The organism is Campylobacter sp. 2352 PW (assembly GCF_024723575.1).
In the GTDB taxonomy this organism is placed as follows: Bacteria; Campylobacterota; Campylobacteria; order Campylobacterales; family Campylobacteraceae; genus Campylobacter_D.
In genome coordinates this window covers 1-115,343 of the sequence record NZ_JANQCX010000003.1, presented here as the reverse complement: position 1 = coordinate 115,343, position 115,343 = coordinate 1, and the positions used below count along the sequence as shown (strand labels likewise).

The 115,343-nt window shown below is 29.4% G+C and carries 128 protein-coding genes, 1 tRNA gene and 1 other RNA gene (1 of these 130 running past the window's edge); 62 read left to right on the top strand and 68 right to left on the bottom strand.

The genetic code is table 11. From position 1 onward, the window contains the following. The 4 genes from CAMP5121_RS02670 to CAMP5121_RS02655 form a co-directional block, all read right to left on the bottom strand. Positions 1–620 carry the 5' portion of a S24 family peptidase gene (locus CAMP5121_RS02670; RefSeq protein ID WP_337214720.1) on the bottom strand. The gene continues 16 nt to the left of window position 1, outside the view, so the window shows 620 of its 636 coding nt (coding positions 1–620); it begins with the start codon at positions 618–620; its stop codon lies off the left edge, out of view. 107 nt (positions 621–727) lie between these two features. Continuing rightward, on the bottom strand, positions 728–1,222 hold the full coding sequence (gene ftnA, locus CAMP5121_RS02665; protein WP_012661514.1) for a non-heme ferritin: 495 nt from the start codon (positions 1,220–1,222) through the stop codon (positions 728–730). Between the two features lie 78 nt (positions 1,223–1,300). Next, entirely contained in the window at positions 1,301–2,530 is a 1,230-nt protein-coding gene (locus CAMP5121_RS02660) for a sensor histidine kinase (protein ID WP_337214719.1), read from the bottom strand. A gap of 53 nt (positions 2,531–2,583) precedes the next feature. Next, complete coding sequence (locus CAMP5121_RS02655) at positions 2,584–3,243, bottom strand: response regulator transcription factor (protein ID WP_337214718.1); 660 nt, start codon at positions 3,241–3,243, stop codon at positions 2,584–2,586. An 85-nt stretch (positions 3,244–3,328) separates the two neighbouring features. On the opposite strand from CAMP5121_RS02655, the gene CAMP5121_RS02650 reads away from it, so the two are divergent. From CAMP5121_RS02650 to msrA, 15 genes are all read left to right on the top strand, one after another. After that, a complete protein-coding gene (locus CAMP5121_RS02650) occupies positions 3,329–4,312 on the top strand; it encodes a substrate-binding domain-containing protein (RefSeq protein WP_337214717.1) in 984 nt (327 codons plus the stop codon). A 16-nt stretch (positions 4,313–4,328) separates the two neighbouring features. Then, on the top strand, positions 4,329–5,243 hold the full coding sequence (gene pstC / locus CAMP5121_RS02645) for a phosphate ABC transporter permease subunit PstC (RefSeq protein ID WP_337214716.1): 915 nt from the start codon (positions 4,329–4,331) through the stop codon (positions 5,241–5,243). Beyond that, positions 5,240–6,322, top strand: a complete 1,083-nt coding sequence (gene pstA, locus CAMP5121_RS02640; RefSeq protein ID WP_337214715.1) for a phosphate ABC transporter permease PstA — start codon at positions 5,240–5,242, stop codon at positions 6,320–6,322. The genes pstC and pstA overlap by 4 nt, the downstream gene beginning before the upstream one ends. 1 nt (position 6,323) lies before the next feature. Then, positions 6,324–7,064, top strand: a complete 741-nt coding sequence (gene pstB, locus CAMP5121_RS02635) for a phosphate ABC transporter ATP-binding protein PstB (protein ID WP_337214714.1) — start codon at positions 6,324–6,326, stop codon at positions 7,062–7,064. Positions 7,065–7,230: 166 nt separating this feature from the next. Next, positions 7,231–8,547 carry an MATE family efflux transporter gene (locus tag CAMP5121_RS02630; RefSeq protein ID WP_337214713.1) on the top strand — a complete coding sequence of 439 codons (1,317 nt, stop codon included), beginning with the start codon at positions 7,231–7,233 and terminating at the stop codon, positions 8,545–8,547. Next, positions 8,523–9,188 carry a M48 family metallopeptidase gene (locus CAMP5121_RS02625; protein WP_263725108.1) on the top strand — a complete coding sequence of 222 codons (666 nt, stop codon included), beginning with the start codon at positions 8,523–8,525 and terminating at the stop codon, positions 9,186–9,188. Before CAMP5121_RS02630 ends, CAMP5121_RS02625 begins: the two co-directional genes overlap by 25 nt. A 73-nt stretch (positions 9,189–9,261) precedes the next feature. Next, positions 9,262–10,083, top strand: coding sequence for a dipeptidase PepE (gene pepE, locus CAMP5121_RS02620; protein ID WP_263702637.1), 822 nt, complete (start codon positions 9,262–9,264; stop codon positions 10,081–10,083). Between the two features lie 102 nt (positions 10,084–10,185). Continuing rightward, the gene (locus CAMP5121_RS02615; protein ID WP_337214712.1) at positions 10,186–11,700 is read left to right on the top strand and encodes a hypothetical protein; all 1,515 of its coding nucleotides are present in this window, start codon (positions 10,186–10,188) and stop codon (positions 11,698–11,700) included. Beyond that, the gene (gene hypF, locus CAMP5121_RS02610) at positions 11,681–13,879 is read left to right on the top strand and encodes a carbamoyltransferase HypF (protein WP_337214711.1); all 2,199 of its coding nucleotides are present in this window, start codon (positions 11,681–11,683) and stop codon (positions 13,877–13,879) included. The genes CAMP5121_RS02615 and hypF overlap by 20 nt, the downstream gene beginning before the upstream one ends. A 63-nt stretch (positions 13,880–13,942) precedes the next feature. After that, entirely contained in the window at positions 13,943–14,677 is a 735-nt protein-coding gene (hypB, locus tag CAMP5121_RS02605; protein ID WP_337214710.1) for a hydrogenase nickel incorporation protein HypB, read from the top strand. After that, entirely contained in the window at positions 14,677–14,958 is a 282-nt protein-coding gene (locus CAMP5121_RS02600; protein WP_039618343.1) for a HypC/HybG/HupF family hydrogenase formation chaperone, read from the top strand. Before hypB ends, CAMP5121_RS02600 begins: the two co-directional genes overlap by 1 nt. Continuing rightward, positions 14,945–16,036, top strand: a complete 1,092-nt coding sequence (gene hypD / locus CAMP5121_RS02595) for a hydrogenase formation protein HypD (RefSeq protein ID WP_337205932.1) — start codon at positions 14,945–14,947, stop codon at positions 16,034–16,036. The genes CAMP5121_RS02600 and hypD overlap by 14 nt, the downstream gene beginning before the upstream one ends. A 1-nt stretch (position 16,037) precedes the next feature. Continuing rightward, positions 16,038–17,009 carry a hydrogenase expression/formation protein HypE gene (gene hypE / locus CAMP5121_RS02590; protein ID WP_337205933.1) on the top strand — a complete coding sequence of 324 codons (972 nt, stop codon included), beginning with the start codon at positions 16,038–16,040 and terminating at the stop codon, positions 17,007–17,009. Continuing rightward, positions 17,009–17,374, top strand: coding sequence for a hydrogenase maturation nickel metallochaperone HypA/HybF (locus CAMP5121_RS02585; RefSeq protein WP_039618337.1), 366 nt, complete (start codon positions 17,009–17,011; stop codon positions 17,372–17,374). The genes hypE and CAMP5121_RS02585 overlap by 1 nt, the downstream gene beginning before the upstream one ends. Then, complete coding sequence (msrA, locus tag CAMP5121_RS02580; protein WP_337214709.1) at positions 17,364–17,870, top strand: peptide-methionine (S)-S-oxide reductase MsrA; 507 nt, start codon at positions 17,364–17,366, stop codon at positions 17,868–17,870. Before CAMP5121_RS02585 ends, msrA begins: the two co-directional genes overlap by 11 nt. On the opposite strand, the gene CAMP5121_RS02575 is transcribed toward msrA, so the two are convergent. The 7 genes from CAMP5121_RS02575 to CAMP5121_RS02545 are packed head-to-tail and all read right to left on the bottom strand — an operon-like array spanning position 17,867 to position 24,727. Beyond that, positions 17,867–18,067 carry a YgaP family membrane protein gene (locus CAMP5121_RS02575; protein ID WP_012661495.1) on the bottom strand — a complete coding sequence of 67 codons (201 nt, stop codon included), beginning with the start codon at positions 18,065–18,067 and terminating at the stop codon, positions 17,867–17,869. The genes msrA and CAMP5121_RS02575 overlap by 4 nt on opposite strands. Positions 18,068–18,124: 57 nt before the next feature. Beyond that, positions 18,125–18,730 (bottom strand): Crp/Fnr family transcriptional regulator, encoded by a 606-nt coding sequence (locus CAMP5121_RS02570; protein ID WP_263682258.1) that lies wholly within the window; start codon positions 18,728–18,730, stop codon positions 18,125–18,127. Between the two features lie 39 nt (positions 18,731–18,769). Next, positions 18,770–19,294, bottom strand: a complete 525-nt coding sequence (tpx, locus tag CAMP5121_RS02565; RefSeq protein ID WP_012661493.1) for a thiol peroxidase — start codon at positions 19,292–19,294, stop codon at positions 18,770–18,772. Between the two features lie 54 nt (positions 19,295–19,348). After that, positions 19,349–21,376 (bottom strand): ATP-dependent helicase, encoded by a 2,028-nt coding sequence (locus tag CAMP5121_RS02560; protein WP_337214708.1) that lies wholly within the window; start codon positions 21,374–21,376, stop codon positions 19,349–19,351. A gap of 7 nt (positions 21,377–21,383) precedes the next feature. Next, a complete protein-coding gene (locus CAMP5121_RS02555; RefSeq protein ID WP_087700579.1) occupies positions 21,384–22,625 on the bottom strand; it encodes an ArsS family sensor histidine kinase in 1,242 nt (413 codons plus the stop codon). Continuing rightward, a complete protein-coding gene (locus CAMP5121_RS02550) occupies positions 22,622–23,296 on the bottom strand; it encodes a response regulator transcription factor (protein ID WP_039626094.1) in 675 nt (224 codons plus the stop codon). The genes CAMP5121_RS02555 and CAMP5121_RS02550 overlap by 4 nt, the downstream gene beginning before the upstream one ends. Before the next feature lie 12 nt (positions 23,297–23,308). Continuing rightward, positions 23,309–24,727 (bottom strand): DegQ family serine endoprotease, encoded by a 1,419-nt coding sequence (locus CAMP5121_RS02545; RefSeq protein ID WP_337214707.1) that lies wholly within the window; start codon positions 24,725–24,727, stop codon positions 23,309–23,311. Between the two features lie 150 nt (positions 24,728–24,877). Between CAMP5121_RS02545 and CAMP5121_RS02540 the strand changes: the two genes are divergently transcribed. The 17 genes from CAMP5121_RS02540 to CAMP5121_RS02460 all read left to right on the top strand — a co-directional run bounded on the left by CAMP5121_RS02540 (position 24,878) and on the right by CAMP5121_RS02460 (position 39,851). Then, positions 24,878–25,750 carry a J domain-containing protein gene (locus CAMP5121_RS02540; protein WP_337214706.1) on the top strand — a complete coding sequence of 291 codons (873 nt, stop codon included), beginning with the start codon at positions 24,878–24,880 and terminating at the stop codon, positions 25,748–25,750. 12 nt (positions 25,751–25,762) lie between these two features. Next, entirely contained in the window at positions 25,763–26,137 is a 375-nt protein-coding gene (locus CAMP5121_RS02535; RefSeq protein ID WP_039668403.1) for a heat shock protein transcriptional repressor HspR, read from the top strand. A gap of 26 nt (positions 26,138–26,163) precedes the next feature. After that, positions 26,164–27,789 (top strand): cation:proton antiporter domain-containing protein, encoded by a 1,626-nt coding sequence (locus CAMP5121_RS02530; protein ID WP_337214705.1) that lies wholly within the window; start codon positions 26,164–26,166, stop codon positions 27,787–27,789. Continuing rightward, positions 27,786–28,118, top strand: a complete 333-nt coding sequence (locus CAMP5121_RS02525; RefSeq protein WP_263682261.1) for a hypothetical protein — start codon at positions 27,786–27,788, stop codon at positions 28,116–28,118. The genes CAMP5121_RS02530 and CAMP5121_RS02525 overlap by 4 nt, the downstream gene beginning before the upstream one ends. Further along, entirely contained in the window at positions 28,115–28,741 is a 627-nt protein-coding gene (locus CAMP5121_RS02520; protein ID WP_337214704.1) for an HAD family hydrolase, read from the top strand. The genes CAMP5121_RS02525 and CAMP5121_RS02520 overlap by 4 nt, the downstream gene beginning before the upstream one ends. Positions 28,742–28,744: 3 nt before the next feature. After that, positions 28,745–29,008, top strand: a complete 264-nt coding sequence (locus tag CAMP5121_RS02515; protein ID WP_039618310.1) for a DUF2018 family protein — start codon at positions 28,745–28,747, stop codon at positions 29,006–29,008. A gap of 29 nt (positions 29,009–29,037) precedes the next feature. After that, the gene (locus CAMP5121_RS02510; RefSeq protein WP_263679458.1) at positions 29,038–29,445 is read left to right on the top strand and encodes an exporting protein; all 408 of its coding nucleotides are present in this window, start codon (positions 29,038–29,040) and stop codon (positions 29,443–29,445) included. Between the two features lie 47 nt (positions 29,446–29,492). Beyond that, positions 29,493–30,386 carry a polyprenyl synthetase family protein gene (locus tag CAMP5121_RS02505; protein WP_337214703.1) on the top strand — a complete coding sequence of 298 codons (894 nt, stop codon included), beginning with the start codon at positions 29,493–29,495 and terminating at the stop codon, positions 30,384–30,386. Beyond that, entirely contained in the window at positions 30,386–31,693 is a 1,308-nt protein-coding gene (hemA, locus tag CAMP5121_RS02500) for a glutamyl-tRNA reductase (RefSeq protein ID WP_337214702.1), read from the top strand. Before CAMP5121_RS02505 ends, hemA begins: the two co-directional genes overlap by 1 nt. Further along, positions 31,680–33,380 carry a proline--tRNA ligase gene (locus tag CAMP5121_RS02495; protein ID WP_337214738.1) on the top strand — a complete coding sequence of 567 codons (1,701 nt, stop codon included), beginning with the start codon at positions 31,680–31,682 and terminating at the stop codon, positions 33,378–33,380. Before hemA ends, CAMP5121_RS02495 begins: the two co-directional genes overlap by 14 nt. Then, a complete protein-coding gene (locus CAMP5121_RS02490; protein WP_337214701.1) occupies positions 33,377–33,772 on the top strand; it encodes an FxsA family protein in 396 nt (131 codons plus the stop codon). Before CAMP5121_RS02495 ends, CAMP5121_RS02490 begins: the two co-directional genes overlap by 4 nt. Further along, positions 33,763–34,689 (top strand): hydroxymethylbilane synthase, encoded by a 927-nt coding sequence (gene hemC, locus CAMP5121_RS02485; protein WP_263727929.1) that lies wholly within the window; start codon positions 33,763–33,765, stop codon positions 34,687–34,689. The genes CAMP5121_RS02490 and hemC overlap by 10 nt, the downstream gene beginning before the upstream one ends. Next, positions 34,690–36,483, top strand: coding sequence for a menaquinone biosynthesis decarboxylase (locus CAMP5121_RS02480; RefSeq protein ID WP_337214700.1), 1,794 nt, complete (start codon positions 34,690–34,692; stop codon positions 36,481–36,483). A 121-nt stretch (positions 36,484–36,604) separates the two neighbouring features. Then, positions 36,605–36,946, top strand: coding sequence for a FlaG family protein (locus CAMP5121_RS02475; RefSeq protein WP_263679419.1), 342 nt, complete (start codon positions 36,605–36,607; stop codon positions 36,944–36,946). A 2-nt stretch (positions 36,947–36,948) separates the two neighbouring features. Beyond that, the gene (gene fliD, locus CAMP5121_RS02470) at positions 36,949–39,249 is read left to right on the top strand and encodes a flagellar filament capping protein FliD (protein WP_337214699.1); all 2,301 of its coding nucleotides are present in this window, start codon (positions 36,949–36,951) and stop codon (positions 39,247–39,249) included. Between the two features lie 18 nt (positions 39,250–39,267). Next, positions 39,268–39,639 carry a flagellar export chaperone FliS gene (fliS, locus tag CAMP5121_RS02465; RefSeq protein ID WP_257928202.1) on the top strand — a complete coding sequence of 124 codons (372 nt, stop codon included), beginning with the start codon at positions 39,268–39,270 and terminating at the stop codon, positions 39,637–39,639. Next, positions 39,615–39,851 carry a hypothetical protein gene (locus tag CAMP5121_RS02460; protein ID WP_263679417.1) on the top strand — a complete coding sequence of 79 codons (237 nt, stop codon included), beginning with the start codon at positions 39,615–39,617 and terminating at the stop codon, positions 39,849–39,851. Before fliS ends, CAMP5121_RS02460 begins: the two co-directional genes overlap by 25 nt. On the opposite strand, the gene rnpB is transcribed toward CAMP5121_RS02460, so the two are convergent. From rnpB to CAMP5121_RS02420, 8 genes are all read right to left on the bottom strand, one after another. Further along, positions 39,846–40,170: RNase P RNA component class A (rnpB, locus tag CAMP5121_RS02455), an RNA gene on the bottom strand. The genes CAMP5121_RS02460 and rnpB overlap by 6 nt on opposite strands. Before the next feature lie 26 nt (positions 40,171–40,196). Continuing rightward, positions 40,197–40,736, bottom strand: coding sequence for a hypothetical protein (locus tag CAMP5121_RS02450; protein ID WP_337214698.1), 540 nt, complete (start codon positions 40,734–40,736; stop codon positions 40,197–40,199). Then, the gene (locus CAMP5121_RS02445) at positions 40,699–41,709 is read right to left on the bottom strand and encodes a hypothetical protein (RefSeq protein ID WP_337214697.1); all 1,011 of its coding nucleotides are present in this window, start codon (positions 41,707–41,709) and stop codon (positions 40,699–40,701) included. The genes CAMP5121_RS02450 and CAMP5121_RS02445 overlap by 38 nt, the downstream gene beginning before the upstream one ends. After that, positions 41,699–42,571, bottom strand: a complete 873-nt coding sequence (gene era, locus CAMP5121_RS02440) for a GTPase Era (RefSeq protein ID WP_263725125.1) — start codon at positions 42,569–42,571, stop codon at positions 41,699–41,701. The genes CAMP5121_RS02445 and era overlap by 11 nt, the downstream gene beginning before the upstream one ends. Further along, positions 42,568–43,887 (bottom strand): ATP-dependent protease ATPase subunit HslU, encoded by a 1,320-nt coding sequence (hslU, locus tag CAMP5121_RS02435; protein ID WP_039618284.1) that lies wholly within the window; start codon positions 43,885–43,887, stop codon positions 42,568–42,570. The genes era and hslU overlap by 4 nt, the downstream gene beginning before the upstream one ends. Continuing rightward, positions 43,884–44,426: an ATP-dependent protease subunit HslV gene (gene hslV / locus CAMP5121_RS02430; RefSeq protein ID WP_039618282.1), complete on the bottom strand. Its 543-nt coding sequence runs from the start codon at positions 44,424–44,426 to the stop codon at positions 43,884–43,886. Before hslV ends, hslU begins: the two co-directional genes overlap by 4 nt. Further along, complete coding sequence (gene rplI / locus CAMP5121_RS02425) at positions 44,426–44,869, bottom strand: 50S ribosomal protein L9 (RefSeq protein ID WP_114640308.1); 444 nt, start codon at positions 44,867–44,869, stop codon at positions 44,426–44,428. The genes hslV and rplI overlap by 1 nt, the downstream gene beginning before the upstream one ends. A 12-nt stretch (positions 44,870–44,881) precedes the next feature. After that, a complete protein-coding gene (locus tag CAMP5121_RS02420) occupies positions 44,882–46,102 on the bottom strand; it encodes an argininosuccinate synthase (RefSeq protein ID WP_337214696.1) in 1,221 nt (406 codons plus the stop codon). A 113-nt stretch (positions 46,103–46,215) separates the two neighbouring features. Here CAMP5121_RS02420 and CAMP5121_RS02415 point away from each other — a divergent pair, with 113 nt between their 5' ends. Genes CAMP5121_RS02415 through CAMP5121_RS02395 form a run of 5 tightly spaced genes read left to right on the top strand, consistent with a single transcriptional unit; the run spans position 46,216 to position 49,457 of the window. After that, positions 46,216–46,464 carry an RNA-binding S4 domain-containing protein gene (locus CAMP5121_RS02415; protein WP_039618276.1) on the top strand — a complete coding sequence of 83 codons (249 nt, stop codon included), beginning with the start codon at positions 46,216–46,218 and terminating at the stop codon, positions 46,462–46,464. Continuing rightward, the gene (gene tsaE / locus CAMP5121_RS02410; RefSeq protein ID WP_263667872.1) at positions 46,461–46,868 is read left to right on the top strand and encodes a tRNA (adenosine(37)-N6)-threonylcarbamoyltransferase complex ATPase subunit type 1 TsaE; all 408 of its coding nucleotides are present in this window, start codon (positions 46,461–46,463) and stop codon (positions 46,866–46,868) included. Before CAMP5121_RS02415 ends, tsaE begins: the two co-directional genes overlap by 4 nt. Further along, the gene (lptB, locus tag CAMP5121_RS02405; RefSeq protein WP_337214695.1) at positions 46,861–47,586 is read left to right on the top strand and encodes an LPS export ABC transporter ATP-binding protein; all 726 of its coding nucleotides are present in this window, start codon (positions 46,861–46,863) and stop codon (positions 47,584–47,586) included. The genes tsaE and lptB overlap by 8 nt, the downstream gene beginning before the upstream one ends. Further along, positions 47,586–48,833, top strand: a complete 1,248-nt coding sequence (locus CAMP5121_RS02400; RefSeq protein WP_337214694.1) for an RNA polymerase factor sigma-54 — start codon at positions 47,586–47,588, stop codon at positions 48,831–48,833. Before lptB ends, CAMP5121_RS02400 begins: the two co-directional genes overlap by 1 nt. 6 nt (positions 48,834–48,839) lie before the next feature. Then, entirely contained in the window at positions 48,840–49,457 is a 618-nt protein-coding gene (locus tag CAMP5121_RS02395) for a YggS family pyridoxal phosphate-dependent enzyme (RefSeq protein ID WP_337214693.1), read from the top strand. On the opposite strand, the gene CAMP5121_RS02390 is transcribed toward CAMP5121_RS02395, so the two are convergent. The 9 genes from CAMP5121_RS02390 to CAMP5121_RS02350 form a co-directional block, all read right to left on the bottom strand. Continuing rightward, a complete protein-coding gene (locus tag CAMP5121_RS02390) occupies positions 49,450–50,481 on the bottom strand; it encodes a UDP-N-acetylglucosamine--N-acetylmuramyl-(pentapeptide) pyrophosphoryl-undecaprenol N-acetylglucosamine transferase (protein ID WP_337214692.1) in 1,032 nt (343 codons plus the stop codon). The genes CAMP5121_RS02395 and CAMP5121_RS02390 overlap by 8 nt on opposite strands. After that, positions 50,478–51,083: a serine O-acetyltransferase gene (cysE, locus tag CAMP5121_RS02385; RefSeq protein ID WP_337214691.1), complete on the bottom strand. Its 606-nt coding sequence runs from the start codon at positions 51,081–51,083 to the stop codon at positions 50,478–50,480. Before cysE ends, CAMP5121_RS02390 begins: the two co-directional genes overlap by 4 nt. Next, the gene (speA, locus tag CAMP5121_RS02380) at positions 51,080–52,909 is read right to left on the bottom strand and encodes a biosynthetic arginine decarboxylase (RefSeq protein ID WP_337214690.1); all 1,830 of its coding nucleotides are present in this window, start codon (positions 52,907–52,909) and stop codon (positions 51,080–51,082) included. The genes cysE and speA overlap by 4 nt, the downstream gene beginning before the upstream one ends. Then, a complete protein-coding gene (gene hisS, locus CAMP5121_RS02375; RefSeq protein WP_337214689.1) occupies positions 52,906–54,132 on the bottom strand; it encodes a histidine--tRNA ligase in 1,227 nt (408 codons plus the stop codon). The genes speA and hisS overlap by 4 nt, the downstream gene beginning before the upstream one ends. Beyond that, positions 54,125–54,709 (bottom strand): dTMP kinase, encoded by a 585-nt coding sequence (gene tmk, locus CAMP5121_RS02370; protein ID WP_337214688.1) that lies wholly within the window; start codon positions 54,707–54,709, stop codon positions 54,125–54,127. The genes hisS and tmk overlap by 8 nt, the downstream gene beginning before the upstream one ends. Next, entirely contained in the window at positions 54,700–55,179 is a 480-nt protein-coding gene (gene coaD, locus CAMP5121_RS02365) for a pantetheine-phosphate adenylyltransferase (protein WP_337214687.1), read from the bottom strand. The genes tmk and coaD overlap by 10 nt, the downstream gene beginning before the upstream one ends. After that, complete coding sequence (locus tag CAMP5121_RS02360; RefSeq protein WP_263663328.1) at positions 55,179–55,757, bottom strand: UbiX family flavin prenyltransferase; 579 nt, start codon at positions 55,755–55,757, stop codon at positions 55,179–55,181. Before CAMP5121_RS02360 ends, coaD begins: the two co-directional genes overlap by 1 nt. Then, entirely contained in the window at positions 55,754–56,422 is a 669-nt protein-coding gene (flgA, locus tag CAMP5121_RS02355; protein ID WP_263708371.1) for a flagellar basal body P-ring formation chaperone FlgA, read from the bottom strand. Before flgA ends, CAMP5121_RS02360 begins: the two co-directional genes overlap by 4 nt. Before the next feature lie 71 nt (positions 56,423–56,493). Next, a tRNA-Gly gene (locus CAMP5121_RS02350) sits at positions 56,494–56,568 on the bottom strand. Positions 56,569–56,677: 109 nt separating this feature from the next. On the opposite strand from CAMP5121_RS02350, the gene CAMP5121_RS02345 reads away from it, so the two are divergent. Beyond that, a complete protein-coding gene (locus CAMP5121_RS02345; protein ID WP_039668370.1) occupies positions 56,678–56,974 on the top strand; it encodes an invasion antigen C in 297 nt (98 codons plus the stop codon). 30 nt (positions 56,975–57,004) lie between these two features. Here the strand turns inward: CAMP5121_RS02345 and CAMP5121_RS02340 are convergent, their stop codons facing one another. Then, on the bottom strand, positions 57,005–58,165 hold the full coding sequence (locus CAMP5121_RS02340; RefSeq protein ID WP_337214686.1) for a molybdopterin molybdotransferase MoeA: 1,161 nt from the start codon (positions 58,163–58,165) through the stop codon (positions 57,005–57,007). Beyond that, the gene (murA, locus tag CAMP5121_RS02335; RefSeq protein WP_039618249.1) at positions 58,162–59,418 is read right to left on the bottom strand and encodes a UDP-N-acetylglucosamine 1-carboxyvinyltransferase; all 1,257 of its coding nucleotides are present in this window, start codon (positions 59,416–59,418) and stop codon (positions 58,162–58,164) included. The genes CAMP5121_RS02340 and murA overlap by 4 nt, the downstream gene beginning before the upstream one ends. A gap of 84 nt (positions 59,419–59,502) precedes the next feature. On the opposite strand from murA, the gene CAMP5121_RS02330 reads away from it, so the two are divergent. Further along, positions 59,503–60,360, top strand: coding sequence for a DMT family transporter (locus CAMP5121_RS02330; protein WP_337214685.1), 858 nt, complete (start codon positions 59,503–59,505; stop codon positions 60,358–60,360). 2 nt (positions 60,361–60,362) lie between these two features. On the opposite strand, the gene CAMP5121_RS02325 is transcribed toward CAMP5121_RS02330, so the two are convergent. The 3 genes from CAMP5121_RS02325 to CAMP5121_RS02315 are packed head-to-tail and all read right to left on the bottom strand — an operon-like array spanning position 60,363 to position 62,527. After that, complete coding sequence (locus tag CAMP5121_RS02325; RefSeq protein ID WP_257928187.1) at positions 60,363–60,731, bottom strand: hypothetical protein; 369 nt, start codon at positions 60,729–60,731, stop codon at positions 60,363–60,365. A gap of 45 nt (positions 60,732–60,776) precedes the next feature. After that, on the bottom strand, positions 60,777–61,844 hold the full coding sequence (locus CAMP5121_RS02320) for a tyrosine-type recombinase/integrase (RefSeq protein WP_337214684.1): 1,068 nt from the start codon (positions 61,842–61,844) through the stop codon (positions 60,777–60,779). Next, positions 61,844–62,527 carry an aspartate/glutamate racemase family protein gene (locus tag CAMP5121_RS02315; protein ID WP_337214683.1) on the bottom strand — a complete coding sequence of 228 codons (684 nt, stop codon included), beginning with the start codon at positions 62,525–62,527 and terminating at the stop codon, positions 61,844–61,846. Before CAMP5121_RS02315 ends, CAMP5121_RS02320 begins: the two co-directional genes overlap by 1 nt. Before the next feature lie 93 nt (positions 62,528–62,620). Here CAMP5121_RS02315 and CAMP5121_RS02310 point away from each other — a divergent pair, with 93 nt between their 5' ends. Continuing rightward, positions 62,621–62,818: a molybdenum cofactor biosynthesis protein gene (locus tag CAMP5121_RS02310; RefSeq protein WP_337214682.1), complete on the top strand. Its 198-nt coding sequence runs from the start codon at positions 62,621–62,623 to the stop codon at positions 62,816–62,818. Between the two features lie 421 nt (positions 62,819–63,239). Here CAMP5121_RS02310 and CAMP5121_RS02305 read toward each other — a convergent pair whose 3' ends face one another. Together CAMP5121_RS02305 and CAMP5121_RS02300 are read right to left on the bottom strand one after the other, a co-directional pair. Next, positions 63,240–63,731, bottom strand: a complete 492-nt coding sequence (locus CAMP5121_RS02305) for a SixA phosphatase family protein (protein ID WP_214098671.1) — start codon at positions 63,729–63,731, stop codon at positions 63,240–63,242. Continuing rightward, complete coding sequence (locus CAMP5121_RS02300; protein WP_337214681.1) at positions 63,728–64,258, bottom strand: rhomboid family intramembrane serine protease; 531 nt, start codon at positions 64,256–64,258, stop codon at positions 63,728–63,730. Before CAMP5121_RS02300 ends, CAMP5121_RS02305 begins: the two co-directional genes overlap by 4 nt. A gap of 114 nt (positions 64,259–64,372) precedes the next feature. On the opposite strand from CAMP5121_RS02300, the gene CAMP5121_RS02295 reads away from it, so the two are divergent. Further along, on the top strand, positions 64,373–64,783 hold the full coding sequence (locus tag CAMP5121_RS02295) for a PepSY-like domain-containing protein (protein WP_263663340.1): 411 nt from the start codon (positions 64,373–64,375) through the stop codon (positions 64,781–64,783). Between the two features lie 4 nt (positions 64,784–64,787). Here CAMP5121_RS02295 and CAMP5121_RS02290 read toward each other — a convergent pair whose 3' ends face one another. Both CAMP5121_RS02290 and ybeY read right to left on the bottom strand, forming a co-directional pair. Then, entirely contained in the window at positions 64,788–65,756 is a 969-nt protein-coding gene (locus CAMP5121_RS02290) for a DUF3298 and DUF4163 domain-containing protein (protein ID WP_337214680.1), read from the bottom strand. Continuing rightward, positions 65,757–66,170 carry an rRNA maturation RNase YbeY gene (gene ybeY, locus CAMP5121_RS02285; protein WP_337214679.1) on the bottom strand — a complete coding sequence of 138 codons (414 nt, stop codon included), beginning with the start codon at positions 66,168–66,170 and terminating at the stop codon, positions 65,757–65,759. Between the two features lie 52 nt (positions 66,171–66,222). Here ybeY and queC point away from each other — a divergent pair, with 52 nt between their 5' ends. Together queC and CAMP5121_RS02275 are read left to right on the top strand one after the other, a co-directional pair. Further along, positions 66,223–66,888 carry a 7-cyano-7-deazaguanine synthase QueC gene (gene queC / locus CAMP5121_RS02280; RefSeq protein ID WP_337214678.1) on the top strand — a complete coding sequence of 222 codons (666 nt, stop codon included), beginning with the start codon at positions 66,223–66,225 and terminating at the stop codon, positions 66,886–66,888. A gap of 62 nt (positions 66,889–66,950) precedes the next feature. Continuing rightward, entirely contained in the window at positions 66,951–67,523 is a 573-nt protein-coding gene (locus CAMP5121_RS02275; protein WP_263736841.1) for a YceI family protein, read from the top strand. 43 nt (positions 67,524–67,566) lie between these two features. On the opposite strand, the gene CAMP5121_RS02270 is transcribed toward CAMP5121_RS02275, so the two are convergent. The 6 genes from CAMP5121_RS02270 to mobB all read right to left on the bottom strand — a co-directional run bounded on the left by CAMP5121_RS02270 (position 67,567) and on the right by mobB (position 72,746). Next, a complete protein-coding gene (locus CAMP5121_RS02270) occupies positions 67,567–68,310 on the bottom strand; it encodes a substrate-binding domain-containing protein (RefSeq protein ID WP_263736842.1) in 744 nt (247 codons plus the stop codon). Between the two features lie 62 nt (positions 68,311–68,372). Continuing rightward, entirely contained in the window at positions 68,373–69,314 is a 942-nt protein-coding gene (locus CAMP5121_RS02265; protein ID WP_263708363.1) for a hypothetical protein, read from the bottom strand. Next, positions 69,315–71,201 (bottom strand): methionine--tRNA ligase, encoded by a 1,887-nt coding sequence (gene metG, locus CAMP5121_RS02260; protein WP_337214677.1) that lies wholly within the window; start codon positions 71,199–71,201, stop codon positions 69,315–69,317. A gap of 13 nt (positions 71,202–71,214) precedes the next feature. Continuing rightward, the gene (locus CAMP5121_RS02255; protein WP_263663348.1) at positions 71,215–71,409 is read right to left on the bottom strand and encodes a hypothetical protein; all 195 of its coding nucleotides are present in this window, start codon (positions 71,407–71,409) and stop codon (positions 71,215–71,217) included. Next, positions 71,409–72,257 (bottom strand): class 1 fructose-bisphosphatase, encoded by an 849-nt coding sequence (locus tag CAMP5121_RS02250; RefSeq protein ID WP_337214676.1) that lies wholly within the window; start codon positions 72,255–72,257, stop codon positions 71,409–71,411. Before CAMP5121_RS02250 ends, CAMP5121_RS02255 begins: the two co-directional genes overlap by 1 nt. A 9-nt stretch (positions 72,258–72,266) precedes the next feature. Further along, the gene (gene mobB, locus CAMP5121_RS02245) at positions 72,267–72,746 is read right to left on the bottom strand and encodes a molybdopterin-guanine dinucleotide biosynthesis protein B (RefSeq protein WP_263727905.1); all 480 of its coding nucleotides are present in this window, start codon (positions 72,744–72,746) and stop codon (positions 72,267–72,269) included. An 86-nt stretch (positions 72,747–72,832) separates the two neighbouring features. On the opposite strand from mobB, the gene CAMP5121_RS02240 reads away from it, so the two are divergent. Further along, positions 72,833–73,327 carry a hypothetical protein gene (locus CAMP5121_RS02240; RefSeq protein WP_337214675.1) on the top strand — a complete coding sequence of 165 codons (495 nt, stop codon included), beginning with the start codon at positions 72,833–72,835 and terminating at the stop codon, positions 73,325–73,327. On the opposite strand, the gene CAMP5121_RS02235 is transcribed toward CAMP5121_RS02240, so the two are convergent. The 3 genes from CAMP5121_RS02235 to gltX are packed head-to-tail and all read right to left on the bottom strand — an operon-like array spanning position 73,215 to position 76,437. Next, a complete protein-coding gene (locus CAMP5121_RS02235; protein ID WP_337214674.1) occupies positions 73,215–74,852 on the bottom strand; it encodes a lytic transglycosylase domain-containing protein in 1,638 nt (545 codons plus the stop codon). The two genes, CAMP5121_RS02240 and CAMP5121_RS02235, sit on opposite strands and share 113 nt — an antisense overlap. Continuing rightward, entirely contained in the window at positions 74,853–75,140 is a 288-nt protein-coding gene (locus CAMP5121_RS02230; RefSeq protein WP_240385300.1) for a YggT family protein, read from the bottom strand. Position 75,141: 1 nt separating this feature from the next. Beyond that, the gene (gene gltX / locus CAMP5121_RS02225) at positions 75,142–76,437 is read right to left on the bottom strand and encodes a glutamate--tRNA ligase (RefSeq protein WP_337214673.1); all 1,296 of its coding nucleotides are present in this window, start codon (positions 76,435–76,437) and stop codon (positions 75,142–75,144) included. Between the two features lie 133 nt (positions 76,438–76,570). Here gltX and CAMP5121_RS02220 point away from each other — a divergent pair, with 133 nt between their 5' ends. Next, the gene (locus tag CAMP5121_RS02220; RefSeq protein WP_263702584.1) at positions 76,571–76,993 is read left to right on the top strand and encodes a PepSY-like domain-containing protein; all 423 of its coding nucleotides are present in this window, start codon (positions 76,571–76,573) and stop codon (positions 76,991–76,993) included. 20 nt (positions 76,994–77,013) lie between these two features. On the opposite strand, the gene CAMP5121_RS02215 is transcribed toward CAMP5121_RS02220, so the two are convergent. The 5 genes from CAMP5121_RS02215 to CAMP5121_RS02195 form a co-directional block, all read right to left on the bottom strand. After that, on the bottom strand, positions 77,014–77,547 hold the full coding sequence (locus CAMP5121_RS02215; RefSeq protein ID WP_263663353.1) for a HyaD/HybD family hydrogenase maturation endopeptidase: 534 nt from the start codon (positions 77,545–77,547) through the stop codon (positions 77,014–77,016). Next, positions 77,544–78,236 carry a Ni/Fe-hydrogenase, b-type cytochrome subunit gene (gene cybH, locus CAMP5121_RS02210; RefSeq protein ID WP_263663354.1) on the bottom strand — a complete coding sequence of 231 codons (693 nt, stop codon included), beginning with the start codon at positions 78,234–78,236 and terminating at the stop codon, positions 77,544–77,546. Before cybH ends, CAMP5121_RS02215 begins: the two co-directional genes overlap by 4 nt. A 15-nt stretch (positions 78,237–78,251) precedes the next feature. After that, entirely contained in the window at positions 78,252–79,967 is a 1,716-nt protein-coding gene (locus CAMP5121_RS02205; RefSeq protein ID WP_257404504.1) for a nickel-dependent hydrogenase large subunit, read from the bottom strand. 2 nt (positions 79,968–79,969) lie between these two features. Then, the gene (locus CAMP5121_RS02200) at positions 79,970–81,109 is read right to left on the bottom strand and encodes a hydrogenase small subunit (RefSeq protein WP_258107370.1); all 1,140 of its coding nucleotides are present in this window, start codon (positions 81,107–81,109) and stop codon (positions 79,970–79,972) included. 159 nt (positions 81,110–81,268) lie between these two features. Beyond that, positions 81,269–83,842 carry an ATP-dependent Clp protease ATP-binding subunit gene (locus tag CAMP5121_RS02195; RefSeq protein ID WP_337214672.1) on the bottom strand — a complete coding sequence of 858 codons (2,574 nt, stop codon included), beginning with the start codon at positions 83,840–83,842 and terminating at the stop codon, positions 81,269–81,271. 207 nt (positions 83,843–84,049) lie between these two features. On the opposite strand from CAMP5121_RS02195, the gene CAMP5121_RS02190 reads away from it, so the two are divergent. From CAMP5121_RS02190 to CAMP5121_RS02145, 10 genes are read left to right on the top strand one after another with little or no spacing between them, the layout of a single operon-like run. Then, the gene (locus CAMP5121_RS02190) at positions 84,050–85,366 is read left to right on the top strand and encodes a S41 family peptidase (RefSeq protein WP_318529506.1); all 1,317 of its coding nucleotides are present in this window, start codon (positions 84,050–84,052) and stop codon (positions 85,364–85,366) included. Between the two features lies 1 nt (position 85,367). After that, positions 85,368–86,081, top strand: coding sequence for a phosphoribosylaminoimidazolesuccinocarboxamide synthase (gene purC / locus CAMP5121_RS02185; protein ID WP_263663357.1), 714 nt, complete (start codon positions 85,368–85,370; stop codon positions 86,079–86,081). Between the two features lie 8 nt (positions 86,082–86,089). Continuing rightward, positions 86,090–86,326, top strand: coding sequence for a phosphoribosylformylglycinamidine synthase subunit PurS (gene purS / locus CAMP5121_RS02180; protein ID WP_337214671.1), 237 nt, complete (start codon positions 86,090–86,092; stop codon positions 86,324–86,326). Beyond that, positions 86,323–86,973: a phosphoribosylformylglycinamidine synthase subunit PurQ gene (purQ, locus tag CAMP5121_RS02175; protein WP_337214670.1), complete on the top strand. Its 651-nt coding sequence runs from the start codon at positions 86,323–86,325 to the stop codon at positions 86,971–86,973. Before purS ends, purQ begins: the two co-directional genes overlap by 4 nt. Continuing rightward, complete coding sequence (locus tag CAMP5121_RS02170; RefSeq protein WP_263663359.1) at positions 86,967–88,172, top strand: SH3 domain-containing protein; 1,206 nt, start codon at positions 86,967–86,969, stop codon at positions 88,170–88,172. The genes purQ and CAMP5121_RS02170 overlap by 7 nt, the downstream gene beginning before the upstream one ends. Next, positions 88,150–88,839 carry a lysophospholipid acyltransferase family protein gene (locus CAMP5121_RS02165; RefSeq protein ID WP_263679374.1) on the top strand — a complete coding sequence of 230 codons (690 nt, stop codon included), beginning with the start codon at positions 88,150–88,152 and terminating at the stop codon, positions 88,837–88,839. Before CAMP5121_RS02170 ends, CAMP5121_RS02165 begins: the two co-directional genes overlap by 23 nt. Then, a complete protein-coding gene (gene crcB, locus CAMP5121_RS02160; protein WP_039625961.1) occupies positions 88,836–89,204 on the top strand; it encodes a fluoride efflux transporter CrcB in 369 nt (122 codons plus the stop codon). The genes CAMP5121_RS02165 and crcB overlap by 4 nt, the downstream gene beginning before the upstream one ends. 11 nt (positions 89,205–89,215) lie before the next feature. Then, a complete protein-coding gene (htpG, locus tag CAMP5121_RS02155) occupies positions 89,216–91,045 on the top strand; it encodes a molecular chaperone HtpG (RefSeq protein WP_263679373.1) in 1,830 nt (609 codons plus the stop codon). Next, positions 91,042–91,377, top strand: coding sequence for a rhodanese-like domain-containing protein (locus CAMP5121_RS02150; RefSeq protein WP_263679372.1), 336 nt, complete (start codon positions 91,042–91,044; stop codon positions 91,375–91,377). The genes htpG and CAMP5121_RS02150 overlap by 4 nt, the downstream gene beginning before the upstream one ends. A 2-nt stretch (positions 91,378–91,379) precedes the next feature. Continuing rightward, positions 91,380–91,754 carry a rhodanese-like domain-containing protein gene (locus tag CAMP5121_RS02145; protein ID WP_337214669.1) on the top strand — a complete coding sequence of 125 codons (375 nt, stop codon included), beginning with the start codon at positions 91,380–91,382 and terminating at the stop codon, positions 91,752–91,754. 12 nt (positions 91,755–91,766) lie between these two features. Here the strand turns inward: CAMP5121_RS02145 and mog are convergent, their stop codons facing one another. From mog to CAMP5121_RS02070, 15 genes are all read right to left on the bottom strand, one after another. Then, positions 91,767–92,294, bottom strand: coding sequence for a molybdopterin adenylyltransferase (mog, locus tag CAMP5121_RS02140; protein WP_337214668.1), 528 nt, complete (start codon positions 92,292–92,294; stop codon positions 91,767–91,769). Positions 92,295–92,296: 2 nt separating this feature from the next. After that, positions 92,297–93,895, bottom strand: a complete 1,599-nt coding sequence (locus tag CAMP5121_RS02135) for an AAA family ATPase (protein ID WP_263679368.1) — start codon at positions 93,893–93,895, stop codon at positions 92,297–92,299. Further along, positions 93,885–95,141: a tRNA (N(6)-L-threonylcarbamoyladenosine(37)-C(2))-methylthiotransferase MtaB gene (gene mtaB / locus CAMP5121_RS02130; RefSeq protein ID WP_263679366.1), complete on the bottom strand. Its 1,257-nt coding sequence runs from the start codon at positions 95,139–95,141 to the stop codon at positions 93,885–93,887. Before mtaB ends, CAMP5121_RS02135 begins: the two co-directional genes overlap by 11 nt. Beyond that, a complete protein-coding gene (locus CAMP5121_RS02125) occupies positions 95,138–96,667 on the bottom strand; it encodes a mechanosensitive ion channel family protein (protein ID WP_337214667.1) in 1,530 nt (509 codons plus the stop codon). Before CAMP5121_RS02125 ends, mtaB begins: the two co-directional genes overlap by 4 nt. Next, entirely contained in the window at positions 96,664–97,722 is a 1,059-nt protein-coding gene (aroB, locus tag CAMP5121_RS02120) for a 3-dehydroquinate synthase (protein WP_263679365.1), read from the bottom strand. The genes CAMP5121_RS02125 and aroB overlap by 4 nt, the downstream gene beginning before the upstream one ends. A gap of 7 nt (positions 97,723–97,729) precedes the next feature. Further along, positions 97,730–99,136 carry a COG3400 family protein gene (locus tag CAMP5121_RS02115; RefSeq protein WP_337214666.1) on the bottom strand — a complete coding sequence of 469 codons (1,407 nt, stop codon included), beginning with the start codon at positions 99,134–99,136 and terminating at the stop codon, positions 97,730–97,732. Positions 99,137–99,173: 37 nt separating this feature from the next. Continuing rightward, a complete protein-coding gene (locus tag CAMP5121_RS02110) occupies positions 99,174–100,424 on the bottom strand; it encodes an MFS transporter (protein WP_337214665.1) in 1,251 nt (416 codons plus the stop codon). A gap of 2 nt (positions 100,425–100,426) precedes the next feature. Then, on the bottom strand, positions 100,427–101,224 hold the full coding sequence (locus CAMP5121_RS02105; RefSeq protein ID WP_442863280.1) for a cysteine ABC transporter substrate-binding protein: 798 nt from the start codon (positions 101,222–101,224) through the stop codon (positions 100,427–100,429). Between the two features lie 107 nt (positions 101,225–101,331). Then, positions 101,332–102,069, bottom strand: coding sequence for a pathogenesis-associated glutamine ABC transporter, ATP-binding protein (locus CAMP5121_RS02100; protein WP_039618156.1), 738 nt, complete (start codon positions 102,067–102,069; stop codon positions 101,332–101,334). 1 nt (position 102,070) lies between these two features. Beyond that, entirely contained in the window at positions 102,071–102,730 is a 660-nt protein-coding gene (locus CAMP5121_RS02095) for an amino acid ABC transporter permease (protein WP_039618154.1), read from the bottom strand. Then, positions 102,723–103,370 carry an amino acid ABC transporter permease gene (locus CAMP5121_RS02090; RefSeq protein WP_263664277.1) on the bottom strand — a complete coding sequence of 216 codons (648 nt, stop codon included), beginning with the start codon at positions 103,368–103,370 and terminating at the stop codon, positions 102,723–102,725. The genes CAMP5121_RS02095 and CAMP5121_RS02090 overlap by 8 nt, the downstream gene beginning before the upstream one ends. 43 nt (positions 103,371–103,413) lie before the next feature. After that, the gene (locus CAMP5121_RS02085) at positions 103,414–104,016 is read right to left on the bottom strand and encodes a nitrosative stress-response regulator, Crp/Fnr family (RefSeq protein ID WP_012661401.1); all 603 of its coding nucleotides are present in this window, start codon (positions 104,014–104,016) and stop codon (positions 103,414–103,416) included. Continuing rightward, on the bottom strand, positions 104,009–105,832 hold the full coding sequence (gene recG, locus CAMP5121_RS02080; protein WP_337214663.1) for an ATP-dependent DNA helicase RecG: 1,824 nt from the start codon (positions 105,830–105,832) through the stop codon (positions 104,009–104,011). Before recG ends, CAMP5121_RS02085 begins: the two co-directional genes overlap by 8 nt. Then, positions 105,822–107,042 carry a M16 family metallopeptidase gene (locus CAMP5121_RS02075; protein WP_337214662.1) on the bottom strand — a complete coding sequence of 407 codons (1,221 nt, stop codon included), beginning with the start codon at positions 107,040–107,042 and terminating at the stop codon, positions 105,822–105,824. Before CAMP5121_RS02075 ends, recG begins: the two co-directional genes overlap by 11 nt. Beyond that, positions 107,042–108,088 carry a dehypoxanthine futalosine cyclase gene (locus CAMP5121_RS02070; RefSeq protein WP_337214661.1) on the bottom strand — a complete coding sequence of 349 codons (1,047 nt, stop codon included), beginning with the start codon at positions 108,086–108,088 and terminating at the stop codon, positions 107,042–107,044. Before CAMP5121_RS02070 ends, CAMP5121_RS02075 begins: the two co-directional genes overlap by 1 nt. 105 nt (positions 108,089–108,193) lie before the next feature. On the opposite strand from CAMP5121_RS02070, the gene CAMP5121_RS02065 reads away from it, so the two are divergent. Then, positions 108,194–109,387 carry an MFS transporter gene (locus CAMP5121_RS02065; RefSeq protein ID WP_337214660.1) on the top strand — a complete coding sequence of 398 codons (1,194 nt, stop codon included), beginning with the start codon at positions 108,194–108,196 and terminating at the stop codon, positions 109,385–109,387. Here CAMP5121_RS02065 and CAMP5121_RS02060 read toward each other — a convergent pair. Then, entirely contained in the window at positions 109,384–110,166 is a 783-nt protein-coding gene (locus CAMP5121_RS02060; RefSeq protein ID WP_263664281.1) for a CheR family methyltransferase, read from the bottom strand. The two genes, CAMP5121_RS02065 and CAMP5121_RS02060, sit on opposite strands and share 4 nt — an antisense overlap. Positions 110,167–110,175: 9 nt before the next feature. Next, positions 110,176–110,727 carry a CheB methylesterase domain-containing protein gene (locus CAMP5121_RS02055; RefSeq protein ID WP_263679346.1) on the bottom strand — a complete coding sequence of 184 codons (552 nt, stop codon included), beginning with the start codon at positions 110,725–110,727 and terminating at the stop codon, positions 110,176–110,178. A gap of 139 nt (positions 110,728–110,866) precedes the next feature. On the opposite strand from CAMP5121_RS02055, the gene rpiB reads away from it, so the two are divergent. From rpiB to ychF, 6 genes are read left to right on the top strand one after another with little or no spacing between them, the layout of a single operon-like run. Beyond that, positions 110,867–111,304, top strand: coding sequence for a ribose 5-phosphate isomerase B (rpiB, locus tag CAMP5121_RS02050; protein ID WP_263679345.1), 438 nt, complete (start codon positions 110,867–110,869; stop codon positions 111,302–111,304). Further along, positions 111,301–111,633, top strand: a complete 333-nt coding sequence (locus CAMP5121_RS02045; protein WP_039618138.1) for a hypothetical protein — start codon at positions 111,301–111,303, stop codon at positions 111,631–111,633. The genes rpiB and CAMP5121_RS02045 overlap by 4 nt, the downstream gene beginning before the upstream one ends. Next, positions 111,633–112,169 (top strand): adenine phosphoribosyltransferase, encoded by a 537-nt coding sequence (gene apt, locus CAMP5121_RS02040; protein WP_263683294.1) that lies wholly within the window; start codon positions 111,633–111,635, stop codon positions 112,167–112,169. Before CAMP5121_RS02045 ends, apt begins: the two co-directional genes overlap by 1 nt. Before the next feature lies 1 nt (position 112,170). Continuing rightward, complete coding sequence (locus CAMP5121_RS02035) at positions 112,171–112,764, top strand: DedA family protein (protein WP_039668313.1); 594 nt, start codon at positions 112,171–112,173, stop codon at positions 112,762–112,764. Further along, a complete protein-coding gene (locus tag CAMP5121_RS02030) occupies positions 112,761–114,212 on the top strand; it encodes a leucyl aminopeptidase (RefSeq protein ID WP_337214659.1) in 1,452 nt (483 codons plus the stop codon). The genes CAMP5121_RS02035 and CAMP5121_RS02030 overlap by 4 nt, the downstream gene beginning before the upstream one ends. Then, positions 114,209–115,309, top strand: a complete 1,101-nt coding sequence (gene ychF / locus CAMP5121_RS02025; protein WP_263679342.1) for a redox-regulated ATPase YchF — start codon at positions 114,209–114,211, stop codon at positions 115,307–115,309. The genes CAMP5121_RS02030 and ychF overlap by 4 nt, the downstream gene beginning before the upstream one ends. Positions 115,310–115,343 lie beyond the last annotated feature (34 nt).

The window sequence follows — 115,343 nt, the reverse complement described above, 5'->3', positions numbered from 1 at the left end:
GTCCCCACTACCTTACCCACGATTAAAAAATCGCCATTTTGATAATGTACATCTGCATAACTTAGATTAAAAGAGTGTAGATAAACTCCGCCTTTATTGCTTTTAAAAATTTGTTTGATGAATAAACCATCTCTAGTATTTACTGCAAAAACCCCACCTTCTTTAAAGCTTTTGCTTTTATCTACTAAACACAAAGAATCATCTTTGATTTCAGGTTCCATGCTATCGCCTATACATGGGATGATATCACAATCTTTTGAGCCAAAAAAATCACTGAGTTTTTCATCTATAATCACTTCAGAAAAACTTACATTATCATTTAAAGCCCCACCTCCCATAGAAGCATTAACATCATAATATTTTAAAACATTATAGTTTATATCAAGTGATGGAGTATTGCTCTCAAGAGAGTCTTCATAAAAAAATGCATTGATATTGATATTTCTTTCATTTAAAAAATGAAGTATTTGTTTATAAGGTATGGAATTTCTAAATTTCATACTATAAAAGGTATCAGGATTGATATTTAGCATTTTAGCCACATCAGAATCTTTGGCATTTTTTATGCCTTCTTTTTGGAGTATAAATTTAAGTTTATCAGTAATTTCATTCATTTGCATAAAAATCCTTTTAAATAAAAAGTATTTTAGCAAATTTTCTTTTATTTTACAAGAAATCTTTTAAATTAAAAGATATTTAGCTTCCAAATTCATGGAAGCTAAAAAAATTATTTATTAATTAAGCTTTTGATGTATTGATCTACCATGTATAAGCCATTGCCATTGTCGCTTATGAGTTTGATTTTATCTACTATACCTCTAAAAAGTGCTTCTTCTTCGTGTTGTTCGCTTACATACCATTGCAAGAAATTAAAAGTTGAATAATCTTTACTTGAAAGCATAAAATCTACAAGATTATTAATAGAAGCGGTAATGCTTTGCTCATGCTCAAAAGTTTTTTCAAACACATCAAGCAATGATTTAAAATCACTATCAGGTTTTTTAACTTCTTTTAATTCTACTTTAGAATCAGTTTCATTCAAATAAGTGATGAGTTTTCTAGCATGATCACTTTCTTCTCTTGCATGCTCAAACAAAAACGCACCCGCACCATCAAAGCTATGCTCATAGCACCATGAACTCATACTCAAATATAAATTTGCTGCATACATTTCTTTGTTGATTTGCTCGTTTAATAAAGCCACTACTTCTTTAGAAAGCATTTTTTCTCCTTATGAATTATTTTTGTTATATTAGTTAGAACTACATTAAAAATACATTAATAAGTGTATTTATAAAAATTATAAATTAATACTAAAAGAAAAAACACTACCTTTTTGTGGGCTAGATTGAATTTTTAAAGAACTTTTGTGTAATGTGAGTATTTTTTTAACTAAAAACAATCCTAGTCCAAAAGAGTTATTTTGTGTTGAGTTTGCTTTGTAGAATTTTTTTGTTATAAATTTAAGGTGTTTTTCTTCTATGCCTATACCTTGATCTATGATAGTAAAATTTTGATTTTTTATGATGATTAACACCTCTTTTTTACTGTATTTTAGTGCATTGTCTATTAGATTAATGATGACTTGCTCTATGAGAAATTTATCCGCTTTAATAAAACTTGTTTGGCCTTGAATTTTCAACCTATCATCTCTAAAACTTTCTAATAAATTTTTACTTAAAGCATATAGATCGAATTTTTCTAAATTTAAAGAATCAAAATTAAGATTAAAAACAAAATTGAGTTTATGTGTTAGTTGATTGATTTTTACACTTTGTTTGTGAATTTTTTCAAGTAAAAATAATTTCATATTTTCATCATTAGTTTCTTTTAAAGATTGCAAGCTCAAATCTATAACGCTTATAGGATTTTTAAGCTCATGTGATATAGCGCTGATTACATTGCTTAGTTGGGTGTTTTTGGTTTGAATTTTTTTAGCTTGTTTTTTGTTTTTTAATTCTTGCTTGATGAGTAATTTTTTAATTTTCAATAAGCGTAAATTTAAATTTTTTAATTCATAAACGAAATTATATTTTAAAATGAAATTAGTATTTGATTTGATACTTTTAACAAACAATAATAATTCTTGAAAATAATTTTTGAAAAAATAAAACACAATAAAATAAAACACAACAAGTACAAGTAAAAAGAAAGAAAAAATAATAATATTTTTAATCCAAAAATTTTGCACCAAAGAATGTATTTTAGGATATACAATGATGATGTATTGATAGTTTTTATAAGCATAAGCTTTAAAATAAATTTCTTTTTGCTTATAAAAATCATGGGTAAAATTAGACTTAAAATGATTTAAAAAATAAGAATAATCTTTTAATGATGAAAAAATATCATCATCTTGTTTAATGATAAAATCTGCTCTAGTTTCTAGGGCAAATTGCTTGATATTGTTGGAATTTAGTGTATCTAATAACTGAAATTGTAAAATATCATTAAGTGTTTTTAGTTTTTGCTCATAAGTGTTTTTTACCGTAGTATTGATATAGCTTTCATTGAAAAAATAAAACAACATAAAAAAAGTAATACAAAAAAATCCAAGTGTAAAAAGGAAAAATGTTTTTATTCTTAGCACAATTTATAACCCACCGAACGCACTGAAATGATATTTTCTTTAATTTGTGGAATTTTTTGTTTTAATCTTAAAATAGCTGTATTGATTGTCTTATCGCTTGTTGTGTCATTTTTCCATACTTGCTCACTTAAAAATTGACGACTTAGAAGTTGATTTTTGTGATTAAAAAAACACTTGAGTAATTCTACATCTAGGGTTGATAAATTTTCAAATGTATTTGTTTGATAAATTAATTTTCTTTCTTCTATATATAAAGTAAAATCTTGATAAGAAATTTGTTCTTTTGGAGTTTTATTTCTTTTAGTTACAGCTTTAATTCTAAATAAAAGCTCATTAAAATCAAAAGGTTTGCATATATAATCATCACAGCCTTGTTTAAAACCTTCTAAAATATCTTTTTGTAAAGTCTTTGCACTAAGAAAAATCACAGGCTCCATATAGCCTTTTTTTCTTAATTGTTTTATCATCTCTACACTATCGCCACTTGGCAAATTTCTATCCATGATGATTAAATCTATTTCATTTGTATCTAGAAAATTTTCTAAGTCAAAAAAATCAAAATAACTATAAATTTTTATATTTTCTTGGCTAAGTCTTAGTGTGATTAATTCATTTAAGTCTTTATCATCTTCTATCAAAATAATATTTAACATATAAAAATTATATCAAAAAATATATGTATCCAAAATGTTTCCAAGTTTTTTTAAATTTTCATTACTTTTTAACTAAGGAGAAAAAATGAAAAAACTTTTGGCTTTAAGTGTGGCTTGCTTTGTTAGTTTAGAAGCAGTAGAATTAAAAATAGCAGGTTCATCAACGGTGTATCCTTTTACTTCTTTTGTTGCTGAAGAATATGCTGTTATAAAAAATACAAAAACACCTATAGTTGAAAGTCTTGGCACAGGTGGTGGTTTTAAAGTTTTTTGTGAAGGAATTACTGATATTTCTAATGCTTCAAGGGCAATCAAGCCAAGTGAATTTGAAACTTGTAAAAAATCAGGCGTGAGTGATATAGTCGGTATTATGATAGGTTATGATGGCATAGTTTTAGCTCAAAATAAAATCAATGCTCCATTAAATATAAGCTTACATGAGTTATTTTTAGCTTTGGCCAAAGAAATTCCACAAGATGGAAAATTGGTCCCAAATCCTTATACAAATTGGCAACAAATCAATAAAAATCTACCAAATAGAAAAATTACAATCTATGGTCCTCCATCAAGTTCAGGAACAAGAGATAGTATAGAAGAGCTTGTAATGGTAGATATTTCTAAAAAAATTCCTGAATATAAAGGTGCATATAAAACTATACGCCAAGATGGAGCATTTATACCAAGCGGTGAAAATGATAATTTAATTGTTTCAAAACTTTCTGTTGATAAAGAAGCTTTTGGGCTTTTTGGATACGGATTTTTAGCTAGCAATGATGATAAGATTAATGCTGCTTACATTGATGGTGTAAAAGCTGATGAGAAAAATATATCTGAAGGAAAATATAAACTAGCTCGTTCTTTGTTTATATATATGAATGCTAAGAAAAATCCAGAAGTATTTGAATTTGCAAAAATTTATATGAGTGATGATTTAGCTAAAAGCGGAGCAGAATTAGAAAAAATAGGATTGGTTCCTTTGGATGAAAAAACTTTAAAACAAACCCAAAAACATATAGAAGAAAAAGGTTTATTAACTGATGAGCTTGTTAAAACAGGGAAAGTTTTTTAATTTTTAGGATGAAAAATTGATAAAAGAAAAAATAATAAAATTAACGCTTTTTCTTTGTGCTTTTGTTAGCGTAGTAGTAAGCTTTGCTATTATGCTAACTATTTTAATAGAGGCATTAAAATTTTTTCAAAAAGAAAGCGTATTTACTTTTTTATTCTCAAGTCAGTGGGCAGCAGATGCTGCATTTGTAGGTGCTGATGGAAGTAGCAAGCATGGGGTTTTTGGTGCTTTGAGTTTATTTTGGGGAACTTTTTATATTTCACTAATAGCAATGCTAACAGCCTTACCTTTAGGCATAATGTGTGCTATTTATCTTGGAGTATTTGCAGGTAAAAAATCTAAAAACTATTTAAAACCTATTTTAGAAATCATAGCAGGAATTCCTACTGTAGTTTTTGGATTTTTCGCAGCCATAGTTGTAGCTCCTTTTATAGTGTGGTTTTTTTCTCTTTTTGGTATCAAAGCTAGTTTTCAAAGTGCCCTAGGTGCAGGTTTTATCATGGGTATTATGATAGTTCCTATAGTGGCTTCACTTTCACAAGATTGCATTGAAGCTGTAAGTTTAAAAAGGATAAATGGAGCTTATGCTTTAGGTATGACTAAAAAAGAAGTTGTATTTGCAGTAATTTTACCAGAAGCAATGCCAGGCATAGTTGCAGCTTGTCTTTTAGGACTTTCAAGAGCTTTAGGTGAAACGATGATTGTTGTTATGGCTGCTTCATTGCGTCCAAATTTAACAATGAATTTTTTAGAAGATATGACAACAGTGACTGTAAAAATAGTAGAAGCATTAAGTGGCGATCAAGCTTTTGATAGTTCTTTAGCTTTAAGTGCATTTTCTTTAGGGCTTGTGCTTTTTATTATCACATTAATCATTAATATTTTTAGCGTTTATTTGATAAACCGCTTCCATAAAAGGAAAAATTTATGAAAAAACTTTTTAAACAAAGAAAAAAAGCTTCAAAAAATTTCAAAATATTCTGTAAAATAGGGCTTTATATAAACCTTATTTTTCTTTGTATTTTTTTATCAAGTGTAGGGTATCTTGGGATAGGAGCTTTTAAGCAAACTTACATTTATGCCCATGCTGATAGAAATAGCCCTTCATATGAGCTTTTATCGCGCGCTGAACAAAGGAAAATAAGAACAGGTCAAATCAAAGAAAAATCTTGGCTTTTAGCAAATTCTGAAGTTGATCAATATATGAAAAAAAATTACAATAAACTAAGCGATGAACAAAAAAAATTAGTTGATGAGCTAGTTCAAAAGCAAGAAATCAAACTAAGTTTTAACACAAATTTTTTCCTTAATGGAGATTCTAAATCACCTGAAAATTCAGGAATTTTTGCTTCTGTGGTTGGAACTTTGCTTGTAATGTTAGTATGTATGGCTGTGAGTATCCCAATAGGAGTTGGAGCAGCTATTTATTTAGAAGAATTTGCTCCGCAAAATGTATTTACGCATTTTATAGAAGTATGTATAAATAATTTAGCTAGCATTCCTAGTATTTTATTTGGACTTTTAGGTCTTGGAGTGTTTATTAATCTTTTTGGCATGCCTCGTTCTAGTGCTTTGGCTGGGGGATTGACTTTGGCTATTATGAGTTTGCCTATTATTATTGTTTCAACTAAAGCTGCCTTAAAAAGTGTGGATATTAATATGAAAAATGCTGCATATGCTTTAGGAATGACTAAAATTCAAATGATAAAAGGCATTATGCTACCTTTAGCAATGCCTATGATATTAACAGGTTCTATTTTAACTCTAGCAGGGGCTATTGGTGAAACCGCACCTTTGATGATTATAGGTATGATAGCTTTTATACCTGATGTGGTAAATAGTGTTTTTGCACCAACAAGTGTTTTGCCTGCTCAAATTTTTTCATGGTCAGCTATGCCAGAGCGTGCATTTTTAGAAAGAACAGCAGCAGGGATTATAGTGCTTTTATCTCTTTTGGTGATTTTAAATTTAGCAGCAATACTTTTAAGAAGATATTTTCAAGGAAAATAAAATGATAGCAAAAACAACAAATTTAAATTTATTTTATGGTAAAAAACAGGCTTTGTTTGATATAAATATGGAAATTCAAAAAAATAAAATCACAGCTTTAATAGGTGCTTCAGGCTGTGGAAAATCCACATTTTTGCGTTGTTTTAATAGGATGAATGACAAAATAGCAAAAATCGATGGTCTTGTTGAGATTGATGGAAAAGATGTTAAAAATCAAGATTTAGTTGTGCTTAGAAAAAAAGTCGGAATGGTATTTCAACAACCTAATGTTTTTGTAAAAAGCATTTATGATAATATTTCTTATGCTCCAAAACTTCATGGGATGATCAAAAATAAAGATGAAGAAGATGCTTTAGTGGAAGATTGTCTTAAAAAAGTGGGTCTTTTTGAGGAAGTAAAAGATAAACTAAAACAAAATGCTCTAGCACTTTCAGGTGGTCAGCAACAACGCCTTTGTATTGCAAGAGCTTTGGCTATAAAGCCAAAATTATTACTTTTAGATGAACCAACTTCTGCACTTGATCCTATATCTTCAAGCATTATAGAAGAGCTTGTTAAGGAATTAAGTCATAATCTTTCCATGATCATGGTAACACATAACATGCAACAAGCTAAGCGCGTGGCTGATTATACTGCGTTTTTTCATTTAGGAGAGCTTGTAGAATTTGGAGAAAGTAAAGAATTTTTTGAAAATCCTAAAGAAGAAAAAACAAAAGCTTATTTAAATGGAGCTTTTGGATAATTTTTATTTATTTAGAATTTTTGATGATATAATTAATCAAAATTTCTAAAATATATTTGTTTATTCTTAAAATCAGTATAATTAAAAATATATTTATCTTTAAAAAAGTAATTTTTAAGTAAAATTACTTTTTACTTTCAAAAGATTATTATCAAAAAGAGTATTCATGGCAAGCAAACAACTTTCACTTAAACATCTTAGTATGCCTATATTACTTGAAATGTTTTTAAGATATTTTTCTTTGATTATCAACACCGTTATGGTTTCGCAGTATTCTAACTTTTTAGTTGGAGCTATGGGTGCAGGTAATCAAGTAGCAGATTTATTTATCATTATTTTTAGTTTTTTAAGTGTGGGTTGTAGTGTAGTGATTGCCCAAGCTTTAGGGGCTAAAGATTACACTCTAGCAAGAAAAGCAATTCATCAAAGTTTATTTTTAAATGCCTTGCTTGGTTTTGTGTGTGGAAGTTTGATTTTATGGCATGGAGAGTTTTTGCTCTATCTTTTGCAAATTCCAAATGAACTTTTAAAAGACAGTGAAATTTACTTGCATATGCTTGGAATTTGTTTGTTTTTTGATGCTATGGGTATAGTTTTGGCTGCTATTATTAGGGTGTATAATATGGCTTATTGGGTTATGTTTACTACCTTATTGATGAATGTTGTGATATTTATAGGAAATTTTTATGTATTGCATTTTACTAAGCTAGAGCTTTTTGGAGTAGGGCTTAGTAATATACTTGGGCGTTTGGTAGCCTTTAGTATGCTTATAGCAATACTTAGTTTTAAGCTCAAAATTCATCTTAAAATTAAAGAGATGATAAACCTTGAAAAAGTGGTACTTAAAAAGATTTTTAATATCGGTGGTTTTGCAGCAGGAGAGCATTTGATATGGTTTATACAATACACTATAGCTTTTGCTTTTGTAGCAAGTTTAGGTAAAGAAAATTTAAGTGTTCAAACGATTTATTTTCAAATTTCTTTACTTATCATGCTAGTAGGGCAAGCTATAAGCGTGGCAAATGAGATTATCATAGGTAAATTAGTTGGTGCAAAATACTTAAATGTAGCTTATAAACATACTTGGATAGCTTTGTATTTTAGCGTGGTTGCAAGTGCTTTTGTGGCTTTACTTAATTATGTTTTGCAAGATTTTACCATGGGTGTAGTAAAGCTTGAAGAAAGTTTAAAAGAACTTATGATACCACTTTTTACTCTTTCAATATTCTTAGAAATCTCAAGAACTTTTAATATAGTCATGGTGAATTCGCTAAGAGCAAGTGGTGATGCGAGGTTTCCGTTTTTAAGTGGAGTGGTATTTATGCTTGGAGTTTCTTTACCGGTTGGTTATGTGCTTTGTTTTTATGCTGGACTTGGAATTTTAGGAGTTTGGGTAGGTTTTTGTGCAGATGAGTTTTTACGCGGTATAGTCAATTCATATAGATGGAAAAGTAAAAAATGGCAAGGCAAAGCACTAGTATAAAAGGAATTTTAGAATTTAAAGAATTTCGTTTTGCTTTTGAAAAGAAAAAACTTAAATACTTAAGACTTAGGGTAGATAGGGATTTAACTTTCAAGCTTAGTATACCGCTATATTATGAGCAAAGAGATGTTTTAAGATTTTTAGAAAAAAATGAAAGTTGGATTAGAGCCAAAGAAAAAGAACTTTCTTTAAAAAGAGTAGTTTTAGCAAGTGATGAATTGTATTTTTTAGGTAAAAAATACAAGCTAGTTTTTAACGAAAATCATAAAAAGGTTCTTATAAAAAAAGATAAAATTTTTGCAAAAAATCAAAAAGCCTTAGATCTTTTCTTAAGGCGTAGTGCTAGGGTGATTTTTGAGTATTTTATAAAAAAATGGCAATTTATCCACAAGAGAAAGGTACAAAGAATTTGTATTAAAGAAATGATTTCAAGATGGGGTTCTTGCAATCATCAAAAAGCATATATAAACTTAAATTTAAAACTCATGCAAAAACCTATAAAAGCTATAGAATATGTGATTTTGCATGAACTTACACATTTAATCTACCCACATCATCAAAAAGAATTTTATGATTTTTTACATAAATTAATGCCTGATTACAAGACAAGAGAGGTTTTTCTAAAAAGTCTTATTTTTTAACAAAAATTTATTTTAATTTAAAAAATCATTTATTAAAATAAATTGTTTTTAAATATCTTTTAAAGGAAAAACAATGAAAAGAAGAAATTTGTTAAAAGTAGGTGCTCTTGGTTTAGCTGCTATGCTTTTTAGCGGTGTGGCTTTAAATGCTAATGATGTAGTTAATTTTCCAAAAGATAAGCAAAAAGCTTTATTGCTCTCAAGTTCAGGCTATAAAGACACTGGATATTTAAACCATGCTTTACCTTGGCTTAAAGAATTTGTTGAAAAAAATAACTTAAAAGGCAAAAAAGTAGCATTTATACCTTATGCAGGTGTTAGAAAAACTTATGAACAGTATGAAGCACAAGTTGCTAAAGCCTTAGAAAGTTTAGGACTTCAAATAATTAGTGTGCATAGAGGTAATGCTGTTGATATTGTTAAAAGTGCTGATGCGATTTTTGTAGGGGGCGGAAATACTTTTGAACTTGTAAATCAACTTTACAATAATAACCTAGTTGAACTCATTGCAAAAAGAGTAAGTGAGGGTGTACCTTATGTTGGCTGGTCAGCAGGTTCAAATGTAGCAGGTGCAACTATGATGACAACTAATGATATGCCTATAGTTGAACCAAAATCATTCAACACTTTTAATATCTTCCCTCATCAAATCAATCCACATTTTATCTCAGGTAAGCCAGTAGGACATAATGGTGAAAGTCGTGAGGAAAGATTAGAAGAGTTTTTGATTGTTAATCCTAAAGTAGTTGTTTATGCTTTGCCTGAAGGTGTTGCATTATTACTTGATGGCAAAAAAGCAAAAGTTTTAGGTATGGATAAAAATGCTCCACTTTTAAAACTTGAAAACAAAAAAGAAATTCAAAAAATCGCTATCGGTTCTGAATTTAACTACTAAAATGATAAGCTATCTATATTTTAGATAGCTTGTTTAAGCTTTCCTTAGAATTAAAATTGTTATATTTATGCTTTAAAAAAATTTAATTTTAAGGTTTTTAACTTGCTTTTAGAAATTACTTTTGATTATAAATCTAAAAACGATATTTTTGAATATTTGTTAGCTTATTATGCTAAAGATTATGTGTATGATTATGAGCAAAAAGATGAAAAAATCATCATTAAAATTAAAGGTGAAAAAGATGAAATTCAAGCCTTTTGTTCTAATTTAGAAAATATCAGCCATAGTGTTTTTTTAAACAAATTTGACTTAAAAGTTATAGAAGAAGATTTTACACCTATAAAAAAAGAAAAAACTTTCACCAAAAGAAGTTTTTTAACAAGACTCAATGCAAATGCTTATACTAATGGCGAGCTTGTAGAAAATGAATGGGGTGTTTTTGTAGAAGAAGAGTTTAAGATAGGAGAAGATTTTATAAAAATCACTAAAGAAAATTTCTGCGATAATTTAAAAAAAGCCTTGGAAAAATTAAAAAATAAAGAAAAAATATATTTTAAAAGCTCAAAAGGAGTATATACTTTTGAAATTTTTAATGAAGTATTAGATGATTTTTTAATGCCAAGTGATCCAAAGCATATCAATGTATTTTTTTCCTGCAATAACGAGCAGTTGAAAATCTTAGCAGGGGTTGAAAAACCTCTAATGAAGCTTAAATTTAATGCTATTTTTAGACAAAATCATCAATTAAATCATGAGTATTTTAAAATAAAAATATACGATAATCTTTTCTTGTTTGCCTTATGTTTTGAGCTTGAAAAAGAAGGAATTAAGTTTTTAAATTTTAAAAAGCTAGAACATTTTGAGGATGATTTTGAAGTGGCTTTAATCGAAAATGAGCTAGTAGTTTGCAGGGGTTATGATTATATTTTACCTGAGTTTAAAAATTTGATTTTTCAAAAAGAGGATAAAAATTTCGCAAGAATTTCTTGTATATTGTCTGATTTTAAAGACAAAAAGCCTTTGCTTTTAGAACTTAGTAAAAAATATGATGATATTATCTTACTTGATAAAGAGCTAAATCTTTTAAAACTTTGCTTGCCAAAAAGCTTTGATGAATTTTATGAAACTATAAATCAAGATGATGTTGCTAAGAGATTACTAGCTAATTATGAAAAAGAATTTACCCTAGTGCGAAAAGAACTAAATATGGCTAATAATTTTTTTAATCTTTTTGGCATGGTAGGGATGATCTTAGAGCTTGATGAAGATGTGCAAAGTGCTGCATTAGCGCTTTTAGCTTTAGCAGATGAGAGTAAAATGGCAAAAGGTGTTAGGATAGATTTTAAGCTTAATGAGCAAAAAGAATTTGATTACACTAAGACCTTAAGAAGCGTGATGAGTTTTAAGCTTGCTGGAGTAGAAAATCAAATCATAGCCTTAGGTGTTGTTGAGAGTTTGGCGTATTTTTTAAGAGATTTATTTGATGATTTAAAAGCTAAAGAACAAGTTGATTGTGCCGTGCTTAGTGGAAGCTTGTTTGAGCACAAAAGCCTTGGTAAAAATGTATTTAAACACATACCATTTTTTAAGTTAAGTGATGTCCCACTTTGGATATGAAATTCATATTAAAGGACTAGTGCAAGGCGTTGGCTTTCGTCCTTTTGTTTTTAATATAGCTAAAGAGTTTAATTTAAAAGGTGAAGTTTATAATAATAGCTTAGGCGTTGTTATAATCCTTGAGTGTAGCAATGATGAATTAGAAATTTTTAAAGAAAAACTTTTTGCTAATTTACCACCTTTAGCTAGGATAGATGATTTTAATTTTTCTTATAAAAAACTTCAAAAAACTTATAATGAATTTAGTATAAGTACTTCACAAGATAGTGAAAAATTTAGTCCAATTTTGAGTGATTTTGCCCTTTGTGATGATTGCTATAATGAATTTTATGATGAGAAAAATCCACGTTTTAAATACCCTTTCATCACTTGTACAAATTGTGGGCCAAGATTTTCTATTATAAAAAAACTCCCATATGATAGAGCTAATACGACTATGGATGAGTTTAAAATGTGTTCTTTTTGTCAAAGCGAGTATGATGATCCTACTAATCGTCGCTTTCATGCTCAACCACTCTCATGCCCAAAATGTAAAATTACTATCTTTTTAAAAGATAAAAGTCAAAATATTTTAGCCAAAGATGAAAAATCTTTCATTTTGCTTGCAAAACTTTTAGAAGAAGGTAAAATCATAGCTTTTAAAGGTATGGGTGGGTTTCATTTAATTTGTGATAGCACAAATGAAAATGCTATAAATGAACTTAGAATACGCAAAAATCGCCCTAAAAAGCCTTTTGCTATTATGGTAAAAGATCTTAAAATGGCTCAAGAATTAGCTTTTATTAATGAAGCTGAAGCAAAACTTTTAACTTCAAATTTAAAACCCATAGTTATTTTAAATAGCAAAAATATCCATAAAAGCTTAGCACCAGATACCAATAAAATAGGCATTATGTTAGCTTATATGGGAACGCATTTAATGCTTTTTGAACATTTTAAAAAACCTATCATTGCAACAAGTGCTAATTTAAGCTCACAAAGCATTATTTATGAAGAAACAAAACTTTTAGAGCAACTTAGTGATGTATTTGATTTTTATCTTGATTATGATAGAGCAATACACAATTCAAGCGATGATAGCATTGCTCAAGTTATTGGTAAAGAAGTAATGTTTTTAAGGACTTCAAGGGGTCTTAACCCACTTTATATCAATACAGCAGATATTTTTAATGCAAAAGAAAATATTCTAGCTCTAGGAAGTGAGTTAAAAAACGAATTTGCTTGTTTTTTTAAAAATCAAATTTTCATTTCTCCTTATATAGGCGATATGAAAAATTTAGACATACAAGAGAGATTTTTTAAAATTTTAACTTTCTTTCAAAACTCTTATAAACTAAATTTTGATCAGATTTTAAGCGATAAACACCCACAATTTAACTATGTAAAAGAATTTAAAAATTATAAAAATTTTCGCGTGCAACATCACTATGCACATTTGTGTGCTTGTTTATTTGAACACAAAATTTACAAAAATGATGTTTTAGCTTTTGTTTTTGATGGAACAGGTTATGGAGATGATGGAAAAATTTGGGGTGGTGAGATTTTTAGAGCGAATTTAAAAAACTATGAAAGGTTAAATCATTTTAAAAATTTCAAACTAATTAATGCAGATATTAAAAATATCACAAATTTAGCTTTAGCTTTGATTTTTGATTTTAATTTAGAAAACAAAGCTAGCGAGTTTTTAGCTAAATTTTCTCAAGTAAAATTAAATAATCTTAAAAAAATTCACACTCAAAGCTCTTTATATACGAGTTCTCTTGGTAGGATTATTGATGCTTTTGGCGCTTTTGCTTTTGATATACAAAAGCTTGATTATGAAGCACAAATTGGACTTTTGATGGAAAAATACCATGATAAAAATCTTGATTATAGTTACAAATTTGATATCCAAGAAAAAGAAATTTGCTTTAAAAATGCTTTTTTACAAGCTTTAGAAGATAAAGATAAGGTTAAAATTAGCACAGGTTTGCTTAATGGCATTGCAAATTTAATTATAGAATATTCAAAAGATTTTAAAGAAGAAGTGCTTTTGTGTGGTGGGGTATTTCAAAATAAAACCTTACTTGAAATTTTAGATCGAAAAAAATTCACTTATAAAACTTCTTTACAATTTCCTTGCAATGATAGCTCTATTGCGCTTGGGCAGCTTGTGCATTATTTATCTTTAAAAACTTAATAAAACTCATATTTTTTTAATACTTTTTTATATACAATAAAATAAAAATATAAAGGAAAGATTATGTGTAAAGATTGTGGCTGTTCTATTAATGGACATGAACATCATCATGATCACCATCATGAAAATCCAGCTTTAAAAGATGAAAAAACTATTAATGTTATTAGTAAAATTTTATCAAAAAATGATCATCAAGCAGCTCATAATAGAGAGCATTTTAATGAGTATAATACTCTTTGTATTAATCTAATGAGTTCTCCAGGAAGCGGTAAAACAACACTTTTAGAAGAAACTATAAAAACTTTAAAAGATGATTTAAAAATAGCCGTGGTTGAAGGGGATTTAGAAACTAATAATGATGCAAATCGCATTATCAAAGCAGGAGGCTTAGCTCATCAAATCACCACAGGACAAACTTGCCATTTAGATGCCTTTATGGTGCATGAAGCTTTACATCATTTCAAACTTAGTGAGCTTGATATAGTATTTGTTGAAAATGTGGGAAATTTAGTATGTCCTGCAAGTTATGATTTAGGCGAGCATTTAAATGTAGTTTTACTTTCAGTAACAGAAGGTAGCGATAAGGTAGAAAAATATCCAGTGATGTTTAGAAAGGCTGATTTATTAGTCATTACTAAAGCCGATTTAGCTCAGCATTTTGACTTTGATTTTAAAGCAGCTTCTATGGCTGCTAAAAGGCTAAATCCTAAAATAGATATTATGATTTTAGATAGCAAAACAAAAACAGGGTTTGATCTTTGGATAAATTATCTAAAAATGAAAAAGGAGTTTAACTAATGTGTCTTTCTATACCTTCTAAAATTTTAGAAATTGATGAGCTAAATTCAGCCATAGTAGAAACTTTAGGGGTTAAAAGAAGGGTGAGTTTAGACTTGATAAGCGAGCCTTTAAAGGTAGGCGATTATGTGCTTATACATGTGGGTTTTGCTATGGAAAAAATCGACACTCAAGCTGCACAAGAGAGTTTAAAAATTTATACAGATATAGCAGAGAAAATGCAAAATGGGCAAATCGATGAAAATGAAGGCGATATGGGGCTAAAAAATGGATTTAATTAATGATTTTAGAGATAAAGAAAGAATTTTAGCCCTAAAAGAACTTATTGCTTCTAAAATTACTAAGCCTATTAATATCATGGAAATTTGCGGTGGACATACGCATAGTATTATGAAATTTGGTTTGCCTGATTTATTACCAAAAGAAATTAATTTTGTTCATGGCCCAGGCTGTCCCGTGTGTGTTATGCCAAGAGAGCGTATTGATGTGGCTTTAAAGCTTGCAAGTATGCCAAATACTATCTTTTGTGTATTAGGCGATATGCTTAAAGTGCCAGGAAGTTATGAAAGCTTAATTGATCTTAGAGCCAAAGGAGCTGATATTAGAGCACTTTATACACCTTTGGATGTGATAGATATAGCCATAAAAAATCCTGAAAAAAATATAATCTTTTTTGCCATAGGTTTTGAGACAACTACACCTATGAGTGGGGTGATTATAGAAAAAAGTATAGCCTTAAATTTAAAAAATTTATTTTTTCATATCAATCATGTATTAGTTCCACCCGCAGTAGAAACTATCATGCAAGATAAAAATGTAATAATTGATGCCTTTTTAGGACCTTCTCATGTAAGTGTTATCACAGGATCAAACATTTATGAACCTATTGCTAAAAAATACAAAACTCCTATAGCAGTGAGTGGTTTTGAGCCAGTTGATATAATGCTTAGTGTGTTAAATATAGTAGAGCAAATGAATGCAAATACTTTTGAAGTTTATAATGAATATCACAGAGTGGTTAGCAAAGAGGGAAATTTAAAAGCTAAGGCTTTAGTGGAAAAATACTTTAAACCTTGTGATTTTGAATTTAGAGGTCTTGGAGTGATTGTAAATGGTGGGCTTTGTTTAAAAGATGAATTTGCGCACTTAGATGTTAGCAAAGTGTTTGATTGTAAAGTGCAAAGTAAAGATGAGAGTAAAGCTTGTATTTGTGGTCAAATTTTAAGAGGCTTAGCTAAGCCTTATGATTGTAAGGTGTTTGCAAAAGCTTGCACTCCAAAAAATCCTATAGGTAGCTGTATGGTTTCTAGTGAAGGAGCTTGTGCGGCTTATTATAAATACTATCAAGATAAGGCATAAAATGAAACAAATTACTCTAGCCCACGGTGGTGGTGGCGAAGAAATGAATGCTTTGATAAATGAAATTTTTTCTATTTTTGAAAATGATGTTTTAAAAGAAGCAAATGACGCTGCTATTTTAGATGATTTAGCTTTTAGCACCGATTCTTTTGTACTAAATCCTATCTTTTTAAAAGATATAAATATAGGAAAATTAGCAGTTTGCGGTAGCGTAAATGATGTATTAATGGTAGGAGCAAAACCGCTATATTTATCGCTAGCTTTGATTTTAGAAGAGGGTTTTGAGATAGAAAAGTTAAAAATTATACTAAAATCTATAAAAGAAGAATGCGATAAAGCGGGAGTAAAACTAGTTTGCGGGGATACTAAAGTTGTTCCTAAAAATAAAGGCGATGAAATATATATTAACACTTCATGTATAGGTAAAAATATACAAAAAATCAATACCAAAGACTTAAAAAGTGGTTGTAGCATCTTAGTTTCAAGGGATATTGGAGCTCATGGTTGTGCAGTTTTGGTTGAAAGAAATAATTTAGAGGCAAATATCCAAAGTGATTGCAAAAGCTTAAAAGATGAAGTTTTAGCGCTTTTAAATGCAGATATTTCTATAAAAGCAATGCGTGATGCTACGCGTGGTGGGCTTAGTGCGGTTTTAAATGAATGGTCTAAATTGAGTAATTTAGAGCTTTTAATATACGAAGAAAAAATTCCAGTTTGTGACGAAGTTTTAGGGGTTTGTGAGCTTTTTGGGTATGAGCCTTATGAACTTGCAAATGAAGGAACTTTTATTATTTGTGTAGATAAAAAAGATGAGCAAAAAGTATTAGAGATTTTAAAACAATTTAATGCTAATGCAGCCATTATAGGTGAAATCACAGCTAATGAAAAAACAAGAGTGGTTTTAGAAAATGCTTATGGAGCAAAACGCATTTTAGAGGCTCCAAAAGGCGAACTTTTGCCAAGAATTTGCTAATGCATGAGTTAAGTATTACAGAATCATTACTAGAGCTTTGCGAAGAATATGCTCAAGGAAAAGTTATTGAAGAAGTGCATGTTAAAATAGGGCGTTTAAGCGGGGTTGAACCTCCACTTTTACAAAGAAGCTTTGAAACTTTTAAAGAAAATAGTCCTTTGTGTAAGAATGCTAAATTTATTATGCATATTCAAGAAGTAGTAGTTGAATGTCAAAAATGCCATTTTAGCGGAGTGCTTGAAAATAATATCTTTTGGTGCCCAAAATGCGAAGATAAAGATCTAAAAATCATAGATGGAGAAGAACTTTATCTTATGCAACTTGTTTTAAAAGAAAATGAGGATTTAGAAAATAATGACAAATAAAGAAATTATCTTAGGTGCGGGTTGTTTTTGGTGTACTCAAGCTGTGTTTGATGAAATTAAAGGCGTAGTTTATACAGAAGTAGGTTATAGCGGTGGCAAGCCAAATCCAAGTTATGAAAGCGTGATAAATGGTGATGGGAATATAGAAGTAGCTAAGATAATTTATAATGAAAAACAAATTTCATTAGAAAAAATCTTAGAAATTTTTCTCAAAATGCATGATCCAACAAGCCTAGATAAACAAGGTGCTGATGAGGGGATACAATATAGATCAGTTATTTTTTATCAAACTAATGAGGAGCTAAAAATTATTAGCAATTTTTTACAAAAAGTACAAAAATATTACGCTAAAGCTATAGTTACGCAAGTTTTAAAATTAGAAAAATTTTATAAGGCTGAGGATTATCATCAAAAATATTTTAAAAATAATCCCAACCAAGCTTATTGTAGATTTGTCATTACACCAAAGCTAGAAAAACTAGCAAATCATTCCTAGTTTTTCTTTTTAGAAATAGGGCAAACCCCAAGTGGACAAGCTTGTTTTCCACTAAGTACTCTTATAGGACAAACAGCAAAAATACCTGTTAATAAAGGAATCAAACCCAATAATCCCCACCAAGTTGAAAAATAAACTCCTAAAGAAAACGCCACTATGGCTAAAGCTATTCTTAGCACTCTTTCTAATTTACTCATAATTTCTCCTTTTTGTTGATATTATAAATAAATTTTAAAAGTATTTCTGTGATAAAGTTACAAAGAAATTAGTATTATTTTAGATCTTTCAAGTTTGATTTTACCTTCTTTTTCTAATTCTTTTAAAATTCTTGAAACGGCTTCTCTGGCGCTTCCTAAGTGATTAGCTAAAGCTTCATGGGTAATTTTTAAAGTATTGTTGCTAGCATTTTCTTTCAAAAAATCACAAATTCTAGAAGATAAAGGCATAAATAAAGCTTGTTCTAAAACTTTGATTAAGGTATTAAAACGCTTGGTGATTAAACTTAAAACATAATTATTAATTTTTGGGTATTTTTCTTTTAAAATTTGAAAAATTGTTGAGGGGATGATGGCTATACTTGTATTTTGAGTACTTTGTATAAAAACATCATAAGATATGCCATCCATATTACACTCAGAGCAAATAACGCATTCGTCATTTTCTTTAAGGTGAAAAAGTGTTATTTCTTTTGCATTTGGGGTTAAAATAAAAGCTCTAAGCTCACCTTTTAAAATTTTTATAAATCCTAAACATTTATCATTGACCTTAAAGTCTTTTTCAATGTTTATTATTTGTAAGTGCTCTTGTATAAGTTTGAGATCTTGTTTTTCTATTTCAAAACGAGAAAGAAAATTTTCCATGTTTTTAAGTTTTAAAAGCCTATAAAAGGCTTTTAAATTTTAGTGGCAACCACAACCACCACATCCACAACTTTGACCAAAGAAGCTTTCTAAAGCTTGCATATTTGGAAGTTCTGTTACTTCATTTACCAATTCTTTATAAGCAACCACACCATCTTTAACTACAAACACTGCTCTAGCTAAAATTCCCTCAAGTGGACCATCAGCCATTAAAACACCATATTTTTCACCAAATTCTTTAGAAACAAAATCACTTGCAACAGTTAAATTATCTATACCTTCAGTTGAGCAAAAACGACCCATAGCAAATGGTAAATCCATGCTAACTACGATTACTTCTACACCGCTTGCTGCTGCTTTTTTATTAAATTCTCTAGCTTCAGTTGCACATACTGGAGTATCAAGACTTGGTACGCTGATAATAATTTGAGTTTTGCCTTTTGGGGCAATTTCAACACCTGAAAGATCTTTAGCTTTTAAGGTGATATTTGGAGCCATATCGCCAACTTGGATGTTATTTCCTTTTAGATTTACTTTATTTCCTTTGAATAATACACTATTCATTTTTTCTCCTTGAATGATTTTTATTAATCATAATATAAAAAGATTAATAAAGTCTTATTTTTGTTCTTCTTTACACATACCTGCTTCGATTAGAAAACACGAAGGTTGATAATTGCTTTTTTTAATCTTGTCATATTTTGCATAGCTTAAGTATAAAGTATCCTTAGCTCTAGTTACTGCTACATAAAAAAGCCTTCTTTCTTCTTCCAAACTTCCACCCGTGCTCATGAGTTTTTGATTAGGAAATCTTCCTTGTGCAAGATCAATTACAAATACAAGTTCAAACTCAAGCCCCTTGCTAGCATGTATGCTTAAAAGATTAACACCACTACCACTACTCATTTCACTAGCACCAAGAGTAAGAAAATTATAATATTTATAATTATCACTATAATTTTTAGCAAGTTCTTTTAATACAAACATTTTTGCATTGATTTTTTCTAAAATTTCATTTTTTTTATTTAAATCAACATTGGAGTTTTTATTAGTCGCTCTTTTGGTTGCTAAAATATCACAAATTTCTTTAAAATAATCATTTTCTAAGATCAAATTTACAAGCTGGGTTGAAACCTTACACTCGCTTGCATTTTTAATAAAAAGATAAATTTTTTCAAGATTTTTCGCACAAAGCTCGTTGATTTTAGGAAGGCTTAAAATAGGGTGGGTATTAAATTCACTTTCTAAGTTAAACCTTGAAGGCGAGGCTAACTCCTCAATATCATCAAAAAGTCCTAGTTGGTAACTTTGTTTTTTGTATTTTTTTAAACTCACACTACTATCAGGATTTAAAAAACCTTTAATCAAACTAGAATGTCCTAATTTTAATAAAGCGTCAAAAATATCTTTTGCTAAAACCCCACCAACCCCTTTGGTGTATTCAAGTAAATGTATAAAAGCCATGATATCTTTTGGATTAAGCACGATTGCAAGCATAGAGCAAAAGTTTTTAACTTCCAAGCTTTCAAAAAAGCTTCCCCCACCTTTTCTTTTGCTTGCTATACCAAGTTCTCTTAAGGCAACTTCTACTCCATCTGCACTAGAATTGTTTCTAAAAATAACAGCGATTTCATCAAGATTAACCCCGCTTTGTAAGATTATTTTTGCTATAGTAGAGTATTGATCAAATAATTCATTAAAAGTTAGCAAACTTGGCGCTTTAAAATCTCCTTCTCTAGTTACAATTAATTCTTTAGGATATAATCTTTCATTGTTTAAAATAACTTTATTAGCCAGCGCAAGTATATTTTTACTAGAACGATAGTTTTTATTTAAAGTAAAAATATTTGCATCGACAAATCTATCTTTAAAACTTCCTATAATAGAAATATCAGCTCCATTAAAAGCATAAATACTTTGGTCATAATCCCCCACACAAAATAAACTTTTGCTTTTAAAAGCATCAATTAATGAACCTTGTAAAGTATTAGTATCTTGGTACTCATCTACTAAAATCTCATCAAATTCAAAATGATGTGAAACTAAAACATGTTTTAATTTGATCAATAAATCATTAAAATCCACATAATTAAAACGTGCTTTTTCTTCTTCGTATTCTTTTAAAATATCTTCATAAATTTCAGCATAAACAGCTTGTTCATCATAATTTTGACAAAACCAATTATAAAATTCATCTAAATTTGCATTAGTATTTTGAAATAAAGAATACACATCATACAAATAACTTGGCATATAAGGTTTAGTATCACTTAGATGATGAAAAGTGCGTTTTTCAAAAATGGAACGTAAAAGAATTTTAAGCTCACTTGCAGGTTTTAAAATAATATCATGATTTAATTCTTTAAGTAGAGAATAAGCGGTACTATGAAAGGTTCCTGCTGTGATTTTTGAAGTAATGCTTTTATCAAAATACCTACCAAGTCTTTCTATCATTTCTTTACTAGCTTTGTTTGTAAAGGTTAAAAGCATAATTTTTTCAGGCTTTATACCATTTTGAAGCAAAAAGGCTATTCTTGCAACTATGGTTGAAGTTTTACCTGTGCCTGCGCTTGCTATGATTAGATTGTGTCCAAAAGGAGCACTAGCAGCTTTGTATTGTTCTTCATTTAAACGCGATAAGGGCATGAGCTTCCTAGTTTAAAATTATATTTTGTATATCATTAAAATAAAAATGATTGATACCATCTTTATATTCATAATAAAGTGTAAGTTTATGAGAATCTAAAATAGTCTTAACAATATATAATCCAAGTCCAAAACTATCTTTGTTTTTCTTGCCTTGCGTAAAAGCTTGAGTGTAGTATTTCAAGTCTTTATCTAAAGCTTTTCCTTTATTTTTAAAGCAAAGATAATCTTTAGTTATTTCTATGGTAACGCAATTTTCATCAGAGTATTTTGTTGCATTATCTATCATATTTTTCATTGCAGTGGTAAAAAGTTTAAAATCAACATTAACACTAAAGCTTTCTTTGATACTAATTTTTACTTTTTCATCATCACTCATAGCTATATCTTTAGCTTCATCTAAAAGATCTAAGATATTGTATTTTTTTAAATTAATCAAACCAGCACCTGAAGTAATTTGTTCAATGGCTGCAAATTCATTAATCAAAATTTCCAAACGATTAAAAGCACCCACTAATCTTTCTTTATATTTGCTATCTTCAAGCATTTCTAAAGTAATTAAACCTTTAGTAATAGGTGTTTTTAACTCATGCATAATATTTCTTAAGAAAAATTGCCTTGAAGTGTTTAGTTTTTGAATTCTCAAAATAGACTCATAAAAGGCTGTTGCTACTTGAGAAATTTCATCATTGCCTTTACTGACATTTTGAATTTCATTGAGTTTATTTTCGCCAAATTTATCTATTTGTCTTTTTAAAGCTCTAAGTGGTTTTAATTTTCTAATGATAAAAATATATAAAATCAATAAAACCATTACAACTATACTAGCAATAAGCTTAATCACAAAATAACGATAACCTTGATATTCTAAATCTTTGTACAAATAAAGCTTACCATCAAAAATGATTTTTAAATATACATTATCTTCTAAAGTAATGATTTCAACTACACCTGTGCTAGTTTGAGCGCGTGCTATGGTTTCAGCTTTGTAGATGATTTTTCTTATAGAAGATGGGGTTGTTAGTTCTATCATTTTGTAATTTTTTGTTTGCTCATAAAATTCTTTTTCGCTAATTACATGGTTAAAATACAATAATCTTGCATTAGCTATAAAAGAATATTTCGCATTAAGCTCATTAGTGTAATTTTGCTGATCATATTTTATAAGCCATAAAAATGCCAAAATCACACTAACACTAGCAAGCAAAAAAACAAAGGTTATGGTATAAAAAATTGATGATTTATTCATTGAGTTAATTTATACCCTATACCTCTGATTGAATGAATGTATTTTGGAGTTTTAGGATCATCTCCGATTTTTTGTCTGATTCTGCTAATGATTACATCTATACTTTTATTGCTAGAATCTTCACTAATAGAGCTACAATTATACACAAGTTCTTCACGACTCACCACTCCACCTTCTTTTTTAATTAAATAACTCAAAATATCAAATTCAGCATTGGTAAAGCTAATTTCTTGATCTTTCATAGTGATAGTATGTTTATATTTATCATATACAAGATCTTTTTTAACTTGAGCTTGAGCGGTTTTTGTATTTGAAATTCTTCTTAAATGACTTTTAATCCTTGCTTGAAGCTCTTGAGGATTATATGGTTTTGGTAAATAATCATCTGCACCCAAATCAAGCGCAGCAACCTTATCGCTAATATCATGTCTTGCACTTGAAATGATAATAGGTGTATCATATTTTTTACGAATTTCTTCACACACTTCAAGTCCATCAAGTCCAGGCAAGCTTAAATCTAAAATGATTAAATCATAAGGATTTAAAGCAAGTCTTGAAAGACCTATATAAGGTTCATGAGCAATATCTACTTTCATATCAAATTGCTCTAAATATTCAGCTATAATCTCAGCTAATTCTAAATCATCTTCTATCATTAAAATATTTGTCATTTTCTTCCTTTCTTAAAAAAGTAAAGCTCTAACCATACCACCTCTATTAATCCAAATTTTAACATATTCTTTGCCTTTATTTAATTCTAAAGCCTTAGATAATTCTTTAAAATTTGAAACTTCATATTGATCAATACCTATAATAATATCACCTTGCTCAAAGCCTATTTTTTCTGCTTTTGATTTTGGAGTAACTTCAGTGATTAAAATACCACTAATATTTTCAGGTATGCGGTATTGTTGTTTATTTTTAGAATCAAGCTCTACTAATTTTAAACCATCAATATAATCTTTTTCATATTGTAGCGATTTTTCATCTGTTTTTAGTATAAATTTAGCTGTTTTAACTTTATTATCTCTTTCATAAGTTACCTCTATAGCTTGTTTTGGATCAATACTTCCTATATAATTTTTTAAATCCATAGGGCTTTTAATCACAGTTTTATCTACTTTTATAATCAAATCACCTCTTTTTAATCCCGCATTATAAGCTGCTGAGTCTTTTTGAACTTCTGTTATTAAAGCTCCTTCTTGATTAGTATAAGCTTTTTTAATATCTTGAGTTAAAGCTCCTATAACTACACCTAAATATCCTCTTTCTATTTTTCCATGCTCGATAAGTTTTTGTGCAATAGATTTTGCCATATTAGAAGGGATTGCAAAGCCTATACCATTATTTCCTCCACTTCTTGAAAGTATGGCTGAATTTATCCCAACTAGAGCCCCTCTGCTATCTACTAAAGCCCCGCCTGAATTTCCAGGATTAATTGAAGCATCCGTTTGAATGAAATTTTCATATTGATTTAAACCTATATTGTTTTTATTTAAAGCTGAGATAATCCCACTTGTAACACTACTTCCAACACCAAAAGGATTACCTAGAGCAAATACTACATCACCTTCTAATAATTTATCCGAATCAGCAAAAACCACAGCAGGTAGGTTTTTTGCTTCTATTTTTATCACTGCTAAATCTGTTTTAGGATCAGCCCCGATTAATTTAGCTTTATATTCAGTGCTAGAATCAGGTAAATTTACAGTAATTTTTTCAGCATCTTCTATAACATGATTATTTGTTATAATATAACCATCGCTTGAAATAATTACACCAGATCCAAGCGAACTTACTACTTCTTTTTTATTTTTTTTACTTTTTGGAGCTTGTGGAAAATCAAAACCAAAAAATTGTTTAAAATAAGGATCATTGAAAAAATCATCAATCCCAAAGGAATTACTTTGAACGGTTTTAGAAGTTGAAATATTCACAACTGAATTTTTAACTTTTTGTATAGAATCATGATAAGAAAGTATAGTATTTTGATTATCAGTTGGTAAAGATCTTTTTACATTATCATCTGCTTGTTTAAAATCAATACTAGCACTAAAAAGACTAGTTGCTAATGCCAAAGAAAGAACCATAGTTTTTTTCATGTATTATCCTTTGTAAAATCAATTTATGCAAGTATAAAATTTTATTTTTACGCAATTGTAAATAAAACCTTTAGTTTTAAAACTTATAAAACTTGATTGACTAAGACTAAAGTTTATGGTATAATCTTATAAAAAATAAGGAATAAAAAAATGAGTAATAGTTTATATGAAACACTAGGTGTTTCGCAAAATGCTAGCGCAGATGAAATAAAAAAAGCTTATAGAAAATTAGCAAGACAATACCACCCAGATATCAATAAAGAAGCAGGTGCTGAGGAAAAATTTAAAGAAATTAACGCCGCTTATGAAATTTTAAGTGATGAGAAAAAAAGAGCTCAATATGATAGATATGGTGATTCTATGTTTGGTGGGCAAAGTTTTCATGATTTTTCAAGAAATGCAGGCGGAGCTGATATCAATGATATTTTGAATAATATTTTTGGCAGAGGCTTTGGGGGTTTTGGCAGAGGCTTTAGCTCTAGTAATAATTTTAGAAGTGGTTTTGGAGGTTTTGGAGGTTTTGAAGGGGATTTAGACTTACAAGCAAGTGTTAAAATTCCTTTTGAAAAAGGAATTTTAGGTGGTGAACATACTATAAATATCAACAACGAACAAGTTAAAATCAAAATTCCACATGGTATAAAAGATGGCGAAAAGCTACGCATACGAGGTAAGGGAAAAAGCTTTCAAGGACAAAAAGGAGATTTGATTTTAAAGGTAGAGCTTGAAAAAAGCGATGAATATGAAAGAGAAGATGATGATTTATACAAAAAAGTTGAAATTAGCTTAAAAACAGCACTTTTTGGAGATAAAATCAGCGTACATACCCCAAGAAAAGAAGTTAAAATCACCATACCGCCAAATTCTAAAAACAATCAAAAAATCAGACTTAAAGGCTATGGGGTGCAAAATAGAAAAACAGATCTTTATGGAGATATGTATTTAATTTTAAATGTAAAAATACCTGATATTAATAGCCTTGATCCTGAATTTGTAAAAATTTTAGAAGAAAAATTACCTTAAAAGGAGTATGCAATGGAGCATAGTTATGATGAACCGGTGTATCTTATAAGTGTTGTTGCAAAGGTTTTAAGCATACACCCACAAACTCTAAGACAATATGAAAAAGAAGGTTTGGTTGAACCAAGTAGAACCGATGGCAAAATGAGACTTTATTCTCAAAAAGATATAGATAGAATCAAAATGATTTTACGCTTAACAAGAGATCTTGGAGTTAATTTAGCTGGTGTTGATGTGATTTTAAAACTAAAAACAAAAATTGATGAGTTTGAAAATACCATTGAAGAATTAAGATTAGAACTTGATAGAAGAGATAATCCTTCAAAATCAAGAGCAGTAGTAAAACACAGAAGCAATTTTGACTTAATTTTTTTAGAAAAAATAAAATAATAAAACATTACAAAAAAGGTTGGTGAGTGGATGCTTTTATAACTTTATTTTTAACTGCAGTAGCAGTTGCTGTCGTACTTAATGTTATACTTAAAAAATTTGGAATTCCAACCATTATAGGCTATATAGCTACAGGTTTATTTGTGCGTGAATTTTATGGTTTTAGCACGAATGAAATCATTATTCATGTGGCTGAGTTTGGTATAGTTTTTTTAATGTTTACCATAGGACTTGAATTTTCATTTAAGCATCTTTTGGCAATGAAAAAAGAAGTGTTTTTAAATGGAAGTTTGCAAATGCTAACTTGTGGCTTGGTTTGCACTTTACTTGTAACTTATATTTTAGGTATAGCAAACCATATAGCAATGATAGCAGGTTTTGCTCTAGCTTTATCTTCTACAGCAATAGTTTTAAAAATACTTAATGATAGTGGCGATATCAATGAAGAATATGGCCGAAAAGCTTTGGGAATTTTGCTTTTTCAAGATATTGCTGTGATACCACTGCTGTTAATGATTGATATATTTAGCTCTCAAAATGCTGATATTTCAAAGCTTTTATTTACAACCTTAGTCAGTGCTGTGATTTTACTTGTTTTGCTTTATTTTATAGGCAAATACCTTTTTACTTATGTTTTAAAATTTATCATTAAGACTAATGCAAATGAAATTTTCATCGCTACCATACTTTTTACCGTAATAGGGGCAAGCTTTTTAGCGCATTCTTTTGGTTTTTCATATTCACTTGGAGCATTCATAGCTGGAGCTTTGATAGCTGAAACTAAGTATAAACACAAAATAGAAGCAGACTTGGTTCCTTTTAGGGATTTGCTTTTAGGATTTTTCTTTATCAGTGTTGGCTTGCAAATTGATTTTCATATAGTTTTTGAAAATTGGTTTTTGATTTTTGTTTTTGTAAGTTTGGTGTTATTAATAAAATTTGTAGTAATTTATGGTCTTTTAATCCTTTATACGAGAAAAAGAGTAGCTTTAAAAACTGCTTTGAGTATTTCTCAAATTGGAGAATTTGCTTTAGCGGTATTTTCACTAATGCAAGTAAATTCACTTATAGATGAAAAAACAGCACAAATTTTTATTATAGTTTCTATCATCACTATGGTTGCAACACCTTTTATTTTAAATAATCTTAGAAAAATAGCCAACGCAGCCGAAGGTGAGCAAAATGATATGGCTAAATTTTATCTATGTGATCAAAAAATGAAAGATCATTTTATCATTTTTGGTTATACAAGATTAGGTCAAGAAGTGGTGCAAAAGATCAAAAAAACAGGTATTCCATATCTAGTTTTAGAAAGTGATTTAAATTTAGTTGAACTTGGGCGTAGCAGAAATGAGAATGTTTTTTTTGCTAGTGTAGCGCAAGTAGAAACATTAAAAGTAGCTAATATAGAAGAATGCTCAGTTGCTATTATAACCATAAGCAATGAAGCTAAACTTGATATGCTCTATCAAGTGCTTTCTAATTTCAATAAACCCATACAAACGGTTTTAAAAACAAGTGGTACAGGTGCTAAGATCATTTTCCCACACACTGATAAACATTTACACATTGTAGATGCTGAAGCTTCAATAGCTAGAAATTTAGTACAAGAAGCATTACAATGTAGAATCAATACAAGTGCAGTAGAATGAAAAATGATGAAAAAGCTTTAAGAGTTAAATATGTAAGAGCTTTGGAAAAATTTACCAACTCTGCTGTGAATGCTTTAAAAAGGGAAGATTTTGATTTAACACTTTTTAGAGAAAGAATGCAAAAAAATGCTAAAATCTTTGAAAAAGTTCAAGCGGTGTTTTTAGATTCTACTTATACTAAAGCTTTAGAGCTTTTTGTAAATGAGTGTTTAGATGAGAGTTTGGATCAAAAAACCTTAACTTCAAAAGCTAATGCTTTGTATAAGCTAAAAAATAATCAAAGTTATAAAAAAGACAAACATAAAATTAAATTTAAGGATGAATATTGATAAATGTAATTTTTGATATGGATGGCACGCTTATAGATAGTGCTAATGCTATAGTATGTGCGGTAAATGAAATAAGAGCGGATTTAAATTTAGAACCTTTAAAAAGAGAGTTTATTTTAGATACTATCAATACTCCTGGGCAAAATTATGCTAAGATTTTTTATGGGGTTGATACTTACTCGCATACTAGCTTTAAAGAAGGTTATGAGAAATATTTTATTAAGCATTATGATCAAAGTGTGGTGCTTTTTGATGGTGTGCTTGAGGTTTTGGAATTTTGTAAAAAAAACGATTGTTATCTGGCTATAGCTACTAATGCACCTCAAGAAAGCTTGGTGCCTATTTTAAAAAAACAAAACATTCTTTCATATTTTGATAAAATACTAGGTGTTAGTTATGGTATAGAAGCTAAGCCTGATCCTATGATGCTAAGATTAATCGCAGATGAAGCAAAATATGAAAAAAGTATTTTTGTAGGTGATAGTTTAAAAGACAGACTTTGTGCTAAAAATGCTAAGATGGATTATATACATATTTCTTGGCAAAAAGAAACTAAAGATTTAGATGAAGTTAACGATAAAACTACTTTAATAGAAAAAATTCAAACTCACATGAAAGGTTAAAAAATGGATATTTTTGATGAAATGTTTGCAAAAAGCCCTAAAGAAAAATTTATTGAAACAATAAAATATGCAAATTTAGGTGCATTGGAAAATGTTTTAGAAAAATTATTAGCCGATCATATCGCTATGATAGAGCTTTTAGAAAAAAATAATTTAAACGAAAGCGATGTAGCGCAATTTCAAATGGAAAATTCACTCTTAATAGATGAGAGAAAAAATGATTTTTACATAGGCTTAAGTGCTGAAATTTTAGGGCATGAGGGTTGATTTTGCGTTTACTTTTATCTTTATTTTTGATGTTTAATTTTTTAAAAGCTGAAGTATTTTTTGATTATACTTATAAATTTACCCTGAGTAAAGATGAAAAAGCAAGTGTAAAAATAAAAGAAATTGACTATCCTGATGAGATTTATTATTTTGACTTCTCATGGACTTTATTTGATCAAACTAATATCATTGTTCATTCAAAGTATAAAAAATACCCTAGACAATTTGTGATGTCTTTAAGAAGAAATTTAAACTGGGTTGATCAAACCTTAGTGCCTGATTATAAAAATCCTCATATAGATAGAGCAAGATTGATACTTGAATTTAGTGATTTTAAAAAAGGTGAGGCTATTTTTACTGTGTATATAGAAGATAGAGATAAGAAATTAGAAGTAGAATTTTTAGACCCTAGAAAAGCCACTCTTAATCAAAACTAAAGTAAAATTTAATAAAATATAATTATAAGAAAACTAAGGAAAGCATAGTGCAAAAGATCGATCAGTATATGCATGAATTTTTATCTGAATTAAATTATGAGCCTATTTTAACCATGAGTTCAAAACTTCAAGGTGGTAAAAAATTACGCTCAAAACTACTTTTAAAAATAGCTGGGGAAAGTGATATTAGCTATAAAATCTGTGCTATTATAGAGTTAATTCATGCTGCAAGCTTATTGCACGATGATGTGATTGATGAAGCAAAATTAAGAAGAGGTGTAAAGTCTATCAATGCACAATTTGGAGCTAAAAATGCCATCATGCTTGGAGATATTTTATACTCAAAAGCCTTCTATGAACTTTCTTTGATTGATTTAAAATTAGCAAAAATTATCTCTAATGCTGTTGTAATGCTTTCTGTTGGTGAATTAATGGATGTAAATTTAAGCGAAACTTTCAATACTGATAAAAATGCTTATTTACAAATGATATATAATAAAACAGCCATTTTAATCGAAGCTAGCGCAAGGTGTGGAGCAATACTTGCTAATTTAAATGAAGATGATTTTGCAGAATATGGTAAAAATTTAGGTTTAGCTTTTCAAATTGTAGATGATATTTTAGATATCAAAGGTGATGAGCAAACTTTAGGTAAACCTGCTATGAATGATTTTAAAGAAGGTAAAACCACTCTTGCTTATATGTATTTACACGAAAAATTAAATCCACAAGATCAAGAAATACTTAAGTCTTACCACAAGAAAGATTTAAGTGTGAATGAGTTTGCTTGGATTAAAAATAAAATGCAAGAGCATGAAATTTTTGATCAAGTTGGCCAAGAACTAAACACTTATGCAAATAACGCACTAAAAGCTATAAAAAAATACAATATAAAAGATTTAGAAGATATTATCAAAAGCATGATAGAAAGGGAATTTTAATGCATTATTACTGCATCAGTTTTACACATAAAAATACAGATATTGCTACTAGAGAAAAACTTTCCTTTTCTAATGAAGACAAAAAAAGAGAATTACTAAAGCTAATCCATACTAATAATAAAATTTTAGAAAGCTTAGTGCTTAGTACTTGCAATAGGGTTGAAATTTTTCTTTTTGTTGGGGATGTTGAAAGCATTAATGAGCATATTTTAAAAACACTTAGTTTGCTTTGTGGAGTTGATAGAGAAAATTTAAGCATCAAGGCTGATTTTTACGAAGATAGCGGAGCCATTCATCATTTATTTTCTGTGGCAAGTTCGCTTGATAGCTTGGTTATTGGTGAAACACAAATTGCTGGACAATTAAAAGATGCTTATAAATTTGCCCTGCAAGAGCAAAGATGTGGTGTGCATATAACTAGAGCAGTGCATTATGCTTTTAAATGTGCGGCAAATGTTAGAAATCAAACTGAAATTTCTAAAAATCCTATTTCGGTTGCTTCAGTGGCGGTGGCAAAAGCTAAAGAACTTGTAAATTTAGAAAATAAAACTGCTGTTGTAGTAGGTGCAGGGGAAATGAGCGAACTAGCCTGTAAGCATTTGCTAAATGCCAAGGCTAAAGTATTGATATTAAATAGAGATATACAAAATGCCCAAAAGCTTTGCGAGGATTTAGGTGAAAATGCAAGCTATGAGAGTATTGCAAATTTAAAAGAAGTACTAAATCAATATGAGATATTTTTTAGCGCCACAAACGCTCCACATGCTATCATAACCAATGATTTATTAGAAGAAAAAGATTATAAAAGATATTTTTTTGATATAGCAGTGCCTAGGGATATTGATGTAAAAGCAAATGAAAAAAATATAGTTTATGCTGTTGATGATTTAGAAGAAGTTGTAAGAAAAAATTTAACTCTAAGAGAACACCAAGCCCAAATTGCTTATTCCATAGTAGGTACTATGACAAATGAGTTTTTTCAACATCTAAGCAAACTAGCAACCTTGCCTTTAGTTAAGCAATTACGCTTACAAGCTGATGAAATCGCTAAAGAACAATTACAAAAGGCTATAGATAAAGGATATTTAAAGCACTCAAACCATGAAGAAGCAAGAAAGCTTATAAGACAAGTAATGAATGCATTTTTACATCATCCTAGCGTAAATTTAAAAAAACTAAGCGGAACTATGCAAAATGATTCAGTAATTAATGCTATGCGTTATGTGTTTGATTTAAAAAATGAAAATATGGAAGGTTTAAACCTTTATAAATGTGAATTTAATTTGGAGAATAATCATGAAATTTAGTAAATTTTATGCCATAAGCACAAAAGAAAATCCAAAAGATGCTACTTTACCAAGTCATATATTTTTAGTTAAAGGTGCCTTTGTAGAACAAATTGGAAGTGGTTTGTATAATTTTTTACCTTTAGGAAAAAGAGTTTTAGATAAGATTAAAAATATCATCAAAGAAGAAATGGATAAAGCAGGGGCTTTAGAAGTAAATTTAAGTTTTAATACCCCAGCTGAACTTTGGAAAGAAAGTGGGAGATTTAATGTTTTTGGTAAAGAGCTTTTACGCTTTAAAGATAGAAAAGAAAATGATTTTGTTTTAGGGCCAACCCATGAAGAAGCTATGGTAGCTTTAGTAAGAAATAAAATAAATTCTTACAAACAACTTCCTTTGCATTTGTATCAAATAGGACTTAAATTTAGAGATGAAGCTAGGCCTAGATTTGGACTTTTAAGATGTAGGGAATTTTTAATGAAAGATGGCTATAGCTTTCATGCTAGCGAAGCTGATTTAGACAAAGAATTTAATCTTATGCATGAAACTTATAGTAAAATTCTTACAAGATTAGGGCTTGAATTTAGAGCTGTTGAAGCTGATAGCGGGGCTATTGGTGGAAGCGGTTCAAAAGAATTTATGGTTTTGGCTAAAAATGGCGAGGATGATATATTATTATGTGAACATTGTGATTATGCTGCAAATATTGAAGCAGCAAAAAGAGCTAAAAAAAGTTGTGAAGATGAAAGGCCAGAGGCTGATTTTGCTACACAATTTCACACTCCAAATGTAAAAACTATAGAAGAATTAGCGGAATTTTTTAAAATTAACCCTTACTATACTATTAAAGCTATTGCTAAAAAAGCTATTTATGAAAATGAAGAAAAAATTATAGTATTTTTTATACGCGGTGATGATGAATTACAAGAAGTTAAAGCACTAAATGCAGCAAATGCACTAGAATTAGTTGATGTAAGTGAAGAAGAATTAGAAAAAGCGGGTTTAGTGCCAGGGTTTATCGGCTTTGTAGGATTAAATGGCGTTGATTTTTATATTGATCATGAGCTTGAAAATGAAACAAATATGATTATTGGTGCAAATAAAAAAGATTATCATTTAGTCGGAATCAATGTTGTAAATTTAAATAAAGAACGCTTTAAAGATCTTGTAGCAGTTAAAGAACATGATCTTTGTCCAAAATGTCAGCACAAGCTTAAGCAAAGCAAGGGTATTGAAGTAGGCCATATTTTTAAACTTGGAAATAAATACTCAAAAGCAATGAATGCAAGCTATTTAGATGAAAATGGTAAAGCTCAATTTTTCACTATGGGTTGTTATGGTATGGGAGTGAGCCGTTTAGTAGCTGTTGCTATAGAAGCAAGCCATGATGAAAAAGGTTGTATTTGGAATAAAACTCTAGCTCCTTTTGTTTTAGATATTATCGTTTCTAATATAAAAGATACAAAAGCTATGGAATTTGCTGAACAAATTTACACTCATTTTAGTGATAAAGAGATTTTATTTGATGATAGAAATGAGCGTTTTGGTGTAAAGATTAATGATTTTGAATTAATGGGCTTTCCTTATGCTTTAGTTATAGGTAAGGGCTTAGAAAATGATGAAGTAGAGTTGATCCATAGAAATACCTTAGAAAAACAAGTTTTGAAAACCCAAGAAGTAATTTCACACTTAAAGAAAATTCTATGATGGTAAAAACAAATTTAAGTGCATTTTTGATTTTAGAATTAATCGCCAGTATTTTATTTATAACCTTTTTTGGTTTTTTAAATTTTTTTATGATAGTTTTTGCAAGTATGTTTTTAGGTGTAATGTTTTTAGCAAAGACTTGGACAAATCTCATCACTATGCAAAATACCAATACAAATTTATTTGGTATGGTTAAATTATTTTCTTTAACCATAGTAGGAATTTTGCTTTTAATACCAGGAATTTTAAGTACATTTTTAGGAATTTTACTCTTATTTTTCATGATGATATTAAAATTATTTACAAAACAAAAAAGAAAATATCATCAAACGAACAACGAAGAAGAAATCATAGATGTAGAAATCATACAGGAGCATAAAAAATGCAATTAATCATCGCAACAAGAAAAAGCCAACTTGCATTATGGCAAAGCGAATATATAAAAAATAAATTATCACAGACACATCCTGAATTAGAAATTTCTTTAGAGGGTTTTAAAACTAAAGGTGATGTTTTACTTGATTCACCTTTGGCTAAAATAGGCGGAAAAGGACTTTTTACAAAAGAACTTGAAGAAAGTATGTTAAGAGGCGATTCGCATTTAGCTGTGCATAGCTTAAAAGATGTGCCGAGCTTCTTTCCTGATGGCTTAGTTTTAGCTGCTATTTCAAAAAGAGAAGTGGTAAATGATGCTTTTTTAAGTGAGTATTATGAGAGCTTAAATGCTCTTCCAAAAGGTGCAAAAGTAGGCACTACAAGTCTTAGAAGAAGAATGCAACTTTTAGCGTTAAGGCCTGATTTAAACATCATTTCTCTAAGAGGTAATATCAACTCGCGCTTAGAAAAACTTAAAGCTAAAGAATTTGACGCTATTATTTTGGCTTTAGCTGGTATTAAACGCTTAGGTTTAGATAAAGAAATAAAATACATTAGAGCTTTTGAACTTGATGAGATGATACCCGCAGCTTCCCAAGGAGCTTTAGGTATAGAAAGCATTGATGATAAACAAATTTTAAAATACCTTGAATGTTTAAATGATGAAAATGCCTTTATAGAAACCCATATAGAAAGAGATTTTATAAAAACTCTAGAAGGTGGCTGCCAAGTACCTATAGGTATTAATGCAAAAATCATTGATGAAAAAATAGAGATTCGCGCCATAGTAGGCTTACCTGATGCAAGTAAAATTCTCAAAGAAAAAAGAATGATTAATAAGCAAGATTACGCAAAAGCGGGCGAGCTTTTAGCTAAAGAAATGATAGCAAAAGGTGCAAAAGAAATTTTAAAAGAAGCAGAGAGTATGATATAAATGCAAAAATTCGTAGAGCTTTTAGAAAAAAATAATTTATTAAAAACCATTCATGAACCCGTTGATGTTGATCTTGAAATGGCACATTTAGCTTATATAGAAGTTAAAAAAGAAGACTCAAAAGCCTTACTTTTTACTAATGCAGTAAAAAATGGTAAAAAATACGATTATCCTGTTCTTTTAAATACTTTTTGTAATGAAAAAGCTTTAAAATTAGCATTTGAAAAAGACTATGAAGATGTAGCTAAAGAAATTAGATCTTTACTTAAAATGCATATACCACAAAGCTTTGGTGCAAAATTAAATTTTTTCAAAACCTTGCTTGATTTAAAAAATATCCCACCAAAACGCATTAAAAAAGATGGAGAATTCAACTATAAAAGCTTAAATTCATTATATGATATGCCTATTTTAAAAACTTGGGAAAAAGACGCTGCGCCTTTTATCACCATGGGGCAAGTTTATACTCAAAGTATAGATGGAAAGCAAAATAATCTTGGAATGTATCGTTTACAAGTGGTTGATAAAAAAACCTTGCTTATGCATTGGCAAATTCACAAAGATGCGAGCCATTTTTTCCATGAGTATAAAAAAGCAAATCAAAAAATGCCAGTAAGCATAGCCATAGGTGGAGATCCTTTATATATTTGGTGTGCTCAAGCACCTTTGCCAAAAGGAATTTTTGAACTTTTACTTTATGGTTTTATCAAGAAAAAACCTGCCATTTTGGCAAAATGCAAAAGTAACCATCTTTATGTACCTTATGATAGTGACTTTATAATTGAGGGCTTTGTAGATCCAAATGAATTCGCACCTGAGGGACCTTTTGGAGACCATACAGGTTTTTATACTCCGGTTGAGCTTTGTCCTATTTTAAAAGTAGAAAAAATCTTTGCTAAAAAAAATGCGATTTATCAAGCTACTGTTGTAGGAAAACCACCTTTAGAAGATAAATACATGGGGCTTGGAACAGAAAGAGTTTTTTTGCCTTTACTTCAGACAAATGCTCCTGATTTGATAGATTATAACATGCCTGAAAATGGAGTTTTTCATAATCTAATCTTGGCCAAAATAGAAGCAAAATACCCAGCTCATGCAAAACAAGTCATGCATACTTTTTGGGGAGTAGGGCAAATGAGTTTTGTAAAACATACTATTTTTGTTGATGAAAATGCGCCTTGTTTGAAAGATTATGACAAACTCATACCTTATATACTCAATCGCTTTGATGAAGAAAAATTACTTATTAGCGAAGGAATTTGCGATCAACTCGACCATGCTTCAAGCACTTATTGTTATGGTGGTAAAGCAGGGCTTGATGCATGTGGTGATGAGAAAAAAGTTGAACTTGAAATTCTAAGCGATGAGGCTTTACTTTCATTTTTTAAAGAAAGAGATCAAAGTATTTTAAAATTAAAGCAATTTTACACTCAAACCTTTGCTCCAGTTTGCGTGATTTTGATAGATAAAAAAGAAAAAATTGTTCAGGTTTTTGAAAAATTACAAACCTGTAAAAAGCATTTTAGAATTTTAGTTTTTTTAGATACAGATGCTATTTTAGAAAATCCTTATATGCTAATTTGGCGTGTGGTAAATAATATAGATGCAAAAAGAGATATATTTATCAAAAAAGATTGCATTGCGATTGATGCAACAAATAAAGGATCATTAGAAGATTATCATAAAGAATGGCCTTTAATGACAAATTGCTCTAAAGAAGTCATAGATAGACTTATTACAAGAAATTTACTTCCAAATGATGAAAAATTATTCAAAAAGTTTGAAATTTTTTAATTTTAAGCTTTTTGAGAACACTTTTTGCTTATTAATAATATAGAGATTTTTAATCTAAATATTAAGTTTTTTAAAATTATGTCGATAGAGTATTTTAAAGTCTTTTAAAAAGGAGTTTAAAATGGACATTGGAAATATTCAAAGGGATGCAAACACAGCACAATTTAATACAAAAAGTACTGGAAAAGTATCTCAAGAAAATCAACAGCAAACTAATTTAAATAATCAAGATGAGAATTTAAATGAAAAATTAAAAAATGCAACAGAAAAACTTAATAATCAAATGGAAACACTAGAAACAAACGTACGTTTTGCATATAATGATAAAATCAATGAAATGTATGTTAGTGTAACCGAAAAAGATACTGGTAGGTTAATACGCAAAATTCCTAGCGAGGAAGTTATGAAGCTAATAGAACATTTTCAAGGTGTTATTGGCACTATTTTTGATAAGGAGAGTTAATTATGGCAGTAGGTAGTTTAGGAAGTTTAGGAATAGGCTCAGGAGTTTTAACAAGCGATACATTAAACAAGCTAAAAGAAGCAGAAATGAATGCACATTTAGGTCTTTATAACTCACAGCTTGAAACTAATACTTCAAGACAAAAAGACCTAGCAGAACTTGAAGCTAAGCTACTTGCGTTTCAAACAGCCGTAAATAGCTTAGGTGATGCTTCACAATTTAACAAGAAAAAAGTATCACCTAGCGTAAGTGGAGATAGTGCTGCTGCAAGCCTAGTAGTAGGATCTTTATCTAATCTTACAAACATGAAAGTTATTGTTGATCAACTTGCACAAAAAGACGTATATCAAAGTAATGGATTTAAAGATAAGACTGCTACTGTAATGGGTAGTTTAGGTATAAAAGGCACAGATGGCAAAACTTCTTTTACTATTACCCAAGATGGAAAAGATTATAAAATCGATATTGATGAAAGCACTACTGTATCTCAGCTTGCAGAAAAAATAAATGCCGCAACAGGTGGAAAAGTAGAAGCTAAAATAGTCAATACAGGAGATAGAGATAATCCATACCGCTTAGTAGTACAAAGCACTGAAACAGGAACTAAAAATAATATTTCTTTTTCAGGTGATGAAGATCTATTAAATGCTATGGGTTGGGGACTTGATAAAGATAGCATTAGCGCTGGTGGTTTGTATGGTTTTAGACCAACAGGTGCTGGAGATACTGATAAAGATAAAATAACCGGAAGTATGAGTGGAAATACCACAGATAAACTACTTAACTCAGGAGAAAAAACATCTTTAACTTTTGTTATTAAAAACGGTGAAAGATATGATAGATTTACTATTGATATAAATGATCAAACAACCTATGAAAGTTTAGCAGAGGACTTAAAAAAACAAACCAATGGAAAAGTTGAATTAAGCTTTGGTGCAGATGGTAAAACTCCAACTTTTAGAGCTACCAATGGTGGACAATTAAGCGTATTTGATGGTGGTTATGCAACTGATGCTGAAGGCAATATAGATCAAGCTAATTATGCTAGAGATAGCAAAGCTACTTCATTATTGAAAGATAAATTTGGTATTGAATTAGATACAAGTACACCGCAAGGTTATAATGTAAAAGCAGATAATGAAAACCATATCCAAAAAGGCATGGACGCTATCTTTAGTGTAGATGGTGTTAAAATGACAAGACCAACTAATACTATCACTGATATAGCTCCAGATGTTACCTTAGAGTTAAAACAAAAAGGAGAGATAACTTTTAACGTTTCTCAAGACACTGAAGCACTTGCGCAATCTTTAGAAAGTTTAGCTACTGCTTATAATGATTTAATGATAAATCTTAACGCAGCAACAAAGTACGATCCTGATGCAGGTACAAAAGGAAATTTCGTAGGTGTTAGCGAAATTTATAATATAAAATCTGAAATAAACAATATTTTACTTCAAACTATAACAGTAGATGGAACTGTTACAGTTGGTGATAGTGAAAGTTCAGAAGGGATTGAAGTTTCCTCTAAAGTAAGTTTATCTTTGGCTGATTATGGCTTAACGTTAAATGATGGTGTTTTATCTTTTGATTCAGGAAAATTTAACTCTAAATTTAGCGAAGATCCTGAATTAGCTGAAAAATTTTTCGTAGGAAGTAATGGTTTTGAAGATATTGATTTAGCTGGTGATAGAGTAAGTAATCTTGGCAGTGAAAATATAGAATTTAAAGAAGGTAGTTTTACTATCACTTATAATGATACAACCATAGATTTAAGCAAAACTCCAAATGGAGATCCTTTTGTATTAACAGGTGCAGATGATATTGAAAAAGCTAAAAATTTGGTTGATCATATAAATAGTTTTGGCTTAGAAGGTTTAGAGGCTAGCTTTGAAATCATTAACCAAGGTAATCAAAATCAACAAATTCAATTTAAAATCAAAGGAACTTCAGGTAGTAACTTAGAAATTCAAGGTGATAATGAATTTTTGAAAAAATTTGGTTTAAGTTCTAGAACCTTATATTCAGTTTATAAAGAAGAAACTGGAACTTTTGGTATGCTAAAAAATACCATGGGTGAAATAATGAGTTCTGAAGGTTCATTTGGAGGTTACAAAGAATCTTTAACAAAAGAATCAAAAAATCTAAATGAAACCATAGAAAGCACCAAAGCTTCCATAGAAAGTAGATATGATACAATGTGGTCAAGATGGGCAGCATATGATGGTATCATTGCAAAACTAAATAACCAAGCAAGTGTTATTGCAAATATGATTAATGCAGCAAATAATCAAAATTCTTAAAATAAAGAAAGGGTTTAAATGCTAAATAGTGCAGTTTATAGCGCATATTCACAAAATCAAACTGGTGTAGAATCCCAAGAGAAACTTATAGAAATGCTATATAGTGGGATTTTACGCTTTTCAAGTAGGATAAAAATAGCTATACAAAATGAAAATATAGAAGAAAGAGTGTATTATGTAAAAAGAGCTAGTGCTATTTTTATTGAATTGTTAAATTGTCTTGATTATGACAAGGGCGGCGAAGTAGCACATTATTTAAGTGGCTTATACACTAGAGAATTACAACTTCTTTCTTTAGCAAACATAGAAAACAATGAAGCAAGAGTGGATGAAGTAATAAATGTAGTAAAAGGCTTATTGGAAGCTTGGAGAGAAGTACACCAAAAATGAGTGAAAAAAAATGGATTGATGAGTTTAAACTAGCTGTTTATACTGAAGATGTAGAAAAAATAGTTAAACTTATGGAAAAACCGGATTATAAAGATTGCCCCAATGAGGCTTTAGCGCTAACTAATGAAGCGATAGCTTTTATGAAAAAAAAGCAAGATGAAATAGCTGTTAATTTACAAAAACTCAAAAAAGCTTCTGCTTACATAAAGTAAAACATGGCTATAAGCCGAGTTCTGTCAAGAACGATCATTTATCTAGACTTGTTTTTACAAACAAGTTCAAGCGAAGGGTTATATTATAAGACAAAAACCACCCCTTCTTGCTGCAGATTGGGTTTACATAGCTAGCTTTGTTACCAAAGCTACTGGTAGGCTCTTACTCTACCGTTTCACCTTTTCCATATAAAATATGGTAGTTTTCTTTCTGTTGCACTTTCCCTTAGGTTGCCCTAGCCATCCATTAGATGGAATCTTTGTCTTATTGCAGCTCGGACTTTCCTCTTCAAAAAGAAGCGATCGCTTGCCATGTTTAGACAAATTCTACCAAAAAAATTATTTTTATACCAGAGCAAAAACAAGATTTAATGTAATTTTTAATTTATTTTCATATTTTACAAGTTCTAAATTTTTAACTTTTATATAAGGATCTAATTTTTGCAAAAACTGCGTTAAAAAAATAAAATCGCCAACAAAACTTAATCTTAATTCATAATAAGCAAAATATTCATCTTGACTTTTGTAACTTTGAATTTGCAAAGATTGAATTCCATTAAGATTCTTTTCTATATCCTTTAGGATACTTTGATAATCTTTATTTATGCTTAAAAACGAGCGATCATTATAAGATATATTTTCATCTTCTTTTAAATCAGAAATCACTTCTTGTTTTTGCTCGTATTTTGTTTGTAAATTATATAGTTCATCTTTTGACAACTTCATTTGTTTTTCAAAATAGTCAAAAACACCCATATAAACCATGAAAAAACCAAAAACAAAAACAACTATCAAAGACAATATAAATTCACGCTCAGATAACTTAGCAAAGATATTTTCTAAATTTTTATAAAGATTTTTCAAAAACAAGAGTGATTTTTCCATTATTAACTTCTTTATTTTTTAATACAAAATGATGCTTTTTAAAATCTTCATAAAATTCATAGTCATTTTTAAGCTCTATAATAAAATCATTATTTTTAACATGCAAAGCCTCTATATAAGCTTGATGAGAATTTAAAACTTTTAAAAAATTATAAAAATCTTTATAACAAAGTGTATTTGTATAAAATTTTTGCAACAAATCAACCTTTAACTCATTTTCTTCTTGTAGTTTTTTAAACTCTTGATTTTGCTTTTGATTAATTTTTACCTGTTCTAAAATATCATCTTGTTTTTTTATTAAATTTTCATATTTTGTTTTCTCATTTTCATAAAATGATTTTTGTGTATACAAATACAAAGGATAAGCTAAAGCTAGTAAAACTCCACAAACAAAAGCCAATAAAATCTTAAAACTAAAAGATTTTAAATGATTTATTTTTTCTTTGTTGGTAAAATTAATCTTGACTTGATCGCAATTTTTTAACAATTTTTGATAAAAAATATTACTATTAAATTTATCAAAACTACTAAGATTTTGAGTATCATCTATGCTTATAATGTGCTTATAAGTATTTTTTAATTTTTCTTCATATATTTTATCATAAACATTTAATGGTATAACTTTACAATTTTGAAAATCACATCCTAAATACTCCACTAAAACTATGTATTTTTTCTTAAACAATAATGCAAGATTTTCACTATTTACATCGTTCTTAAAATACACTTCAAAAAGCAGGGGTTCTGGTATTATATAATCAATATCTAAAATATCTTCATACTTGCACAAGAATACATATGCAAAAGATTTATCTTGAAAATACTTTAGCTTATAAGAAAAATCATCTTTAAGACCAAACTCCTCAAAGCTCTTTTTTAAAATTTCATCTTCGCTAATAGGATTTGCAAATTTAATATATAAAAGCTTTTCATAAGCAAGAAAATCTTTTAGAATAGTTTTCTTACTCATCATAAAGTATTTTCTTAAGGTTTTGCTCGTTTTTGTGCCAATTTTTCTCAAGTTGAACGAATAATTTTAGCATTACCTTTTTTTGTGCCAATTTTTCTATTTTCACTCTAGCTTCTTTACCTATACGCTTAATTGTAGCACCATCTTTACCTAATATCATTCCTTTGTGAGAATTGCTATCTGTAATGATAGTGGCATTGATATAATAAATTTGCTCTAGTTCTTTAATTTTTTCTATTTTTACTTCAGTGCTATAAGGAATTTCATCACTTAAATTTTCATATATAGCTTCTAAGATAAAATCTCTATATATGTCCTTTTCGTTTGTTGTAGTAATAAACTCAGGATCAAAATAATACGGGTGTTCAGGCAAATACTTAACCATCTCATCTAAAAGAATTTTTTTATAAAATTTTTGCTTTGCAGAATAGGGGATAATAGCACTAAAATGTGAGCTAAACTGAGAATATTCACTTAATTTTTTAAGCAAAACTTCTTTTTTTACTAAATCAACCTTATTGATTAATACAATATGTGGCACTTTAGGGTTTAAACTTAAAAAATTTTCATAATCTTTAATATCATCATAAATACTAGCTACAAATAAAATCACATCACAATCAGCAATGCTTTTAATCGCCAAATCAATCATAAGCTGATTCATAGCCTTAGAGCTTGCATGCAAACCTGGCGTATCTATAAAAATAAGCTGATGATTTTCATGCATTATGATCGCATTAATCTTTCTTCTTGTAGCGTTTTGCTTATGAGAAACCATAGCAACTTTTTCTTCTAATAAAGAATTTAGGATAGAACTTTTTCCTGCATTAGTTCTACCCACTATGCTTATAAAGCCACTTTTCACAAGATATACCTAGCTAAATCTTTATTTTCTATGATATCTCCAAGCTTAACTTGCACTTTAAAATCATCTATTTTATATACCTTACCTGCGTATTCATCTGCTTCAAAACTAATATCTTCTAAAAGTTTTTCCACTACTGTATGTAAACGTCTTGCACCAATATCTTGCATTTCTTCATTAGCCTTGCTTGCTATTTTTGCTATTTCTCTAATAGCCTCATCTTCAAAAACAAGCTCTACATTTTCAGTTTTTAAAAGCTCAATGTATTGTGTTAGTAATGAATTTTTAGGTCTTGTTAAAATAGCATATAAAGCATCCTCATCTAATGAATCAAGCTCAACTCTTAAAGGAAAACGCCCTTGAAGTTCAGGGATTAAATCACTTGGCTTACTTAGATGAAAAGCACCTGCAGCGATAAATAAAATATGATCAGTTTTTAAAGGTCCAAATTTAGTTTGTATAGTACTACCTTCAACTATAGGAAGCAAATCTCTTTGCACCCCTTCTTTGCTTGGATCTTGGCGGTTTGAATTGGAGCTTGAAACTGCTACTTTATCTATCTCATCGATAAAAATAATCCCTTCGTTTTCTGCTCTTCTTAAAGCCTCGCCTTTAATACTTTCCATATCAAGAATTTTCTCACTTGCTTCTTGAGCTAGAGCTATTCTTGCATCTTTTACCTTCATTTCTTTTTTAACTTTTTTATTACCCACACCAATAACTTTTACTATATCTTGCATAGCACCCATTTCAGGTGGTAAATTTGGATTAGTATCAAACACACTTTGTGAAATTTCAACTTCTATTGTGCTATCATCTAAATCACCAGCTTTTAATTTCACGCGCATTTTTTCTAAAGAATTTTGATATTCTTCTTGTTTTTCTTCACTAACACCCTTTGGTAAAGGCGGTAAAAGTTTTTCTAAAATCTTATTTTCTATAAATTCATTAATCTTTTCTTTGTTTTTTTCTTTTTCTTCATTTTTTACTAAATTTAAAGCAGCATTAGCTAAATCTCTAACCATGCTTTCTACATCACGCCCAACAAAACCAACTTCAGTATATTTACTTGCTTCAACTTTTACAAAAGGAAGTCCCATCATCTTAGCAAGGCGTCTTGCAATCTCTGTTTTACCAACTCCAGTTGATCCTATCATTAAAATATTTTTTGGCATGATATCATCTTGAAGTTCAGGACTAAGCTGCATTCTTCTATAACGATTTCTTAAAGCAATTGCTATGATTTTTTTAGCATTTTTTTGTCCAATTACATAATCATCTAAAAATTTCACAATCTCTTTTGGAGTTAAATTCATTTATCATCCTCAATTACATAAGTTTTAATATTTGTATTAGTATAAATGCAAATTTCACCAGCTATTTGCAAGCTTTCTTTGACTAATTCCTCTTCATCTAAACTTGAGTGTTTAGCTAAAGCTCTTGCAGCAGAAAGTGCATAATTACCCCCACTACCAATAGCTGCTATAGCGCCATCTTCAGGCTCTACTACATCTCCAGTTCCTGAAAGTAAAAATATATGATTTCTATCTAATACTAACATCATTGCTTCAAGTTTTCTTAGGTATTTATCCTTACGCCATTCTTTTGAAAAATCTATTGCAGCCTTTAATAAATCACCCTTAGAACTAGAAAGTAGTTTTTCAAACATATCAAAAAGATTAAAAGCATCAGCAGTGCTTCCTGCAAAGCCTGCTAATACTTTTCCATTGTTTAATTTTCTAATTTTAACTGCATTATTTTTTAAAACAGTATTTCCAAAACTTACTTGTCCATCTCCGCCAATTACAGACTTATTTTTACCTTTATAAGCTAAAATTGTAGTTGCGTGAAACATTATTCTCCTTTAACTTCTAGCTTAAATACAGCATGAATCGCATGGCCTAATTTTGCTGAAATTTCATGCACACCAAGCTCTTTTATAGTATCACATTCTAAGCTTTTTTTATCAAGCTCTATGCCTTTTTGCTCTTTTAGTGCATGAGCGATTTCATCTTTAGTAACCCCACCAAACAAGCTTCCATTAGCTCCTACAGGCTTAGCTATGCAAATAGTGATTTTAGATAATTCCTCTTTTAATTTTTCCAAATTTGCAAGCTCAAATCTTAAATTTTCTGCCTTTTTCTTTTGCTCTGCTTCATATTGTTTTAAAACTTCATGTGTAGCAGCCTTAGCAAAACCTTTAGCAATTAAAAAATTTTGTCCATATCCATCTTTTACTTCTTTAACTTCCCCTGCTTTTCCTAAGCTTTTTACATCTTTAATCAATAATACTTTCATTGTTTTCCTTTTCTAAAATTTTCTTCCATTTTTACCTGCAATGATAAATCTTAAAGCATTTAATCTTATAAAACCTGCTGCATCTTTTTGATCATACACAGCATCTTCTTCAAAAGTACAATAAGCCTCGCTAAATAAACTATCATTCGCACTGTCTCTGCCTATTACCATTACATTACCTTTGTATAATTCAAGTTTAACTTTACCATTAACGTATTTTTGTGACTCATCAATTAAGGCTTGAAGCATTAATCTTTCAGGTGAGAACCAATAGCCATTGTAAATTAAACTTGCATATTTTGGCATTAATTCATCTTTTAAATGTGCTGCTTCTCTATCAAGTGTGATACTTTCAATAGCTCGGTGTGCTTTTAAAAGTATGCTTCCACCTGGAGTTTCATAGCAACCTCTACTTTTCATACCCACATAGCGATTTTCGACAATATCAAGACGACCTATACCATGTTTTGCACCAAGCTCGTTAAGTTTTGCTAAAAGCTGCGCAGGAGTCATTTTTTCTCCATTAATAGCACACAAATCACCTTTACTAAACTCAAGCTCTATCACTTCGCTTTCATTTGGAGTTTCTTTTAAATCTTTCACCCAACGCCACATATCTGCTTCAGGTTTAGCCGCAGGATCTTCAAGCACTAAACCCTCATAAGAAATATGCAATAAATTTGCATCCATAGAATAAGGTGACTTACCTGGCTTTTTAGCTATATCAATACCATGTTTTTGTGCATAAGCTAAGAGTTTTTCACGGCTATTTAAATCCCATTCTCTCCAAGGAGCAATAATGGCTAAATTTGGATTTAGCGCCAAAGCGCCTAATTCAAAACGCACTTGATCATTTCCTTTGCCTGTTGCACCATGGCTAATAGCATCTGCTTTTGTTTTATTTGCTATTTCTACTAAAGCTTTTGCTATCAAAGGTCTTGCTATACTTGTACCTAGTAAATATTCTCCCTCGTAAATAGCATTTGCTCTAAACATAGGAAATACATAATCTTTTACAAATTCATCTTTTAAATCTTGAATAAAAATATTTTCTTCTTTTACACCCAAAGAAAGTGCTTTTTTTCTAGCAGGCTCAAGCTCTTCACCTTGTCCAATATCTGCTGTGAAAGTTACCACTTCACATTTATACTCATCTTGTAACCATTTTAAAATTATACTTGTATCAAGTCCACCAGAATATGCTAAAACCACTTTTTTGATATCTTTTTTCATTGTCTTTCCTCTTTGTAAAAATAATTTTAAAATTTAACGAATTTAGCTTAATATAATGTAAAATATTTAGACATTTTATAACATTTTCTTGTATTTTTTGATAAAATATTTTTATGAGAATAGATAAGTTTTTAAATGTAGTTAATATTACTAAGCGTCGTGCTATCTCAGAGGATATGTGCAAAAGTGGCGTAGTAAGTATAAACAATCAAGTGGTTAAAGCTAGTAAAGAAGTAAAAATTGGCGATGAAATAAGCATTAAATTTATAGAATATACCAATATCTATAAAGTCTTAGATATACCAACAACCAAAAGCATACCAAAAGCTATGCAAGAAAAATATGTGGTAAAAATTCAATGAAAGAAATGATTTTAAGTCAAAATGAGCTTTATAAGCTTTGTGAAATTTTACCTAAAAATGGAGTTATTTTACTTCAAGGGGATTTAGCAAGCGGTAAAACTACTTTGGTGCAAAATTATGCTCAATTTCTTGGAGTAGAAAAAACGCTTAATTCTCCTACATTTTCTATCATGCAAGCATATAATTTTCAACAAGGTAAAATGTATCATTATGATATTTATCAAGAAGGTTTTGATGGACTTTTAAAAAATGGCTTGATTGAAAATTTTTTTGAAGAGGGTTTACATTTGGTAGAGTGGGGTGATGAAAAATTAAAAAAATACTTAGATAAATATCAAATTTTTAATATAATTTTACAAATCATTCCTTATGAAAATAAAAGAAAGTATATAATACATGAGTAAGCTAGAAGCTAGAAATTTAGAAAAAATCATTAAAAAAACTAAAATCATACACGATGTTTCACTAGAAGTACAAAGTGGGGAAGTTGTAGGGCTTTTAGGGCCTAATGGAGCAGGAAAAACTACGAGTTTTTATATGATATGTGGGCTTATTTTGCCAACAAGTGGACAGGTGTTTTTAGACTCACAAGATATCACAAAAGAACCACTTAATAAAAGAGCAAAGCTTGGCATTGGGTATTTACCTCAAGAAAGTAGTGTTTTTAAAGACTTAAGCGTAGAAGAAAATTTACTTTTAGCCGCCCAAGTAATATATAAGGATAAAAATTTATTAGAACAAAAGATAGAGCAAATGTTAGAATTACTTAGCATAGAGCCTATTAGACATAGAAAAGGTATGAGTTTAAGTGGGGGTGAAAGAAGGCGTTGTGAAATCGCAAGATCGCTTATGTGTGATCCTAAATTTTTACTTCTTGATGAACCATTTGCTGGGGTTGATCCTATCGCAGTGAGTGAAATTCAAAGCTTGATTAATGACTTAAAAGCTATGAATATAGGTGTTTTAATCACCGATCATAATGTAAGAGAAACTCTAGTAATTTGCGATAGAGCTTATGTAATTAGAAGTGGAAGGTTGCTAGCTAGTGGCAATGCTAATGAAATTGCGCATAATGAAGATGTTAAAAAATACTATCTTGGAAGTGAGTTTAGACTTGAATAATGCTTAAACAAAAAACCTCTATAACGCAAAAAGCAAAACTATCACAAACCTTAAGATCTTGGCTTCCTATATTGCAAGCTAACATTGAAGATCTAAAAGAAAGCTTAGATGAATTTGCTAAAGAAAATCCTTTTATAGAGATCAAAGAAAACTCAAGTATTACAAACAATCAAAACAAGTATTATCAAGAATATTTTAGTAAAAATACTACCACGCAAATGATTGACGCAAAAAGCTTGGAAGTAAAAAATGTGTATGAACTTTTAAGCGAGCAAATCATACCACCATTTTTTCCTACTAAAAAATCCCAAACCATTGCTGAAAAAATCATAGAATGTTTAAATCATGAAGGTTATTTTGAATATGATGAGGAAATTTTAGGTGAATTTGATCCTTTAGAAGTAGAAAAAATCAGGCAAAGATTTAAATACCTTGATCCCGTTGGAGTAGGGGCAAAAGACAATCAAGAAGCTTTTGTTTTTGCATTAGAGCATTTTGACTTAGATGATGAGCTTTATGAGTTTTGCAAAATGCTAATTTTAAATTTAGAAAATGCAAAAGATTTTATCAAAGATCCTTTGTATAAAAAGGCTATAGCGATAATTAAAAAAATCTCTATTCCGCCTTTTTTAGAGTATTTTGAAGAGAGTATGGAAATCATTCCTGATATATTTATTTATCAAGAAAATGGTGAAATTAAAATTAAAATCAATGATGATTATTACCCTGAAATTGCTTTTGAAGCAGATGGCTTAGATCATGAGTTTTTAAGTGCTTATTTAAAAGATGCTAAAAATTTAATCGATGCATTAGCTATGCGTAAAGCTACCCTTTATAAACTAGGGCTTATGATTATAGAATATCAATATGATTTTTTCATGGGCGGAGATATTAAACCTATGCAGCTTAAAGACTTAGCACAAGATCTTGAAAGAAATGCTTCTACCATCTCAAGGGCAATTGCAAATAAATACTTAAGTTGTGATAGAGGTTTAATACCCTTAAAGTCTTTCTTTACCACCGCAGTTGATGATGGTGAAACTTCTAATGCAACTATTAAAGATTTTCTTAGTAATTTAATTAAAAAAGAAAATCCTAAAAAACCTTTGAGTGATTTAAAAATTCTTGAACTCACTCAAAAAGAATTCCCAAGTGTACAACTAGGGCGTAGGACAATCACTAAATATCGTATGCAACTTGGCATAGGAAGCTCAAGCGAGCGTAAAAAATTATATGAATTAATGTAGGAAAAGATGAATTTAGAAAGTATTTTTGAAAAAACCATAAAACAAAATGTACGTTTAGTAGCAGCTAGCAAGTATGTTCAAGATGAACAAATTCGAGAGCTTTTTAAGCAAGGTGTTGTAGAGTTTGGAGAAAATCAAGTCCAAGCTTTAGCTTTAAAAAAAGAAAAACTTCAAGACTTAGAAATCAAGTGGCATTTTATAGGTAATCTTCAAAGTAATAAAATCAATCTTTTAATCAAACAAAACCCATTACTTTGGCAATCTTGCAATGGCTTAAAAATCGCCAAAGCTGTAGATAAAAGACTTGATTATAAATTAGATACTTTATTAGAAATAAATACTGCTAATGAAAGTTCTAAAAGTGGCATAGAGCAAAATAAGGCCATAGAAGAGTATTTGCAAATACAAGAAGAGTGTAAAAATTTAAACCTTATGGGTATTATGTGTATAGGTTCTATGGATGAGGAAAAAGTTCAAGAAAGTTTTGAGCAAACTTTTAAAATCTATGAAAATTTACAAAAACACGGGGCAAAAATTTGCTCTATGGGTATGAGTGGGGATTTTGCACTAGCTATAAAATGTGGTTCAAATATGGTGCGTTTGGGGAGTATTTTATTTAAATAAACCCCATTTGTTTTGCTTTTTCTATCATAAAATCTGCACCATTTTCACTTTTTAACTCTTGCAAGGCTAAAGATTTTTCTTCTAGTGAGAAATTTTCTACCAAATTTAAAAATTGATGTTTTTCTTCTTGGGTTAAAATTTCACATAAATTACGCTCTTTTAAATACAATGCATTAAAATACTGATGATTTTTAGCCGCATATGGATAAGGAATAAAAATACAAGGAAGTAAATTTGCACTAAGCTCAAAAAGACTACTTGCACCTGATCTTGATATGGCTAAATCTGCTTTAGAAATTTTATCTATAATGTTTTTATCAAAGTCAAAAAGCTCTGCATTGACATTTAAATCCTCATAAGCTTTTTTACATCTTTCATAATCATTCTTACCACATTGGTGAATGATATTTATATCTTTTTCTTTAAAGTATAAAGCATTTTCTAAGGCAAGATCGTTTATAAATTTAGCCCCTTGAGATCCACCAAGAAAAATAATATTTTTTAATTCTTTTCTCACTCTTGCTTTTTGTGAAAAAATTTCACTAATAGGATAAGGACAAAAGAAAGTATTTGCTTTATTAATTTGATCATCAAAAGCAGTAAAAAAAGCTTTAGAAAAAGGCTTTAAAAGTGAATTTAAACTTCCCATTTTTGAATTTTGCTCATGGATTAAAAGTGGGATATTTGCCATTAAAGCACCAAAAGCGCCTGGAGCACTGCTATATCCACCCACACTAAAAACTACTTTAATATTATGTTCTTTTAAAATTTGTTTTGTTTTTCTTGCAAGTTTTATAATATGCAAAAACGATTGAACCTTAGCCAAACCTTTTTTATTAACAACGCCTTGGGAACTTAGAAAGTATTTTTTATAAAAACCATTTTCATTTTCAAACCAAAGTCTATCTTGGCCATTTTCACTTCCTATGTAAATACACTCTAAGCCTTGTTTTTTCGCACTATACAATAAACATCTAGCTATAGCTAAATGTCCTCCTGTGCCTCCACCTGTAATTGCTATCATTTATCCTCTTTATTTAGCTTTTCTTCCAAAATAGCAAGTCTTGCTTCTAATTTAGCGATTTTTTCTTCATAACCAATCTTACCATGTTCTTTAATATAAGCAGGTATGCCAATAGCTGTTAAATTTGGCCCAACATCTTTTAATACAACTGCATTTGAGCCTATTTTGGCGTTTTTACCTATGATAATATTACCTAAAATTTTAGCACCAGAACCTATGATCACGCCATCTTCTATAGTAGGGTGTCTTTTGGTATTTTTATCTAAACTCGTTCCGCCCAAAGTAACACCTTGATAAATCAAAACATCATCACCTATAATAGAAGTCTCACCAATCACAACCCCACTTGCATGATCTATAAATATCCTTCTACCTAGCGTTGCTCCAGGATGCAAATCAACCCCTGTTAAAAACTGAGAAATTCCACTAATAATCCTTGCTATTTTTTTAAAACCTTTTTGGTAAAAAAAATGCGCAAAGCGATAATTTACCACAGCCCAAACACCAGGATAGTTAAAAACTAATTCCACGCAAGATCTATATGCAGGATCTTTTTGCTTTGGCATAGAAAAATCTTCTTTGATTAGTTTAAAAATACTCATTTAGAACCTATGCTTTTTAAATATCCATTATCATTTAAAAATAAATAAATTTCACCCAAAATATGCTTTTTTTGATTTTCATTAACAAGTTTTGAAGCATAAATTTTTTCATTAATATTATCCATAATTGCATGAATATCATAGTCAAGATCTTCTAAGGTATCTAAAATAGATTGAGCCTCTAGTACACTTTCTATTTCAAAACCCTTTTCATTAATACTTATACAAGCTTCGGTTGGATGTGTAAAAAGATTATGCTTCATACCAAGGACTTCTTGATAAGCTCCCACTAAGAAAAATCCTAAAAAATAATCTTCAGCTTCTACATCAATATCATGTAAAAACAAAGGATTATCTTTAGAATAAGAAATTTCTCCATCGCTATCACAAGTTATATCCCATATACTTGCGCTTCTTGTAGGTTTTTTATTAAGTCTATCAAGTGGCATGATAGGGAAATTTTGCTCCAAGCCCCAAAAATCAGGTAAAGACTGAAATACTGAAAAATTCACTAAATATTTTTCTTGTACTTCATTTTGCAAACTCGATAAATCAGCTTGATCACCCACCAAAGAAATAGCTTTTCTCATAATCAAATGCACTAAAATTTCACTATTAGAGCGATCTTGTAAATCCACATAACCCAAATCAAACAAGGTTAAAATACTCTCCATATGATCAATGCTATCATGTAAATACTCAAGCGCATTAGAAGCTTTAATGTTTTTATACAAATCATAAAGTTCATCAATAAGTTTTGGGTTTTTATCTTTTAATAAAAGCTTGCTTTCTGTGTATTCTTGAGAAAAAAGCTCTAAAACAGGCGCTACTAAAACAGCATGATTAGCTGCTACAAAACGCCCACTTTCTATAAAAATATCAGGCTCTAAATCTTTTTTTTGTTCTGCTATGCTTTTTAAAATAAACACAACATCGTTTGCATACTCACTTAAGGTGTAATTTCTACTTGTTTCATTTTTAAACTGAGAGTATTCCACTGCTAAGCCTCCACCAAGATTAATAGCTTTTAAATTTTTTGCCCCCATTTTTCTAAGCTCAGTGTAGATATTACCCGCTTCATTTAGAGCTTTTTTTAAAGGATGAATTTCAGTAATTTGTGAGCCTAAATGAAAATGTATCATAGTAAATTGATCTAAAAGCTTATTGGCTTTTAAAAGATTTACTGCTTCAATAAGCTCAGTAGATGTTAAACCAAATTTTGAATTTATACCACCACTTTTTGCCCAAATTCCTACTCCAGCTGAATGCAAACGCACCCTTAAGCCTATATTTGGCTTTGGCTTAAAACGATTTTTAGCAATTTCAATCATCGCTTCAAGCTCATTAAGCCCTTCCATAGTTAAAGTGATATTATGACCCATTTCACACGCTATAAAGCCCATATTTATGAGTTCTTTATCTTTAAAGCCATTAACTGTTATAGGAGCGCCTTCATTATTATAAGCCATAGCTAGTAAAAGCTCAGCCTTACTTCCTGCCTCTAAGCCATAGTTATATTCTTTACCTAGATTAACTAAATTTTTTACAAAACCTGGATATTGATTGACTTTTAAAGGATACACAGCATTAAAAGAACCTTTATAGTTAAATTCTTTTTTTGCTTTGGCAAATTTATTATAAATTTGCTCAATTTGCTTATGGATTAAATGGGGAAAACGAAGCAATAATGGCCCCTTATAGCCATCATCACGCAAAGTATTTACTATATCTATAATGGCAGGTTTTTTACCATGATTTACACATACTTTGCCATTTTCGATGATAAAATTATTCGCACCCCAAATATTAATACCATAATCAATCATAACTCATTCTCCAAATTTGCTAATTTTATATTTTTATTTTCTTTACTATCTAAATTTTTATAAAAAATCTCTTCTTTTTGCATTTCATCTTCACCTATACACAAAAAGATTTTAGCATTAGCATTATCTGCTTGGTTTAAATGCTTTGCAAGTTTTTTTGCTTCATAACTTAAATGCACTTTATGTTTTTTTCTTAAAGTATTTGCTAATTTAAAAATAGTATCTATATAAGCTTCATCCATAGCACAAAGATAAATTCCTTCTCTTGATTTTACACTTTGTTTTTGCTCTAAAATAGCCATAATCCTTTCTATACCCATAGCAAAACCCACGCCATAGCCACTTTTACCATCTAAGTATTCAATCAATCTATCATACCTTCCACCACCTGCCACAGCAGCCTTTGCACCGATTTCATCGCTAACAAACTCAAATGCACTTTTAGAATAATAATCAAGCCCGCGTACTAATTTCTCATCACATTCAAACTCAACTTCATTTTCTTTTAAAAGTTTTTGTAATTTTTCATAATCTTTCTTGCAACATGAGCATAAATTTTCACTTAGTTTTGGCGCATTTTCGATTAAACTTTGACAATGATCATTTTTACAATCAAGCACTCTAATAGGATTTAAGTCTTTTCTTCTTAAGCAATCTTCGCAAAAACCTTCTTTAGAATTTAAAAAAGCTATGAGTTTTTCTTTATATACACCCATACATTCTTTACAGCCTAAAGAATTAATTTTCAAACTTGTGTGAATTTCTAAGCGTTTAAAAATTTCATTTAACATTAAAATAATACTCGCATCCTCATACACACTTGCTATACCAAAGCTTTCTACTCCAAATTGATGAAATTCACGCAATCTTCCTTTTTGTGGTCTTTCATAGCGAAACATAGAGCCATGATAAAACCATCTTTTAACACTTTGAGCCTTATCCATTTTAGCTTCTATGTATGATCTTACCACTCCAGCTGTCCCTTCAGGCCTCAAACACACATCATTGCCTGCTTTATCAACAAATTCATACATTTCCTTGCCAACTATATCAGAGCTTTCCCCAACGCTTCTTTTAAAAAGCCTAGTAAGTTCTAAATGCGGACAATTAATAAAAGTAAAACCATAGTTTTTAGCTACTTCTTCACAAGTTTTTACTACTTTTTCATAAAGAGCAGCTTGATCATCTTGTAAATCTTTCATTCCTTTTAAAGCATTAATCATCTATAAATTCCTTAATCTTTTCATGTAAATTTTCAATACTCAAAGAAGCATCTAATTTTAAAATTTTTATATCTATTTTAGTTTTTAAAAACTCTAAAGTTTCTTCTAAAGCTTTTTGTATATTTAAAAAATACTCAATCCCTCTTTTTTCAATACTATCTAGATCTTTTTTAGAAAGTCTTTGCTCAATAAGCTCTTTAGAACCATGCAAAAATACAACCTTTTGTGGAAAAAGTCCACCTGTGGCAAAAGAATTTAACTCAAATAAAATATTTTGATCAAAATCACATCTTGCATAAGCCATATTAGAGATAAAACTACGATCTGAAATGATAAGTTTACTTTTATTTTGCGCTAAATGCATGTCGATTAAATTTGCTCTATCTGCTAAAAAAAGCAAAAGCTCAGCCTTTTTAGAAAATTGCATTTTACTTTCTAATAAAATTTTTCTCAAATGCACCCCAAGCTCACTTCCACCTGGTTCTTTAGTAAAAAATGCATTATGAAAATATTTTTTCAAAAGCTCTATTTGCGTGCTTTTACCCACACAATCAACCCCTTCAAAAGCTATATACAATCTCTCTCCTTTAATAAAGGTATAATTTCTTTTGGCACAAGCTTACTCACATCGCCATTATGCATACAAATTGATCTTACTATGGAGCTTGAAATAAAAGAATTTTTTAAATTTGGCATAAGATATAAAGTTTCAAAATCTTCCCAAAGCATGTGATTTGCATAACCAAGTTGTAATTCATACTCAAAATCACTCACCGCTCTTAAGCCTCTTATAATGATATTTATTTGCAAATTTTTAGCAAGATCTACTAGTAAGTTATCAAAAGTTGCAATTTTAACATTTTTTAAGTCTTTTGTGGCAATTTTTACCATTTTTTCTCTATGCTCTAAGCTAAACATAGGCTTTTTACTCTCACTTTTAGCTATGGCAACAACTACTTCTTCAAACATCTTACTAGCTCGAATGATCACATCTAAATGTCCATTAGTGATAGGATCAAATGTCCCTGGGTATATACAACTAGCCATCATTGCCACCTTTGGTATAAATTATGCTCAATATTTGCTAGATCAAGCCATTTTCCTATGATAAATTCATATAATTTTTCCAAATTATCAATCTTAGCATAACTTGCCATTACAGGAGGAGCGATGATAACTCCGTAGCTAGAAAGTTTAGCCATTTGTTCTAAATTTAAAGTAGAATAGGGCATTTCTCTTACCCCAAGTATGAGTTTTTTACGTTCTTTTAAAGCCACTCCTGCAGCTCTTGTAAGTAAAGTATCATTTATACCACAAGCAATTTTTGCCAAAGTATTAATCGAGCAAGGTGTGATAAAAGTCGTTTCTATACCAAAAGATCCGCTTGCAACGCATTGACTAATATCTTCATTATCTAAAAAATTTACATGTTCAAGCTCAAATTTATCTTTTATGTGTTGCAAAAAGTCTATATTTTCTAAAAGAGAATTTTCTTTTGTAAAGCTTATTTTTGCATTTTTACTTATAATGGCATAAATTTGCCCTTTTTCTTTTAAATGTTTTAACAATAAAAAACCAAGTTCACAAGAACTAGCCCCGCTAATACCTACTAAAATTTTTCTCATTTTAGCTCCACATAATTTTTACTAATGACTTTACCATGCACGACTTTTCCATCTTTATTTTTAAGGCGAATTCTTTGGTTTAAATTCCCGCTTTGCAAGGCTTTTAATTCTATTATCATGCTTAAATCCCCATCTTTGATAACCCCATAAACAGAATCATTTCTTTGTATAAGGGTTTTGGTTTTAAACATATTATATTTTAAAATCATATTTTCTCTTATATTGCTTTTGGCTATTAAATTTGCGATTTCATCTTTTTTTAATACACCTTGAGGAGCTTTATCAAAAGGAATTTTTAAAATTTTAAAACTAGCAGGACTTAAATTTTCATTGCGCGCAATAGGGCGTGTGGTTTGTAAAACTTCTAATTTTGCCTTTAAAAAATACTTAAAAAATATATTTTTTTTAAACTGCTCTGGAGTTTTAAATTCAGCCTTTATAAAACCATCTGCTCTATCAAAATTATGATTACCCAGCTTTAAAAAAATATATTGATTAAAATCAGCAGGCAAACTTGATTGAGTATTAAGATCTAAAGAAATGATTTCTAGTTGCGGATAATTTGTCTTAAATTCTTTAATCAAAGCTAATTTTACTTCATCAAAATTTGAAGCAAAACTCAAAGTATAGAAAAATAAAACTAGAATGATTTGCTTAAAAAACAATACAGCGACCTTTTATAAAAATATATTAATCGTATAATACATTAAAAAAGTTTGATTTTAGTTAAAAGAAGTGGAGCGGGAAACGAGATTCGAACTCGCGACCCCAACCTTGGCAAGGTTGTGCTCTACCCCTGAGCTATTCCCGCATTTTGAAAGTAGAGTGTGATTTTATCAAAACTTTATTTTATTGTCAAGTTTTTAAAATTAAGGAATGTTTTTTGCTTATAGTTATTAAATTTTAAAAAAGGAGTTCTTATGCAAGTAAATGATAAAAATAGTCCGCTAGCCCTAAATAATATGACAAAAATCAAAGAAAAAAACACATCTTCAGATGAATTTCAAGCTACACTTAATGCACTTAAAGACAAAGAAGAAAAAGAGTATAAAAAAGATAGCAACAATGCTTTTAGTAATACAGATTTAAATATAGGTTCGATTTCTAAAGATTATAGCGTATATGCTTGGGAGAAATTACGCCAAAGCAAATACCAAAAAAATGAAGAAAATATCTTAAATAATCTTTTTAAAACCTTAGATAAAGCAAGAAGTTAATCATTCAAAATAGGGTAGTGTAATACCCTATTAAATTTTTAAAACTTTAACTTCTTGATCTTTTGCTAATTTTGTATCATCAATTTGCGTGATTAAAATATGCGTGTTTTCACATAAAGGTTTTAGCATACCTGAGCCAAATTTAGCTTCACTTGGTTTAAAATACCCATCGACTAATTTTCCAAAAGCAAAATCATTTCTTTGGCCTTTGAAATTTAAATCTTTAGTCAATCTTGCTTTATCAAATTCCAAAAGTTCTTTACCATAAAGTAAATTGAGTATATTTTTTGCAAAAATATGCGTTGAAACTAAAGAAGCTAAAGGATTTCCTGGTAGAGCTAGAAAAAGCATATTGCTTTTGCTAAAAAGTTTTACATGCTTACAAAGTTTAGCATTGATTTTTTCAAAAATAGGGCTAAAATCACACTCAAGCAAAGCTTGTTTGATAAAATCAGCCTCACCCACGCTAGCCCCACCACTGCTTATAAGCATATCAAATTCTTTATTTTTTAAAAGCTTTTTATATGCATTTAAATCATCTTTTATAAGCCCTAAATACTCAACATCAGCATAATCTTGCAAAATAGCATAAATTCCAAAAGCATTTGCATTATATATGCTGTATTCATCAGCATTTTCCCAAGGTTCTACAAGCTCATCTCCACTTGAAAAAATCCCAACACGCAATTTTTTAACGACATTTAACTCATAAATTCCTTGAGCAGCAAGCATAGCTACCATACCTGAAGTGATTTTTTGCCCCTTTTTAAACAAAAGCTCTCCAAGCTTTGCTTCCTCGCCTTTAAAACGGATAGCATTGTTTTCTTTAGCATTTTTAGCATTGAGCTTTTCATCTTCAAGCAAAGCTTCTTCAAACATCAAAATGGTATTTGCATTTTGAGGAATTTTAGCTCCTGTCATAATCTTATAGCATTCATTTTTTTCTATAATATAATCATTTTTATCGCCTGCTAAAATGCTTCCTTTTATTTCTAGCAATTCATTTTTATGTGTATAATTTAATGCATAACCATCTAGGGCGGAATTATCAAAAGCAGGTAGGTTTTTTTTCACAAAAACATCTTCATATAAAATACACCCCAAAGCTTGCGTCAAATTTACTCTTTGAAATTCATTTTTTGCTTTGATTTGTTCTTTTAAAAAATCTAAAGTTGTAAAAATATCTCTCATTCTTCTAGCCTTCTTATACTTGCACCTAGTTTTTTAAATTTTTCTTCTAAATTTTCATACCCTCTATCAAGATGATAAATTCTATGAATTTTACTAGTTCCTTTAGCTGCTAAAGCCGCTAAAATCAAAGCAGAAGATGCGCGCAAATCAGTAGCCATAACATCAGCTCCCAAAAGCTCTTTAGTGCCATTTATAGTAGCAATATGCCCGTTTAATCTTATATCAGCTCCCATTCTTAAAAGCTCACTTACATGCATAAAACGATTTTCAAATAATCTCTCATCAATAATACTTGTACCATTTGCTTTTAAAGCTAAAGCCATAAATTGTGCTTGCATATCCGTTGGAAAACCTGGATATTCGCTAGTTAAAATTTCAACTGGTTTGATTTCTTTAGCAGGATTTATACTAATACTATCTTCATTAATATCAAAGCTAAAACCCATTTGCTCTAGCTTTGCCAAAACTGCGCTAAGATGGCTTGCATTGACTTTTTTTAGAGTGATTTTTGAGTTAGTGATAGCCCCTGCACACAGATAAGTTCCTGCTTCAATACGATCAGGAATGATTTCAAAAGGTTTAAATTCTAAAAGCTCTCCACTTGTGCCATAAATTTCAAGCTCAGAAGATCCTATGCCTTGTATATCAAGCCCAGCTCTAGCTAAAACCTCACAAAGTTGCACTACTTCAGGCTCTTTAGCAACATTTAAAAGTCTAGTTTTACCATGAGCTAGAGCTGCTGCCATGATGATATTTTCACTACCTGTAACAGTGATTTTATCAAACATCACATCAGCACCCTTAAGCTCTCCACTAGCTACCACATAACCTTGTTTAATCTCAATATTAGCTCCCATTTTTTCTAAAGCTAAAAGGTGTAAATCAATAGGGCGTTGGCCTATAGCACAACCTCCAGGTAAAGAAACTTCGCAATTTCCAAATCTAGCTAGTAAAGGCCCTAAGGTAAGTATAGAAGCACGCATTTTACGCACGATGTCATATTTTGCTATAGTTTTATTTAAATGTTTTGTATTTATTTTTGCAAAATTGTCTTTAAAAGTATAATTTGCTCCTAAATTTTCAAGCAAAGAAAGTAGGGTGCAAATATCTGCTACATTTGGTAAATTTGAAATTTGAACTTCATTTTTAGCTAAAATACTTGAAGCTATCAAAGGAAGTGCTGCATTTTTTGCACCGCTTATTATCACTTCTCCATTTAATTTTTCAACACCATCAATCTCTAAATAAGTCATTAATTTTCCTTAAAATATATACATAATGATATAATAATATTTTACTACAAATATTATATAAATTAATAAGATTAAAGGTGTTTTTTGGGAGTTTTTCTAGTCATACTTGGTGGGATATTTTGGGCTATAAGTGGGGTTTTGACTGAGTATTTGTTTAAAAATCATTATTCTGCTGAATGGGTGAGTTTTTATCGTTTGCTTTTTACCGGCATTATTTTAATAATTTTGGGTGCAAAAAATTTCAAATTAAAACTACTAAAGCAAAAACAAGAACTTAGCTCTCTTTTGATTTTTTCTATCTTTGGTTTATTGATAACTCAATATGGTTATTTTAAGGCTATTTATTATACCGATGCAGGAACCGCCACGATGATACAATACAACGCACCATTAATCATAATGCTTTTTATGTGTTTTAAAAATAAAATTTTACCTAAAAAAATAGAACTAATCGCTTTATTTTTAATACTTTTTGCCTTATTTTTACTTATAACAAATGGAGATATTAACAACTTAAAACTTGATATAAGAGGTGTTATTTGGGATTTTTTTGGAGCTCTTGGAGTGGCATTTTATTCTTTGAGTGCTAGGCTTATCATAGCAAAATATGGCTTATTTTTAATCATGGGTTTGGCTAGTTTATTTGCTTCTTTTTTGCTTTTTGTATTATTACAAGGAAATATCCCAAAACATGATTTTTCTTTAAATTCCTTTTTGGCTATAAGCGCGATTGTATTTATAGGCACAATAGGGGCTTTTTGTTTATATTTAAAAGGGGTTGAATTAATAGGAGCTTTTAAAGCTAGTATGATAGCTTGTATAGAACCTGTGGCTGCTGCTTTTATGAGTTTTTTATTTTTAGGAACTATTTATAGTGTGATTGATCTTTTTGCTTTTGCTCTGATCATTCTTAGTGTGTTTTTAAATGCTAAAAAACATTAAAATCATTGCATACTTTGCATAGCTTGAGAAAGTATTTGCATGATTTGGCCATATATACTTTGCATTTGTGCATTTAAACTTTGAATTTGAGAATTAATCATTTGAGCTTTTTGCGGATCTTGACTTGATTGTAATTTTGCATTTAATTCTGCAATTTTAGCTTGTATCTTAGCTAACTCACTATAAAGCTTGCTTAATTGATCTTCAGATTCACTGTTATTTTGATTATCTTTAACACTTTTTTCAAGCTCTTTCACACCTTGTGTAAACTTAAATTCTATAAAATTCTTATTCTCTTTACTTTCTTTTTCTTCTTTTTGAGTGTTTAAAATATAAGGATTAATTTTACTAGCATAATCATTTATTTGCATGATATATCCTTTCTTTAAGGATATATCGGATTTTTTTATAAAAATTTAAGTTCTATCGTGAAGTTTTTTTGCTACTTCTGCAGCCAATTTTAACTTTTCATTGTCAAAGTGTGTGTAAATTCTTGAAGTATTTAAACTTGCATGGCCTAGTGCTTCTTGGACTAAAACTAAATCTTTTTGTTTTTTATAAAGTAGGGTAGCAAAAGTGTGTCTTAGCATATGTGCTCCGTTTTTTTGCTTGCGAATCCCTGCTTTAAATAAAATTTGTTCTACTATACGCGAAACATAAGCTTGGGTTAAGGCTTTGCCATTGCGATTGACAAATAAAAGTCCATCACAAGAAAGATAATTTACCCTTACATCTTTTAAAAGATGTTCTATAAGCTCTTTTTTAATCATCACAACGCGGTATTTATTGCCTTTAGCTCTAATACGTATGATATAAAGATCATTTTCTTCATTAATGTCTTTTAATTTTATATTAATAGCCTCGCTAACCCTAATTCCTGTAAAAATGATGATTTTAATAATCAAACGATTGCGTATAGTGTTGCTTTTAAAATCTGTATTATCAATAGCATCTAAAAATTTACTCACTTCATCTTCGTTCATATATTCAGGCAGTTTAACTCCTTTAGAACCACTTATACCTGCCCAATTTTTAAGATTAATATCAAAAATATGCGCTTTTTGATCTTCTTCATTTTGTTTATCTAAAAATGCAAAAAAATTAATCACAGCTATGCGATAATTTTTCTTACTCGCATCAGATAAAGAAGCACTAATACTTGCTAAAATTTCGACTAAAAGCTCTTCATCGATTTGTTTTAGTGAATAAAGCTTATAAAATAACAAATACTCATAAAGTTTTTTCAAAGGATTAAAATACGTATTTACGCCGCTAAGTCCTGCATTTCTTGCTTTTTTTACATAAGCATCAAGCTCTTGTATATTTTTAACACCCTTGCTTAAGGCTAAATTTACTACAGCCAAAGCTTGAGGGTCTTTTAATTCCTTATTTGATAAAGAATTAAGCTTAAATTTCACATATCTACAAAGCCAAAATAAAAAGGACTTTTCAAAATTTTCTTCACAATCTAGAGGATATTTCATCACTCATTCTCCAAGGCTTTCAAAGTAGCCATTTTTGCATGAATATATGCGCTATCAAATAGCTTTTTAGAGTTTTCTTTTACAATTAAACCAAGTTCAGTACAACCCAAAATTACTCCTTGAACCTCCGGAAATTGAGTAATCAAATCATCTAAATATTTTTTTGAGTCTTTATTTATAATACCTTTGCAAAGCTCATTAAAAATAATATCATTAAGCTTTAAAATATCATCATTTTTGGGAATAAAAACTTCGATCTTTGAATTAATTAAAAGTTGTTGATAAAAATCTTCTTGCATAGTGTATTTTGTCCCTAACAACAATACTTTATTGATATTTTGCTCTTGAAGCTCTAAAAGCATAGCTTTAGCTATATGTAAGATAGGAATTTGAATGTTTTTTTGTATATTTTCATAACATTTATGCATAGTATTAGTACAAATTAATATAAAATCAACTCCGCATTTTTGCAAAAGTAGGGCATGTTGGGTTAAAATTTCACTTGCTTTTTGCCAATCATTCTTGCGTTGACATTCTTCTATTTCTTCAAAATCAACGCTAGTTAAAACTATCTTAGCGCTGTGTAATTTTCCCAATTTTTCATTTGTTAATTTATTGATTATTTCATAATAGCTAAGTGTGCTTTCATAACTCATTCCACCTATTAAACCTATGGTTTTCAAACTTTTTTCCTTTAAAATTAATATAAAAATTATAAAAAAATCTTACTTAAAAAATATCAAGCTATAATTATAAAAACAAAATAGGGTGATAATATGTTTTTTAAGAAAAAAACCGCGCAAAAGCAAGCAAACCAAAGCAATACATCAAAACAAAATAATACTTCAAATGACTTTGCACAAGAAAAAAGACTTTATGAATTTAGAGAAAATATGAAAAAACTTAGCAAAGATGAAAATAGTGCCAAACTTTTAGCAAGACAACTTTCAAGATTAATCCAAAAATACAAATAAAACCAAAAATTCCATACAAGCTAAACTTTTATATTTATTTTCCTTTTTACTCATCATTTTAGCTTTTTTAGTCTATAAAAATATTTTAACTTAAACTTAATATATATGTAAAATTATATGATAAATAGTAAAATCTTGAAATTATATATATTTTGTATTGAAAACTATAATTTTCAAACTTTTATATTTATCTGTTCTTTCATAAGTAAAATGTATTTTAAAACACATATAATATAGTATTTTAAAGCATTTTAATTTTTGAGTGAAAATAACTTATCCATAAAAAAATAAGTATAATTTTTTGAAAAATATTATAAGTTATTTTATGTAGCTATGAAAGACTAAAGATGTATATTTTTTATTTCAACTAAATTTTAGTTTGTATTTTTACTTAAATAAAATTGAAGTTTAAAAATGTAGATTAGTTATTTTCTTGACTTTTAGGATAATCAAAAAACACAACTTCCCCGCTGTGTTCTTTTATATCTTTAAATTCTTTTATATCAAATTGCATACATAAAATAGCAGAAGTTGGAAAGTTTTCTAAATCTATATGAGCTAAATATTCACAAAGTTCTTGCAATAAAGGATTATGCATAATTAGCACTACCCTACTCTCTTTTAATTCTTTTATAAAATTTAATACATCTTCTAAATTACCATCATAAAAGTTTTTTTCTATCTTGATATCTTTTTCTTTTAAAGAAAAGCTTTTGCAGAGTTTTTGCGCTGTTTTTATACAACGCCTAGCAGGACTTGAAATAATGCTTTGAGCTTTAAATTCTAAATCTTTAATCCTATAAATCATAGTTTTTAAATCATCTTTTCCACTAGAACTAAGCTCTCGTTGTAAATCTTGTTCATAGTTTTCTTTTTGAGCCTTAGCATGACGGATAAAATAGATATATTTCATCTTATAACCTTAAATTTACCCAAAACATATCCGCATATAAAGCCAAAAATATGTGCATACCAAGCTATATTTACACCCATAAAAATAGGTATAAAACTCATTAATAATATAGCTACGATAAGTCCTTTAGTGGCGGTTTTATCCAAATATGCATAATATCCCATTAAAACACATATGGCACCACTTGCGCCCACTACGTTTACAAAACTACCATCAAAACTTAAATACACATAAAAAACACTAAGCAAAGAGCAAAGAATTCCGCCAATTAAATAAAGCAAAGCAAATTTAAAGCTTTTTAAGTATTTTTCCAGCATAGAGCCAAATTGAAAAAGCACTATCATATTTAAAATCAAATGAGGCCAATTTCCATGCATAAACATTGAGCTTAGAATTTGCCAGTAAAATCCTTGAAAGAAAAATAAATTTAAACCCAAAATAGCATCTAAATTTAAGGATCCAAAATAAAGATAATTCACAAAGACAAATATCACAATATTTAAAGCAATTAGAAAAGAAGCTATCATTACCCTACTTTGTATTTTTAATAATTATAACAAAAAGCTATTTAAATTCTAGCTTACACATAAAATTCACACTAATAAGATACAATATCGTCAAAAAATAAAATAAGGTTAAAAATGAAAAAACTAGCTTTTGCTTTTTTGATCACTCTAAATACCCTTAATGCAGGTATAGTTATAGCACCTGATTCTTTACCGGTAAATATCAAACAATTTATCAAAGATTATTTTAATGCAGAAATAGGCCTAGTAGAACAAGATGGTTATTCTTATGAGATTTATTTAAGTGATGGAAGTGAGATTGAGTTTTCGCTTAATGGAGAATTTAAAGAGGCTGAAAATTTTAGCTCGTTAAATTATGCGATTTTACCTTTAACAATACAAAATACCATCAAAAATATCTACCCTAATACAGCAATCATAGAAATAGAAAGAAAAATTTCTTATTATAAAATCAAACTAAACAATCAAATGAAGCTTTACATAGACGATAATGGAACAATTTTAAGACAAAAATTTGATGATTAAATGCTTATTTGATTTTACTCAAATAAGCAAATTTTGAATTTTTCTTCCAAAAAGGTTTTAATTCATCAAAACTTATAAAAACTTCAACTGCTCCTGTTGAATATGGAGCTATCTCATAAGGTTCCCATATAAAATTTAATCCATCTTTTCTTACTTCGAAAATTTCACTCATTTTAAGTTCTTTAATATCAAATAATTCATTTTCACTGTATAAACTTAAAATCTTTTGCTTAATCATATTCTGAAAATCTTCACTTTCTATTTTTAACTCATTTTTTATATTTATAAGTTTCATATCATCAATACTATAAGTTTTTCTTAAAAAATTAGTCATACCATGAGCACCACCTTTATATTCATAAATATTTTTTCCTAAAGAGATAATATGCTCATCTTGGTAAAACATATAAGCTTGAGAAAAAAACTCATTACTAGAAATGTTTTCTTTACTCCATTTTTCAAAGCTTTCTTTTGCTTTTTGTTTTAATGAATTTTTATCTAAATTCTCATTAAAATCATCAATAATTTTATTTAATTTTTCATTTTTACTTGTTGATTTTAAAATATCTTCACTAAAGTCAAATTCTATAGTTTTATTAGCATCTAGTTGTTTTTGTTCTTTAAGTGATAGCTGATTAATCATCGTATTTGTCTTGCTGGCTAAAAAACTAAATTCTTTTTTTACTTCATCTATTTTACATAAAGCATCAAATTTATTTTTATGCATATCTTTTAAAACGCAAGTTCCAAAATCTGCTATATCTATATAATATTCATCATTCTTAGCACTACCCCAAAAACTATATTGTTTTTGTTTTGTTTGGACAAAACCATAACTAGTGTTACTTTTAATGGAACTATATAAGTGAATATCAAATTCCTTTCCTTCTAAAATATTTAATGTAAATGTATTTTCATTATATGCATATAAACTCGCACATAAACCTAAATTTAATATTATTTTTTTAATCATTCAATCCCCTTCTTGTGTTCTTATAATTAAACTTTTTGGTAGTTTAAAATACTCAATCCATTCTTGTTCTTTTTGTCTCATTTGTCCTTGATCTACCTCATGATCATAACCTTGCAAATGAAGCATAGCATGTATAAAAAGCAATGCCATCTCTTCTTCATTGCTGTGTTTATATTCCATTGCTTTTTTACTTACTTCATCTAAATTTATCACAATACTACCAAGCAAATTTTCACAATTTTGCACTAAAGGAAAAGACAAAACATCTGTAGTTTTATCTACTCCTCTTTGGTTAAGATTAATTTCATGCATGGTTTTTTCATCTACCAAAACAAGTTCTATATTTTGATCACTCATTTTTCGAGCAATTTTTTCAAGAAAAGAAATATCCATTTCTTCTTCGCAAAAAATCATTATTATCCTTTTGATTTTATAATTTCAAATTATATCAAAATTAAGGAAAAGTATGAAAAAAGCTCTTTGTATTATAAGTGGTGGTATGGATAGTACTTTATGTGCGTATTTAGCCAAAAAAGAAGGATATGAAATCATTGCTTTGCATTTTGATTACAATCAACGCACCATGCTTAAAGAAAGAGAATGTTTTAATAGAATTTGTGAAAAACTTAATATAAAAACAAAATACATTTTAGATGTTTCATTTATAGCAAATATTGGTGGTAATTCTTTAACGGATTTAAATTTAGAAATTCCCAAAAAAAAGCTACACGAAAAAGAAGTTCCAAATACTTATGTTCCTTTTAGAAATGGCATTTTTTTATCTATTGCAGGAGCCATAGCTGAAAAAGAAAAATGCGAAAGTATTTTCATAGGAGTAGTGCAAGAAGATAGTAGTGGTTATCCTGATTGTAGTGCAAATTTCATACAAAAAGCAAGTGAGTTTATCAATGAAGGCACAACAAAAACTTGTAATATTACAATTAAAACCCCATTAGTTCATCTAAGCAAAGGACAAATAGTTGAATTAGCCTTAAAAGAAAAGGTAGCCTTAGAATACACTTGGTCTTGCTATGAAAGAGAAGATAAAGCTTGTGGCAGATGTGATAGTTGCTTATTAAGATTAAAAGGCTTTAAAGAAGCCCATATGAAAGATTTTATAGAGTATATTTAAAATTTACTTTCATTTTATTTTTGTTTGTATAATAGATTTTACAAATTAAAAAAGGAGAATTAATGAAAAAAATACTACTTGGTTCATTTTTAGCTGCTTCAATTTTAGCAAGCAATGCTTTAAGTAAAGAATTTATTCTAGATAAAGCTCATACAAATGTAGCTTTTAAAATCAAGCATTTACAAATTAGCAATGTAAATGGAAATTTTAAAGACTATGATGCAGTGGTTGATTTTGATAGTACTAAATTTGAATTTAATAAACTTCAAGCAAATGTAAAAGTTGCTTCTATAAATACTGAAAATAAAGCAAGAGATGCCCATTTACAACAAGATGATTTTTTCAAAGCAAAAACTCACCCAAACATCACTTTTACTATGAGCAAATATGAAAAAATTTCTAATGAAAAAGGTAAGATGTATGGCTCTTTAAATATTGCTGGTGTAAGTAAAGATATTGTTTTAGATACTGAAATTGGTGGGGTTATTAAAACAGATAGTGGTAAAGAAAAGGCAGGATTTACTTTACAAGGACAAATTAAAAGAAGTGATTTTAAATTTGCTCCAGATACCTCTAGCTTAACACTTAGCGATGAAGTACAAATTAGCATCGAAGCAGAAATTAACGAAAAATAATTTAAAAAGCATTTTACATTAAAGTAAAATGCTTTAACTTAATTTATTTAGCTAACCAACCTTCTTTTTCCCATACTTTTTGCGCTTCTTTGCTTTGTGTAAATTCTATAAATTCAGTTACTTTTGGATTTTTTAAACCTTTTTGTGTTGGTACTATTTCAGCAGCTCTATAAATAATTGAGCTTTTATCTGCTTTTATAAATTTATTTTCTTTCTCACCAACTGCTTTAATCCAATGTGTCCAAATAATTAAAGCATCGATATTTGGATTATTTTTCCACTCATCAACTGCTGCTTTTGAATTCTTAGCATACACTTTGATGTTTTTTCTAAGTTTTTCTAGGTTTTCGATTTTTCCTGTTTTTAAAGCCATATCTTCATACAAGCCAACCTGCCCTGCTCCATCAACTACCATAACATTAACACCATCTTTTAAAAGGTCTTCAAATTTTTTAATTTTTTTAGGGTTATTAGCTCTTACTATCATACCTGATCCTCTAGCATTTAAAACCTGAACATCTTGTATTTTGATTTGTTTTGACATAGCTTTAACAAATCCATCCATCATAGATGTGTTACCAGAATAAATGATATCAGCATCCATTTTAGCTTGTTTGATCCATTTAGGTGTTGGCCCTGCATTAACGATAACTTTTTCTCCGCTTTTTGCTTCAAATTGTTTAGCAAGTTCTTTTAAAACAGGAGCTGGACCACCTGGGCCATAAACTAAAATTTCAGCATTCAATGCAGCTGCAGCAAATAAACTTAAAAATAAAAATTTTTTCATATTTTTTCCTTTAAATTAATAAAATAAAATTAGAAATATAGCTTTTTAAAGTATATATTTTTTTAATCAAATAAATTAATATTTTTTTCATAGACAAAAAAACATTCTAAAAAGTCTTCTATGTTTTCTTTTATCAAGCAATATCTAAAGTCAAGAAAATTTTTTAATTCTTTTAAATTTGTATAAGAAAAATCACAAAATAAAGAATTTTTTAATGCGGTTTTAAAACCCTTAGTGTCTTGAAGTTTTTGTGCTATAAAGTCAAAATCCTCATCATTTTCCACGAGTAAAATCACCCTAGAGCTACCTCCAAAAGCACAAATTTCATTTTTTGAGTTTAAAAAATAGGCTTTAAAAAGTTCTAATTTTTTATCATTAAAACTAAAGGGTAATTTTTGACTTTCTATAAATTCAATAAAACTAGCAAAAATATCTGCATAAAAAAATGCAAATTTTAAATCTTTAAAATACAAATTTTTACAAAGCAAACTCGTTTGAAATAAAGATTTTGAGCCTAAAATTTCATATTTACAAGCTTTTAATGTATGAAAATTTGATTTTAATTTTAAAATAAATTTTTCATCATCAGAACAAAAGAAAGTTTTTTCTTTAGAATTTTTTAAAAGATCAAAATCTAATAAAATATTTGAATTTAAGGCTTTAAAATTAAAGGCTTTTGAAAATTTTAATTCTATATGATTACAACATATAAATTCATAAGATTTTTCTTCGCATAAAAATCTAAAAAGCCTAAAAATAGCTTCTTCAAGATCATCAACTTGAAGATAAAACACATCTTTATCTTCAAGATTTAATTTCTCCTCGCTTACTATAACATAAGCTCCAAGTTTTATAGCAAAACTAGCTTGTTCATTATTCTTAGCAAAAAATACACTTGCTTGTTTGACTTTGTTTAAATCTATACTAAAATCATAAACACTAGAAGTTGCTCCATAGTTTAAAACTTGGGCATTAACAAGCTCGATAAAATTAGAAATATTCATTTAGCCTATTACGGCTCCATTTTCGATAAAGCTTTGTGGGCTAATTAAAACTAATTTACCATTTTTTTCTGCACTTAAAATCATACCTTGGCTTTCATGGCCAAAAATTTTAGCTTTTTTTAGATTGGTAATGACACAAACTTGCTTACCTATTAACTCACTAGCTTTATAAAATTTAGCAATACCCGAAAGCACTTGTCTTAGTTCGCCATTTTCAAGTTCAAGTTGAAATTTTAAAAGCTTTTCACTGCCTTCTATATTTTGACAATCTTTTACTAGTGCTACTTTAATTTCAATTTTTTTAAAATCATCAATTTTAATTTGAGCTAAACTTGGCTTCTCTTCTACTTTTTCTTCTTTTTTGTTTTCTTGTGTTAATTCAACTTTTGGAAATAAAGCTTCACATGCACTTGATTTTAAATCGCATAATTGATTATTTAAAATTAGTTTTTGATAGTTTTCGTTTGAAATTTCAAAATTTAAAGCTTTGGCGATTTTTAAAGCTGTTTTTGGCATAGCAGCTGAAAGTAAAATAGTAACTTTTGTTAAAATATTAGCACATAAAGCTACTAAGGCATTAGCTTTTTGCATTTGATCATTTTTAATTAAATTCCAAGGCTCATACTTACTAATACTTAAATTTGCTAAAGATAAAGCCTTAAAAAGCTCTTCTAAATAGCGATTTGGCTGGATATTTTCTAAAGCATTGATTGCATTATCTAAATACTCTTTACATTCATTTAATTCTTGATTAAAATACAAATTCACATCTTTGCAATCAATAATATTTTGAGAATACTTAGCACTCATACCGATAATTCTATTTAATAAATTTCCAAGCTCATTGCTTAATTCTGCATTTATTCTCGTGATTAATGCTTTTTGTGAAAAATCCCCATCATTGCCAAAAGGAACTTCTCTGAGTAAAAAATATCTAAAAGCTTCTAAACCAAAAGTATCTGCTACTTCTTTAGGTGCTACTACATTGCCTTTAGATTTGCTCATTTTTTCACCATCTTTGGTCCACCAGCCATGCGCTGCTACAAATTTAGGCAAAGGGAGTTCTAAGCTCATCAAAAACGCAGGCCAATACACTGCATGAAAACGCAAGATATCCTTACCTACAAAATGAATATGAGCAGGCCATAGATCCATATTTTTATCATCAAGTCCATAACCCAAAGCACTCACATAATTCATCAAAGCATCAAGCCAAACATATACCACATGTTTTTCATCATTTAGTTCTTTTGGAAGCTTTATACCCCATTCAAAACTCGTTCTTGTAATAGAAAGATCTTTTAAACCACCTTCTACAAAGTGGATTAATTCATTGGCCTTATTTTTAGGTAAAATCGGCTCTTTTTCTTTATACCATTTAAGAATTTGATCTTGATATTTAGAAAGCTTGAAAAAATAACTTTCTTCTTTTAAAAGCTGTGTTTTTTTACCACAATCTGGACAATGACACTCATTTACAAGCTGAGTTTGGGTAAAATAACTCTCACAAGAAACACAATAAAAGCCTTCATAAGTTCCTTTATAAATATCACCTTTATCAAACATTTTTTTAAATGCTTTTTGTACACTTAATTTGTGATTTTCATCTGTAGTTCTGATGAAATAATCATAAGAAATCTCAAACTCATCCCAAAGTTTTTTAAATTTAGCACTAATTTCATCTGCATACTCTTTAGGGGTAAAATTTCTAGCGCTAGCAGCTTGCTCTATCTTTTGACCATGTTCATCTGTACCTGTTAAAAAGAATGTTTTTTCTCCTTGCAAGCGATAAAATCTAGCCAAAGTATCTGCTATAATCGTAGTGTAAGCATGACCAATATGAGCCACATCATTTACATAATATATCGGAGTAGTAATATAACGCATTTTCAACCTTTAATTAAAAATCAAATCCACCTTCTTTACCTTTAGACATACTCTTATAAACTGCATCAATATACTCTTTTCTTAAAGAGCATTCAAAAATCATAGAGCAAGGTAAACAAGATTTTAAGTTTTTATCATTTTGACAAGCTTGAAGTTCATTTTTTTTAGCTTCTAAAGCTAGTTCAAATTCATCTTTAACTTCAGCCATTAAAGCCCTTTATAAGCTTGTTTTAGTTTTTCAATTTCATATTTTGAACCCAAAAAGCATGGCGTACTTGCATGGATTTTTTCAAATTCTAAATCAAGTAAAGAGTTATTTTCTCCATTAGTAGAAAGCCCTCCTGCTTTTTCAAAAATAAAAGCAAAAGGAAATACCTCAAAATATGCTCTTAATTTTCCATTTGGTGCATCACTTGTTGCAGGATATGAAAATAATCCTCCACCTTTGAGTAAAATTTGGTGTAAATCACTCACCATAGCACCTGAATATCTTAAGCGATATCCTTCATCAAATAAAGCTTTTATAAAAGCTCTATGAGTATTTGACCAATTTTTTTGTGTCCCACCACTTGCATTTAATTTGCCTTTTTCGTTTAATTTTAAATCCTTAACAAAAATAAATTCATCATTTTCATTTAACCTATAAAGCTTAGGAGTATCTATGCATACTATAAGCTCTAAACGCACACCATAAATAGCATAAACTGCCGATTTTAGATTTTTTGCACTAGCCTTTTGCTCATAAATAGCAAAAATAGAACCTATAGCAAAATTCACATCTACCAAAGATGAGCCATCTAAAGGATCATAAGCAACAACATATTTTTCATTTTCATTAATTAATAATTGCTCTTGTTTTTCCTCACTAATTAAGCTTTTTATACCTTTGCTTTGCTTTAAAATTCTAGTGATAATCTCATCGCTTTTTACATCAAGTTTTAATTGATTATCTCCAGTGGCATTTTGAGAAGTAGTATAATCAAAATCTTTTAAATATCTAAGTTCTTTTGAAATTTCAATCACTGCTTTTTGTATATCGTTAATTAATTCTTGCATATTTTACCCCTATACTTTTTTTGAATTTTTTAATATAAAATCACAAATACTTTCTAAATCATCCAAATAAAGCCAAGTTAAATTTTTATTTTCGATTTTATCATAGCTTGCAATAGCCTTAGAATAAGCAAAATAGCTCTCATCTACTTCTTTGCAAAAAACACTAATTCTTGGCATATCTAAGGTTTTTAAGCCCTCTATAAATAAAAAATCAAATTCCCCTAGTTTGGAAATAGCTTCATCTAAAGTACTTGGAGAATGTGTAAATAAAGTTGTCCTTGTAGGGCTTAAAACCATTACATCAGCACCACTTTGAAAAAATTTAAAACTATCTTTTTTTGCTATATCAAAACTTGCTTTATCTTTTGGATCATGTTTTATAATACATACTTTATAATTTTGTTCCATAAAATATTTAGCAACTTGAGTTATTAAAGTTGTTTTACCTGAATTGGAAGGCCCACTAAAAGCCATTGCTAACCTTTTCATAACTTCCTTAAATCAAAGAAAATAAACAAAATTATATCTTTTTAAAAGTTAAAAGCTTATAATTATAAAAAAATTAGGAATAAAAAATGAAAAAAATTTATATGATTATTTTTTTAACACTTATTTTTACTGCATGCTCAAATAAAACCCAAAAACAAAGTGAAATCGATTTAAAAAGTCAAACTCTTATGTATGCACAAAAAATCAATTTTAATTATAAAGATAATAGAGTAGTAGCTTTGTTAAGTTATCTAAATCCTGTATTGGATGAAAAAAGCCAAAAAGAAGTTTTTGTGCTTAGTTTTTTACCAAATATCAATATCAAACAAGAACAAATTTCGATACTCATAGATGGAGAAAAAACTAACTTAAAAGCCTTAGATCAAAATGATGAGTTGTTTAAATATATCATCAAAAGTGATTATGCAAGTTATTACAAAATCACCCTTGATGAGTTGGTACAAAAACCTATTTTAAAACTTGATTTGTGTTTTGAGAATCAGTGTTTTGAGTTAAAGTTTCAAAAAATTTCGAAATCGGTGTATTATCGTTCAGAAGATGCAAATACACAATATAATTAGCTAAAACCTTTTTAGCATACACCCTACTTTCTGCATAAGGAACAAGCTCCATAGATAAAAATGGCTCGTACTTTCCTGCTCTAAACATATCTTCTCTTTTGAGCATTCTAGTAGTAAATCCTATACCTCCATTATAAGCATAAGCCACAAATACTGGAGAATTAAGCTTAGATTCTAAATAATCTAAATGATGATTTGCAAAAGTATAGGCTGTTTTTGGATCAAAAAGCATATCTTGGTCAAAATTTGGAATTTGCAATTCTTTATTGCCTATATGATTAGCTAAAAATGGAATAAATTGCATAATACCTAAAGCATAAGAGGTTGAAATAGCTGTTGGGATAAAACGGCTTTCTTGTCTAGCTAAAGCTAAAATCATAGCCTTTCTTTGTGTAGAATAATCTTTTAAATACTCAAAATAAGGCATAATAAAATAATGTTTTTTAAAACCCTCAGCTCTTTCTTTAATATAAGCATAAATAGCGATATTTTCTTTAGTATAAAAATCTTTTGCAAGCTTTTCTAGCTCATTAGGAGCACCTTTTGCAATTTCTTTTGCAAGTTTTTGCCAAGCAAAAGGATCTTTCATATCAAAGTCATTTTTTTGTTTTTTTGGACTTAATTCTTCTATTTTAGGCAAAGGCAAGCCTTTTAACTCTCTTGCATAAAGACTATAAATATTTAAAGAATCACTTTGAGCAAGCTCATCAAGATACTTTTTATCTTGAGTGATTAAATAAATCCAAAAATTTGCATTATCTACTAAAGGCTTGCTTTTAAAAGTATCTTTTGCTACTTGGAAAAATTCCAGTGCTTTTTTATCGTCATTTTCTAAAATAGCATTCACCCCCAGATAAAAAGCATTATCTTGAAAAGTTAAATTTGCATCTACATTAACCAAAGATTTTCTTATCAATGGACTTTTTTTCTTAATGATAATTTCTTTTACAAAATTTGTAAATTCTTTTTCTTTTGCTAACTCATCAACAAAATCTTTTTCTAAGAAAAAATCCTTTTTATCTTTTAAAAAGCCATAAATTTTATAAAAATTTGCACTATCATAATTTAAAACCGCATAACTTAGAGGATCTTTAGCATTAAAAGCTTCTAAAAGCTTTACTAAATTTGGATTATCTTGTGAAATAATTTTTTTCATCTCATTACGCGTTGAAGTATTAAGATCTTGTATAAAAGTTAAACTATTTAATCTTATAAGCTGACAAGTAGCATTAGTATCTAAGATATTTTGCGCATTAAATTTATAACAAGCTTCATATTCTTTATTATATCCCAAAGGCGGAATGATCGTTTCAATAGCATTTTTAATACGCCCTGCATAACGATAAATATGTTCTTTTAAACCCTCAACTTCTTCTTTTTTAAATTCATTTTTTTCTAATAAACGATATAAATAATAATCCTTAGCTAAAGAATTTGGTCTTTGCTCTAATTCTTTATAAGAATACATCGCACTATTTGCAAAAACTACTCCAGCTAAAAGTAATACCACACTTTTTTTCAACACTTATAAACTTCCTAAAATTAAATTTGATAAAAATATTTGTATAAATTTAAGCCCTAAAATAATAATCAAAGGTGCTAAATCAATACTTCCTATAGTAGTAGGGATAAATCTTCTTACAAAAGCATAAGCAGGATTAGTTAAACGATATAAAATTTGTACTATAGGATTATATGGATCAGGCCTTACCCAAGAAATTAAAGCAGCAATAATTATAATCCATACATAAATTTCAATCACTAAAGAAAAAATTTGCACCAAAGACACAATCAAACTTGCTCCAACTCCCATTTTACTCCTTTATAATTTCTTTAATAAAAGGCTTGATTAAAGTATAAATTTCACTCATTTCAGGTCCGTGAGTAGCCCCTGTTAATACTAAACGCAAAGGCATAAAGAAATTTTTACCTTTTAAATTTGTTTTTTCCATTAAAATCTTTTTGAACTCATCATATTCTTGAGGTAAATCCAAATCTTTTAAAATCTCTTTAATCAACTTACACTCATTTTCAAATTCATTATAATTTTTAACTGCAAAAATAGCTTGTATTTTTTCTTTTATCTCATTTAGCGTGCTAGCTTCTTGAGTATAAAATTTTGCAAGCTCTGCTACATCTTTGCCTAAATTTAACAAAGAATTTAATTTATCATTATCAAGCATTTTTATATGCTCACGGTTAATTTGCATCAAGCGCTTAGTGTCAAATCTAGCAGGAGATTTTGAAACTTTTTTCAAATCAAACCATTCTATAGCTTCTTCTAAAGTAAAAATCTCTTTTGGAGTTTTATTGCCTAAAAGGATTAAATAATTTGCAATAGCACTTGCTAAATATCCATTATCAAGCATCCATTTTACACTAGAATGAGCCTCTCTTTTACTCATTTTAACACCTTCTTCATTTAAAATGATAGGCAAATGCGCATAAGTCATGCTTTTATCATAACCCAAACTTGCTCTAATATGCTCTTGCTTAGGAGTATTTGAAACATGATCTTCTCCCCTTATAATACAAGTAACACCTTCTAGCATATCATCAACAGCACAAGCAAAATTATAAGTTGGGGTTTTATCTGCTCTCATAATCACAAAACTATCAATATCTTCAGGATTAAAACTAATCTCGCCTTTAATATAATCAGTAAATTTCATTTGAGATTGAGGTTTTTTAAGACGGATTACAAAAGGTTTCTCACAATTTAACACATCAATATCTGCTAATTTTTCACAAGTACCATCATATCTATATGCTTGATTTTTGCATTTAGCTAATTCTTTTTTATGAGCTAATTCATCCTCAGTACAAAAACAAGCAAAAGCTTTTTTTTCACTTACTAGCTTTAAAGCCATTTGACGATGAAATTTCAAATTCTCACTTTGTACATAATAATGCTGCCAAGTTATACCAAATTCTTTTAAAATAGCTTTTATTTCCTCTTCTTTTCCAGCAATATTTCTAGCATTATCCGTATCTTCAATACGCAAAATAAAATCTGTATTTTCTTGTCTTGCTTTAATATAATTAAACAAAGCTGCTCTTAAATTTCCAATATGCATATCTCCAGTAGGCGATGGTGCAAACCTATACATTATTTATCCTTTTAAAACTTTTTTATCATTATACAATTAAATACTTGCTATTTATTTTAAAAAAACAAAGTTCACACAAAATTCACTCAATATTTATATGATTTCACAAATAATTCAATTTAAAGGATAAAAAATGAAATTAAAAATAGCTTTAATGGCATTAGCTCTAGCAAGTTGTGTTTTTGCAAGAGATATGGTTGTAGGTATAAATGCTTTACCAGCAAATTCTAAAAATTTTATACAAAAACACTTTACAGGCTCAAACATAGCTTTAGTTAAACAAGATATTGATAGTTTTGATGTTTATTTGGACAATGGAACTGAACTTGAGTTTTTCATCAATGGAGATTGGAAAGAAATTGATGCAAAATACAGACCAATTGATACTTCTTTTTTAAGTCCAAATGTTTTAGCAACGATTAAAAAAATGCACCCAAATGCAAGTATAATTAAAGTTGAAAAAGAAATTCAAGGTTATAAATTTAAGCTTAATAATATGATGGAAATTTATACTGATGTAAATGGAAATTTCTTAGGACAAAAATTTGATGATTAAAAATTAAGCTAAGCTTTTGCTTAGCTTTTATAAGAATTTAGAGCAAGCTCTTGTATATTATAATTAGCAACTCTCTCATAAGTAAAGCCTTTTTTCTCTAAAAAATCAAGTAAAATTTTCTCCATTTTTTCTAAAGCACTCAAGACTTCTTTTGAAAGTTTAAAACTCAATGGTTCTATGCGCTTTGGCACACAGGCTAAAATTTGAGTTTTAGGCAAATCTCCCATAAGCTCCATGTATTGTAAAGTTTGAAGCATCTCAACCTCATGTGCACTACCACTCCAATTAACTTTTTTTGGCATTGCATCATAAGGAAAGAAAAAAATATCTCCGATCTTAGCATCATCTGCTGCAATACAATCAATCACAACCATTTCATCATATTCAGCTATAATATAGCTAAGTTGCAAAGCCAAAGTTCCACCATCTACAAAGCTCACTGAGTCTTTTTCGTGATAAAACTTATAATTTTTTTCTAAAAGTTTGCAAAGATGAACGCCTAAGCCCTCATCTGCAAACATAATATTACCAATACCTAAGATTAGAAGTTTCAATGATTTTCTCTTACAAATTTATAACCACTAAAGATAGCATCTAAAGCACCATCTTTGCCTTTAACTGAGTTAAACACAGCCATATAAATATGCACTGGAACAAAAATCAACACAATCCACATTAAAATTCTATGGTAGGTTCTAACATCAGCTAATCCACCTAACATTACTTCAATAGGTCTTAAGATGTTATATAAAAATCCACCCAAGCCTTCATGATATACATGCATATAAAGGATTAATCCTGTTAAAATAAGTCCAAACATAACAAGATAAAAGAAAAAATAAGTTACAAATTGCAAAGGATTATATACACCTTGCAAATGCGGGTGCTTTCCTAAGAAAATGTAAAATTTAATCTGCTCTATCCATAATTTTACATTAAAAATATCTTTTATGCTTTTTCTCTCACCATCACTTTTTGAATCAAAAAAGAACAAATATGTTTTAAAAATCACACAAGCTATTAAGATAAATCCAAAAATTTGGTGTACCATACGGTATTTTGCCTGCATAAATAAAGTTGGTTCAGATGAAATAGATGGAGATTGAAACACATAAGAAATATAATATCCAGTCCCTACTAAAATCACGATCGCAACTGCTCTTAACCAATGTGTAAAACGAAGGCCAATACTGAATTCGTATTCAGCCTTTCTGTTTGATTTTAAGGAATGTTTAGAATCCATACTAAAGTCCTTTCCTTATAAATTTACATTAACTTTATACTCGCTAAGATTATTGCCTTTAGTATCCATTACATGCACAGCACATGCTATACAAGGATCATAAGAGTGAATAGCTCTTATTACTTCTAAAGGTTGTTTAACATCAGCTAGTTTCATACCGATAAGACATTGCTCATAGCTACCGCCTACTCCATTTGCGTCTTTTGGACTTGCATTCCAAGTAGAAGGTACTACTGCTTGCCAATTTTCAATTACACCATTTTTAATTCTGCACCAATGACTCAACGCACCACGAGGCGCACTTCCCATAAATCTACCTTTGTATTCTTTATTTTTATCGATTACATAAGTAGCACAAGTACTTTCATCTGTTTTTAAATTTTCGACTAAAGAATTAAATGCTTTTAAACCATGATCAGCAATGATTTTAGCTTCAATCGCTCTAGCACCTGTTCTTCCTAAAGTACTCATAAGTGCTTTAAGTGGTAAATTTGTGGTTTTTAAGAATGAATCAACCGCTTCTACTACGATTTTATTACCCTTAGCATAATTTACTAAAATATTTGCTAATGGTCCAACTTGCATAGGTAAATTTTCATATCTTGGAGCTTTAATCCAGCTGTATTTACCTTTAGTATCAAATACCTTACTATGAACCATATTACCTTTATCATCAATGCTTTCACCATCAATTAAGCCTGTATAGTTTGGATTAGTTTTGCCATCATAAGGATGTAAAGCTTCATTGTCTGCATACCATGATCTTGTAGCTTCTTCAGTGATTTTAGCTTCATCTACTTCTTCAACCTTACTCAAATCACCATTTCTAATAATACCACCTTCAAACAGCCACTCATCGCTAGAAACTTGGAATTCTTTTTCAGTGTAGAAATTATTTACCCCTACATCATTTAACACACTTGCTTCTTTAGAATAAGCTTTTGCAGCCATTATGATATCTGGATAATAAGCACGATTAATAAAATCAGCTACTTCTTGGAATTTAGTCATATATTCAGCCATTCTTGATGGGTTTAAAAGATCCATAACACAAGTCACACCACCTACTGTTAAGCTTTGTGGATGAGGATTTTTAGCACCAAAAATCGCCATAGCTTGAGCTATTGTTCTTTGAATTCTTAAACATTCTAAATAATGTGAAAGCGCAATAAGGTTTTGCTCAGGAGTAAAGCGATAAGTTGCGTGTCCATAATAAGCATTTGCAAATGGTCCAAGATTTCCTTTATCTACAAAGGTTTTTAGTCTTTGCTGTACTTCTAAAAGTTTATCTGCACCTGTTGCATAAGGCATATCGGTATATTTAAATGCTTCATCACTTGCTTTTTTTACATCAGCACTTAAAGCACTTACAACATCAACAAAATCAAGCCCATGAAGTTGATAAAAATGCACCACATGATCATGCATGTATAAAGCTGCATTCATTAAAGTTCTGGTTAAAACAGCATTTAATGGCGGGGTAATACCTAAAGCATTTTCTACCGCAATAATCCCTGCTCTATAGTGTGAAAAAGTACAAACACCGCAAATTCTTTGAGTTAAAAAGCCTGCATCTCTTGGATCACGACCTTTTACAATAGTTTCCAAACCTCTCCATAGAGTTGATCCTGAATATGCTTCTTTAATGACATTATTTTCATCAACCACCACTTCAACTCTTAAGTGTCCTTCTATTCTAGTAAGTGGATCTATAATAATTCTTTTTGACATTCTTAATCCTTATTCTTTTCTAATGAAGCAATTACAGCGTGCGCAGCAACAGCAACACCTGTTACACAAAGCACACCTATACCAATTTTATCTGAAATACTATCAGCACCCAAACCATAAACAGTATCAAATAACCTTCCTGCCATCACTTCTTCAAAAGGCCCCATAGTATCCCAAAAATCTGGTTCAGAACAACCTATACAACCATGTCCAGCTTGGATTGGCCATGAAGTATGTTGATTAAATCTTTCTCTTGAGCAATTATTAAAAGTATAAGGTCCTTTACAACCTACCTTGTAAAGACAATATCCCTTTTTTGCCCCTTCATCACCAAATTGTTGCACAAATTCACCCGCATCAAAGCGTCCTCTTCTTTCGCAAAGATCATGAATTCTTAATCCATAAGCCCATTTTGGTCTATTATAAGCATCAAGCGCTGGCAATGTTTGATACAATATATAATGAATCACATTACCTATAATGTTTTTCTCGCTTGGAGGACAACCTGGAACGTTAATAACTGTTTTATTTGTAACTTTACTTAAACTCACAGCATTGCTTGGATTAGGTCTAGCAGCTTGAATACCACCAAAAGCTGAACAGGTGCCTATAGCAAAAATAGCCAAAGCATTATCACAAGCTTGAACTGCTATTTGCTTGCCTGTTTTACCGTGTGGTCCTATAGTTAAAAAGTTTTCTGTAGCGCCTGTTGGTATACCACCTTCTACCATTAGGATATATCTACCTTTGTATTTTTCCATAGCAGCTTCAAGATTATGCTCAGCTTGCCAACCTGCTGCACCCATTATAGTTTCATGATATTCTAAAGAAATATGATCAAAAATTAAACTATCAATAGTAGGAGCATCACTTCTTAATAAACTCTCAGAACATCCTGTACATTCAGCCATATGAAGCCAAATCACTGGAAGTCTATCACTAAGCTCAGCAGCTCTTGCAACTACTGGAGTAAAGCTAGCAGGTAGTGCTAAAAATGCAGTCATTGCACTAGCCCATTTCATAAAATCTCTTCTTGAAAAACCTGATTGTTCTAAGGCTTTAGAGATAGAAATCTCATTTTTCAAAAGAGGAAGTTTTTCTAATGCGTCTAAACGGCGATTAAAAATATCTAAATCACTCATTTGTTGTTCCTTAAATATAGAAATATCATTAAAGATTTTAAAACATTTATTGTTAAGAATAGATAAAAAATAATATTTTTTTAAACAAATATACGAAGTATTTACAATTTAATGTTAATAGGATAATTTTACTCTAAAATAAGCAAGTATTGCACTTGCTTATTGTTTAATAATGACAATCTCGTCATCTTTAGAATCTATAATAATCTCATCATTTTCATTTAATTCATCCGATAATATCATATCACTTAATTTATCTTCTACCATGTCATATAAGGCTCTTTTTAATGGTCTTGCGCCAAAATCTACATCAAAACCAACCTTTGCTATTAACCTAGCAGCATTATCACTCAAACTTGCCTTGATACCTCTATTTTCAAGACTTTTTTGCAAGGTATTAAAAAGCAATTTAACTATTTTTTCAGCCTCACTTTCTCCCAAAGGATTAAAAGTAATAATATCATCTAAACGATTTAAAAACTCAGGTCTAAAAAAGCTTCTAAGAGCTTCTTTGATAGCTTTTTCTCTTTCTTCGCCCTTTAACTCCATAATAAAATTTGCACCTATGTTAGAAGTTAAGATAATGATAGTATTAGTAAAATCCACCGTTACGCCTTTACTATCTGTAGCCCTACCATCATCTAAAATTCCCAAAAGTATATTAAATACATCTTTATGGGCTTTTTCTACTTCATCAAATAAAATCACGCTATAAGGCTTTCTTCTAACAGCTTCAGTTAACTCCCCGCCTTCTTCATGCCCTATATATCCTGGAGGTGCACCTAAAAGTCTTGATATGCTGTGTTTTTCCATAAATTCACTCATATCAAAACGCACCATAGCTTTTTCATCATCAAATAAAAATTTAGCCAAAGCTTTAGCACTTTCTGTTTTACCTACCCCAGTTGGCCCTAAAAATAAAAAGCTTCCTATAGGCTTAGTTGCTTGATTTAGCCCTGCTTTATTACGCTTAATAGCTTTAGCCAAAGCACTCAAAGCCTCATCTTGTCCTACGACGCTTTCTTGTAAATACTCTTGAATGTGTAAATATTTTTGCTTTTCAGAAGTAAGCATTTTTTGCACGCTAATACCTGTCCATTTACTTAAAATACCAGCTACTAAATCCTCATCTACTTGGTTTTTAAGCAAAACTCCTTCTTGGGTCATTTGTTTCCATTTTTCTTCTAAATTTAATACCTCTTTTTCGCACTCTAAAATTTTGCCATATTCTATTTCAGCAGCTTTTTGGAAATCTCCTTTATTTTTAGCTAAAATAGCTTCATTTTTTAAAGTATCGATTTCTTTTTTCTTTGCACTTATACCATTAAATACTGCTTTTTCATTTTCAAATTTAGCATTAAGTTTAATTTGCTCTTCTTTTAAATTTGCTAATTCTTTTTTAATCTCTTCTAATCTTTTTTCATTAATTTCATTTTCTTCCATTTTTAAAGCTTCATTTTCTACTTCTAAGCTTTCAATTTGTTTTCTAACCTTTCTTAAAGAATTTGGCTCACTTTCTATTTGCATTTTTAATTCTGCTGCGGCCTCATCAATTAAATCAATCGCCTTATCAGGTAAAAATCTATTAGCTATATAACGCTTAGATAGTTTTGCAGCTGCTACCAGTGCACTATCATTAATAGTTACATTATGATGAATTTCTAATTTTTCTTTTATACCTCTTAGCATTGCTAAAGCTTCATTCACGCTAGGTTCAGCTACATTTACAGGTTGAAATCTTCTTTGCAAAGCCGCATCTTTTTCAAAATATTTTCTATATTCTTTTAAGGTTGTAGCGCCTATAGTATGAAGCTCACCTCTTGCTAAAGCAGGTTTTAAAATATTTGCTGCATCCATACTTCCTTCATTTGCACCTGCACCTACAATGGTGTGAATTTCATCTATAAATAAAATTATATTTTTGTGTTTTATTACTTCATTTACAACAGCTTTTAATCTATCTTCAAATTCACCTCTGTATTTTGCTCCTGCTATTAAAGCACTCATATCCAAGGCTATGACTTTTTTATTTTGCAATGAAGTAGGAACATCTTTTTTTACTATTCTTTGTGCTAAAGCTTCTACTACAGCAGTTTTTCCTACCCCTGGCTCACCTAATAAAATAGGATTATTTTTAGTTTTTCTGATTAAAATTTGCATTAATCTTTGAATTTCTTCTTCTCTGCCTATGACAGGATCAAGTTCATTGTTTTTAGCTTTCATAGTCAAATCAATACCAAATTTAGACAAAGAATCAAGCGTTTCATCGCTTGTTTTGGTTTCTATTTTAGCTCCAGCTCTAATAAATTCTAATTCTTTTTTAAATTCATTTAAATCTACAAATTTAGATAAAAGTTCTTTAATAACCCCACTCGTACTTTCTGAGACAAGCCACATATCCACAGCCAAATAGCTATCTTTGTTTTCTAAAGCAAAGCCTTTTGCTTTTTCTAAAGAATTAATAAATTCATTTGAAAATTTAATATTATCTTTATTTACATTTGAGCTAGTAGGAAAAGATGAAATTTTACTTTTTACTTCTAGCTCAAATGCCTCTTTAGAAACATTTAATTTATTAAAAACTTGATTTAGCAAACTTGAACTATCAATACTTAAAGCCCATAATAAATGCAAAGGTTTTATTTCACTATTCTTAGAATGAATGGCCAAAGAAATCGCACTTTCTATATTTGAAAGCATAGAATCTGTTAAAAAATCTTGTATATTTGCCATTTTTGCTCCTTTTTTACTTTTATATGAGATGTATTATATAACTTTAGTCTATTATTGTCAAGTTTATTTAGTTATATTTATAAATAATTTTTTATATAAACGCACTAATATAATAAAAATATTTACTTTATTTACGATTTTTTAAGCAAAAATAACTAAAATTAGATAATTATTTTATGAATTCATATTTATTTTGGAGTTTTTCCTTTGAAGACAAAAAGAAATCTTATTATCGCAGCTAGCATTTGCAGTTTAGTAACTGCTTCTTTTATTTTTACTAATTTACAAGCTAAAAACCCCGCTCCTAGTGAAGCAGAAAAGAAAATAGAAGCTTTATCTAAACTCACAAGAACCATGTCCATTATAGAACAATACTATGTTGATGATGTTAATTATACAGATTTGGTTGATAAATCCATAGCAGGCTTACTAACAAATTTAGATGCTCATTCTTCTTTCTTAGATGAAAAAGGTTATAAAGAACTTAAAGAGCAAACTAATGGAGAATTTGGTGGACTTGGCTTTACTATTACGCAAAAAGATGGAGCAATTAGCGTTGTAGCTCCTATAGAAGGAAGTCCAGCAGATAAAGCAGGTATTAAAACTGATGATATTATCTTAAGAATTAATAACGAATCAACTTTAGGTATGACTTTAAATGAAGCTGTTTCTAAAATGCGCGGAGAACCTAAGACAAAGGTCACTCTAACTATCTATAGAAAAGGCGATGCAAAACCATTTGATGTCAATTTAAAAAGAGATATTATAAAAGTAGATAGCGTTTATACAAAATTAATCGAAAATGAAAACTTGCTTTATTTAAGAGTGACTAATTTTGATAAAAATGTCGTAGATGAAGCTAGTAAAGCTATCAAAAAACATCCTAATGTAAAAGGAATTATACTAGATCTTAGAACTAACCCGGGTGGTATTTTAAATCAAGCCGTAGGCTTAGTAAATCTTTTTGTAGATAAAGGAGTCATTGTCTCACAAAAAGGAAAAATAGAAAATGAGAATGTAGAATTTAAAGCAAATCCTAGTAAAAAAATCACCAACGCACCTTTAGTAGTGCTTGTAAATGGTGGTAGCGCTAGTGCAAGTGAGATTGTAAGTGGGGCTTTACAAGATTTCAAACGCGCTATTATCATAGGAGAAAAAACCTTTGGAAAAGGTAGTGTACAGCTTATATTACCTATGGATGAAAAAGGCAAAGAAGGTTTAAGACTTACTATAGCAAAATATTATTTACCAAGTGGTAGAACCATACAAGCTGTCGGGGTTAGTCCTGATATAGAAGTATTCCCAGGAAAAGTAAGTAAAGAAGAAAATCATGGCTTTGAAATCAAAGAAAGCGATCTAAAAAAACACTTACAAGCTGAACTTGATAAAATCGGACATCAAGAAAAGAAAAAAGATAATAAAGAAGATAAAAATATCATCACCAAAGAACAAATTGATAATGATATACAATTAAAAACTGCAATAGATGCAATCAAAATTTTAAACATCACAAAAGGAGAGTAAAATGGCAACAAAACTAGATCTTTTATACGAGGGAAAAGGTAAAAAAATGTTTAAAACTGATGATGAGAATTTACTCATCACGGAATTTAAAGATGATTTAACTGCTTTTAATGCAGAAAAAAGAGGTAATGAAGCGGGAAAAGGTGCGTTAAATTGTAAAATTAGTACTGAAATTTTTCATCTTTTAGAAAAAGAAGGTATTAAAACACACCTAGTAGAAACTATCAGCGATAAAGAACAAATTGTAAAAAAATGCAATATTATACCTATTGAAGTTATTACTAGAAATGTAGCCACAGGATCTTTAACAAAAAGATTGGGCATTAAAGAGGGTACGATTTTACCTTTTGCTGTAGTTGAGTTTTGTTATAAAAATGATGATTTAGGCGATCCTATTATCAATGATGAGCATTGTTTGATTTTAAATTTAGTAAAAAGTGAAAAAGATTTAGAATTAATAAAAAACATTGCAAGACAAATCAATTCTATCTTGGTTAAATTCTTTGAATCTAAAGGTTTAAGATTGATTGATTTTAAATTAGAATTTGGTATTGATGGTGAAGGAAATATGATACTAGCTGATGAAATTAGCCCTGATAGTTGTAGATTTTGGGATAGCAAAACTAATGAAAAATTAGACAAAGACCGCTTCAGACAAGATCTAGGTAATGTAAAAATGGCCTATGAAGAAGTATTAAAAAGAATTTTAAGTTAGGAAAAATAATGAAAGTAACTGTAAATATCACACTAAAAAACGGGGTTTTAGATCCTCAAGGCAAAGCCATAGAAAAGGCTTTGCATTCTTTAGATTTTAATAACATATCAAATGTTAAAACCTCAAAACAAATTAGTTTTGATATAGCTTGTGAGGATAAAAAAGAAGCTTTAAAACATGTTGATTTAATGTGTAAAGAATTGCTTGCAAATACTGTGATAGAAGATTATGAGATAATATTATGAAAGTAGCTATTATTCGTTTTCCCGGAACTAATTGCGAGTTTGATACAGCTTATGCTTTTGAAAAACTAGGTGTAAAAATTGAAATCATTTGGCATGAAAGACAAGATTTTAGTGCTGATTTAATTGTTTTACCAGGTGGATTTTCTTATGGAGATTATTTAAGATGTGCAGCCATTGCAAAACTTGCTCCTGCTATGAAAACACTTAAAGAACATGTACAAAAAGGTGGATATGTCCTAGGTATTTGCAATGGTTTTCAAATTTTATTAGAACTTGGTCTTTTAAAGGGAGCTATGAAACATAATAATAGCTTAGGTTTTATTTCTAAAATGCAAGCATTGCAAGTAGTATCAAACAATAATGCTTTTTTGAAAAATTTCCAAAAAAATGACATTATAGAATTGCCTATTGCTCACGGAGAAGGAAATTATTTTAATAGCGAAGATGGTATTAAAATACTAGAAGATAAAGATATGATTTTATTAAGATATATCAATAATCCAAATGGCTCCTTAAACGATATAGCTGGAATTTGTGATGAGAATAAAAAAGTTTTTGGACTTATGCCACACCCTGAAAGAATGTGTGATGATATACTTGGCTCAAAAGTAGGACTTAAAATGTTTGAAGGATTTTTAAATTGCTAAAAACCTTCAAAGTTTTTTGTGTTTTTTTACTAGCGTTTAATTTATATGCTCAAGAAAATAGCGTTTTTGAAGATTATAACACCCTAGAAAAAAACTACAATCAATTAGACGATCAAGCTAAGCAAATTTATCAAACTATCGCTCCAAGTGATGAGAGTAATTATGAAAGTAAAATCAATGATGAAAATTTTATTCCTCAAGGCTCTTTAGTATTAAACGCAAAAGAATACACTGATGAAGCTTACATAGATGAAGCTTTTGCTATAGATCTTGAGGTTATCACCACAACTAATGTAAGTTTTGATTTAAATGTGAGTTTTGAAAAAAATGACGATATGCTTTGGATTAATCCTAATCCTATTTGGGAGCAAAAAGCTAATTCATATCATACAAAATTATGGTTTGAAGCAAAAAGTTTAAATGCCAATTTAAATAAAATCATCGTTTCTTTAAGCAGAAATGATCATATTTTTCAAAGCTCATCACTAATTATAAAACCTATTAGACTTAAAAAAATCGACGCTCCTTCTAACAAATACTCACACATAGTTGCAAGTAATTTAGAAGTAAAACAAGTAAAAGCAAGCCATTTTGACAATGATAATATGATTTTATTTATAGAACTTGCAGGAGAAAACACAAACCTAGCAAGTTTTAATATAAAAGATATTCAAAAACAAGGCGTAGAGGCTATTAAAGGCGATTTTGAAAAACAAAGTGGATTTTATTATGCTATTTTAGATAAAAGCAAAACACGCTTTGATTTTTCTTATTTTAATTTAAATTCTAAAGAATTAAAAGATTTTTCTTTAAAAATAGAACTTAAAGAAGATAGCATTAGCACACAAAGTGATTTAAATCCAAAAACCAATGACTTTAATTTTTACAAACAAGTATTTTTGTGGAGCTTGTGTGGTATTTTTGCTTTATGGTTTGTATTTAAGAAAAGCTATGTAGCTTTAGGCTTAGCAATTTTGGCTCTAATAGCAAGTTTTTTAGCCCAAAATAACATATACAAAGCCATATTAAAAGCTGAAAGTAAAGTGCAAATTTTACCAACTCTTAACTCAACTCATTTTTATTCTGGAAAATATAACCAAGAAGTAGAAGTGTTAGATTCAAGAGATGAATATAAAAAAATTTTATTTAATAATGGAAAAATAGGCTGGGTAAAAAGTGAAGATTTATCAAAGATTTAAAGCTTTAGTATTTTGGATTGAATTTATTTTTTCTATTATATTTTTATGCATTGCCTTTTTATTATTACAATCACAAGAAAAAATTTGGAAAATCAGAAAAGCATGGTCAAAATTGCAAAAATATGTAATAAATTATAAAATCCAAACTCAAGGTTCTATACACCCTCAAGCTAATTTACTTTTAATCAATCATCAAAGCTTGTTAGACATAGTTGTTTTGGAAGATCTATGTCCAAAAAATATATCTTGGATAGCAAAAAAAGAACTTGGTGAACTCCCCGTTTTTAAAACTTTGATTAAAAAACCTAAAATTATTTGTATAGATAGAAGTCCAAAAGGTCTAGTAAAACTTTTAAAAGAAGCCAAAGAAAGACTAAAAGAAGATAGAATTTTGGCTATTTTTCCAGAAGGTACAAGATCTAAAACACAAAAACTTTTAAAATTTAAAGTTGGAGCTAAAATTTTAAGTGAAAAACTTAATCTAAAAGTCCAACCTGTGGTAATTGTTGATTCAGCTAAAATTTTAGACACGCAAAACTTTAGCGCAAAGAGTGGCGTTTTAAAAGTAGTATTTCTTGATCTTGTTGATATAAGTAAAGATGATTGGCTTGAACAAACTAGAGAAAAAATGCAAACAATCTTAGACAATGAAAGGTCAAAAGCTTGATTAGCACAATTTTGGCTGTAGGTTTTGGTGGCTTTTTAGGGGCTATATCTAGAATGCTTACTAGTAGCTTTTTTAATAAAATCATTCCACATGATTTTCCCTATGGTACTTTACTTGTTAATATCATAGGATCTTTTTTAATGGGCTTGTTTTTTTCTTATGCAAACTCTAAAGGTGTGCATATTTTTACTAAAAGTTTAATTAGTACAGGTTTTTTAAGTGCTTTTACGACTTTTTCAACTTTTTCTTATGAAAATTTGCTATTTTTGCAAAGTGGTGATTATTTTCACTTTTTTCTAAATATTATTTTAAATGTTATCCTTTGTCTTTTGGCAGTATGGATTGGTTTTTTAATTTTTAAATAAAGGAGATATAAATGCAATTTCAAACTGAAGTTAATCAACTTTTACAACTTATGATTCATTCTTTGTATTCAAACAAAGAAATTTTTTTAAGAGAGCTTATTTCTAACGCAAGCGATGCACTTGATAAACTTAGTTATCTAAGCGTGAGTGATGATGCTTATAAAAATTTAAAATTTGAACCAAAAATTCAAATAAACTTCAATCAAGAAGCAAAAACCCTAACCGTAAGTGATAATGGTATAGGTATGAATAAAGAAGATTTGATCAATCACCTTGGAACCATTGCTAAAAGTGGTACAAAAAGCTTTTTAGAAAACTTAAGTGGTGATGCCAAAAAAGACTCACAACTTATAGGACAATTTGGTGTAGGCTTTTACTCTGCTTTTATGGTGGCTTCTAAAATAGAGGTTTTAAGCAAAAAGGCATTAGATGATAAAGCTTATCTTTGGACTTCTGATGCTAGTGGTTATGAAATAGAAGATGCAAACAAAGATGAGCAAGGCACTTGCATAACCTTACATTTAAAAGATGAAGAATTTTTAAACTCATACCGCATTGAAAGTATAGTAGAAAAATACTCAAATCACATACAATTTCCTATTTTTATGGAAAAAGAAGAATATTTGCCATTAGAAGAAGGTGAAAAAGAACCTAAAAAAGAATTAAAAAACACTCAAATTAACACAGCAAGTGCTTTATGGAGACAAAATAAAGCCAGCTTAAAAGCTGAAGATTATGAAAGATTTTATGAACAAAACTTTCATGATTCAAACAAACCTATGCTTTATATCCACACAAAAGCTGAAGGTTCTATAGAGTATAATTCTTTATTCTTTATACCTGCACAAGCTCCATTTGATTTATATAGAGTAGATTATAAAAGTGGTTTAAAACTTTATGTAAAAAGAGTTTTTATCAGCGATGATGATAAAGAATTATTACCAACTTATTTAAGATTTGTGCGCGGGATTATCGATGTAGAAGATTTACCGCTTAATGTAAGCCGTGAAATTTTACAAGAAAATAAAATTTTAAAAAGCGTTCAAGAAGCAAGTGTTAAAAAAATCTTAGCTGAACTTAAAAAATTCAAAGAAAAAGATAAAGAAAACTATCTTAAATTCCATGAGAATTTTGGAAAAGTTTTAAAAGAAGGTTTATATGGTTTTGGCGAAAATAAAGACGCTATAGCTAGGCTTTTATACTTTAAAAACTCAAATAAAGAAGAATTAATTGATCTTGAAGAGTATAAACAAAACCTAGCTGAAGGTCAAAATGAAATTTTTTATATTAGCGGAAAAAATGAAAAACTTTTAAGAAATTCTCCTCTTCTTGAAAGTTATAAACAAAAAAATATCAATGTTTTATTGCTTGATGAGGAAATTGATACCATAGTTATGCCTATGATGAATGAATTTGAAGGTTTAAAATTTAGCGCTATCAATCATCTAGCTAGTGAAGAAACTAGCGAAGAGCAAAAAGCTGAATTTGCAAGCTTGCTCATTAAAATAAAAGAAGTTTTAAAAGATGAAGTTGAAGAGGTAAAACTTAGCCAAAGACTTTCAAATAGTCCAAGCTGTATTGTTTATGATCAAAATAAACCTGATTTTGCTATGCAACAAATTCTTAAACAAATGGGACAAGAACAGCAAGTTAAACCTATACTTGAAATCAATCCTAATCATGAAATTTTAAAAGCCTTAAAAGAAAATGATACCTTAGCTAATGAAATGGCACATATTCTTTTAAATATGGCTAAACTTAGTGAAGGTATGGGTATAGATAACCCTAGCGAATTTAACAATGCCTTAAGCAAAATCGTTTCTAAGGCTTTAGAAAAATGAAAAATATAGCTATTTCTAAAGATATTTTGCACGAATTTTGTATTATAGATGTAAGAACCCCAAGCGAATGGAAAAGCGGAGTTATAAAAGAAGCTATACCCATCGCACTTTGCGATGATAATGGCTTTATGAATGAAAATTTCATCCAAGAGTTTAAAGAAAAAGTAGATTATCAAAATAAAAACATAGCCTTTGTGTGTGCTACAGGCTCAAGAAGCAAACATACTGCTATGATGATAGAAGATGCTCTAGGTATAGAATGCACCAATCTAGATGGTGGCATGGTAGCGCTTTTATCGCAAGGCTATGAAGCTACAAAAAAGGAAGGTTAATTATGAAGAAAATATTTTTATCTTTGACACTTTGTACTAGTTTTGTTTTAGCAGAAGTCAAAAATATCGATATTAATGCGGATATTTTGGAAAATTATCAAGTAATTGATGTTAGAAAACCTAGTGAATGGGCGCAAACTGGTACAATAAAAAACGCCATTAAAATTAGCTTTTATAATGAAGATGGCAGTGTAAATAAAAATTTCGTTGAGGAAATTAAAAAGATTTCAAGTAATAAACCTATCGCTATAGTTTGTAGAAGTGGTTCAAGAAGCGCTAAAGCTTCTGCTTTACTAGATCAAAATGGCATAGAGGTTACTAATTTAAAAGGCGGTATGAACGCACTTTTATCACAAGGATACGTAACCTCAAAGTAAGTCTAGTTAGACTTACTTTTTCTTTGGCCTAAATACAGAAATTATCTCTTCGTTATTTTCAATATAAGCTCCACCTATTAAATCCACACAATAAGGAATAGCAGGAAATATAGGCTCAATGCATTCTCTTATAGCTTTTGGATTACCCGGTAAGTTAATAATTAATGATCTTCCTTTTATACCCGCACTTTGTCTTGAAAGTATAGCTGTTGGTACATATTCTAAGCTTTTTGCACGCATTAACTCCCCAAAACCTGGTAGCATTTTATCACACACTGCTTGTGTTGCTTCTGGTGTAACATCACGCAAAGCAGGCCCCGTACCCCCTGTAGTAAAAATCAAATCACATTTTATTTCATCAGCCAAATAAGCTAATTTTTCTATAATTAAATCATACTCATCAGGAATTAGCTCATAATAAAAACTTTTTTCATTTTTTATATAAGAATCTAAAATTTTTTCTATCTCTACTCCAGATTTATCTTCATAAACTCCGCTACTTGCCCTATCTGAAAGTACTAAAATTCCTATTTTTACCATTTTTACTCCATTATGATTTTTTCTACATCTTGTTTTTCTATTTTTTCATTTTCTAAAAGAATGCTAGCTAATCTCACAACTTTTTCCTTCATTAACTCTAAAAATTCTTTCACTTCTTGCTTTTGCTCTTGCAATAAACTCTCATTTGCCATAGCAAAAGTTTCCATGAAAGTAAGCAATTCTTTAACCTTTAAAAGATCGCTTTGTGCATTAGTATAGCTTTCATTAAAAATAAGCTCCATAGCAACTGAGCCTGCTAGAAAAACTTTTATTTTATTTAATAATTCTGATTTTGATTTGATAGTATTTTCATACTCTTTAAATCTATCTTCGATTAGGGTAATTTTTTCAAATTTAACATCAAAATAAAAAGCACACAAAGCTTTAGCTGCTTGGTATGTGGCTTGAATTTTTCTTTCCTTATCACTTAGAGAGAAAATCTTTTTTTTACCCATTAAAACCTTATTAAGCACTGCAAAAAAATCATTTTCTTCTATTAAATCTGATTTTCTTCTTATAGCATTAATGGCCGCTTCATTAACTAAAGTCTCTAAAGCTGCTCCACTAAAACCCACACTAGCTTTTGCGATTTTTTCTAAATCTACACTAGATTTTTTTTCTTTCATATAATTTTGTAAAATATGCATTCTATCTTTAAAATCAGGCAAAGATATAAAAATTCTTCTATCAAAACGCCCTGATCTTAATAACGCATTATCCATAAGATCGATTTTATTTGTAGCGGCCATCACTATAACACCACTATTATCTTCAAATCCATCCATTTGAGTTAAAAGTTGATTTAGGGTATTATCTCTTTCTACATTAGAAAAATCCCCCCTACTTTTACCAACTGCGTCAATTTCATCTATAAAAATGATACTTGGAGCTTTTGATTTAGCTTTTAAAAAAAGCTCTCTTACTCTTTTTGCACCCATACCTACATAAATTTCTACAAAACTAGCCCCACTTTGATAAAAAAATGGCACCCCAGCCTCGCCTGCTACTGCTTTTGCTATCAAGGTTTTACCTACTCCAGGAGGCCCTACTAGTAAAACCCCTTTTGGCATTTTCACGCCAAAATCTTTATATTTTTGAGGATTTTTTAAAAAATCAACGATTTCTAAAAGCTCCACCTTGGCCTCATCAACCCCTGCTACATCTTTAAATTTAACTTCACTTACTACATCTTGTATAGTGTTATTTTGTTCATTTTTTTCTAAAATATTTTTTTCTAAAGAAAGTAAATTTTGTCTATCTTTATTTTTTTTATTAAGAAAGAATAAAAAACTTACAAGAAAAGCAAACAAAATAAATATCAAAAAAAACTCACTTAAATTATAATCTTTAGCATATTCTAAAGGAATTTTTTGCCACAAAGCATTTAAATCCACTACATCTTTAGCAATTAAAAAATTTCCTTCTTTGCTTTTTAATAATATTTCATTATTTTCTACTATGGCTTTTTGGATTAAATTTTGCTCTAAAAGCTCTTCATAAGCAGCCTTGCTAATATAATCAGGTTGATTTTTTATAAACGCAACTATTACAAAAACACAAAGCAATAAAAATGAAGCTAAGATAATCTTTTTATTTTTCATCCCCTAACCTTACATAGTTACAATCTTCTTTGCATTCATATTTTTCAATATTTATCCATTGTTTAGCAATATCTTCTTTGCTTGTAATTTTGATTTTATTAAAAAATTGATCATAACCTTCATAAAAACCATCTTTTTTACTCTCAACTAAAATTTCTAAAGTATCTTTTTGATTTTTTCTAAACTCATAATTATTTTGCGCGACTATATCTTTTAAAATATTTAATCTTTCTTTGGCTATTTCACCATTAATTCGTTCACTCATAGAAGCAGAATGTGTTCCATCACGCGGTGAGAAAATAAAAGCATGAATATGTGTAAGTTTAAATTGCTTGAAATTTTCTAAAGCTTCTTGCCATATTAATTCACTTTCTCCAGGGTGTGCTACAATAAAGTCTGTTCCTAAAGCAAAACCTTTTTGACTTAACTCATTAAACAGCGCTAAATCATTTTGCGTGTGTGATCTTCTGCGCATAATACGTAGCATTTTCTCATGAGTGTGCTGCAGGGCAATATGTAAATGCCTTTCAAGCCAAGACTCATCTAAAATTTCTTTAAAACTCTCATCAATTTGAGCAGGCTCCAAACTCCCAAGTCTTACTCTTTTTATGCCACTCACCTTACCTATTTCTTGCAATAATTTTCCAAGTGTAGTTTTATCTTTTAAACCATAACTTCCTATATTAGTACCCGTTAAAACTACTTCACTATAACCATTTTGTGCAAGAAGTTTGATTTGTTTTATTATTTCCTCACTTGGCATACTTCTTGATTTACCCCTAACACTTGGGATTATACAATAGCTACAAGCAAAGTCACATCCTTCTTGAATTTTTACAAAAGCTTTAGTATGATTTTCATAATTACTTACGATTTTTGTATCAATAAAGCGTAAATTTCCAATCTCATAAAAGGCTTTATCTTGCGAGATTAGCTCATTGATTTTATCTTTATTAGAAGCCCCTAAAACTCCAAAAATTTCTTTTTTATCAAAAAAATCCTTTCCCTTGCTTACAGCACCACAGCCTGTAAGTATAACCTTAACTCCATTTTTCTTTACACCATTAATATAGCTTCTAAGCCCGCTATCAGCACCATTTGTAACAGTACAAGAATTTATCACTATCACATCAGCTTCTTGCTCATTTTGTGTAACAATATGATCTTTAATATAAGTTTTTAATAATTGCGTATCATAAATATTAGTTCTACAACCAAAAGTTTTAAAATATACCTTTTTTTTCAAATATCTTCCTTATTTTCTATAAATTCATGTTTTGCCATATATAAATTTTGCGATGGATAAGCTATTTTTATATCATCATGCTTATTAAATTCATTAATGATTTCTTTGCTTATATTACTTCTTAAAATCAAAGCTGCATAAGAATTTGTCATATACCAAGCAGAAATTCTCATGCCATAACCTTCTAAAAATGTAAAAAACCTAGGCTCTACTTTAGGATTTCTAATGCTGTATTCATTTCTTAATTTACTCATAGATTCTTTTGCAATTTTTGTATAACCTTTAGAAGCTTTTATAACGATTTCTTCCACTATTTCTAAAGCCTTTTGATGATTTGAATCAAAAGTCAAAGTAATATCAAGTCCATCCCAAACTGTCTTCATACCATGATGGGTATAATTTGATATGAGATTAGTAAATATAAAATTATTTGGTATAAAAATTATCCTACCACTTCTTCGATTATCTGTATAAGTTAGCAAAGAAATATCTTCATATAAGGTTATTCTTAAAAACGAAATGTCAATTATATCACCGATATAATGTGTATTGTTTTGAAAAACTCTAACTCTATCACCCACTCTAAAACTTCCACCAAAAACTATCACACACCAACCAAGCATAGACATAAACATATCTTTCATAGCAATAGCTAAACCAGCAGAAGCAAAACCAAGCACAGTCACTAAGTAACTAATATTTTCAATATATCCAAAAAGCAAAATCAAAATAATCACATTGATATTAATAAAATTAATGATTTTATTTGCTGTATAAAAGCGATCATTATCGCCTATGTATTTTCTAGCTATAAATTTGAGTAAAAATGCTATGGCTATAACGATAATAATAGCCAAAACTATATTAAAAGCTCTTACACCTTGAATTTTAATAGAAGCTGCTGTTTTTTCAATTTCTTCTTGTATTTTTTTCTCATAAACAGAATAAGAAATTTCTCCAAAACGCAAGGTTTGCGAAAAATCTCTTACCATTTGATTGGATATTTTTAAATACTCATCATGTTCTTTACTAGGGGCCAATTTAGCTATCTCAGCCACTAAAACATTTTCTTTTATAAGCTCATCCAAGGTTTGCTTAAAACTATTTAAAAGATTAATATACTCTTCCTTATCACGTCTTAGTTTTTTTATGTGTGAGTATGCTGAAATGATGGCTAAAGGATTAGTTAGTTTATCTATTTTATCAACTTCTTCAGGAGCTAAAACCATCTTGGAAAAATTTGCACTTTTATACTCACTTAAAAGCTCTAATCTTTCTTTTAAGATTAAAATTTGTCTTTCTATAATGCTTTTATTGCGCTCATTAGCCTTTAAACTTTCTTTTTCTAAAGCTAAAATTTCATTTTGAGTTTTTCTATAAATATTAAAATTATTATATTTAATCACCCAAGTATTGTATGTTAAATTATTATGCAATTCATTGAGTTTTTGCTCTAAATGTTTTATATCATCTTGTGCTAAAAGCATCAAAAAAGGTAAAAATAAAAGTAAAAAAATCTTTTTCATGCAAACACCTCTAAAGTGCGTAAAATATCTTCTTTGTTTATATCATTTTTTATACAAGCTTTTCCCAAACCACAAGCTAAAATGAAATTAATCTTTTGAAAATGTGTCTTTTTATCCAAGAAAAAGGCATTGTAAAACTCTTGTGTATTTGAAATTTTATAAGATATAGGTAATTTAAATTTCACAAGTAAATTTTGCACTCTTTGGCATTCTTTCTCACTTAATAATCCTAAATTTAATGCTAAAATATTTGCCATATTCATACCTACAGCCACAGCTTCACCATGTAAGTATTTTTTATATCCTGTTTGATTTTCTATAACATGAGCAAAAGTGTGTCCATAGTTTAAAAGCATTCTTAAACCACTTTCTTTTTCATCTTGCGAAACCACACTAGCTTTAAGTTCTATGCTTTTTTGAATGATTTGAGCCAAGGTAATATCATCTAATTTAGCATTTAAAAATTTATCCTCGTCTAAATTTTCTAAAAAAGATAAAATTTTCTCATCAAAAACCACAGCCATTTTGATAAATTCAGCCATACCAGCAGCTAGTTCTCTTGAAGGTAAGGTTTTTAAAAACTCACTCTCACAATACACTGCTTTTGGCTGATAAAAAGTGCCTATTAGATTTTTGCCAAATTTATTATTCACTCCAGTTTTACCACCCACACTTGCATCCACACAAGCTAGTAAGGTTGTGGGAATATTGATAAATTCTATCCCTCTTTGATATATACTTGCTACAAAACCACCCATATCAGAGATAACCCCGCCACCAAAACTTATAAGCAAGCTTTTTCTATCTAGCTTATAAGCACACATTTGATCTAAGATATATTCTATAGTTTGTAAATTTTTATACTCTTCGCCATCTTTGATTTTTATGATAAAAAGCTCTTTAGCTTGAATTTTTTCCAAAAGCGTATCTAAATGCAGCTTTGCTACTAATTCATTAGTTAAAATCACTACTTTAGTATCAAAATTTAACTTTTCTAGCTCATTTATATAGACATTATAACTTGTATTATTTTCTAAATTTACCTTAACTTGCATTGTTTTCTCACAGCGATGGTATAAATAATTGATAATTTTTACTCATCTTATAATATATCGTATTTAAATCTGTTTTTAAAATTTTATTGAAATTACTTCCTAAAATTTTTTCATTAAATGGCACAAAATGCAATACATTTTGTTTATAAGAAAATTTATTGATAGGGTTATGTTCTTTTTCTTCTATTAAAAGTAATTTTTCATCATGGAGTTTTGAAAGGCTTTCAAAATATTGATGGTATTCAAAAATTTCAGCTTTATTTAGTTTTAAATCATAATAATACAAAGCAAGCCCTAGTTGGATTTGCTTATTTAAATCAAGCATAATAGAAGCAATACCTTCCACATCTTCAAAATTTGAGCTTAAAACCACCGATGATTTTAAGTCAGCAAAATCCCCTTTACCTGCTTTTAAAACAGGAATTTTTAAAGTAAAAAGAAAACTTTTTTCTTTTTCAAAAAGATAATCTTCCACTACAAGTAAACCTATGCTAGTATTTTCCACAAAAGGTTTAATGTTTTTTACATTTGTATTTTCATAGTCAAATATCACCTCAGTGCTATTTTTATGCAAGGCTTTAAGTTTATAATACATAGGAGTTAAAGTAGGATTAATCACTTTAAAATAAAGCTTTTTACTATTAATCCTTACATGCAAAAGCAAACTTGCAAAAATAAGCTTTTCTATAGCAAACTCACTCATTTTTTTCATATCTATAATACAAAGTATATTATCACCAAAAGGCGATGGAAAGCGTCCTAAACTTGTTTTAACATTAGTAAAAACACTTTGTAAAACTTTAGGATCACCTACGATTAAAATACTATCATTTGGCATTAAAATAAGCCCAGGTCTTGCTAGGATAAATTCATTATTTCTATAAACCATTACAATTTTAAAGCGTTTTTGGCTAATAGAGCTTATATGTCTATAAGCAAAGCTTGATCCTGCAGGAATTTTTACCTCCATTATCTCACCTTGTCCAAGCCCTATAAATTGTGCCATAGAAGGCATATTATCTAAACAACCTGTTAATCTCGTGCTTAAAGTATCATAAATATTAATCACTTCACAAAAATTATCATCAATTTGACTATTCCACAAATCCATGATAACTATGTTTAATCTTGGGTGTAATTTTCTTAAATTTTTATAACAAGCTAACATATCTGCTTCTTCTTGCATATAGATGATAGCTTGATGGAATTCTTCCTTTAATAAATTTTCTAGTTTAACCAAACTTGTAGGATCAAATTTATAAAAAGATATTTGTTCATTTTCTAAATCCAAATCCACACTTTCATCATTATAATAAACAACACTCAAAGACTCTTTAAAAGTTTTATTGCTATGAATTTTCCTTAAAAAATCTTTAGCAAAAATTCCATCAGCTAGTAATAAAATTTTATTCATTTACACCTCTAAAATATAAAATATAATTATAGCAAAGTTATAGTTTATATTTTAAAGTTTTTAATACTGGTTTTTGTTTTAAAAATACTTTTATCAAAAACATGCTTAACAAACTAGCAATCACTATAAAAATAATATAAATATAAAAATACTTCTCATACATAAAATTAACAATAAAGGGTGTTAAAAAACCAAAAATCGCATAAGAAACATTATAAGCAAAAGAAAGACCACTTGATCTTAACTCTGTAGTAAAAATTTGAGTCATAAAAATAGGAGCAAAAGCTATAATGCCTTGCGCAAAACAAGCAAGCAAATAAAATGATAAAAACCACTCATTATAAAAGCTAAAACTTATACCAAAAACTCCAAAAACCAAAGTAAAAATCAAACAAATTCTAAAATGTCCTAAAAAATCAGCCAAATACCCTTGTACTAAACTTCCTACTATGATCATCACTATGGCCAAATTTTGATATAACAAAGCAGTAGTTTTGCTTACTCCTAATAGGCTTTCAAAATATTGCGGTAGTATCATTAAAGTAGCTACCCCACTTGTTAAAACCACGGTAAGTAAAGCGCATATTAACATACTTTTTTTATGTGTTTTTAAAGCTTGTAAAAGTGGAAAATTTAAAATTTTTTCTTTTTCTTTTATGTTTTTAAAAGCTGGCGTTTCATTAAGCTTTGTACGCAAAAATAAAGCTAATATGCCAAAAACCCCCCCTATAAAAAAAGGAATTCTCCAAGCAAAGCTTTCTACTTCTTCTTTATCAAAATACGCATATATACTTAAAGTCGCTAAATTTCCAAGTAATAAACCTAAAGTTAAAGTCGCTGAAATAAAACCAAGTGCCAAGCCAAGTCTTTTTTTACTCACAAATTCACTCACAAAAACCCAAGCACCACTAACTTCAGCTCCTATGGCTAATCCTTGAGCTATCCGTATGATAAAAAGCATAAAAGTAGCTAAAAGTCCTATGCTTTCATAAGTAGGTAAAAAGGCCAAAACAAAACTTGGTACAACCATCAAAAGCATGCTAATATAAAAAACATTCTTACGCCCTTTAATATCTGCAAAATGTGCTAAAACAACAGCACCAAAAGGTCTAGCTAAATATCCTGCTCCAAAGGCTACATAGGTATAGATTAATGGCCAAAAATCATCATTTTGAGGAAAGAAAATTTTTGCAAAAACACTTGCAAAGAAGATAAATAAAACAAAATCATAAAATTCTAAAATACCACCTAAAGAAGCATAGATGGTATTTTTAAAAGCTTTTTGCATTATTAAATTTTGCCACCTTCGATTACTACATCATCAGCTTTTATATCATCACTAAAAAATGGCTTTAAGGTTTCATCATAAGCTTTATGAAAAAACTGCTCATTTTGTAATTTTACAATCAAATCATTGATAAATTTCACCATAGCTTCATCGCCTTTTTTTACAGCAGGAGCTATGACATCATGATTTCCAAGTTCTTTAATCACCACTTCAAAATTTGGATTTTCTTTAGCCCATGCAAAAAGCAATGCATTATCATGGCTTAGCACATCGCCTCTTTTTCCGATTAAAGCTGCAAAGGTTTCTGTGTTTTGATCAAATTTAATCGTTTTAATTTCTGGCATATTTTTTGTAAAATACGCATCAGCTGTTGTACCTTTATTTAAAATCAAAGTTTTGTTTTTTAAATCATCTATAGTTTTAATATCCGATCCCTTAGGAGCCACTACCCCAAGAGCAACTTTCATATAAGGCAATGCAAAATCCACCACAGCTTCTCTTTCTGGAGTTTTAGTAAAATTTGCTAAGATTAAATCTACTTTATTTGACTCTAAAAACTCCACCCTATTTGCTGCTTCAACTAAAACAAATTGTACTTTAGAATCATCACCCAAAAGTTCTTTTGCTATACGTTTAGCAAAATACACATCATAGCCTTGATTTTTCCCTTGAGCATCTAGATAACCAAATGGAGGTTTATCACCAAACACACCTATGCGGATAACACCTTGTTGTTTGATTTTCTCTATAGAGTTTTCATTAAAATTTGAATTTGAGCAGGCGCTAAAAAAAAGTGCCATTAAAAACGATAAAAGAAAAATCTTTTTCATATTTTTTCCTTAATGATTGAAATTTAAATTTTTAAACCTTATATTAATTTTTTAAACAAATCTTTTCTAAAATAAAATTAACGATGAAAATCAAACAAATTGAGAAATTTCTTCGCACGATCAGTTTTTGGATTTTCAAAAAATTCATCAGGCTTTGAAATTTCTACTATTTTTCCATCATCCATAAAAACTATTTTATCAGCAACTGCTCTAGCAAAACCCATTTCATGCGTAACTATAAGCATAGTCATACCATCTTTTGCTAAATTTAAAATCACATCTAAAACTTCACGCACAATTTCAGGATCAAGCGCTGCTGTAACTTCATCAAAAAGCATGATTTCAGGATTCATACAAAGGCTTCTAACTATGGCTATACGTTGTTTTTGTCCACCACTTAATTCTTTAGGGTAAGCTTTTAATTTATGCAAAAGCCCTACTCTATCAAGCCAGTATTTAGCTTCTTCTAAAACCTCTTCTTTTTTTCTTTTTTGCACCTTTAAAGGTCCTAAAAGTATATTTTGCTCCACATTTAAATGATCAAAAAGTTCATAAGATTGAAACACCATACCTATTTTTTGGCGAATTTGAGTCCATTTTTTATAATTTTTATCAATTTTTTCATCATCTACAAAAATAGCCCCATCAGCCATTTCTTCTAAACCATTAATACATCTTAAAAGTGTAGATTTCCCACAGCCACTTGGACCTAGTATAACCACTACTTCTTTTTGATTTACTTCTAAATTTATATCTTTTAAAACATGATGATCATCATAGTATTTTTGTAAATTTTGTATTTTTAAAATGCTCATATTAGCTCCATTTTTTCTCTAAAAACTTTGAATATACCGACAAAGGATAGCAAAGTATAAAATAAATCAATAAAATCAAACCATAAATCACAAAAGCTGCGTAAGAATTTTGAAATAAATTTAACTCAATCACTTGTTGGCCTACTTTAATAAGCTCTATGCCACCGATTAGATAAATCACTGAAGTGCTTTTAATAATTCTTGTAAAAAGATTAATACTCATTGGTAATAATCTTCTTAAAGATAAAGGTATAATGATAAAAAGATAAACTTCAAATTTATTAAAACCTAGTGAAAGTCCTGATTCATACTGGTGTTTTGGTATGCTTGCTAAAGATGATCTAACCAAATCCATCATCTCAAACACACCCCAAATACTAAAAACAATAATACTTGAACCCAAAGCACTCAAATGCCATCCAAACCATTTCGCCAAGCCAAAATGCACTATAAAAAGCCAAACAATCAAAGGCATAATACGTACAAATTCAAGCATAAAACGACAAAAAGCATAAAGGATTTTATTTTTAGAATGCATTAAAATTCCAAAAAATACTCCTCCAATAAGTGAAATCAAAACACTAATCAATGAAAGCTCTAAAGTAACCTTTAAACCTTGTGCTAGTCTAAAAAAGGTATCTTGATTTAAAATTTCAAACATAATTTAACCTTTTTTCTATACGATTTAACACTAAAGATAAAGGTAAAATCAAAATCAAATAACAAAGCACCAAAGCAAATAATGCTTCATTGCTTTTATAATAAAGCCCTATAAGATCTTTAGCCACATATACTAAATCCGCTAAAGCAATAATGCTTACTACAGAAGTTTCTTTGAGTAAAAAAATGATATTTGCGCTAATACTTGGCATAGCTATACCCAAAGCTTGAGGCATGATCACATAGCGAAAATTTTGCCATTTACTCAAACCCAAAGAAAGTCCTGATTCATATTGTTGTTTTTTCACCGCTTCCATACCTGCTCTTAAGCTCTCAGCCATATAAGAACCACCTAAAAAACTAAGTCCTATCACAGCACAAGCAAAAGAACTAAGGTGTATTCCAAACTCAGGCAAAGCATAATATAAAAAGAAAAGTTGGATTAATAAAGGTGTATTTCTTGAAAATTCTATGTAAATTTTACAGATTGTATTTAAAAAAGAAAATTTAAAATAACTTACTCCCACACAAAATAAACCTACTAAAAATGAAAAAAATACTCCATAAATAGCAAGTTTTAAAGTAAGCCAAGAAGCTTGTATAAACATAGGGCTAAACTTGATTAAAAAATCAAAATCCATAAAACCTTCCATACTTTAAATACAATATTGTAACAAATAAGACTTAAAAAGACTTAATTAAATTTTGCATTTTTTCTTTATTTAAAATTGCTATTTTACCTTTATTTGTACAAATAAGCTCATTTTGTTTTAATTCTTTTAAAAAACGCGACAAGGATTCTGGAGGTAAATTTAAAATCACAGCGATTTCTTTTTGCTTTAAATTTTGTAATTTTTCTTCATTTTCTAGTAAAAAGCTAACTAATCTTGACTTTAAATCCAAAGATTTTTGCCTGATGAAATTTTCTAAAATTCGAATTTTACCGATTAAAGAAGTCAGAAGTAAAAAGCTAAATTCTCCATTTTCTAAGCATAATTTTTTAAATTCATCAAAGTCAAAAACACAAATTTCACAATCTTGCTCACAAATTGCATTAGCTGGGTAATTAATACCCTCAAACACAGGCATTTCGGCTATAAAATTCACCGGAGTTAGAGTATGCAGTGTCAGCTCAAAACCTTTTGCATTTACCTTATATATACGTACTTTTCCACTTAGTAAAATGTAAATTTTATTTGCTTTTTCACCTTGAAAAAATAAAATATTCCCTTTGTTAAAATGTTTTTTCTTGCCTTTAGAAATTAAAATTTCAAAATGTTTATCCATTTTCTTTTTCCATATTTTTAATACTTTCTTTTGCTCTTACAACTAATTCTTCATCATCTGTAAAATCAAAGAATTTAAAATGATTGCCATGTTGCATTCTACCATCTAGTAAATCCCCACTTAGCCTATTTTTCAAATCAAGCTCAGCTATTTTAAATCCATCTAAAGTTTTAGCAAATTCAAGCAAACGGCTTGGAATTTCTTTTTGCTTAGTGTATAAATAACAAAAGCTCTCAAGCCCTACTCTACCTACCCTACCTCGAAGCTGATGCAAGGTAGCAAGCCCAAGTCTTTCAGCCCCAACAACTACAATAACGCTTAGTCTTGGCAAAGAAATCCCCACTTCAACCACCGTCGTAGAAAGTAAAATCGTGCCTTTTTCTCTAAATTCTTGCAAAATTTGATCTTTATTTTTATCTTTTCCATGGGTTACATAAACATTTTTGTATTTGTTTATCCAGTATTCTTGTGCTTGTTCTAATGATAAATAATCTATATTTTCACTTTCATTTACCAAAGGATAAATGATGATTGTTTGATGATTTTTAGCTAGTTCATCATCGATTTTTTTAAGCAAATATTTAAAATCTTTATCTTGTATGCAAAAAGTTTTAATGTCTTTTTTAAAAGGCATTTGTTTAATAAAACTAAAATTTACAAGCTCACTTTGTATCATAGAAAGCGTTCTTGGTATAGGCGTAGCAGAAAATTGCACGATATGTGGAGCATATTGAGAGTTTTTACTAAGCTCGCTTATTTTTTGTCTTTGATTAGAGCCAAAGCGGTGTTGCTCATCTATCATCACTAAAACCGCTTCAAATTCTTCTTGATGAATGAGTGCATGTGTACCTATAATAAAATGAGCTTGTTCTTTTAATTTTGCTAAATCTTTATCTTTTTTACCACCTTTTAAAAGTAATACATTAACAAAATCAGGCAAAAGTCTTTTTGCTTCATGATAAATTTGCTCTGCTAATATACTAGTTGGAGCCATTAAAATAGCCTTTTTAGGATATACTAGCAAACTTGCAGCAAGTATGACCAAAGTCTTACCACAACCCACATCGCCCATCACCACACGCCTTTTAGTAACTTTACTTTGTAAGTCTTTTTTAATATCTTCTATCGCCAAAAGCTGATCATTTGTAGGGTTAAATTCTAAACCCTTAAGCCAAGAGCTTATATCGAAAAGTTCTATTTTATAAGCATTTTGTGATATTTTTTTACCCTTTAAACGCCTTAAATGATTAAAAATTTCTATATATTTTAAGTCTTTAACTATGGCGTTAAAATTTTCATAAAGAGTTAAATCATTATAATTGTGTAAATTCAAAAGTAAATTAATGTATTTTTGTTCTAAATTTAGCGCTTTTAAATTAGCTTCGTTGACATATTTTAAGATAAGTTTTTTTATGCTTTCATCTTTAATAGAGCTAATTTGATATTTAGGAACTATTTGACCTATATTTTTTACTATTTTTGGGTTTATAAACTGCCAAATTCCATTAAAAAAATTCATCTTTGCATGGATACAAATCAAAGCATTGTGTTTAAAAATTTTAAAATGCCATTTATTAGGATGAAAAATTACTATATTTGCCTTTATACCCCATTCTAAACATTCACAAAGTATAAAAAGCTGAGAATGATGATTTTGCGTGCTGATAATTTTTACATTTTGGGTGCAAAATGTATCTTTTGGAAACTTTGAAATTCTAAAATCATCAAATTTTTTAGGTAAAATCAAAGCCAAATCGATATAATTTTTAACCCCTAAAGCATGAAGTAGTTTTAAGTCCTTTTCTTCAACTTTCATTTTCTATGCTTGCAAAACTCACTTTGGTAATTTCACTATGTGCTTTAATAAAGTCATTTAACTCATTTAAAGTAGTGTTTTTAATCTTTTGCATTTCTTCTTTTAAATTTCCAAGTTTTAAACCATGCAAATATTCATTTAACATTATATCTAGTCTTTTAGCCAAGCTTTCATATCTTAAAGGCATAGAACCTACTAAAAATTGCTTAGCTAGTTGAAATTCTTTTTCATTTACTCCATTTTGGACAAAGTTTTCAAAAACTTCCTTAACTAAAGTTTTAGCCTCATTAGAACTTTCATTTTTAGTTTGCAAATACCCAAAAACTCTACTATAATTTAAATTTACATCAAGCATAGCATATGCTGAATACGCCAAACCTCTTTTCACACGCACTTCCTCCATCAAACGCGAACCAAAACCACCTTGACCCAAGATAAACAAAGCAAGTTTAGCTAAATACATTTTCTCATCATTAATTTGCATATTAAATGGAGAGCAAAAGTATATATAAGCTTGCTCGGTACTTTTTTGCTCACTTACTTCTATACTCTCATCAATGAGTTTGTAACTTTTGTTTTGATTTGGGGTGTTTCTTTTTAAAATTTGGCAAATTTTTTCTGTTTTGACTTTCACTTCATCTTCTTTAATATCTCCACCAAAAACAAATAAAGCATTATCAAGCACTAAATTTTCACTCATAAAATCTTGCAATTCTTTTAAGCTAATCTTTTCTATGCTTTCTTTAGTCCCATCAAGACCACTAGCAAAAATTTCATCTTTGAAAACATTCTTATTTAAAAGTCTTTTTGCTTGATAATCATAATCAGTATTTAAACTTGCAAGCTCACCTAAGGCTAAAGTTTTTAATCTTTGTAAGATTTTTTTATCAAAACGCACATTTAAAAATAATTCTTGTAATTTTTCTAAAGCAAAATCAAAATGTTCTTTCAAACATTTAATACTAATTTGAAAATGCTCAAAACTAGCCTTAGCATAAAGCTCTATAGCACGGTATTCTAAGCTTTTAAAAAACTCATCATTGCTTCCTTCATTTAAAAGCCTAGCAAGCATACTTGCACAACCTCTATTGTGTTTTTCTGCTATTTTTCCACTATTTTTAAAAATGAGCTTAAAAAATACCACAGGAAGCTCGTTTTCATACTCATATGTTATGTCTATTTTAGTATTATTAAAGTCTAAATTTAGCATTAAAACCTTTCTAAAATATTATAAGCTGTATCGCGTTTAGCAGGTAATTCTCCTATATCTTTGATAAGTTCTATCATTTGTTCTTGATTCATTCTATATTTTGCACCCGCTGCGGCTACGACATTTTCTTCCATCATGGTTGAACCTAAATCATTTGCACCAAACTTTAAAGCAAGTTGGCCTATTAAAGAGCCTTGTGTTACCCATGAGCTTTGTAAATTTTTAAAATTATCTAAATATAATCTTGCCAAAGCTAGCAATCTTAAATACCTATTAGAGCTTTGCTTGATGATTTCAGGGTGTTTTTTGATCAAAGGGGTATTTTCACTTTGAAATGACCATAAAATAAAAGCTCTAAAACCATTTGTTTTATCTTGTAAATTTCTTAAATGATCAAAATGTTCGATAATTTCCTCATCATTCTCAACCGTACCAAACATCATAGTAGCAGTACTTTTCATACCTATATTATGCGCACTCTCATGCACCCTAAGCCAAGTAGCTGTGTCACATTTATGTGGTGCTATAATATCTCTTACTCTATCGCTTAATACTTCAGCACCTGCTCCAGGTATAGAAAAAAGTCCTTTAGCTTGTAATCTTTTTAAAACCTCTTCAATAGAAATTTTAGAAACTCTTGCTATATAAGCTATCTCTACTGCTGAAAAACCATGCACAGTGATGGTTGGATAATTAGTTTTTATATAAGAAAGTAAGTCTTCATACCATTCTATTTTAAGTTTTGGGTGTACTCCGCCTTGAAATAAAATTTGCGTTCCACCTATGACTTGTAATTCTTCTATTTTTTGTCCTATTTCTTCGTATTTTAAAATATAAGAATCATCATCTTTTTCTTTTCTACAAAAAGCACAAAAATCACAATCAATACAACAAATATTTGTGTAGTTTATATTTCTATCTACCACAAAAGTAGTTATTTTTTCAGGATGAAGCTCTAATTTTTTTTCATATGCCATTGCACCTAGTTCATATAAAGGTGCATTTTGGAGTAAATTTAATGCTTCTTTTTTGCTTAATCTATTCATTATTAACCTTTTTTATAAAAAAGAATTATTATAGCATTTAAATGTAAAATAATCTTAAAAACGTTATAATCAAGCCCTTTAATTTCATATATTCATAGGATGTTCATGACTTATAGGTCTTTACTTAAAAATAATAAAACTTTTCGCCTTTTAGCAACAGTACAATTTATAAGTTATTTTGGCGCGTGGTTTTCTCAAGTGGGTGTTTTTACCCTTTTAACCAAAGAACTCCAAGCACCTGCAAATATTATAGGTTTTTCAGCTATTTTTGTTTTTTTACCTTCTATTATACTTGCACCTATAAATGGAGTTATAGTAGATAGATTTAAACCTAAGAATTTATTACTAACAATGATTAGCATTGAGATGATTTCTATTTTTATGCTAATTTTTGTAAATTCTTTAGCTATGCTTTGGTTTTTATACTTTTTAACCTTTGTGCGCATGGCGGTTGCAAGCATGTATTTTCAAACAGAAATGTCAGTTTTACCTAAAATTTTAACTCCACAAGAATTAAAACTAGGCAATGAGCTTCATAGTATTATATGGGCTGTATCATATGCTTTGGGTATGGGCACAGCAGGACTTTTTATAGATCTTTTTGGAGTAAAACCAGCTTTCATAGCTGATACTTTAATGTTATTTTGTGCCATGCTTATACTTAAAACTTTAATCTTACCTGATGAAAAAAATACCACACAAAACAATCTTTTTATATTAATCAAAGAAGGTTTAGCTTATGTATTTAACAATAAAAAAATCATTCATTTGATTTTACTTCATGGAGTTGTAGGGATAACCGCTTATGATGTTTTAATCACTCTTTTGGCCGAATATGAATACGCAAAAGTTATTTCCATACCTCTAGCCATAGGGCTTTCTAATGCTATAAGAGCCGTATCTTTACTCATAGGACCTTATGTACTTAGTCCTTATATTAATAAAAATACTTTAGTATATTTATACTTAGCGCAAGGTATAGGTATAATGCTTTGGGCTTGCTTGCAATTTAACTTTTATCTTGCCTTTGTAGGCTTAGTAATGGCAGGTTTTTGTACTTCATCTTTATGGAGCTATACTTACACACTTTTGCAAAATGATTGTGATAAAAGATATTATGGTAGAGTGATTGCCTATAATGATATGGTGTATTTAACTTTTAGTGCAATTATTGCTTTTTCAACAGGATATTTATTTGAATTTTATGGAGTAAAATTAAGCCATTTTACTTTTGGCTTGGGGGTATGTTTTATCTTTGCGGCGATTTATTGGTGGTGGTTTAATAAAAAATATAATTAATCCACCTTAGAATAATAAACCCCGCCCGCTGAAAAGTTTTTTTCAAAATACGCTGTTTCAGGTACAAGATCTGATTTTCCTGGGTATATTCTACCCTCCCTATTTAATATCCTATGGAAACGCTCCATTAATCTTATTTTGAAATCTTGATCAAAATAAATCATCATATTTCTTGAAAAAATCACATCAAATTTCCCAAGTTTAAATAAAGAATCATCAAAAACATTACAAAGCTCAAAACGACATCTACAAGCTAAAGTCTCTTTTTTAAGCTGATACATCCTATCTTTTACATCAAAATAACGCGTTTTTTGCATAGTGTTTAATCTAGCTACTGAGCGCTCTGAATATAACATTTCATTGCATTTATCTATCATTTTTTTATTAATATCTATACCAACTATATTCATACCTTTAACAAAATTCTCACTTGCTAAAATAGCCAAAGAATACACTTCTTCACCACTTGAACATGGGGCGCAAAGTACATTTACAGGTCGATCAAGAGATTTTATATAAAAAATTACATCTTTTAATTGTTCTAATTCTCTAAAAAAATATGTCTCACAAACTGTAATAAAATCCATAGTTTCTTGCTTTAAATTTCTTTGAAACTGCACTTTTTCATTTAATTCACTAAGACTGCTTAAACCTAATTCTTGTAAAAATTTAGGTAGCTTTATGGATAAAATATCTTTTTTAGTATTAAGATTATTTCCACTTATTTGCTCTACTATTTTTATAAAATCATTCATTTCATTTTCTGTAATTTTTATCATCTTTCCATCCTATGATTTGATAAAATTTATTATTTCTTTTTTGAGTTCTATTAAACTCATAGGTTTTAAATTTGGATTAGTATCTCTAGCTTTTTTTGGCATTCCATATACTATAGAATCTGCCTCATTTTCACATAAACACCTCACACCAACTTTATAAAGCTCAAATAAAGATTTAGCACCATCATCACCCATTCCTGTCATAATCAAAGCTAAAATTTTATGATATTTGCAAAGATTTACAGCTGAATGAAATAAAACATCAATTCCTGGATTAAAACTACTTGTTTGCTCTGTAGTATTTAACACCAAAGCATTATTTCCACTTAAAACCATATTTCTTTGACAAATATAAATTTTATTTTTTAAAACTTCTTTGTCATTTGGTATGATCACATCACTTTTTGCTTCTTTGTTGAATTGATTTACAAAAGAAGGAATAAAAGCTGGGTTCATATGTTGGGCAATCACTACCGCACAATCTTTAAGTTCTATATCATTAAGTAAAAACTTTAGTTGGCTTGGACCGCCCGTTGAAGAACCAATCAAAATAAGCTTCATTTTTTACCTTAAGTTTAGTATTATTATATCAAATTAAATATTTGAAAATATTAAAAAATAATTATATACAAGAAAGAAAAATTTTAATTAAATATGATAAAATTAATACTTTAAATTTCAAATGATAAGTGATTATTAAATGTTAAGAGAAAAAATTTACATAGCAAGTGATCATGCTGGCTTTATTTTAAAACAAGAAATTATCAATTTTTTACAAGAAAAAAATATAAGCTTTGAAGACTTAGGTCCTTTTAGTAACGATCGTTGTGATTATCCTGATTATGCACATTTATTAAGCTCTAAAATTAATGAAAATAGTTTTGGAATTTTAGTGTGTGGATCAGGTATTGGTATGAGTATAGCAGCAAATCGCCATACAAACATACGCTGTGCTTTGTGTAATGAACCTTTAAGCGCTAGACTCTCAAGAGAACATAACGATGCAAATGTTTTAGCCTTAGGAGCTAGACTAACCGGAGTAGATATGGCTTTTGAAATCATCTCAAATTTCATTAATACTTCTTTTAGCGGTGGAAGACATTGCGTGCGAATTAGTAAAATAGAGGCAAAATTATGATTTTAAGTTGGCTTGTATTAACTGTATTAATTTGTGTTAGTATTTATATGACTATTATGTTGCTTTATTACAAAACCTTACTTCATAAAGAAAAAGTAGCAAAAGAATTCATAAAAAATAATCTTGATGATACTGAAATAGTCATTAGAAAATTACAAGTACAACTTCAAAGAAGCTTGGGTAATATTGATATTTTAACTGAGGAATTAAACAAAAGCAAAGCAGACCTAACCTCTCTTAGAACAAGAAATTCACAATATCGTATCGAAAATGAAAAATTAAGACAAAGAATCAAAGAATTAGAAGCAAAAATCGAGGCATTATTATGATGAAAGAACAAGATAAAAAATACTTATTAGATAGCATTAGAGCTATTAAGGATTTTCCAAAAGAAGGAATTATCTTTAGAGATATCACTACTTTATTAAATAATAAAGAAGCATTTGCATTTTTAATGGATCATTTAGTTGAAAAATACCAAAATGCAAAACTTGATTATATCGTTGGTATAGAAAGTAGAGGTTTTATTTTTGGAGCTGCACTAAGTGCTAGATTAAAACTACCTTTTGTGCCTATTAGAAAACCAGGTAAATTACCTTCAAAATGCTTGCAAGAATCTTATAGTTTAGAATATGGTAGTGATACCATAGAAATTCATATCGATGCATTTAACAATCAAAAAGCAAACGTTTTGCTCATAGATGATCTCATCGCCACAGGTGGCACAGCTATCGCTGCTGTTAAACTCATAGAAAAACTCAATGCAAAATGCGTTGAAGCTTGTTTTTTACTAGAATTAAAAGGTCTTGATGGAGCTAAAGAATTAGCTAAATTAACTTCTGTTTATAGTGTTTTAGAGGTATAAAATGGAAGAATTTTTAAAACAACTTTTGTATGATTATAAAAACTGGGCTTATATCATCGTGTTTTTATGGTGCATACTTGAGGGAGAACTTGCGCTTATTTTAGCAGGTATTTTTGCACATGAAGGTCATGTAAATTTAGGACTTATCATCTTTGTAGCAGGTTTGGGTGGTTTTGTAGGCGATCAAATATATTTTTATATAGGAAGATATAATAAAAAATACATTCAGAAAAAACTTCGCACCCAAAGGCGTAAATTTGCCATAGCGCATTTACTCTTACAGCGTTTTGGTTGGCCTATTATATTCATACAAAGATATATGTATGGCTTTAGAACTATTATACCTATGAGCATAGGACTAACACGCTATAGTGCGAAAAAATTTGCATTTATTAATCTCATTAGTGCTTGGGCTTGGGCTGCTATAACCATTTTGCTTGCATGGTTTTTTGGAAAACAAATTTGGCTTGCAGTGGAATGGGCTGGAGATCACTGGTATTTTGCAGTACCTATTATTGCTTGTTTTTTACTTGCTTTATTTTTAGGTATGAAACAAATAGAAAAATCAATACTTAGAAAAAGGGAACATAAATGATTTTTAATTTTAAAGAAGAAACTATAAATTCTATAAATGCTGACTTTGAAATCATTTTAATACAAGATAAAAAGATAGAAAAATACACTCAAAGTCAAAAACTTTTTAAACTTTCAAACTATAAAGGCGAAGGAATTTGCATAGATATGCAAAATAAAATTCTTTATAGCGAACTTAAAAGTTTAGAATATGAAGATATAAGACTTGCTTTTGCAAATGCTTATAAAGCTTTAAAAAAACTTGAAATTCAAAGTGTTAAAACAAAGAGTGTTGTAGGAAAATGCGTAGTAAATAGCTTTAATGCCATGATTCAAGGATTTACTTTTGGTGCTTATGAGTTTGATAAATATAAAAAAGAAAAAACACAGAGTAAGTTAGAGAATATTTTCATCTCAAAAGATGAAATTAATGACAAAGCATATAACCTAGAAGAAGCTTGCATAGGTATAAACTATGGTCAGGTTTTTTCAAATGCTTGTGATTTTGCAAAAAATATCGTAAATGAAATTCCTCAAATTTATACTCCTGCAAAAATGGCTGAGGATGCTCTTAGCTTAAGTCAAAATGATTGCAAGATTTCATGTAAAATCTATGAGAGTGATTTCTTAGAGCAAGAAAAAATGCAAGCATTTTTAGCAGTAAATCGCGCTTCGATCCATCCACCAAAACTCATTCATCTTTCATACAAACCAAAAAATGCAAAAATGAAAGTAGTGTTTATAGGTAAAGGGCTAACTTATGATAGTGGTGGACTTAGTTTAAAACCTGCTGATTATATGCTAACGATGAAATCTGACAAAAGTGGTGGTGCGGCCGCAATGGCTATCATCAAAGGTACAAGTGAATTAAACCTTGATATAGAAGTGCATTCTATCATCGGTGCAACTGAAAACATGATAGGTGGAAATGCTTACAAGCCTGATGATGTACTCATCTCAAGAGAAGGTGTGAGTATAGAGGTTAGAAATACCGACGCAGAAGGAAGATTAGTTTTAGCAGACTGTCTTTCGCTTGCTCAAGATCTAAAACCTGATTTATTAATAGATCTTGCCACTCTAACTGGAGCTTGCGTAGTAGGACTTGGAGAATACACAAGTGCTATCATGGGAAATAATGAAGATTTACAAAATGATTTTTTCAAAGTAAGTAAAAAAAGTGGAGATTTAGCTACTATTTTACATTTTAACCCACATTTAAAAGAGCTTATAAAATCAAATATAGCAGATGTTAGCAATACCTCTTCAAGTCGTTATGGTGGGGCTATTACAGCGGGGTTATTTTTAAATTCTTTCATTAGAGAAGAATACAAAGACAAATGGCTACATTTAGACATCGCAGGGCCAGCTTACTTAGAAAAAGCTTGGGGTTATCATAGCTTTGGTGCAAGTGGAGCGGGTGTTAGAATGTGTCTTTCATATTTACTTTATCTTTCAAGGAAACAAAAATGAGTTTATCAGTTGGTATAGTAGGGCTTCCAAATGTTGGAAAATCTACCACTTTTAATGCACTAACAAGAGCACAAAATGCAGAAAGTGCAAATTATCCATTTTGCACCATAGAGCCAAACAAAGCAGTCGTACCTGTACCTGATCATCGTTTAAAAGAGCTAGCAAAGATTGTCAATCCACAAAAAATCATACGCTCAAATATAGAATTTGTTGATATAGCAGGTTTAGTAGCTGGCGCTAGCAAAGGTGAGGGTTTGGGTAATAAATTTTTATCTAACATACGTGAAACAGAGATGATTTTACATATTGTGCGTTGTTTTGATGATGAAAATATCACCCATGTTGCGGGCAGTGTTGATCCTGTGCGTGATGTGCAAATCATAGAAACAGAACTTATACTAGCAGATATAGAACAACTTAGTAAAAAAATAGAAAAACTCACCAAAGGTGCAAAGGCCAACGAAAAAGGTGCAAAAGAAAGTTTGGCTTTAGCTAATGAGCTTTTAGAACATTTAAATCAAAACAACAGTGCAAGTTCTTTCCCAAATAAAAATGAAGTCTATCATGCTCTTATAAAAGAACTAAGATTGCTTTCAGCTAAGGAAGTGATATATGGGGCAAATGTAGATGAGAATTCCCTTTTAGAAGACAATGAATTTGTAAAAAACCTCAAAGAATTTGCAGCAAAATCAGGTCATGAGGTTATCAAACTTTGCTCTAAAATAGAAGAGGAAATGATAGCTTTAAGCGATGAGGAGCATTTTGAGTTTTTAAAATCTTTAGGGATTGAACGTAGTGGGCTTGAAGTAGTTATACGCACAGCATTTTCAAAGCTTAATCTAATTAGCTATTTTACAGCAGGTCAAATAGAAGTTAGATCATGGACTATACAAAGAGGCTGGAAAGCACCAAAAGCAGCAAGTGTAATCCACAACGACTTTGAAAAAGGTTTTATCAAAGCTGAAGTGATTTCTTATGAAGATTATATCGCTTGCAAAGGAGAAAGTGGCGCTAAAGAAGCAGGAAAACTACGCCTTGAAGGAAAAGATTATATCGTACAAGATGGCGATGTAATGCATTTTAGATTTAATGTTTAATAAAATTTGCAAGCTATTTCAAGCTTGCAATCTC

Coding starts and splice junctions, on each gene's coding strand:
- CAMP5121_RS02305 (WP_214098671.1), bottom strand. CDS start 63,731: ATGAAATATATCTATTTTATCCGTCATGCTAAGGCTCAAAAAGAAAAC.
- CAMP5121_RS02265 (WP_263708363.1), bottom strand. CDS start 69,314: ATGAATATTTCTAATTTTATCGAGCTTGTTAATGCCCAAGTTTTAAAC.
- CAMP5121_RS02270 (WP_263736842.1), bottom strand. CDS start 68,310: ATGAAAAAATTTTTATTTTTAAGTTTATTTGCTGCAGCTGCATTGAAT.
- msrA (WP_337214709.1), top strand. CDS start 17,364: ATGACAAATAAAGAAATTATCTTAGGTGCGGGTTGTTTTTGGTGTACT.
- ychF (WP_263679342.1), top strand. CDS start 114,209: ATGAGTTTATCAGTTGGTATAGTAGGGCTTCCAAATGTTGGAAAATCT.
- mog (WP_337214668.1), bottom strand. CDS start 92,294: ATGGTAAAAATAGGAATTTTAGTACTTTCAGATAGGGCAAGTAGCGGA.
- CAMP5121_RS02045 (WP_039618138.1), top strand. CDS start 111,301: ATGATTTTAAGTTGGCTTGTATTAACTGTATTAATTTGTGTTAGTATT.
- CAMP5121_RS02360 (WP_263663328.1), bottom strand. CDS start 55,757: ATGAGAAAAATTTTAGTAGGTATTAGCGGGGCTAGTTCTTGTGAACTT.
- gltX (WP_337214673.1), bottom strand. CDS start 76,437: ATGTATAGGTTTGCACCATCGCCTACTGGAGATATGCATATTGGAAAT.
- mobB (WP_263727905.1), bottom strand. CDS start 72,746: ATGAAAAGGTTAGCAATGGCTTTTAGTGGGCCTTCCAATTCAGGTAAA.
- CAMP5121_RS02310 (WP_337214682.1), top strand. CDS start 62,621: ATGTTTTTTAAGAAAAAAACCGCGCAAAAGCAAGCAAACCAAAGCAAT.
- CAMP5121_RS02300 (WP_337214681.1), bottom strand. CDS start 64,258: ATGATAGCTTCTTTTCTAATTGCTTTAAATATTGTGATATTTGTCTTT.
- CAMP5121_RS02515 (WP_039618310.1), top strand. CDS start 28,745: ATGGATATTTTTGATGAAATGTTTGCAAAAAGCCCTAAAGAAAAATTT.
- hemC (WP_263727929.1), top strand. CDS start 33,763: ATGCAATTAATCATCGCAACAAGAAAAAGCCAACTTGCATTATGGCAA.
- CAMP5121_RS02065 (WP_337214660.1), top strand. CDS start 108,194: ATGACTTATAGGTCTTTACTTAAAAATAATAAAACTTTTCGCCTTTTA.
- CAMP5121_RS02250 (WP_337214676.1), bottom strand. CDS start 72,257: ATGCAAGAATTAATTAACGATATACAAAAAGCAGTGATTGAAATTTCA.
- pstA (WP_337214715.1), top strand. CDS start 5,240: ATGAAAAAACTTTTTAAACAAAGAAAAAAAGCTTCAAAAAATTTCAAA.
- CAMP5121_RS02205 (WP_257404504.1), bottom strand. CDS start 79,967: ATGTCAAAAAGAATTATTATAGATCCACTTACTAGAATAGAAGGACAC.
- CAMP5121_RS02395 (WP_337214693.1), top strand. CDS start 48,840: ATGAATTTAGAAAGTATTTTTGAAAAAACCATAAAACAAAATGTACGT.
- CAMP5121_RS02655 (WP_337214718.1), bottom strand. CDS start 3,243: ATGTTAAATATTATTTTGATAGAAGATGATAAAGACTTAAATGAATTA.
- apt (WP_263683294.1), top strand. CDS start 111,633: ATGAAAGAACAAGATAAAAAATACTTATTAGATAGCATTAGAGCTATT.
- CAMP5121_RS02660 (WP_337214719.1), bottom strand. CDS start 2,530: ATGTTGTTTTATTTTTTCAATGAAAGCTATATCAATACTACGGTAAAA.
- CAMP5121_RS02585 (WP_039618337.1), top strand. CDS start 17,009: ATGCATGAGTTAAGTATTACAGAATCATTACTAGAGCTTTGCGAAGAA.
- CAMP5121_RS02570 (WP_263682258.1), bottom strand. CDS start 18,730: ATGGAAAATTTTCTTTCTCGTTTTGAAATAGAAAAACAAGATCTCAAA.
- CAMP5121_RS02445 (WP_337214697.1), bottom strand. CDS start 41,709: ATGATGAGTAAGAAAACTATTCTAAAAGATTTTCTTGCTTATGAAAAG.
- CAMP5121_RS02450 (WP_337214698.1), bottom strand. CDS start 40,736: ATGGAAAAATCACTCTTGTTTTTGAAAAATCTTTATAAAAATTTAGAA.
- tsaE (WP_263667872.1), top strand. CDS start 46,461: ATGAAAGAAATGATTTTAAGTCAAAATGAGCTTTATAAGCTTTGTGAA.
- CAMP5121_RS02035 (WP_039668313.1), top strand. CDS start 112,171: ATGGAAGAATTTTTAAAACAACTTTTGTATGATTATAAAAACTGGGCT.
- CAMP5121_RS02560 (WP_337214708.1), bottom strand. CDS start 21,376: ATGCCCTTATCGCGTTTAAATGAAGAACAATACAAAGCTGCTAGTGCT.
- CAMP5121_RS02240 (WP_337214675.1), top strand. CDS start 72,833: ATGAAAAAAATTTATATGATTATTTTTTTAACACTTATTTTTACTGCA.
- CAMP5121_RS02070 (WP_337214661.1), bottom strand. CDS start 108,088: ATGAATAGATTAAGCAAAAAAGAAGCATTAAATTTACTCCAAAATGCA.
- ybeY (WP_337214679.1), bottom strand. CDS start 66,170: ATGATTTTTTGCGAAGAAGAAATGGATATTTCTTTTCTTGAAAAAATT.
- CAMP5121_RS02320 (WP_337214684.1), bottom strand. CDS start 61,844: ATGAAATATCCTCTAGATTGTGAAGAAAATTTTGAAAAGTCCTTTTTA.
- rpiB (WP_263679345.1), top strand. CDS start 110,867: ATGTTAAGAGAAAAAATTTACATAGCAAGTGATCATGCTGGCTTTATT.
- CAMP5121_RS02545 (WP_337214707.1), bottom strand. CDS start 24,727: ATGAAAAAAACTATGGTTCTTTCTTTGGCATTAGCAACTAGTCTTTTT.
- CAMP5121_RS02390 (WP_337214692.1), bottom strand. CDS start 50,481: ATGATAGCAATTACAGGTGGAGGCACAGGAGGACATTTAGCTATAGCT.
- CAMP5121_RS02490 (WP_337214701.1), top strand. CDS start 33,377: ATGATGGTAAAAACAAATTTAAGTGCATTTTTGATTTTAGAATTAATC.
- recG (WP_337214663.1), bottom strand. CDS start 105,832: ATGAAAGTTGAAGAAAAGGACTTAAAACTACTTCATGCTTTAGGGGTT.
- CAMP5121_RS02550 (WP_039626094.1), bottom strand. CDS start 23,296: ATGACAAATATTTTAATGATAGAAGATGATTTAGAATTAGCTGAGATT.
- CAMP5121_RS02625 (WP_263725108.1), top strand. CDS start 8,523: ATGGCAAGGCAAAGCACTAGTATAAAAGGAATTTTAGAATTTAAAGAA.
- ftnA (WP_012661514.1), bottom strand. CDS start 1,222: ATGCTTTCTAAAGAAGTAGTGGCTTTATTAAACGAGCAAATCAACAAA.
- CAMP5121_RS02325 (WP_257928187.1), bottom strand. CDS start 60,731: ATGCAAATAAATGATTATGCTAGTAAAATTAATCCTTATATTTTAAAC.
- CAMP5121_RS02555 (WP_087700579.1), bottom strand. CDS start 22,625: ATGAATAAATCATCAATTTTTTATACCATAACCTTTGTTTTTTTGCTT.
- murA (WP_039618249.1), bottom strand. CDS start 59,418: ATGACTTATTTAGAGATTGATGGTGTTGAAAAATTAAATGGAGAAGTG.
- coaD (WP_337214687.1), bottom strand. CDS start 55,179: ATGGCTAGTTGTATATACCCAGGGACATTTGATCCTATCACTAATGGA.
- CAMP5121_RS02105 (WP_442863280.1), bottom strand. CDS start 101,224: ATGGCACTTTTTTTTAGCGCCTGCTCAAATTCAAATTTTAATGAAAAC.
- CAMP5121_RS02255 (WP_263663348.1), bottom strand. CDS start 71,409: ATGGCTGAAGTTAAAGATGAATTTGAACTAGCTTTAGAAGCTAAAAAA.
- CAMP5121_RS02150 (WP_263679372.1), top strand. CDS start 91,042: ATGAAAAATATAGCTATTTCTAAAGATATTTTGCACGAATTTTGTATT.
- CAMP5121_RS02540 (WP_337214706.1), top strand. CDS start 24,878: ATGAGTAATAGTTTATATGAAACACTAGGTGTTTCGCAAAATGCTAGC.
- htpG (WP_263679373.1), top strand. CDS start 89,216: ATGCAATTTCAAACTGAAGTTAATCAACTTTTACAACTTATGATTCAT.
- CAMP5121_RS02195 (WP_337214672.1), bottom strand. CDS start 83,842: ATGGCAAATATACAAGATTTTTTAACAGATTCTATGCTTTCAAATATA.
- hemA (WP_337214702.1), top strand. CDS start 30,386: ATGCATTATTACTGCATCAGTTTTACACATAAAAATACAGATATTGCT.
- CAMP5121_RS02030 (WP_337214659.1), top strand. CDS start 112,761: ATGATTTTTAATTTTAAAGAAGAAACTATAAATTCTATAAATGCTGAC.
- cybH (WP_263663354.1), bottom strand. CDS start 78,236: ATGGATTCTAAACATTCCTTAAAATCAAACAGAAAGGCTGAATACGAA.
- pstB (WP_337214714.1), top strand. CDS start 6,324: ATGATAGCAAAAACAACAAATTTAAATTTATTTTATGGTAAAAAACAG.
- CAMP5121_RS02415 (WP_039618276.1), top strand. CDS start 46,216: ATGAGAATAGATAAGTTTTTAAATGTAGTTAATATTACTAAGCGTCGT.
- purS (WP_337214671.1), top strand. CDS start 86,090: ATGAAAGTAACTGTAAATATCACACTAAAAAACGGGGTTTTAGATCCT.
- metG (WP_337214677.1), bottom strand. CDS start 71,201: ATGCGTTATATTACTACTCCGATATATTATGTAAATGATGTGGCTCAT.
- tpx (WP_012661493.1), bottom strand. CDS start 19,294: ATGAATAGTGTATTATTCAAAGGAAATAAAGTAAATCTAAAAGGAAAT.
- CAMP5121_RS02295 (WP_263663340.1), top strand. CDS start 64,373: ATGAAAAAACTAGCTTTTGCTTTTTTGATCACTCTAAATACCCTTAAT.
- CAMP5121_RS02060 (WP_263664281.1), bottom strand. CDS start 110,166: ATGATAAAAATTACAGAAAATGAAATGAATGATTTTATAAAAATAGTA.
- fliS (WP_257928202.1), top strand. CDS start 39,268: ATGCTAAATAGTGCAGTTTATAGCGCATATTCACAAAATCAAACTGGT.
- CAMP5121_RS02090 (WP_263664277.1), bottom strand. CDS start 103,370: ATGGATTTTGATTTTTTAATCAAGTTTAGCCCTATGTTTATACAAGCT.
- pepE (WP_263702637.1), top strand. CDS start 9,262: ATGAAAAGAAGAAATTTGTTAAAAGTAGGTGCTCTTGGTTTAGCTGCT.
- purQ (WP_337214670.1), top strand. CDS start 86,323: ATGAAAGTAGCTATTATTCGTTTTCCCGGAACTAATTGCGAGTTTGAT.
- hypF (WP_337214711.1), top strand. CDS start 11,681: ATGTCCCACTTTGGATATGAAATTCATATTAAAGGACTAGTGCAAGGC.
- lptB (WP_337214695.1), top strand. CDS start 46,861: ATGAGTAAGCTAGAAGCTAGAAATTTAGAAAAAATCATTAAAAAAACT.
- CAMP5121_RS02480 (WP_337214700.1), top strand. CDS start 34,690: ATGCAAAAATTCGTAGAGCTTTTAGAAAAAAATAATTTATTAAAAACC.
- CAMP5121_RS02420 (WP_337214696.1), bottom strand. CDS start 46,102: ATGAAAAAAGATATCAAAAAAGTGGTTTTAGCATATTCTGGTGGACTT.
- CAMP5121_RS02230 (WP_240385300.1), bottom strand. CDS start 75,140: ATGGGAGTTGGAGCAAGTTTGATTGTGTCTTTGGTGCAAATTTTTTCT.
- CAMP5121_RS02650 (WP_337214717.1), top strand. CDS start 3,329: ATGAAAAAACTTTTGGCTTTAAGTGTGGCTTGCTTTGTTAGTTTAGAA.
- CAMP5121_RS02400 (WP_337214694.1), top strand. CDS start 47,586: ATGCTTAAACAAAAAACCTCTATAACGCAAAAAGCAAAACTATCACAA.
- CAMP5121_RS02145 (WP_337214669.1), top strand. CDS start 91,380: ATGAAGAAAATATTTTTATCTTTGACACTTTGTACTAGTTTTGTTTTA.
- speA (WP_337214690.1), bottom strand. CDS start 52,909: ATGATTGATTATGGTATTAATATTTGGGGTGCGAATAATTTTATCATC.
- hypE (WP_337205933.1), top strand. CDS start 16,038: ATGAAACAAATTACTCTAGCCCACGGTGGTGGTGGCGAAGAAATGAAT.
- CAMP5121_RS02085 (WP_012661401.1), bottom strand. CDS start 104,016: ATGGATAAACATTTTGAAATTTTAATTTCTAAAGGCAAGAAAAAACAT.
- CAMP5121_RS02115 (WP_337214666.1), bottom strand. CDS start 99,136: ATGAATAAAATTTTATTACTAGCTGATGGAATTTTTGCTAAAGATTTT.
- CAMP5121_RS02135 (WP_263679368.1), bottom strand. CDS start 93,895: ATGAAAAATAAAAAGATTATCTTAGCTTCATTTTTATTGCTTTGTGTT.
- hypD (WP_337205932.1), top strand. CDS start 14,945: ATGGATTTAATTAATGATTTTAGAGATAAAGAAAGAATTTTAGCCCTA.
- aroB (WP_263679365.1), bottom strand. CDS start 97,722: ATGCAAGTTAAGGTAAATTTAGAAAATAATACAAGTTATAATGTCTAT.
- hslV (WP_039618282.1), bottom strand. CDS start 44,426: ATGTTTCACGCAACTACAATTTTAGCTTATAAAGGTAAAAATAAGTCT.
- rplI (WP_114640308.1), bottom strand. CDS start 44,869: ATGAAAGTATTATTGATTAAAGATGTAAAAAGCTTAGGAAAAGCAGGG.
- CAMP5121_RS02110 (WP_337214665.1), bottom strand. CDS start 100,424: ATGCAAAAAGCTTTTAAAAATACCATCTATGCTTCTTTAGGTGGTATT.
- CAMP5121_RS02510 (WP_263679458.1), top strand. CDS start 29,038: ATGTTTAATTTTTTAAAAGCTGAAGTATTTTTTGATTATACTTATAAA.
- CAMP5121_RS02200 (WP_258107370.1), bottom strand. CDS start 81,109: ATGAGTGATTTAGATATTTTTAATCGCCGTTTAGACGCATTAGAAAAA.
- fliD (WP_337214699.1), top strand. CDS start 36,949: ATGGCAGTAGGTAGTTTAGGAAGTTTAGGAATAGGCTCAGGAGTTTTA.
- CAMP5121_RS02535 (WP_039668403.1), top strand. CDS start 25,763: ATGGAGCATAGTTATGATGAACCGGTGTATCTTATAAGTGTTGTTGCA.
- hisS (WP_337214689.1), bottom strand. CDS start 54,132: ATGATTAATGCTTTAAAAGGAATGAAAGATTTACAAGATGATCAAGCT.
- CAMP5121_RS02100 (WP_039618156.1), bottom strand. CDS start 102,069: ATGAGCATTTTAAAAATACAAAATTTACAAAAATACTATGATGATCAT.
- cysE (WP_337214691.1), bottom strand. CDS start 51,083: ATGAGTATTTTTAAACTAATCAAAGAAGATTTTTCTATGCCAAAGCAA.
- CAMP5121_RS02290 (WP_337214680.1), bottom strand. CDS start 65,756: ATGATTAAAAAAATAATATTAAATTTAGGTTTATGTGCGAGTTTATAT.
- CAMP5121_RS02275 (WP_263736841.1), top strand. CDS start 66,951: ATGAAAAAAATACTACTTGGTTCATTTTTAGCTGCTTCAATTTTAGCA.
- CAMP5121_RS02600 (WP_039618343.1), top strand. CDS start 14,677: ATGTGTCTTTCTATACCTTCTAAAATTTTAGAAATTGATGAGCTAAAT.
- CAMP5121_RS02575 (WP_012661495.1), bottom strand. CDS start 18,067: ATGAGTAAATTAGAAAGAGTGCTAAGAATAGCTTTAGCCATAGTGGCG.
- CAMP5121_RS02055 (WP_263679346.1), bottom strand. CDS start 110,727: ATGAAGCTTATTTTGATTGGTTCTTCAACGGGCGGTCCAAGCCAACTA.
- CAMP5121_RS02075 (WP_337214662.1), bottom strand. CDS start 107,042: ATGCTAAATTTAGACTTTAATAATACTAAAATAGACATAACATATGAG.
- purC (WP_263663357.1), top strand. CDS start 85,368: ATGGCAACAAAACTAGATCTTTTATACGAGGGAAAAGGTAAAAAAATG.
- CAMP5121_RS02220 (WP_263702584.1), top strand. CDS start 76,571: ATGAAATTAAAAATAGCTTTAATGGCATTAGCTCTAGCAAGTTGTGTT.
- CAMP5121_RS02095 (WP_039618154.1), bottom strand. CDS start 102,730: ATGTTTGAAATTTTAAATCAAGATACCTTTTTTAGACTAGCACAAGGT.
- CAMP5121_RS02125 (WP_337214667.1), bottom strand. CDS start 96,667: ATGAAAAAGATTTTTTTACTTTTATTTTTACCTTTTTTGATGCTTTTA.
- CAMP5121_RS02525 (WP_263682261.1), top strand. CDS start 27,786: ATGAAAAATGATGAAAAAGCTTTAAGAGTTAAATATGTAAGAGCTTTG.
- queC (WP_337214678.1), top strand. CDS start 66,223: ATGAAAAAAGCTCTTTGTATTATAAGTGGTGGTATGGATAGTACTTTA.
- CAMP5121_RS02340 (WP_337214686.1), bottom strand. CDS start 58,165: ATGAGAGATATTTTTACAACTTTAGATTTTTTAAAAGAACAAATCAAA.
- hypB (WP_337214710.1), top strand. CDS start 13,943: ATGTGTAAAGATTGTGGCTGTTCTATTAATGGACATGAACATCATCAT.
- CAMP5121_RS02345 (WP_039668370.1), top strand. CDS start 56,678: ATGCAAGTAAATGATAAAAATAGTCCGCTAGCCCTAAATAATATGACA.
- CAMP5121_RS02475 (WP_263679419.1), top strand. CDS start 36,605: ATGGACATTGGAAATATTCAAAGGGATGCAAACACAGCACAATTTAAT.
- hslU (WP_039618284.1), bottom strand. CDS start 43,887: ATGAATTTAACTCCAAAAGAGATTGTGAAATTTTTAGATGATTATGTA.
- CAMP5121_RS02630 (WP_337214713.1), top strand. CDS start 7,231: ATGGCAAGCAAACAACTTTCACTTAAACATCTTAGTATGCCTATATTA.